The organism is Halanaerobium sp. ST460_2HS_T2 (assembly GCF_003337665.1).
In the GTDB taxonomy this organism is placed as follows: Bacteria; Bacillota; Halanaerobiia; order Halanaerobiales; family Halanaerobiaceae; genus Halanaerobium; species Halanaerobium kushneri.
The window spans coordinates 1-98,795 of sequence record NZ_QPJF01000013.1; the positions used below are offsets into that span (position 1 = coordinate 1).

Consider the following 98,795-nt stretch of genomic DNA (forward strand, 5'->3'; position numbering starts at 1 on the left):
GATTCTATTTTTTTATTCAAAAAAATTTGAACTAGATTTACTGTTTAAAGACTATCATAACGGGATTCGGTATTTTTACTTGCCGAATTCAAGTTTAAATTTTTATTAATGAATGAACTGAAATTATCCATAATAAAATATTTATCTGTTTCATTATTATAAATGAATAACTGATCAAAATCTTTATCAAATAAATGAATAGAAAATTTTAATTTTTTGATAATATTGAATAACATATTAGTAACCATCTGGTAAGAATCCTGATGTGGAATACTGTGGCTTAATAAATTATTTTTCATCTCATCATAATCTTCGTTTAAAGAGCCATTAAAAATCATCCAAGAGCTTTCTAATAAAAAATTACTATAGCTACAAAATAATTTCAGATTGTTTTGATATTGATAAATATAACCTTTTCTCCCCTTATAATTTGGCGTGAAATTAATTATTTTTATGTTAGTGTTTTTAAGTTTTAAATTTAAATCGTCCACTAATGATTGTAGATAATTATCTTCACCAATCCTATGAGCAGTTTTCATACCTACTTTACCGGTGCTTTTCAACCATTTTATTACCTTATGTTTATTTTTCTGTTTTAACCACTTAACCATTGACCTAGTTACAACATATTTGTCATTTTTATGATCTTTTACATAATTCTCTAACTTTTTTATCAAAATTTCTCTTTTTTCTAATAAATCTTCAATTGTCTTAATAATATCTTCATTTTTCTTTTTATTTTTCTTCTCAATAAAATTATTATAATTTTTTTTAATTTGAGTGCCTAATTCTAAATATTCTTTCTCTAAATAACCAGGTATTAAAACATCAAAATTTTCTAAAGTATATTCCCACGTATTAATAATATCTTCTATATTATTACAACTTTCATTTAAAATAGTAAGTCTTTTTGTTTTTAACATATCTTCTAATAATTTTTCAATAGGCTTACCTAAATTCATTTCAAAATTCTTTACACAATCTGATCCTACAATTAATTCGTTTTCATTTATCTTATTTACAATATAACAAATATTCTTAATTGGTTGATGGCATAATTGGCATTGAATTGTTTTTTCTTCATCAATTATAACATCTACAGGATGGGCTGAGTTACTACTCCATTCGGAAGCTGCTTGTTTTAGAACTTTAGAATACATATTTCTGAAAAAAGTTTGCATTTTTAAATCTAAATTTTTCGCTTCTGCTCTTTTAATAGTTGGCCTTTCTTCAATGAGTTTTTTTAATTTTCCATAATCTTTAATAGTTTCACTATTCATCAGTAAAGTTCTTTCCCTAAGCGTCATTAGTAACTTGCCCATCGATAACCCTCCTATTTAAATTCTTAAATCATTATATATATATATTAATATATCATACCACAAGATCATTAACAAACGTTTGTATGATTAGTTGTATATTTAACTTAATTTAATTAACAGGATTAACGACTCTTAAGACAATTACCCTTGATTAAATAGAAAGATCTTTTAAATGATTATAATTTTTGCAAACCATAATCTTTATCAACATACTTGCTGGATAAAAATTGAATTAAACTTATATAGCTCTTTTCTTTATCTAATAAGTTTGAAAGCTGCAATATCAGAACCGGCAATATATTGTTTTCCGGCGTTTAGATTTGTATTTAATATTGCTGATCAAAAGTGTTATTTTCATTTATTTCAAATAGTTCAATAGATGAAGGGTTTTCAGTATATTCTCTTGATCTTCTTCTGTGCATATAGTAGGGTACTTCTAAGGATGTAACTAATATTTTATTCCCCTCTTTCAAATTTAAAATCATATTTATATAATTAGTATCGCTTAATTCCAATTCTACTAACTGTTCTTTAATAACAGATTCATATAATCCAAAAATACTACTACCACCATAATAATCATGACTAACTATACTACCACTACTCCCATCTATTTTCTTTAAAGAGGAAACATTACATATGATAGAATAATAGTTATCTCTACGATGATGAGTTGCATTGGCTTCATCATGAAAAAGCCCAGGATTGTTATTACAAGTTGGTGAAAAAATAATATCAATTAGAGAACCATCAGGAAGTTCCTGCTCAGCAACATTTCTTGATAATTCATAATAATCATAACAAGTTAAGACACCAAACTTAACATCTTGAGACCCCTGTAAATATAAATTATAATCGTCACCAGAATTCAACTTATTTCCTTGAATAATTGAATTTTCATATGGTGACAAATTAATTTTATTGTAAGAATATATTTCTCCCGATTTAGCTATTACTGTAACATTATAATTATCTTCTGATATGTAAGATCCTCCTATAATAGTCATATTGTTTGATTTTGACAAATATACATCAGTCATTACAGGATCAAAAGAATATTCAGGAAAAATAATATAATCTATTTCTTTATTTTCAGCAAAGTTTAAGCAAGCTTCAACTTTTTCAACATGTGCTTCAAGATTATAAATTTTTCTCGTGTTTTTTTCTAGTAATAATGGGATTTGACATATGGCCAATTTAATTTGTGCCATTTATACCATCTCCAGATAAGTCTACATTAATTTTTATTTCTCTAACTGGATTACCAGTATAATTATCAATTAATTTATCATTTTCATATAGTTTTGCCTCAACTTTATAAATTTCTTGAGCCTTTTCTTTTGGAGGAAATATCTTATATACAAGTTTATCATCATTTTTTATTTCAAAATTATTTTCATAGAACATATTCTTTTTCTTATTATATAACTTACAAGATAATTTAAACTTAGGAAAGGGATGAAGAAATCTTCTGAAATTAATTGTACACTTAACTCCTTCCCATCCTTCTTCCTTTTTATATATTTTCCATCTTTTGATTGAAGCATTTTCATAAGGTAAAATAAAAATTAAACTTCTTTCTAAAAAAGGAAGTTTTAATGAAAAACCTGTCTCATCAAAAATTACATCTCTTTTATCAAATGGTTTTTCTGAATCAATTGTTTTTACTGAATTTTCATTAAAATATTTTTCAAACTTTTTATTATAGATAATTATCAATTTAGCTCCTACATTTAAATCTTTTTTTAAATACCATAAGGGACTACTACCATGTTTAGCTGGATCGATAATTTTTACTTTATGATTTTCTCTAATTAATTTTGTAAAATTATCTTTTAAACTATTATATTTATTTATGTCTTTGTTAAAATAATTCCAAATTTGATTTACTTGTTTATTTATTTTAACATCATTAATTTTACTTTCTATTTCATAGCTCTTCTCAATATGTTGTTTTGTAAAAAAAACTCTTGTGCAATAATAGTTGTTTTTTAAATAAAATTTTTCAATAATAAAACTTTTATAATTTCCTAAAGAAATATCATTATATAATTGATCAAATACTTCAAGCATAAAATTTTCCTCCTGTTGTGTTATTCTGGGTTACAGATAATATTCCTGAAGTTTAAGGTTATCATTTACACTACTACCATTTTAGAATGAATTAGCATAGAGCGACAGCAGACTCTCCAATACATATTATCAGAAGTTAAATTTAATGTAATACTACTTATTCAAATAAAAAATTTGGTTTTCCTTTGCTTTAAAATTTATTTCCATTCCAATATTAATGCTTTTCTCTTCTGATATCATTTGATAACTTTCACCATCTATTTGCAATTCTTTGATATTACCATATAAATATTTGGGATAATTACTATTTCTTTCTGCAATAATTTTATCACCTACAGCTATTTTAATATTTTCTAATTCAAGTATAATAATTTTATTATCATAAATTTTAATTGGTGAATTTAATTTTACAGAATTATGTTTTACTTCATAAGAAAGAACTTTATCATATAATACATTAAACAATGCATTCCCATAAACTTCTAAAAAATCTATATACTCTAACAATAAGTTCAAATTGAGTATTTGGCCCACTGATCCATGAGCTACATCATTTCTTCTATTAGCCAAATCATCTAACTTATTAAAAACTATTTTGTCTCTAGTATTAGATAAATTAATTTCTGGATAATTATTATTCATATATTTTTTAAACATGCTTTCTTGTTTAACTAAATGTGAAATATTGTTTATTCCAATATTAGAAAAAAATCTATTAATTTCTTCATGTCTAAAATTAGATGAATGATAAGTATAAGCTTCTAAATTAATCTTATAATTAAATTCATCATTATTTATACAAGAATATAGATTTTTTATTATTTCATTTTTTGAAATAACTCCTTGGTATTTTGGAAGTTCAATATTACGTAATAATTGAGCTGATAAATCATGATGATTTTCTGAAATTGTATTAGGTAAATTTGAGAAATCATCAATTATAGTATTTAATTCATTTAAATAACCTTTAATAATTTCCTCTAAATATCTTTCAAAAAAACCATATAATGAAATAATGATCGTATTATATTCAAAAACTTTTTTTGTTCTAAACTTCATGTGATGTTCTTTAATATCTTCGATTAAATTATGAATTTCACAGTGTTCTCTTTTTTCTAAATTACTAGCCAATAATTCATTTTGTAATTTAACTCCTGATATATAATCTCTTAATTTTTCTAAACCATTAATAAATTCATTTAAATTACCCCTCATTATTATCTTCCTCAATATATTGCTTAACAAAATCACTTAATAATTCTATTCTTTTAGTTACATGATTTTTATTTGTATTACGACCTCCAAAATCATCATAGTTTTCCTTATAAAAATCAGCAAGTTCAATATTAATCGTTTCTTTTTTCTCCACAAGCACTTCAGCGAAATCTAAATACTGACTCATAACTTGCATCAAGGGATCATATACAGCTTTAGTTGGACGGTTATACCACTTCCAATCTCCTTGTCTTTCTCGATAAAGGCAGAAAGCATTTTCTCCTAAAATATCATAAACAAGTTTAATAGTATCTTCAAATATTTTCTCATAATTATTAATTATATTTTTATCAAAAGAATTTCCTTCTATTAAAAAATAATCTAAAAAATCATTTGTATTTGTTGCATTTTTCATCTTATCAATTTGTCTATATGCGAAAAACCGTAATACTAATTCTACATCTTCCATTTTTCTATATAATCTATTTTCTAATAATTCTTGCGAAACATTATTAATGTCACCTGAGTTATGTTCAGGAATATTCCACATCTTACATAAATATTTATTACTAGACAAATCAATACATAATTGATTTAATTTTCCATTATATAACGCATTCCTTGTTTCTTGTCGTTCTAAGTTTACACCACCACTGTTAATTCTTTCAAAAACTAATTGTTTTAATCTTTGTGCTTCATCCTTATCTCTTGCAGTTTCTTGTAATAAAATAATAGAAGATATATATCTTCTATTAATACCTTTACGAATTTGTTCAGGTAAGTCTTTATAATATGAGCCATTTAATTCTTCCCACTCTTCCAATCCATCCAACTCATAGTTGTTTTGGTAAAATTCATAAATAGCAGTTAATCTTTGTAAACCATCCATTACCTCATAAACGGAATAATCTACTTCATATAAAAATATAGGTGGTATTGGTACATTCATAATAAATGATTCAATTAAGCGAGACTTCTTTATTTTATCCCATCTATGCCTACGTTGAAATTCCGGATTTAAAATATAATTTTCACTCTTTAATAATGGAACAATAGTATTCAAAGGATATCTAGCTTGTTCAGTTACTATTCTTACTTCACCTTTTTTATATTTCTCATTAATTTCCCTATTACTGACATCAATTTCTTCAGCTGAATCAATTTCTTCAAAGTCAATTTTTTCTTCTTCAAAAAGTTCTATTTCCATAGTTAAATTGCTCCTTTTTAAATATTTTTCTTTCTAATAAATTACTTTTAAGTCAAATAACTTCATAAAATATTAAATAATTTAATTTTCATATCAATTTACTCCTCCACAATTGACTTCTCCAACAACTTCTGGTCATTAACAAAAAAAGCGGATTAGTAACTCAGGATTTAAATTTTCCATATCCGGAGCATTAGCAATAAGAACTAATACATTCTTAGCTCCATTATCATAAAGTAAAGCAAGTGAATCAGATAACTTAGCTACTCTTTCTATTCCTCCGCCAATAGTAATGTCTCCCAGCACTCCTAAACCTGATTTGCTGGACTCTTTAAAGATATCTATTAAAATATTAATAAAAAAATTATAGTTCTCAATGCAGCTTCAATAATAGTAATTAACTGGATTGATATTAATAATTTATTATGTTAAATTCAACATCACTATCAAATTTAAAGCCGTCAACAAATATACCATCTGGTATTTTCACTGATTTTAAGTTATTACTTATAAAAGCATAATCTCCAATAGAGGTAACGGTATCGGGTATTTTTATTGATCTTAAATTGTTATTATTTAATGCTCGATCACCTATAGAAACAATACCAACAGGCATTTCTATTGCTGTTAAATCATTATCACTAAAAGTATATTCTCCAATATTAGTAATAGTGTCAGGTATTTTTACTGATTTAAACTGCAAGATGACAGCAAGTATCTTTGAAAATAAATTAGAAAGGCTTAAATATTAAAAGAACCGCTGCTCTCTATAATGGTAAACACACTTACCATTATCTTTACAGTTCATTGAGGACTCATACCATTTTTCCATAGTTCTTTTTGCATGTCATGACTTGCATAATGACTGCCTTTATCAAAATGAAAAACTAAACCCTTTTCTGGTTTATATTTTTAATTCCCATGTTAAGAGCATCTATGAGAAGCTATCTGGTCATTCTTTTACTAATCGACCAGAAGTCAGCCACTTTATTTGAATAATGATCTATTACTACAGGTAGGTAGTATCAGTCTTCACCTGTGAGTGTACGGCAAATTGGAGGATAGATAGGAAAATATATACTAATATTTGGGAGACTTTCCAACTGTCAGACTCTTTAATTAAAGAAAATGGAATTTCATATGATTTTCCTAACCAATAGTATAATTCATCGAACGCTTTCTATTTGGATCTAAATCTAATAATTTTTTAAAAAATTGCTTTCACTGTGTCCTCTAATTAGACAACCTAAATTTAACTTTTAATTTCTAAATATGCATGAAATGGCTTATTTATTTTATATTTTCTAATTTCGTCTTCTGATTGCCTTGCAGTTTTTCTCGCCATTACTTTATACTTTTTGTTTTGTTTGTCATCATATAAAAACTTATATTCTCCATCTTTTATTTCTATCCCTAAAAAACAAAGCTCACATAAAAGATCAATTACAATTTGTTTTTGATTGTCTTTAAGTCCGACAGAATTAATAATTTGAGTAATTTCTTTATCAGTAATAATTTCATTTGATCCTAAAAATTCATATAATAAATCTTCAAAATTTTCAATTCTATCTCCCGCCTCAACAATTATAGACTCTAAAGCATGTTGAGAATATTCCATTTCAGCATCCAAAATATCTTCTTCCTTAACAATAGTATGATTTCTATTAATAGCATTATTAAATGATTCTTTTGCAAAAAATATCAAATCTCTTGGTCTTGGAAGTATTGAATTTACTATATAAGTCTTTGTGTTCAAACCATCCACATTATTACAAAAATATTTATTCCATAAATCATCTGAAAAATTTAAAGTAGAACTATTATTAGAATAAATTATTCTTTCCTCTAAAACACGCAATAATAATTCAGGATCATTCCAAATAATTTTTTTATATGATATTTTATCTTTTTCAGGAGCAAAATTAATTATTTGATTAAAAATATCTCTTCTTAAGAAAATAATTAAAGACAAATTAACATGCTTACGCCAATGATCTGATTTATCAAAATCTCTAATAATATTCTGACTAACATCAAACAAAGCTAACAACAGTTTACTGAAAGTTGGCAGATCGAGTTCTGAAGACCAATTTTTATCTAGATTATCAATCAATATTACAACTTTATTTTTGTCATTCAACAATTCTCCTAACTGGCTACGTATTTTATTAATAATGTTTGAATGTAAATTTTCACTAATTTTTAATCTCTGTTTACTAGAAGAATTATCTTTATGTAAATCTTGAAGCTGTTCAACAACTTTTTCTAACCTTATAGAAAACTTAGGTAATATTAATTCTTTATTTTCTTTTATAAAGCTTAAAAAATCTTTTTCAATCTGTGATTTATGATAATAGCTTGGTTTATTATCCAATAATTCATAAGCATTTTTGGCTATTTCAGTATAAATTAAATATTTCCAAAAACTTTCGGTTAAAAATCCTTTTTCGGATTTAGGTATAGGCTGTTTTAACATACGAATTATTCCATTTAATTCGTAAGCCACAGGTTTTATTACACAAACAAGATTTCTATTATCACTCTTTAGTTTTTTTGATAAAATAAATAAATTTGCTGTTTTACCAGCCCCTTTACGACCAATAAATATTGACCTTTGAGAATTAAATGCCTCTTTAAACTCAGCAGTTTCTACAAAATAATTAGATAAGTTACCAGATTCATTCTCTGCTATATAATCACCTAAGGCAATCTTTTGTAGTTTGGTACGGTCTTTATTTTTCTTTAAATTTTCTTTTTGTTTTAAGTTTGTTACTTTAAATTCATTTTCTATTTTATCTAACCAATTTTCAGCTAATTTTACACATTGTGATGCTGTTTCATGTTGTTTTAAAATATCTTTATAATCTATAGGAGATTCATAAGGGGAATGAGCTAACATTAACATTTCTTTACCTAAACCATATGCTATACCTGAAACAAAAGAAACTTTTGCATTATGAAGCTCGTTTCCTATATGATCTAATCCAAGAAAATGTGAAATAATCCCCTGCGAATTATATATTTTTTGCAAATACCATGATAATGTTTGATTAGGCACCTCTAATGGATCATCAACTAATGTAGGAATATCATAACTGTCAATAAGCCTAGAAAGCTTAATAGATGATTCAGTATCTATTTTGCTTTTTAAATATAATAAATTTTCTTCTTTGGAATTCAAAATGCTATCTTTTATAATATCATTAAATAATGTATTATTTAAATCATTATATGGCTCTTTACTATAAAAGTTCTCAATTATATCATTACTATTACTGTAACTTACATATGCCACTGTAGATAGTAATTTGAATTTCTTAAATTTACTTATGGTATTATTTAAATTGGGGTTCAAAAGTATCCAAATCTTCTTTTTTAATGCAATTGCATAACCAAGTTCAAACAATACATTATGATTAAGTGTAGTAATGTCACAAATAAATAAGTCTGATTGTTTAATTTTATTAATAATCGAATTTATTATTAAATTCCCATCATTTTTTAAAGATTCCCAACCCACTAAATTAATAATATTATTCTTGTTTACATTTACAATAAACGTTCTAAATGTTTCAGGTATTGCAGGTGGAGAAGAACTATATGCGACAAAACCGGTGACTTTATTTCTCATTATATTCAATCCTTTCTATAAAAATTAAATTCTTAACTTATAAAACCAACTTAACTATCACATATCTTTTCTGCTTGTTCCATCACAGTATCAATAGCTTTTTTGTTTATCATGTGGATAATTATATTTTCTTAACAGCCTTCTGATCTCACCTTCATCTTAGCTCTTACACTTTTACGAGAATTCCAGTCAATAGTTTTAATGTTTCTGATAGTTTACGCTAATTCTACAGCAATTTTCTTTAATATTTCATTATCCATAATTTTTACAGCGGCTTATTAACTTTAAGAACATCATAAAAAGTAATTTTATTTTTTGTTCAAATTTGTTCTTTTCTTGGCTTCACTCATATTTCTGATTAAATAAATAAAACTTCGATAATTTTTCCAAATTTATATCTCAAAATGATTATTTATAAAGATTTATATTTAGTCATTTAAAGAAACTAAAATAATGAATAAAATTAAATTATAATTCGTTGTATTTTTTGTTGTTTCCTTTAGCTAAATCTATTGGGTATTTTTGACTATTTATTTTAATTTTTCTTTTTAATATATTTTCTAAATCAATATTATTCATTTGAGCAAATCTTAATATAAAGAACATTATATCTGCAAGCTCATTTTCTACTTTTTCTTTTTTATTTGTATTATTCATAATATATTCAATTTCTTCTTTTGATTTAAACCTAAAGATTTCTAACAATTCATTTGCTTCCGTAGAAATTCCAATAGATAAATCTTTTGGATTATGAAATTGATCCCAATCACGCTCCTCACAGAAGTCTTTTACTACTTTCTCTAAATCACTAATATTATCTTTCATATTTCCTCCTATTAATTCATCATTTTTTTAAAATATTTTTGTAGATTTTTATCAACACAATAAATATAGCAGCCTTTCATTCCTCTGGTCATTAATGTTCTATAAGTATTTTTAATTATTTCATCTGCTATTTTGTCAGCTTTTTTAGGATTAGATTTAGCCATTTTTTTAAGACCTCTTATAGAACTATCATATGTAGCTCTTTGATTATAATCAGTAACTATTTTACCATCTTCATATCTCATATCCTCTCCAATAATCACTCCAACGTAATCAAATTCTAGGCCCTGTGAAGTATGAATACAACCTGCTTGATGAATAGAACCTTCATCAATTGCATAAGTACTGGTGTCATTTAAATTCCAACTCATTTCAAAATCTCCAATTTTTATATCATGATAATTAGGATTACTTTTTCCTTCTTTAGGCCAATTCCAGCAGTAACCAGCTAAAATCCTTGCATTATTTTCACTATCATTTAAAAAAACAATTTTATCTCTTAATTCTTGAGGATCATCAAACACCTTAAAATCATAATCAACATCTTTTAATGTGAAGTTAGCTGTTTCATTAATTTCAAGGGTATTATCTAACCAAGCCAAATAACCATCTGATCCATTACATCTAAATTGTGATACTAATTCATTTTCATAAATATCAGCATTAAATTTTTCTGCCCACATTTTAATATCCTCAACATTTCCTATATCTTTAATATGTACCCTTTGATTTTCATCAATAAAAAACACGCTGAAATTTGAAGCATTTATTATTTCTTTTATTTGGTTTTCTCCCTCATTAGAATAAAATCCAGATTTTTCATTTAATCTATGAGCTTCATCAACAATCAAACTATCAAACATGTTTTCATCAATATCTTTAAAACTACCGGAACCAGTAAATAGATTATTAATATGTGTCTTTTTTCTTGTACCCGTTAACTTAGCAGTATATACATTTCTGGGGGCACTATTTTTAGATACATACTGACAAAAATGTTCTTTGTTAGTTAAATTAACAAGCAAATTTATTGCAACAACAGATTTGCCAGTTCCAGGACCTCCTTCAACAATATAAACCCTTTTCTTCCCATCTTGTTTAGATTTTTTTGCTAGTTCCATAATTTCTTCATAAACTACCTTTTGTTCATCTATCATTATAAATTCTTGATTTCCATCTAACATACTCACAAGCGAGTCTTGAAGGCTTTTTGATGGTTTAATTTTTGCATTTTCAATGGAATATAATGTCTTTTTATTATCACCATATTTAATAAATTTTTTAATAAACTTTCGTAACTTTGGAATATCCCCTTTTGCAAAAACTGGTGCTTTTTCTATATAGTCTTGATAAAGATTATGTTCTATAATATCGTTTTTTTTCTTTGGGTAATTATGAAGATATGCACATGGATTTAGCTGAATATCATTTTCTTGAACATAAAAATTGTAGTCTTCAATCATAGTACAATATGACCAAACTTGATATGAAGGATGAACAACTCTTCTCAATTTATTACCGGTATAAGTTTCTACTAGACCGTCATTTCCGTGCACAAGATTTATTTTGCTCCATTGTTTTAACTCAATTACTACAGTATTATTTTTTTTGCTTGAATCTAAACCGGATAAAATAAAGTCTATCCTTTTTGAAGTGTTAGGAATATTATACTCAATCGCTACACCAGAATTATTGGGTATTTCTTGATCATTTAATACTTTATACATATACTGCATAGAATTTTGCCAAGATTTAAATTCACTTTTTATGGTTGTCCTATTCATCTTATCATAAATTATATTTTTTAAATCATCTACCAATGTATCTTGTTCTAGGTCTTGCATAAAATTTGTTTTTGTACCATGATATATTAACAAAATATTTCCTCCTATTCAAAATGGACTTTTCTTATTTATATAATCAATTTATTTCTATAATTAATAATTTAAATTAGTTTTTAACATCTAAATTTATACTTCTATAAATAACCACATTTTCCTTTATCCACAATTCGACAAATTTATTCTCTAATCCAGGATAAAGCTAGCAAAAACGGCTTTTTTTCAACTTTTCCAGCTTCTTTTTATGATATAATTAAAATAAGAAAAAACAGAAAGGAGGATCTCATGAAAGAAATATTCAATCTTATCAGTACTTATGGTTTTCCAATGGTTTTATCAATTTATCTTTTGGTCAGATTTGAACCCTTAATCAAAGATTTAAAAGAGTCGATTGACACTTTGATCGTACTCAACGATAATGATCAGTACTTTAAACAGTAAAAAATAAGGCCTCTGCTTTTACACAGAGACCGGAAACAGCTTAATGATTTTGCAATTCTCCTTTTAGAATTTTAATATACAGCTCACCCTGCTCTTTGCATTCTTCAAGCTTCCTGCCGCACTCAAGTTTGTTAAAGTTACAGTCTTTACAGAACAGCTCATCAATTTTAAATTTAATTTTATATTGATCAACTATTTTTTTAAGTTCTTCTGCCTGTCTGATCCTTTTACTGCCAAAACTTTTTTTAAATTTCCTGTAGGAGGGAAATCTGGGGTCTTTATCTATATCTCTGGCAGTAGGAATTTGTCTTTCTGTCCTGACTTTTTTTTCAAATAGTTCAACCAGCTCCTCACGTTTCATAACAACCACTCCCTATTTGACTTTTCATTTCTAGGAGCTGCTTCGAGAAGCTCATCTCTAACTGCAGCAGGTAAATACATAAATTCTTCCTGGCAACGATTAACTTCTTTATAGAGCTTCATAAAATGACTGCGTACATAATTGTTATTACAGTCACTATGACAGATTGCTGTAAAACCACCAAAGTGTTCCACAGTCTCTCTGACCTTAGGGGGTAAAGACTTCATCGCCTCTCCCGCTCTATAATAGCCATATCTTCTGACAGCCCTTAAAACCAAATTCCAGGCCTCACCTGCAGTAATCTTTGCTTCTGCCGGAAGTTTTATTCTTTCTACTTCCTTTACAATCTCCCCTACTGAAGGCGGCCAGTGACCGCTGTTGATTATTATTTTTTTTAAAACACTGATTACACACTTATTATCATAAAATTTAAGCAGATCATACCAGACCTCGATCAGCATTTCGTTTTCTCTCTTTGAAGTTTTAGGAAATTTAAACTTTCCTGGATAACAATGATTTAAATAAGTAAGCAGTTTAATAATCTCTTTTTTAATCATCTGAGCCTCCCTCTTCTGCCTCCGCATATAATTCTGCTAACATATCTATTTTAGCTTCCGCTTGATCGCGATATCCATTCCTTTTCATTTGATTTTCCAGAACTATCACCTGTTTTCGTAACTTTTGTGCGCTTAAAATATTACTTCTCCAGAAATCATCTTTCTGACTAAATTCTATAATTTTTTCAATCTCCTGCCAGCTGTAACCTTTATTCTCTTTTTTTCTGGCTCCTACAGGACCCAGTCGATGCAGCTTATCGATCGAATTTAACCACTTTTTAAAACGATTATTTTCTGGGTTCTTTTCTGGTACACTCGCTCTGGAATTATTTGATAGGATTAAATTAATTAATTTTTCAGTTAATTTCTCCGCTTCAATTTCACCCCTATCTGTCTTAGCTGCTGGTTTATTATTTAGCTTTAAAATATTAGTTCCATCAAATTTTTTTTCGATAAATATAATTTCCATCTGCCAATCGGAATCGAATATTTTATCAAATTGATCTAGTTCTAGATATGGTTCTGGAACTGGAGCTAGTTCTAGAGAATCAACCATGCTATCATTAACGGCATCATCAATGCCATCTGCAATACCATTATTGATAGCATCGAAATCGCCCATTAAATCAGGATCTTGACCAGTAAAATACTCTGGCATTTCTTTTCTTAAGTATTTTGCAAAAGAATTATTATACCGCTCAGCTAGATTCAAAAATACGTTAAACAGATATGATTTAGGTAGTTCATTTAATTTTTTTACAGCAGATTTTTGATGATTTTTATTTTTGATTGGAGAATATTTTAAGGCTCTTTTAATTAAAATTATTGAATTTTTTTCATCATAAGCTATAAATTCGTCACTAATCAAATTATTTAATAACAGCTCCACTTCTTCAATTGAAATTGACAAATCACCGGCAATATAGTGTTTGGGTAACCTATAAAGTCCTTCAGAATATCTATGCAAATTTGTTAAAATATATAACGCCACAAATTTTGTTTTATTATCCCAGGTCCTTACCTTCTCGTCAGTCCAGAAACTTGTATCTACTTTATTAAACTTCATTTAATCCCTCCTGTTTGGTGTGACAGACGGTTAAATTCAACCTCCTTTCTATTTTGATTTGTTAAATAACTATTATTTTGTTAATATATGGTATTATACCATTATAAGTATATTAATTCAAGTCAAAATATTGCAAATTTTACTTATTTTATAATTTCAATCTTTGTCTAATCTAAAAAAGTACTATCAATATCTGCAAGCCATTTTTGTCAATCATAAAAGCTATCAGATAGAATTTCTGGACATTAAAAAATTCGGAATCCTGTATTAAGATCCCGACCTAAGTCATCCATAATATTATTTTTTGGCAAGGTAGATTCTAAAAACATTTAAATATCTACTTTTTTATGATATTCCTCCAAATAATTACTTATTTTCGACCTTTATTTAAATACATATTCTGATCTGCTTTATTAAAGATCTTATCCAGACTGCTGCTGTCATCTATCATAACCTCAAAACCAAACGAGATCGACAAAGGTTTCTCCAGGTTTCTATCCTGGTTAAATTCTTTAATATTTTTTTCTAATCTCTGGCAAAAACTTTTTGCTTCTTTGTATCTGGACTCAGGTAAAATCATAGCAAACTCATCTCCACCTATACGAGCAATAATATCTTCAGTTCTTGCAGTTTCCTTTAGTATTTGGGCTGTATTAACTAAATACTCATCTCCTTTTTTATGGCCATAAGTATCATTGATGATCTTGAGACCATCCAAATCTCCAATCACAATTGTTATTGGATGCTGGCGGGAAGAGCTCAGTCTTTTTAATTCATTTTCAAAATATCTTCTATTATATAGACCTGTCATTTCATCATGAAAAGAAAGATATTCTATTCTTTTTTCTCTCTTCTTTCTCTCCGTAATATCGCGATATAAACCATAGATACCGATCTGCCCATTTTCTAATTTAATGGGAAAGCCCTGCAGATGAACATTTATTTTATCACCATTTTTGGTTTTTCTTAGACTCTCACCTTCAACTTTTTTACCTTCTTTTACTTCCTCAGTATATTCCTGTCCTGATTCTAATAATTCCTCCGGTAAGATATAATCATCAATATTTTTATTTATAAGTTCTGATTGTGTAAATCCAAATAAGGACTCAAATTTTTTATTAACTTTAATTACTCGATGTTTATTATCTAGAAGAACTATTGCTTCTGTAGAATTATTAAAAAGCTGTTCAAAATATGCTTTTTGTTCTTTTAGTTTTTCTTCCTGCCTTTTTCTTTTTGTTATGTCAATACCGGTGGCTACAACATATTTAATATCATCTGCATCATTTAAAATAACATTATTGGACCAGACAATTAATTTTTCTTCCCCAGTTTTTGTCAGCAGATAATTTTCGTATTTATAGGGATAATCCTTATTTTTTAGTCGACAAAAAGTGTCAATAACATCTTTTTTATCTGTTTCTTTTATAAATAAATCCCAAAAAATTTCCCCTTTTACTTCATTTTCTTTATAACCTGTAAGCTCCTCAGCGGCCTTATTAAAACGAATAATTTTACCCTCCGAATCTATTAATAAAACAAGACTGCTCTGCACCTCTAAGATAGTTGACAGAAAATTTTTCTGTTCTTTAATTCTTTCCTGAGCATATATTCTATCTAATGATGCGGTAACATGTGATATTAAAATCTCTGCTAATTCCAGATCATTTTTACTAAAAGCATTCTTTTTAGATGCTGCTGCCTGAAAAACTCCATAGTTTCCAATCGGAATACTTATCCCTGACTTATAAATGTTTTTTATAGCCACCGCTTCAAAACTATTTTGAATATCATCAATTATAATACTCTTACCTTCCTGAAATGTTCTGGCAGCAATGCTTTTTTCTGTTATTGGAATCTGCTCCTGCTTAAAGTTGCTGGAAGAAGCCAGTGGTATAAATTGCCCACCTTTTGCTAAAATAACATTACAGAGGGTAAAATCTAAAAGACTCTCAGCTGCTTTTACAGTCATATCGCATATTTCTTTTTCGCTTTTTAGTTCTTTAAAATCTACAGCTATTTTATGTAGCTCTTTAACTATATATTCTCTTTCTTTTTGTTCTGTAATATCTTCGGCAGAACATACTACATAATCCACCTGACCACTTTTATTTAATTTTGGATTTTTAGTTATCGCAAGTAATCTTGCTTGACCTTTATGATTTTTTAACCATTCTTCCGTCTTAATTTTTTTCTTTTCTTTAAAAACCTTTTTATTGCTCAGACTACATATTTGAGTTTCTTTATCAGAGAGAACCTTATTTAATTTTTTATTTTCTAGAGCCTCCTTATCTACACCTAAAAAATCAGCATGTGCCTGATTTGCTTTGCCATAAGTAAAAGGATCCTTTAAATACCAGACCTGTGTTTCAATTGTGTCCAGCAGCATGTTCTGCTCTTTATTATTTTCCAGCATCTTTTTCCACCTCAATAAGTTTTCCTTATCCTGAATATAATAATAATTGTTATTAGTATATTCGATACTAAAATCTAAATTCCTTTGTCAACTGGCAACACATTTAATAAAAGAGATTTAAACTCTGCACCTAATTTTTATAATCAGTTTAAATAAAATTTATAAATCTAAAATAATAAACGGCTAAGCTCTTTAGAATTTAAGAACTTAGCCGCTTTAATAATTTAATATTATTTTTACTGTTTTAATTATCTTTACTATCTTTTAAACTCTTCTCTGTTTTTGTTTTTACTTATTTTATCTTTATACATATTATCATCTGCTTTATTAAATATTTCTTCAATATCTTGACTCATCTCAGTTTTAGTTGCAAAACCAATACCCAGTGAAAGATTTTTGTCTCTGATTTTTACTTTCGCACTTTTTTCTTTGATTCTTTTTATAATTTTCTCCGCATCCTTTTCCGGAGTTTGAGGCAATATAAGAGCAAACTCATCCCCACCAAATCTGGCCAGAATATCATCCTCTCTCAAGCTTGACTTAAGCACAGCTGCTGCCTTTTTTATTAATTTATCTCCTGTCAGATGTCCGTGCGCATCATTTATCATCTTTAAACCATTTACATCTATAACCACCAGGCTTAAGGGGAGCTGTTCTTGCTCATCCAGCCTTTTCAGCTCCTGGTCAAAAAAAGCTCTGTTATACAACCCGGTTAGCTGATCATGATAACTTAAAAACTCTAATTTTTTTTCCTTTATTCTCAAACTTGTTAAGTCAACCTGCATTGATAAAATACCGGTCCCACTATCCGGTAGATTAATTTTTGTTTCTTTAAAATGGGTATAATAATGTTTCCCATTTTTATTAGTATTATCAAGATTAAATTCTAAATCCTGTCCACTCAATATAATTTCAATGTCTTTTTTTGCTTCTTCCACTCTTTCTGGGCCAACCAACTGATTAAAAATATTATCTCCTTCTAATTCTTGTTTACTGTAACCGGTCATATTGCAGAGTGCTTCATTAACTTCAAGTATATTACCTTCTGGATCTTCAACCAGCATCCCGATAGGAGCACTATTAAATATTGTTTTATACTGTTCTTCTTTTATTTTTAAAGCAGTTTCTGCATTTTTTCTATCAGTAATATCTTCATGCATAATTAATGCGCCATCTGCAAAGGGAGTAACTATCAACTTAAACCAGGCTGTTTCTGCAGGAGAATACTCGGGATATTCTAATTCAAACTTATCCTCTTCATTTAATATAACATTTTTAATTCCGCATTCAATATCTGAAAAATAATCGGCAGCAGATTTATTTAGTCGTTTAATCAGTTGAATATAGTTTAATCCTATACTGTTATTCTCGACATTTTTCTCACTTTTTAAAATATAATCTTTCCAGTCATCATTTATAAAAATTATTTCTAAATCTTCATTTAAAATCACACTTTTATATGCCAGCGCGTTTAGAAAACACGGTGTGTTACAGAGCACTTTTACCACCCTTAACCTTTTTATGATTTATTATATTCAATTATAATTATATCACTCAAGTTAAGGGTGGTAAAGATGAAATAAATTTATCATAGTTCAAACTTATTGATTAAATCTGTTAATTCAACTGCCATTCTGCTTAAATCTTCGGATGCACTTACAATTTCTTCAGTCGAGGCACTCTGTTCTTCACTGGCAGCTGCTACCTCTTCGGCATTGCTTGCTGCTTCTTCACTGACTGAAGCTATTTCTTTAATTGTTGCTTCAACATCTTTACTATTTCCACTTACTTTTTCTGACCTCTCACTAATATTTTCAATTAAATCTCTTAATTGTACTGCTGCAGAATTAATTTCTTCAAATGCCTTACCGGTATTCCTGATTGCAGAGACACTGCCATTAACTACTTCCTCTGTAGCATCCATTCTATTTACAGCTTTACCAACTCCACTCTGAATTTCTTTGACCAGTCCCCCAATCTGATTTGTTGCATCCTCTGATTCTTCGGCCAGCTGCCTTATCTCATCTGCAACAACTGAAAATCCACGACCAGCTTCTCCTGCTCTAGCAGCCTCAATGGCAGCATTTAGAGCTAAAAGATTGGTCTGAGCTGCTATATTGTTAATTAAATCTACTATCTCACCAATTTTATTTGACAGATCTCCTAAATTATTGATAGTATTTGCTACTTCTTTAGTATTACCTCTTACATTTTCTATCCTATCGACAGAGTTTTCTATTGAATCATTACCGTCATTAATATTATTCATAACTCTATCAGCCTGTTTTTCCATATCTTCTGACATCAATGTAACATTTTCTATCTGTTCTATCAGCTCATTAATTTTACCACTGGTTTCTTCTACCTGTGCTGACTATTCTTCAGCTCCAGATGCAACCTGTTGAATCGATTGCCCAACCTGACCTGCTGCAGTTGCCACTTCCTCACCGGAAGCAGATAATTCTTCACTGGAGGCAGAAAGATTTTCAGCAATAGCTGTAACCTTAGTTATTATTTCATTTAAATTCTCTTTCATTTTATTTAGTGAGGAAGCCAGAACTCCAACTTCATCTTTTCTAGCTATTTTGATATCTGCAACTGACAAATTTCCTTCAGCAATTTTATCTGACATCTCAGCCGCTTTAAGAATTGGGTTGGCAATATAACGGGCAATAAAATAGCTAATAATAATACCGATAATTAAAGCAATTACAGCAATCCAGATACTCATATTTCGGGATGTAACTAATTCTGCTAAAACATCGTCCTCATCTGCAGTCATAGCTACGACCCAACCCTCGAGACCAACTGGGGCATAGGCTAATTCTTTTTCCACTCCATTATATGTATATTCTCCAGTTCCAGAACCCCCTTCTATCATTTTATCAGTTAAATTTTGAAGCTCAGTTTGGCCAGTTAAAATATCTGTATTACCAATATACTGTTGATCCGGATGGGCAATTGTACGTTTTTGCTGATCAATAATCCAGCCATAACCAAAGCCATCAATCTCCATATTTTTAATTAAAGACTGTAAGTACTGGCTTTTTACTGTACCTCCAATTACTCCTGCCAGCTTATTGTTATTAATAATGGGAGCTGCGACAACTAAGACCTCATCTCCCGAAATTCTACTTTTTCTCGGTATAGAAATAGCTGGCTGTTCTGTTTTTATTACTTCCCGAAAATATTCTCGGTCAGAAATATTAATAGTACCCCCATTTAAAATGTTACCTTCTCCTGTTTTATCAACTATCAAAATTGATTCTATATTTGGATTGCTAATTTGTGATAAAAATTCTGTCTGTTCTAACCAGTTCATAGATTTTACTTTTTCTGTATTCGCAAAATCCTCTATCTGAACTTTTAAACCAGAAAGCCACTCAAAAATAATTTGAGCATTCTGCTCCGCACTATTTAAAGAGCTGTCAGCAGTGGAATCCTGAATAAGAGTGCTAATGAAATTATTAAATGCAATAGAAGTCCCCACCATCAAAACTAAAATCATAACAGCAATAATAATTGTCATCTTTCCCTTTAGGCTTGTAAACATTTTTGTCTCTCCCTTTTTATGTTTTTATTAAATAAAATTATACGGCTAATAAATTGTACTCTCCACTTTTAATTTATATAAAACCTATAACTAACCAGTAATCTTTATTAATAAAAGTAATAATTTTCCTTTTAAAATAAAAAAATAAATACCAAAGACTTATTGCCCAGTATTTATTTGATACTCTGATATTTAAAAATCAAAAGCAACCTGGCAGTCATAGATGTCAATTTCCTTAGACCCATAGCTTTGCGCCATTATTTTTCAATAATATTGCCCAATATTTAGTTAAAATTCAAGCCTATGTTAATTATATAACATAGATATATAAAATTAAATAGTTATTTTATGTCATAAAGTAACTATTTTCGACAAAAATATTTTCAACATCTATCAGCAAATTTCTGCTCATACATCCTCTGATCCGCTTTATTGTAACATCGCTTAATATTTTTAATGCTGTGATTCTGATTGGTGCAATCTGTAGTCTCATAACCAAGAGCAATAGTCAGCGGTACCGGTAAATCTTCAATTTTATTTCCCTCTTCTATTCTTGCTAAAATTCTTTCTGCTACATCATCTGCCTTCGAATAATCAGTCTCTGGCAAAATGACTGCAAATTCATCTCCACCAATTCTGGCAACAACATCCTCGGTTCGCACAGTTCTTTTAATAGCTTCAGCAGCTCTCTTAATATACCTGTCTCCCATACTGTGCCCATAAGTATCATTAATATCTTTTAATTTATTCATATCGCCAATGATTATACTGATTGGATACTGCCTGGAATTATGCAGTCTTTTTAATTCCTCATTAAAATATCTTCGATTATAAAGCCCTGTCAGTTCGTCATGATTGGATAGATATTCGATTTCTTCTGCTGCTCTTTTTTCCTGATCTATATCAATATGGATTCCTACAATTCGGACAGCATTTCCTTTTTCATCTCTGTCTGTTACTTTCCCGATATCTCTGATCCACTTCCAGTTGCCATTTTTAGTTTTTAATCTGTGTTCATTAAAATATTCTTCGCTTTGACCATTTAGATGAACTCTTATGTCTTTTAAAGCCTGGTCCCTGTCATCAGGGTGGACTAATTTCAACCAGGTATCAAGATCATTACCCAGATTAGAATATTCATATCCCAGCATCTGAGCCCAGCTTTTATTGAAATGAATATATTCTTCTTCTACATTCCAGTCCCAGACACCGATATTGGCTCCCTCAACAGCCAGCTCTAATCTTTCTTTAACTTCCTTTAACTCAAATTCTCTCTTTTTATTTTCTGTTATATTATCCAGGGCGACATAAATTAACTCACCATGCTTCTTATTTTCAACCGCAAAAACGTGGACATTACAATATTTAATCTTATTATTAACAGTATAAGAAATTTCTCTTTCCCACTCCTGGTTATGCTTAAATTTTTCTTGTGCTTGCTTTAAAACATTCGCATCTATGTTTGGTACAGCAACTTTATTTATATTTTTATTAAGAATATCAGGCTTAGATACTTCAAATATTTCTTCAAATTTTTTATTGGCATTAAGTACTTTTAGATTCTGATCTAATAAAACAATTCCTTCAAGTGAATTAGTAAATAGATTTTCAAAAATTAATTTTTGGTTTTCTAACTCTCTTTTTTGTGCTATTCGATGAGAAATATCTATAATCTCAAAAAGCATTTTTTCATTTTCTAATTTTGAATAACGAAAATTAAAATATTTATGATCACCAGCAGCAGTTATTATCTTATATGTTCTGTCGCTGGTATTATCTGCTGAATCATATTGAAAATAATCTTTTACTTTCTTTCTATATTCTGGATCGGGACAAGCTTTTTTATACCAATCATCCATTGTTTTGATCTCAGTTCTTTTATAACCGGTCATCTCTCTAATAGCTTTATTAATAAAAATAATTTTTCCCTGTTGACTGGCTACTATAATTCCTATAGATAAACTATTTATTATATCTTTTTCAAATTTAATAATGGAATCCATAAACTCACCCCTGAAATATCATTTTAATGATAATACTTATAATATTCATTCTTCATAGACCTTTAAATTCCTGTATTTATTTCTTTAATTTGTAATTTTTTAGTCTTAACCGTAATTTTTAATAAAGAAAAACCGCCCCAGAAAAGGACGGTTAAATATATTAAGTTTTAAGTTAAAATCAAAGTATATCTCTCAGCAGCCGAAAAAGTCCTGTTTTCTGTCCAGATAAATAATAATTTTATAACTCAAACTGATCCAGATCAGCCTCCAGTTTTTCAGCAATTTTAGCCAGCCTTTCTGCACTGCTTGATACTTCCTCAGTAGCTGCTAGCTGTTCTTCTCCGGTTGCTGCAACCTGCTGACTGCTAGCAGCAAATTCTTCACTTACAGAAGCAACCTCGCTCATTGAATTTTCTAGATACTCACTATTATCTGCCATTTTTTGAGCATTACTTTTAAGCCTTTTAACTATTGTTCTAAATTGATCTGATGCTGCTTCTATTTGATCAAATACTTCCTCAGTACTATTGATTGCATCAACACTTTCTTCTACAGTTTCCGCATTTTCTTCCATTCTAGAAACTGCTTTTTCCACTTCAGACTGAATTTCATTAATAATTTTAGTTATTCTCTCTGTAGCCCCGGAAGACTCTTCAGCAAGCTCTCTTATTTCATCAGCCACCACAGAAAAACCTCTGCCAGCTTCTCCCGCGCGAGCAGCCTCAATGGCTGCATTAAGTGCCAGTAAATTTGTTTGATCTGAAATATTTCCGATAAACTCTACAATCTCACCAATCTGCTTTGATAGTCTGTCTAAAGCCGAAATTGTGCTGGCCACCTCATTAGAATCCCTCTTTACTTCATTAACTCTGGTAATTGTAAGGTTAACTTTTTTATTTCCCTGTTCTATATTTTCATCCACAATTTTTGAAGCCTGATCCATCTCAAATGCGGCACTTTCCACATCTTCTATTTGATCATTTAATTCTCCCATATTATGGTTCATATCAGTAATTTGAGCTGTCTGTTCTTCAGCACCAGAGGCCAGATTCTGTACTGAGGAGCCAACATCTTCAGCGGAACGGCTGAGCTGGGTTCCCGCAGCCGAAAGTTCCTGACTGGAAGAAGCGATATCCTGTGACATTCTATCAATTTCAGTCATTGTAGACCTTAAATTGTCCTGCATCAGATTAAGAGCTCTGCTTAAATCACCAATTTCATCTGCAGATTTTACCTGTAGCTGTTCAATATTTAATTTACCAGCAGCAATTTTTTTAGCAAAGTTAACTGCATTTAAAATTGGCTTTGTTACATAACCAGCAGCAAAATAAGTAATAATCAAGGCTATCACCAGCGAAATAATAATTACAGTCGAACTTGCTATCAGCTGATCAATCAAACCTGTAAATACCTGATCCCTAGGCAGCTGGACAATAACTCCCCATCCAGTTCTTTCTACTGGAGTAAAAGAGGCAAACTTGTCTTCTCCCTGATATGTATATTCTCCACTTCCCTGGGTTCCATTTATTACCTCAGCAACTACAGAAATATTACTCAAATTTTCTTTGTTTTGAACCAGCTCAGAATCTGGATGACCAATCACCTGCCCCTGATCATTAACTACAAAAGCAAAACTGTTTTCACCCAGATTAGAATCATCAGAAATCCTGCTTAAAACACTTAAATTTATCTGAGCATAAATCATGCCTGAATTTTCGCCATCACTTCTAACTGGAACTCGATAAATTAACTCGGCTTCACCGCGGTCATTAATAAAAATATCTGAATAATCTTTTCCCTGGGCCATCAAATCATTTTCGTTTTTCACCTTAATATTTTCACTAAAAATTTCTTCGTTACCACTGTTATAAACTGCTATCCCATCAATATAACTGTTATACTCAACAGTTTTTAAGAGTAGATTTCGCATTTCTTCAGTCTGCATAGAACTTAAAATCTGAGTCCTGGCAGCTATATCAACCGGTTCTTCTGCATAATCCAGGATTCTATCTATTTCACTTTTAAAACCAAGTGCAAGTTCTAGATTGCTTTTAAAAGCTGCCTCAGTCTGGTTTTTAACACTATTGCTGAGTGTAACATAAGTATATATTCCCAGCGGTATAAGCATTAAAATAAAAACAACCAGCATTAATTTAAGTTTAAAACTTTTTTTGAAAAACATCGAATTCCCCCAATTAATTTAATAACTTCTCAATTTTATTTTTGGCCATCGGTCTATAATAATAATAGCCCTGAATATAATCACAGTTTAATTCTTTTAGAATCTCTAACTGTTCTTTAACTTCAGCTCCTTCAGCTACCACTTTAATATTTAAGTTGTGAGAAATTTCAATTATACCTCTAACTAACATCTTTGTCTTTTCTTCTGTAATATTATCAATAAAGCTTTTATCAAGTTTTAAAACATCTATTGATAATTCATTAAGGAAACTAAGAGATGAATATCCTGTGCCAAAATCATCCAGTGCAATAGAAAATCCCATATTTTTTAATTCATCTAGAGTTTCTCTTTTAATCTCAGTAAAAGACCTTTCTGTAATTTCAAATTCAATTAATGAATTGTCGATTGAATAGGCATCAGCAATATACTTAATGTTTTTTATGATTTCTTGATCATTTAATTCGCTCAAAGAAATATTTATACATATTTTGATATTTGTCAGTCCCTTTTCTTTCCAGAGCTTTAAAGTTTCAAATGCTTCTTTTAAAACAAATATCCCAATGTTTTTTATTAAACCTGTTTTTTCCGCTAAAGGTATAAATTTGGCTGGACTGATAATGCCCTTTTCTTCATGTTCCCAGCGAATTAATGCCTCTAAAGCAGTTATTTTCTCACCAACAGTCTGTACTTTCGGCTGATATTTTAAATAAAAATCATTATTTTCTATCGCATTCTTTAAATCATGTTTCAATACTTCTTTTTCAATTTTTTTAAAATAAACTTTCTCATTATAAATCTGATAAGTATTTCGATTCTCTTTTATTGTATACATTGCGTTGTGTGCTTTTGTTAAAAGACTAGCAGCTGTATTTCCATGTTCTGGATAAATAGCAGCACCTAAATTTATATTCAATAAATAATCATAATTATTTTCTGCTATAAAATCCTTAATATATTTTAATGTTTTTGCTAATCTCTTTTTCAAATTATCAATATTATCAGGTTTATAGAGTATCAAAAACTGATTTCCCCTATATAAAGAAATTAACTCAGCATTTTTATTAATTTTCTGTACCTGCTCTGCCAATAATTTAACAAAATTATTTATTTTTTCAAATCCTAATATATTATGCAGTTTTTCTAAATCATTAATTTTTAAATAAGCAACTGCATAAATTTCATTTCCCACTTCATTTTCAATATTATTTACTAATTCTTCATAAAAGTATTTCTCATTTGGCAGCATAGTTAACTGATCAAAATAAGCCAATAAATAAAGCTCGTCTTCAACTATAAGATCTTTTTTCATATTTTTTTGTTTTTTTAACATTAAAACCTCCAAAAATTAAATTTTTTATTCATTTCCATCTAAATTTGAATCATTTTTATAAATTTCTCTGCCAGATAGGGATCAAACTGACTACCTGAGCACCTTTCGATTTCAAAGAGAGCTCCCTTTTGAGATACAGCAGACTTATATGATCTCTGATTTGTCATTACATCGAAACTATCTATAATTGCTATAATCCTTGCTGTATAAGGGATAGCCTCTCCTGCTAAACCCTGAGGGTAACCTTTGCCATCCCAGCGCTCATGATGCGACAATACCCCTTCGGCTACAGATGCAAGTTCCGGAATCGATTTAACGATTCTGTATCCACTTTCCGGATGGTTTTTAATAGTTTTAAATTCTTGCTCAGTTAATTTATCTGGCTTTTTTAAAATTTTTTCAGGAATAGACACTTTACCTATATCATGTAATCTGCTTAATAATTTTAGATTATCAATTTGGCTTGTCGAAAGATCTAATTCCTCAGCAAATCTAATTACTAATTTATTCATTCGTTCTGCATGGTCTTTTGTTTCATGACTCTTTTCCAGCAGTGTATTCTCCAGCGACAAAATAATCGAGTTGCTTGTGCTTTCACTGCCAGCAATTTTATTTCTATACATCCTATCTTCAGCTTTTTTAAAGACTTCTTCGTAAGACTGATCTTCATCTATTATCTGAGCAACACCAAGTGCTATACTCAATTTAATTGGATTTTTATCTGCTTCAGCACAAAGTTTTCTTATCCGGTTCGAAACTTTTCTGGCGTCTCCAATCGAAGTCCTGGGTAATAAGATAACAAATTCGTCTCCACCCCATCTGGCAATTATATCTTCGGAGCGACAGGCACTTTTAAAAACTCCAGCTATTGATTTTAAAAGCTGATTACCTTTTTGATGTCCAAAAGCATCATTAACTAATTTTAATCCATTAACATCCCCCATAATCACTGAAATAGGGAGCTGGCGAATAGTATTCAATCTTTTTATCTCTTCCTCTAAATAATTCCGGTTATATAATCCGGTCAGCTTATCATGGTAGTTTAAAAACTTTATTTTGTTTTGATTTTGCTTTTTATCAGTAATGTTTTGGGCTGTTATCAGTACCGAAAATTTATTATTAAAATTCACCTGGCTGCAGTTTAAGCTGAGCCATTTAATTTGATTGTGATTATCCATAACTCTAACTTCTTCATTTTTAATCTCTCTATTCTTATTTTCTCTGAACATTTTTTTTATTCGTGTTTTATCTTCTTTATGAATAAAAGAAATCAGATTTTTACCGGTAAGCTGCTCATATTTAATTTTTAGTATCTTTAGAAAAGCTGGATTGGCATAAATTATTTTACCCTGATTTAAAATAAAAATCCCGATAGGGGATTTTTCAGCAAGTTCGTAATATCTATATTCAGATTTCAAAGATAAGTGCCTTATTTTTAACAAATTATCTATTCGATATTTCATTATTTGTTTTTTTATTGGCAGTACAAAAATATCATCAAATATATCAGCAGAACTCTCAAAATAAAATTCGTTTCTGACTGAGTTAGACAATAGAATTACAGGTAAGAATATAGGGTTTTTTCTTTCTTTTAATTTTCTCAGCTTATCTTTAAACTTTTGATAATAATATTCATCTATAATGATCAAATCCCCAGCTTCAGAAAATAACTGTTCTTTATCATTAAAAATCTCAATCTGATAATCTTTTTTTAAAAATTTTTTTAGCAGTATAATATTTTGCTTATTATTATTTAGAATCAGTATTTTATTTACTCTATTAAATTTAAATTTCTTAAACATCTTATTTAGTTCTCCAGGATTATTTAAGTCCATTTTTTGAACTTTCCTTAAGCTCTTTATTGATAAATTCAGGGTTTCCAGTTAAAATTCCCCGCAGCTCAGTTAACGGTTTCCCAACTTTGATTCCCTGGCTGCAGATCTGAAATTCGCGCAGCTGTTTTTCAAAGTCACTTAATCGCTTTTTTAAAACCCCAATTGCTTTTTTTAACTCACCATTAAATTCTAAATAACGCAAGAACATTATATTATCTGCTAAATAACTGATACCAAGTTCTGTCACCTTAAAATCACCTGTGATATTGGCTATTTCGTTAATTAACAGAACAGTAATTCCAATATTATTTAAATAATTAGTTAGAGAGTGTAAGTTTCTTATCAGCTCATTTTTGCCTGCTGAAGAACTGGCAAAAGACAGCTTATATCCTGAAACACTATCCAGCATAATGTTCCGGGTATTATTTTCCTCTGCTTCTTTAATTAAAAACTGAGTAAATTCCCCCGGAGTATATTCTAAGGGGTCTACTTTTATAATTTCCAGTTTATTATTACTTATCAAATTATCTAATTCAATACTGACAGATTCAGATCTTTTGAGAAGTGTTCTGTCATCTTCTTCAAATGTATAAATTACTGATCTTTTCCCTGTTTTGGCAGCTGACTGCATAAACTGAACACCAAAGGTAGTTTTCCCTACCCCGCTGGCCCCTGATATTACAGTCGTAGTTCCACTTTCTATACCACCATGAAGCAATTGATCTACTTCCGAGATTCCAGAAGAAATAATTTCGCCTGGATAATCAGTCTTGTTTTTCTGCAGCCTTAATTTGGGGTAAACTTCTAGCCCCTTCTTTTTAATCTTAAAAGAATGTTGGCCCTTAATAAAATCTGAGCCTCTAAATTTACTAATATTAATATATCTCCTATTTTTATCAGCAAAATTTAAGTTCAGAACACCATCAGATAAAAATTGCAGGTCGTCATCAGGCTCATTTTTGCTGGCTTCCGAAGATACAAGTAAGGTTATTTTATTATCTGCAGCAAACTGAAGCATTGATAACATATATTTTCTAAACTCATATTCATTTTTAGATAAAAATCTGAGCTGTTTTAAACCATCAAAATAAACTCTATCTGCATTAATTTCATTTAAACTGGTAATTATCTGATTAATTAAAGGTTTCTTTTCAACTTCTTCCACGGGAAAAACATTATAACTTTTACTGTTCTCAATCAAATTAGAAGAAGGACTCAAGTCAATAAAACTTATCCTGTCTAAACTAAAATTTCTACTTTTAAAATCATCAATTAATTTGTTTTGGTCCTCTGTCAAAGTAATTAAAGCTGATTTTTCGCCATTTTTAACCCCTTCAACCAGATAATGAATACCAAGAGTTGTCTTTCCCGTCCCCGGACCACCCCGTAATAGATATGTTTTGTTTGCTATTAAGCCACCATTTAAAATTAAATCTAATCCTTCTACACCTGTAAGTAAACGTTTACCTCTATTCATCAGCTACTCCTTTCTGACTAGATAAAGTTCTTTATTCTATTACCTTATCTAATAAGAAAATTATAATTTTCTCGTTTTCTGATAACGCCATATTTTCATCATAATAAAAATCAGTTACCTTATAATTTAAAACATCTTCAATAATTTCTTTTGCTTCTTCTCCCCATTTACTAAAAATGTGTTTATATGTTTTTTTAATGATAGTTTGGCCATCACTTGTTGTAAAATTACTAAATATTTTTTCTGGATACCAGTTAATTTTTATGATTAATATATTTTCAACCGCATCTGTTTTTAAATATTTAGGCCCCTTTCCAGATATGTTTTTGTATAGCTTGCTTAATTCATGATTCAATGCTGCATATTTGTTCACTAATGTCCAGCTCCCCCAATTTAGTATGTTTAATAGAAAAAAATGTAAATAAATAGAAAAAACCAACACTCAATAGTGTTGGTTCAGGCTCAAAACAGGCCTAAGCCCATTTCTCTTCCTAAATTCAGTATTACTGGTCAAAAATCAATTTTTCAAATCTCATTCATCCCAGCCCATAATTATTGTTGTTATTAGATATTATTCTACAAAATCTTTCATATTCCTGCAAAAAGAAACCTTTTAAAAGTTAAAAAATCCACAAATGCTTCTATTTATCGGAAAAAAATTGGTTGCATGCCCGGTGGCTGCAGATTATAAAATTGGAGATAAAAGCCTGGAAACAGATTCCCTCAGTTTCATTGTCCAGCCTCTGTTTTCATATACTTCTCTGGTTATTTCTTCTGAGTTTTCTAAATCATCTTTAAAAATTTGGTTGTGATACTCAGCTCGATCACGATCGTAGATAAAAGCATTAATTTCAAAATTAAGTTTAAAACTACGAACATCCATATTGGTAGTTCCAATAGAGAGTACCCGGCTATCAATACAGATTGTCTTGCTGTGCAGAAATCCTTTTGTATAACGAAAACAGCGAGCTCCTACATCCAGGAGTTCACCCACAAACGAGTTATTGGCCGAATAAACAAAGGGATGGTCTCCCCGATAAGGAATCATAATTTTAACGTCAACACCAGAGCGAGCAGCAAGTTTTAATGCTTCCAGCACTGATTGATCCGGAATAAAATAAGGTGTTTGAATATAAATTGACTCTTCTGCCTCATAGATCATTTTCAGAAATAATGATTTAATTTCTGCTTCCTTAGAGTCAGGTCCACTGCTGACAACCTGGACTGATACATCACCTTTAAATTCTTTTTCCGGAAAGTATTTCTGTTCTCCTACCAGATCATGTCCGGTAGCAAAATCCCAATCCAGAAGAAAACGGTATTGAAGACTGTCAACACTTTCTCCCTTTAAACGAAGATGAGTATCTCGCCAGTCACCAAATCTGGAGCTTTCTCCCAGATATTCATCGCCTATATTTATCCCACCAAGATAGCCAATTTGACCATCAATAACTACATTTTTTCGATGATTACGATAATTCATATCGAGTACAAAAGGGGCAAAAGAAACTGCCTCTCCTCCAGCGTCTTCAAGTTCAAAAATTGCATAACGCGAAAGATTTCTGCAACCCATCCGATCATAAAGTAATCTCACTTCCACACCTTCGGCTGCCTTTTTGGTTAAAAGCTGCATAAATTGGTTTCCCAGCTGATCATCGTTAATTATATAGTAATTAGCATGTACAAATTCTTTAGCGTTTTTTATATCCTCAAATAGATCGTCAAACTTCTCCCGGCCACTGGTATAAATTTCAAGCTGATTACAGCCTATACCTGCAGGGAGATCATTTTCAAAAGCCAGTCTAATTATACTCTGTTCCAGATGCTCAAAGTTATTTATTCTTGCCTTTAATTCGGCAGTAATCATTTTTCTATCATATTTTTTTAATTCATCTTCCTGTTTGCGCTGAAAAAGCTTTCTTTTTTTGGGAGTTAAACCTAAAAAGAGATAAAGGATAAAACCTAAAACCGGGGTTAGAGTCAGGATTAAAAGCCAGGCCCAGGTTGCAGTCGGATCCTTTCGTTCAAAAAAGATTAAAAGAATGATAAAAATTATATTTAATATTATTATTCCGGTTGGTAAAAAAGATAAAAAATTCATAGAATCTCCTCAACTTTAATTCTGTTCAATTTCTTCCTTCACTTTTTTTTCCTGCTCCAGATTTTTGACCAGTTTTTCAACATATAATCCACTCTCACAGTTTAAATCAAGATAATCATCGCCAATTTTTACAATTGGTGACTCTGGATGAACCGGATTAATAAATACAACTTTTGCCAGTTGTTTATCACTCAAAATTACCCGATCACCTATTAAAGAATAGGGGATTTTTTCAATAAAAAGCATCTTTAGACTGTGATCAAAGGAATCAAAATCTTTTTCCATAATTTTAACTGCTGTAAAAGGTGAAACGGAATTCTGATAAGGGCGATCAGTTGTCAGGGCATCAAAGGTATCACAGATAGCAATTATTCGACCAAATAAAGGTATATCTTCACCTGATAATCCCAGCGGATAACCCCCACCATGATAGCATTCGTGATGAGTTAAAACACCGGCCATGATACTTTTAGAAAAACGACCGCTTTTTTTGAGCAGTTTGTAGCCATATTCCGAATGTTTTTTAACTTCCTCATATTCTTCATCAGTTAAAGAATCCGGCCGGGTTATAATTTCTTTTTTGATCCTGCTTTTGCCTATATCATGGAGCAGAGCAGCAGTTGTTAGATTATAGATTCTATTTTCTTTTAGATGTAACCAGTTTCCAAATTTATTGGCTAAAATACCAACATGTAGTGAGTGCGAATAAGTATATCTGTCAATATCACGAGTCATTTTCAGAATATCTTCCAGGCCGAGATATTGAGAGATTTCGATTGCTTCTTCGGTCAAACTTCTGACAGTTCTGAAATCAACTTTTTTCATATAATAGGCTTTTTTATAGGCTTCAGAAAAATCTTCCAGGTTCTGCTCGTACTTCTCGTGAGCAACTATTTTTTTACCTTTTTCAGCCTCAACTGCTGCTGCAGTTTTTATTTGAATTTCAGTAATATCAGTTTCTTTTAACTGTTCAATTAACTTTCTGTTCAATCTGGTTCCCGGTGGGATTAAGACACCACCAAATTCGCTCCGAACTTCTTCGTCAGTTACCATTCCCGTTTCCAGATCAATTATTTTAAATGTACTGTTCTTTGCTGCAGAAATATTAATCCCTCCCTTCGCTTACAAAAAATAGCGATTACTAATTTTATTATAACATCTTTGAATCTAAAACGACAGTATTCTTCATTTGGAATCTGGAATCTCAAAATTTAGTATATGATAATTGGTCCCGGGATTAACTTTTTGATAACTCCCGGAAGGATAGATAATCCCATTGTAAGACTTATTCCCAGTTTTAATAACCGGTATTCCATTTTCAACGGCTCTAAATACAGCAGCCTGCCACATAATATTCTTCAGCAGCCGACTATCCTGAAACCAGGCTTCATTAGTTTGATTTACAATAAAGTCTACTTCTCCCCTGTCAACTTTAACATACTCAGGATACAGTATTTCCGAGCAAATCACAGTTTCCCATTTTAGCCCCTGACTTTTAAAAATTTTTTTCTCATGCCCCGCATTCAGCGAGGAAAAATAATAGGGTGTATATTTATTCAACAGATCTTTAAAGGGGTAAGTTTCGCCAAAGTAGAGAAGTAGATTTTTATCATAGCGAGAAACTATTTCCCCTCTAGCTGAAATCAAATAGGAACTGTTATAACGACCACTACCAGTATTCTTTGCCGCCAGTGAACCAATCTGAATAGGAGTTTTAAGCTCTGCAGCAACCCGATCTAAAAAATTTTGTCGGTAATACTTATCTGAACCAAAATCGAAGGTCAAATTTGTTTCGGGAGCTATAATAAGTCCAGTCTGATTTAATTTTGAGGCTGCTTTTAAAGTAAGTTCTATATTGGCCTGCAGCTGATCGGCACTCCATTTTTTCTGCTGATCAATTTCGCTTGTAATAATTCCAATTTCTATCTTTTGTTTGTTATTATAGCTGCTTACAGGCCGGGACTGCTCACGATAATTTGCAAAACCAAAAATGAGAATGATTATAAGGCCTAGTATAATTATTTTTTTAAATTTTTTCTGAAAGATAATCTGAAAAAACAGACCGTTAACAAAAATTAAAATAAATGTCGAGAGCCAGATCCCCCCCACCGCAGCCAGCTGGACAAAACTTGAAAAATCTGCCTGAGTATAAGCAGGGTTTGCAATTGGAAAAAAGAAAAATAAATAATGTCGGGCCAGCTCAAAAAGAGTCCAGCAGCCAGCAAAGAAAAAAGCTGACAGGGATTTATCTGCAAATAATTTCTGCTGCAGATAAAAATAGATTATAAAAAATAAACCGTAGATTAAAGAAAGTATTGAAAAAAGCAGAATTAAAAGCAAGATTACAGTTATCGACGCAGCTGCTGTATATAATTTAATAGAATAATATAAAAAATTGGCTGAAAAAAATAAAATCCAGAATCCAAGATTCCAGCCTCTTAAAAAAATTTTCCGGTAATTAATTTCCGGACTATAAATATAGATGTAGTAAAAAAATGGCAGGAGAGCAAACCAGTTTAAAAAATATAGGTGGCCGTAATAATTTGCAGCTGTCATCAATGCTGCGGATAAAATTGTTAAAATTGCACCCATTAGTCATCTCTCCTCCTGCAAACTAGTTATACCCTGTTTTTAGCTACTTAAGAACAAGTTATTGCAGTATTAACCTGATTTCAACATTTCCTTCTGCAGTATAACCCTCTTCTCCCTCTTTTAAGTTAAAGGTAGCCCGATCACTGCGAACCCAGTCCTGCCCTTCTTCTATCTCTACATTACCTGTTAAATCCATCATTTCACTTTCCCCATTATAATTTGCTTTATCACCTCTAAACTTCTGATTATCATAATCAATTTCGACATTTTTTTCAGCAATAAAGGAATTATTAGCGCCGGTTATTTTTAAATAATCACTCTGCAGAAGCATCTCTTCTCCCTCTGAAAGCAAATAATTAAGGACTGCTGCCTCTTCAAAAATATACTCTTCATTTTCTAAAAAAACCGTTAATTTGTTAGACTTAACCCTGCCATCAGGATATTCTACTGCAATTTCTTCCGTTAAAATCATTTTCTGCTGGTCCCGGAAAAGCTCTCCCCGGCTGGCATTGATAATAGTTTCTCCTTTTTGGATTCTGACTCCACCACTCAAAATAGTTTTTTCCTCCTGATATTCCAAGCGAGAAGCATTGATATAGACTGTTTTTTCATTTTCTACTGCTGCATTTTTGTCCTCTGTCTGCCCAGCCTGAGCCAGAACGGGAGCTGAAATACTAAAAAACATCACTAAAATAATAGCTGTCAGTTTTATCTTTAAAAATAGCATATCTTATCTCCTTCCTAAAGATCATCGTTTTTCAAACGCTCTTCTATACTGGATTCGAAAATCAAATCATCTTCAGTTTTAGTAAAACCAACAGGATCTGCCGGAAAAAGCTCGAGCGAATACTGGATGGTAATTTCTTCTTGCAGATAATCATAACTAAACTTAAGTTCCCGACAGTGAAACTTCTTATTTAGCTGAATATTGGCCTCACTGATCTGACTGTCATAATCATAATCAAAACTTAAATTACTTTCTAAATACCAGCCCCAGTCTCCTTCTAAATTGAAGATTAATTGATTGTCAATTTTCTGCAGCTGAGAGGAATTAAGATCATATTCCAGACCCAGTCGGTGCTCCCATCGCTGACCTTCGTAGATACTGTGAAAAATTAAATTATCATCAAAAATCATATTATTTAAGTCATAGCGGGTACCCAATTTAAGTTCCCAATTTTCAGTCGGATTTAAGTTCAGATATAATTCCAGGGGTAGATACTGATAATCCAGAAAGTCATAGCCACTTTCCAGATTAAAATATAGATAGGGAAGAATTCTGTAGTCAAGCATATTTTCAATCTGATTTTCTTTTTCTCCTTCGTCAAAGTTAAAAGGCGTATAGCCCCACTGCTGCTGATATTTATAATTATTTCGCAAACGTAAATTACGACTTAAATTTGTCCGCAGCCTTAGTTCTGTTGCTGACTGCTGCTGCCCGGGTATGCTATTATCTTCTCTTCCCTCAATCTGATAGCCACTACTGCTAAATTTTTGCAGCACTCGCAAGTAACTGTTTAGTGGCAATACAAAGCCATCACTGTATTTTGCTTCTCCCCGCAGACGATAAGCTTCGATTCCACTGAAATCTTCGTAATAACGACCTAATTGAGCTAAATAAGAAAAAGGTCCTGGAGGATTATATTCCAGAGATAGTTCCGGCAGACGAGAAAACTTAACCTGATCAGCTTCTGTTAAGCGGGGAGCATACTGTTCCATTAAAAAAACAAAGTCATAATAGCCGCTTCTTTTAGAAATTGAAAATTCTCCACCTTCTCTGCTCTTTAAAGACTCTCCCGGACTTTCTCTTTCTCCATTATAGTAATTTAATCGACTACGCCAGCCTTCACCCGGGTTATAGCGTAAATCCAGCTCTCTGTTAATTTCTCTTTCCAGTCCATCTTCAGGATCTCGAAAATATTCTCGATCATAATTTAATCTGGTTGATAAACTATCAAAAAAACGATCATAAAAATAAAAATCAAAACCGTAATCTCTTTGATCACGATTGTTGGCTTCAAAATAATCCTGCTCCTCATAATCAAAATTGATTCTGCTGCGGCGGCTCTCCTTTTTATAATAAAAGTCAAGTGCGGAATCTATTTCGATTTTATTATCATAGTCCTGATAAAAATAAGAAAAATCTTCTTCCCAATTTCCGGGATTAGCTTCGTGGTATAATTCGGCTTCCCAGTTGAAAAGACCCGAAAGATCGGTTTTATTCTGCTGGCTGTAATAATAAAGATAGGCCTTTTGCCGGCTGTTATTAATAAAATACTGTTTTACTCCTCCTGCTGTACCAGAAATAGTATAGTGGTCAAGATAAAAATTACCGGGGAGATCAAAGCGATTATTATAAAAATACCTGGTTTTGATAAACCATCCCCGCTGTTGATGATAGCCAAAGGCAGGAACAAAGTTACTGTTTTCCTGTTTGAGAGAAATATAGAGATAAGGCCAGTATAAAAGCGGGAGTTTGCCGTTTAATTCCCGGAACATAATATTATACATCTTAATATACTCACCCGGTCTGATAATGACCCGTTCTGCGTCAAAATAATAATGAGGCTGCTCAAAATCACAGCCAGAAATCTCTCCCGGCAGCAGCTCTAGATTTTTTGTTCTTTCTAGTTTGGTCTGACTGCCATCAGCCAGCTCTATTTTTATATCTTCTGATTTTAAATAATACTGACCATAACTACCATCAATATTACCTTTTATTTTAATAAACCCACTGTTCTGATCATAATTTAAATAGTCTGCCTTAACTCGCAAATCTGCAGTCTGCCCATCCGTATTCAAAATAAAAAGAAGTAAAAAACCCGCTGTCGAAATTCCTAGAATTTTAAAGATTTTATTAATTATCTTCTGCCAGGAGTCTCGCCAGAAAAGCAGGATAACTCCCAGAAATAGAAAAATAAGATTGGGCAGCCAGGCAGCAACAAGAGGAGGTAGTATATAATTTTTACCAAAAGAACGGCTAAAGGAGAGGATCACATAATATAAAAACACAATTACAATTGTAAAAATCAAATTTAGAGTTCTGCTTTCCTTACCACTCAAGCTTAAAGGTACACTAATCAGCACAAATAGCAAAGCAGTCAGCGGTTCAGCCAATTTTAAGTGATAATCCACCAGCAGGGAATCAACATTAATTCCACTTTTTTTAAACAGGGCAATTCTTTTACCCAGCTCCTCTCTGCTCATCTCTGATGGAGATTTCTGACTACCATAAAGTTCTTTCATCTCATCAGTTAGCTGAATTTCCATCTCCTCAAATTTACTAGCTAAAACAATTTTACCCTGCTTATCATACTGATGAATAATTCCCGAATCTAAAAGCCAGCGATTTTCTTCAATTGTTCCCCTCTCAGCCGTAATAACTTCCGGAAACTGGTCCTGGTTTAACTCATAAATAACAACTCGATGCAGTTCTCCCGCTTTTTCGTCATATTTTTCTACATAAAAAAGGCGTCCCTGGGGTCCTTTAAAAAAGACTTCTGCCTCCGGTTCAGGCATAGCCTCTTTTAATATTGTTTTTCTAATAATATTATTTGCACGATGATTGGCCCAGGGAACCACATCTTCATTTAAAATCAAAGTTAATCCACTTACCGTAATCCCGATAACCAACAGGGGAATAATCAGCCTAAAAATACTAACTCCTCCCATCCGAATAGCAGTAATCTCATTTTCTCGATTTAGTCGACCAATTCCGGTCATGGTCGCAAATAAAACTGCAATTGGAAAGGTTTCTACCATTACTGAAGGAATTTTATAAGCTAATAGTTGTAAAACAAGCGGCACCGGTACTTTTTTTACAATTATTAAGTCTGTCAGCTGAAAAAAATAATTACCAATCAAAATTACAGTAACTATCAAAACCCCCAGAATAAAAGGATAGCTGACCTCCTTAATAATATATTTATCAATTAATTTAATTTTATTTTTCAACATAAATTATTACCTCATCAAAAATATAAAGTGATTAGTCTTCGATTTTAAATTCTTTTTCTATGGAATTAAAATCATAATTATCCGCTGTAATTTCTACTTCAACATAATATCTGCCTTCTCTAAACTGATTTAAATCTATCTCTTCTTCAAAGCTCAGAGAATCTCTACCTTCAATCTCAATATCCTGTACTGCTTGAGAGAATATCTTGTCTGAGGCCCAGGAATAAAGAACTCTACCAAATCTATTTTTGATATAAATATTATATTTCTGAGCTGAGTTAAAGCGAAGCTTAATATCATCTCTATTAGTATTCATAATCTCAATACTTAACTCTAGTTTATCATAAATTCTAAACTCATCATCGTTAAGATAAACCCGCAGACGCAGATTGTCTCTTAGCTGATCATCTCTACCGATCCTGTCTGGCATTGTTAATCCCTTTTCGACTCTAACATTGAAATTCAAAAATTCTTCCAGAAATTCTACCGGAACTAAAAAGTGCTGATTGATAACCACAGGTGTATATTCCAAATTTCTATTTCTTAAATTTGATCTGACTAAATCCTGGTTGTTTTGCAAAATATAATAATTATCATTTTTCAGGACGATATATCGGTTATTACTAACTCTATCTACTTCAAATAATCCAGCTTCCACCAATTTTTCAATTGGTAAATAAGTGTCCGCAGTTATCTGGTCTGGAATAAGATCAAAATCTATAGTTCTATTTTCTACCCGGATCTGAGCCGAAACGGAAATTGAAAACAGCGCTGCAATAGCCAGTGCTAAAAATATGATCTTAATTTCTTTTCTCAATTTTAACTCCTCCTTTAATTAGTTTCTTAATTTTTCAATACCTTCTACACTTAAGGAAGCAGCAGAAGAGCTTGAGGTCACATAATACATGTCTATATCCTGATTATCATAAACTGCACCTGGATTATAATATTCCGTTGCATCCGTTATACCGAAATAATCTCCTCCGTCAATCTCAAAATTATCATTAATGTCTCTCCAGGCAACCATATAATAGTCTCCAATAATTCTATCCGCTAAAGAATAACTGCCATCACTATTCATTCGGGTTGAATTACTCTCAATAATCAAAGTCCCATTGTTTTCAGTGGCTGCAAATACATAGGGGGCTCCTATTTTCTGATTTAATAATGCTCCATAAATATCAATCATTCCATAACCATATTCAGAATCTTTTCCTTCAGCACCTAAATCAACAGCTGTAGAAGTTAATCTTCTCCTTACGTTTTCAGGACTAACTCCTGCTTCTAGCAATAAAGCTGCTGCCCCACTAACATAAGCAGCTGACATTGAAGTTCCTTCCATTTCTGTATATTCATTTGTATAAAAAGTTCCATTTTCAAAATATCCCCAGGTGCTTAAAATACCAGTGTCAACATCAAAATCTCCACCGGGTGCTACTAAGTCTAAGTTTGAACCATAATTTGAATAACTTGCCTGCTGGTTGTTAATGTCTACAGCGCCTACTGCTATAACTTCTGGATAAGCAGCAGGATATAATACTGAACTAGATCCATTATTTCCAGATGCTCCTATTAGAATTTTATCCCTACTATCAGCAAATTCAACTGCTTCTGTCAGATGAGCAGGAAGATTGTTGGAATCTAAATCAGCACCAAGGCTCATATTTAAAACATCAGCATCATTATCCACAGCATAGTAGATTCCTTCTGCTACGTCAAAAGTATTTCCGCTTTGAGTATCATCTAAAACTTTTACCGGCATTAAGTTTATGCCCCAGCTAACTCCTGCTACTCCCGTAGTATTATTAGTTAAAGCTCCAATTATTCCTGTCACATGAGTACCATGACTTCCGCCATCGGCCTGAGTAGTTCTGTCTCTTATATCTGTATTAGCAGTATAATTGCGAGGATCAGTATTTCCACCACTATCACCAACCAAATTTGCTCCTCCAGATATATTAGCCTGTAAATCTTCATGATCTGGTATAATACCGGAGTCAAGAACAGCCACAGTAACTGAACTACTATATTTTTGTTCATCCCAGGCTGCTTCAAGATTTGCAGATATTGAGCCCCACTGAATTATACTACGATTATTGTTGGAATCAAATTCGTCATACCGCTCATCATTTGGAATAGACTGGACATAAACATAGTAATTGGGCTCAGCATATTCTATTCCAGGCTGACTAGAAAAGTAATCTATCATTTCTTCAACTGTTTTTCCGGCTGGTATTTTAAATTTAACTAAATCGCCATTACCTCTGTTCAATTTTTTCGCAATATTTAATCCCTGAACTTCTTTAACCGTATTTGAAGCACTGGTTACAGTTGAATTATCATATTTAACAATTATTTCATCCTGAACAATCTTAGCTTTACTGAAATCTTTAAAGTTAGAGGCAGATCTTAAATTACTGGAACTATTTATCCCTGATGCCTCATATTCTGTTCTATTACTTATATTGACCTGACCGTTAATTATTGTTGTATCTGCCACCGGAACAGCATTAATAATTAAATTATTATTAACATTTGGATAAACTGTTTCTACATAATCTTCAATAGCATCTTTTTTTCTAATTCTTAAAGTATAACTATCTTTTTCCAAACCGGTAATATAAAACTCGCCATAATAATCAGTCTTATCCCTTACCTGACCATCAAGTAAAACCTCAGCATTATAAACCATGGAATCTGTGTTATTATAATAAACTTTTCCTCTCAAAGTAGGACTGCTGCCATTACTGCAGGCAGCTAAAATTAAGCCACCCAACACTAGTATAATTAATAAAGTAAAATACTTTTTCTTCACAAAAATCCCCTCTTTTCTCTTTAATAATAACAATTAAAATTCCATAAGTTTAGTAAACAGTTACTAAACCCGTCTCTTAACTGAAGGGGCTACTCTTAAGCTAATAAAAATAATTAAAGTTGCAGCTATCGAAATATCATATAACCCATAGCCTACCGCAAGACCCAGACCTGCAACTCCCCACAGGCTGGCTGCTGTTGTTAGGCCTTCAATTTTGTCTTCCTGTTTCAAAATAGTACCCGCTCCCAAAAATCCAATGCCACTTACAACCTGTGCTGCCAGCCGAGCTGGATCACCCTGAACACCACTTAATGAACCACTAGATTCTGCGACTTCAACTGAAAGTATCATAATAACACAGGAAATAACAGCAACAATAACATTTGTTCTAATACCTGCAGCTTTATTTTGCTTTTCTCTATCATAGCCGATTAACGCTGCCATAATAGCAGCTAATATAAGACGAAAGACACCTGTCCAATTTAAAATCAAAAGCTTCACCTCCATAAGTTTCTATCTATATATTATATTCTGCATAATAATTTTCAATCCTTTAATAATTAAATTATAATAATTTAATTCTGATTTGAATTTAGTAAAATCAACAACAAACCACTCCATTATTTGAGTTAAAGCTCAATTAGTGTTATATTAAAAATAAGATAAACTGAATAATTTTGTAAGGGAGGTAAAACTATGAATATGAAAATAATTGCAACTGCAGTATTAATCATTATACTCACATTATCATTGCCACTGCTGGCAGCTGAAGATGACTATATTGATCTAAATGACTATGATTTAGACTTAACAGTGGAACAAAAAACTATCTTAAAAGATGAATTAACCACTATGGTAGATATTTATGGAGAAATTGATCTGGGAATGATTAAAATAATTCTGGGAGAATTAGAAGATAATAACGATGAATTTGAAGACGATTATGATGGAGACTATGATGAAAATTATAATGGAGATAATTTTGGTCGCGGTCTGGCTCAAAGGATTAAAGCCTACAAGGCAAATAATGAAGATTGGACCGGTCAAGGTCTCTCAAATATGATTCATAACTATATGCAAAATAATCATCCTGGAAAAGGAAAAGCTAAAGGCAAATACAAGAATCCCGTTAATGGTAATAATTCTGGAAAGGGAAAAGGCAATAATCCTGGTAAAGGTAATTAGAATTTAAAATTAATTTCAAAAAAGCTAAACTATTCAAATCTTTAAAAACAGCGGGCTATTGATTAAATTTCAATAGCCTTTTTCTTTGTAAAATTGTTTGAAGGCTTAAACAAATTCCATAATAAACTTATTATATAAACTTCTTTCACCAGCAAAATAGTTTAGAATCTCCTCTTCTTTAACTAACTCACTTTTTTCTTCTCCTAAATAGATCCTGTAACTACTCCAGCGATAATCTTTGGGGTTTAAGACCAGTTGATCTTTAACCGGATTGAGATGAATATAACGATTTACAATTAAATTGTAGTAATTATTTTCTATTATCTTTGAGCCATATCGACCCTGGAATACATGGCCTACTGTATTATATCTTTCGTTAAAATAACGCGCATAACGCCAGTTAATAGCCTGCATAATTTTCCAGATTTCTATATCTTCAGTTCTAAGATGCAGGTGAACATGGTTAGGCATCAAACAATAGCTTAGAATTACAAATGGATATTTATTATTTATTTCTTTAATTATATTAATATATATTTTAAAATCAATCCTGTCTAAAAAAATTGTTCTTTTTTTATTCCCCCTACAGGTAATATGATACTTTGATCCAGGATACCAGACTCTTCTTTTGCGCACCATAAATACCACCCTTCTATTTTTTTACTTCAGTTTAATTATATACTTTTATTTATATAATTTCAATATTTTTACAATTTAATTAAAAAATTTATCCGCTTATCTTTTCGACATAATAAGACAAAACTCGGGTGGTACACGGCACCAGTACGTTAAAAAAAGACCAGCGGCGTCCCGCTGGTCTTTTATCCTTGCTCTTTTATTTATTTTTAAGCTATTTTATTACTCTTCTTCAGGAGCATAAGCCTGCTCAAGTCTCTTGTAGGACTGATAACGTTCTTTTGCATCCTGTTCAGATTTTTCAAAGAGATCCTCTGCAATTTCAGGGAATGTCTTCTGTAGAGAGGAGAAACGTACCTCACTAAGAATAAAGTCTCTGAAGCTTTCAGTAGGTTCTTTGGAATCCAGACTAAATGGATTCTTTCCTTCTTCTTTAAGATCTGGGTTGAAGCGGAATAAGTGCCAGTATCCAGATTCAACTGCATCTTTCTCCTGACTAACACTACAGCCCATACCTTTTTTGAGTCCATGTGAAATACAGGGAGCATAAGCAATAATAATGGAAGGTCCATCATATGCTTCAGCTTCTGCGATAGCTTTGATTGCCTGGTTCATGTTGGCACCCAGAGAAATCTGAGCAACATAAACATAACCATAAGTCATAGCCATCTGTCCTAAGTCCTTCTTCTTAATCTTCTTACCAGAAGCAGCGAACTTAGCAGCTGCAGCAGTTGGAGTAGCTTTAGAGGACTGTCCACCGGTGTTAGAATAAACCTCTGTATCAAAGATTAATACATTTACATCATCACCAGAAGCGATAACGTGGTCTAATCCTCCGTAACCGATATCATAAGCCCAGCCATCTCCACCAATAATCCACTGAGATTTCTTAGTAATAAATTCTTTACGGTCAACAATCTCAGCAATTACTTCGTTTTCACTGTACTTAGCGAGTAAAGGCATCATTTTCTTCTTGATTTCTTTAGTTTTCTCGCCGTCATTATAGTTATCTAACATTTCTTTCATTAGCTCTGTTAGTTCTGAATCTAAATCAAGCTCAATTGCTTCTTCCATCAGGTCAGCAATCTTAGCTCTAATCTGCTCATTAGCCAGATACATACCATAACCATACTCGGCGTTATCCTCAAATAAGGAGTTAGCCCAGGCTGGTCCGTGGCCTTCTGGGTTAGTAGAGTAAACAGATACAGGAGCAGATCCACCCCAGATTGAAGAACAACCTGTAGCATTAGCAATTAGCATTCTGTCTCCAAATAACTGTGTTACCAGTTTAGCATAAGCTGTTTCTCCACAACCTGCACAAGCACCGTGGAATTCAAGTAGTGGTTCCTGGAACTGACTACCTTTGATATTAACAGGATCCATTAAGTCATCCTTAATAGAAATTTCGTTAATAGCATAATCCCAGTTGTCTGCATCTTTTTCTACCATTTCTGCAAAAGGAGTCATCTCTAATGCATCAACAGGACAAACATCAGCACAAACACCACAACCTGTACAATCATAAGGACTTACCTGAATCTTATACTGTAATCCTTCCAGCTGTTTACCGCGGGCATCAAGAGTTTCAAATCCTTCTGGAGCGTTAGCAGCTTCTTCTTCATCTAATAAGAAAGGTCTAATTACTGCATGTGGACATGCTAGTGAACACTGGTTACACTGAATACATTTATCACTTAACCAGTCAGGTACATTAATTGCAATACCACGTTTTTCGTATTTAGAAAGTCCTGGAGGGAAGTGTCCATCTTCACGGCCAATAAATGTGCTTACAGGTAATTCATCACCTTTTTGTGCATTAACAACCTTAAGTACATTCTTAACAAATTCTGGCACGTCTTCTTCCTCTTCCTTTTCAGCAGTTTCAGCACTAGACCATTCGGCTGGTACATCAATTTTAACTAATGCATCTAGAGCCTTATCTACTGCTTTATTATTCATTTCAACAATCTTATCACCTTTATGACCATAAGATTTTTGAATAGCTTCTTTTAGATATTCAACAGCTTCATCAACAGGAATAATGTCAGCTACTTTAAAGAAAGCAGTCTGCATTACCATATTGATTCTCTGGCCTAAACCAACTTCCTGAGCAATATCTACAGCATTAATTGTGTAGAGATTAATGTTATGATCAGCAATATACTTTTTCATTTTCGCAGGAAGATTTTCGTCCAGCTCATCAGCTGACCAGGTACAGTTAAGCACAAAGTTTCCGCCATCATGTAGATCTTCAACCATATCAAACTTATCTACATAAGATTCGTTATGGCAGGCAACATAGTCTGCTTGATCAATTAAGTAAGTTGACTTAATTGGCTCATCACCAAATCTTAAGTGAGAAACAGTTACACCACCAGATTTTTTGGAGTCATAAGAGAAGTAAGCCTGAGCATACTTATCTGTATTGTCACCAATAATCTTGATAGCATTTTTGTTAGCTCCAACAGTACCATCAGAACCAAGACCCCAGAACTTGCAGCGAACTGTACCTTCTGGAGAAGTGTTAATATGTTTTGTAAGTTCAAGATTCGTATTTGTAACATCATCTTTAATTCCAATTGTAAAGTGATCTTTTGGCTCATCTTTTCTAAGATTCTCAAATACAGCATTAATCTGTGTAGGAGTAGTATCCTTAGAACTTAAACCGTAGCGTCCGCCAACTATAACAGGGCGCTTTTCGTGATCGTAGAATAATGATCTTACATCTTCATAAAGTGGTTCCCCTACTGCACCAGGTTCTTTAGTTCTATCTAATACAGCAATCTTCTCAGCAGTTTCTGGAAGAGCCTTCATGAAGTATTTTTCGGAGAATGGACGATATAATCTTACTTTAATCAGACCAACTTTTTCTCCTTGATCTACTAAGTACTTAACAGTTTCTTCGATAGTATCTGTTACAGAACCCATAGCCACTACTACATATTTAGCATCTTCTGCACCTATATAGTTAAATGGATGATATTCTCTACCTGTCAATTCTGAAATTTCCTGCATATATTCTTCTACAATATCCGGAACTGCATCATAGAAACTATTACAAGCTTCACGCGCCTGGAAGAAAATATCTGGGTTTTGAGCTGTACCCATTGTTACAGGACGTTCGGGATTTAATGCTCTGTGTCTGAATTCGCTGATCTTTCCGTAATCAACCAATCCTTCCAGATCATCATAATCCATAACTTCTATTTTTTGATATTCATGAGAGGTTCTAAAACCATCAAAGAAATGTACGAATGGTAAACTTGATTTAATAGATGCCAGATGGGCAACACCAGCTAAGTCCATAACTTCCTGGACACTTCCGGAAGCTAACATAGCTGTACCTGTTTGACGGGCAGCCATTACATCAGAGTGATCACCAAAGATCGATAGAGCATGTGTAGCAACAGTACGTGCACTAACATGAAAAACTCCGGGTAACTGTTCTCCGGCAATCTTATACATGTTAGGCAGCATCAATAATAATCCCTGAGAAGCTGTAAAAGTAGTTGTCAAAGCTCCTGCCACCAAGGAACCGTGTACTGCACCAGATGCTCCTCCCTCAGACTGCATTTCAGTCAACTTTACTTCCTGGCCGAAAATATTTTTACGACCATTAGCACTCCATGCGTCAACTAATTCAGCCATTGGAGATGAAGGAGTAATAGGATAGATAGCTGCTACGTCTGTAAATGCATAAGCCACATGAGCTGCAGCAGTGTTTCCATCCATGGTCTTCATTTGTTTTGCCATTATAACTTTCCCTCCTATTAATAAGGTAAATTTTTATTATTTATTTCCTCTTTAAGTATAATACTTTACAATTCTGCTGTCAAATATTTCACATCTTTTATTGACCATTTTCCGGTATTCGAAATTATTAGAATTCTTTAAATAAGCGCACTATTCAAGATGCCTTGATTTTACTTTATTTAAGCCGTTTTTTTGCAGTAAGAATATAGAGGGATTTATTGAGATATTGATGCTCTATTTTGAGCTCATTTCGAGCCAGCTTTTCGGTCAGTTTTTCTGGCTGATAAAAATTAACCGGCTCTCCAGCCAGTTTTTCAAAAAAGATAATAACTCTGGTAAAAAAGGTAGTTGGATCAAATTCTAATATATATAGTTTTCCTCCCGGTTTGAGCACCCTTGCTGCTTCATTTAAAGCAGAATCCACTCTACGAAAGTGATGCAGAGCATCCGAAATTGTTAGATAATCAAAAGAATCACTCTCAAATGGAAGATCAGCACCATCGGCCAGCACATGCTTAACCTGCTGTTTAAAATCTTTTTTCCTCCCCTCAGCGAGCATTGCCTGAGAAGGATCAGCAATTGTAACTGTAATATTTCGAGGCAGATATCTAACAAGTTCTCCTGTTCCTCCCCCCAGATCAAGCAGTTTAACTTCTGATTGTTCCTCCTTCAATTCCTGTTCAGAACTGTTTGCTGAAAGATTAAAATTAAAACCACTGTCCCTGCTGCCAGAATGCCTTTTTAACTCATCTTTTTTTATCCTATTTCCCAGTTCAACTAAAACTTTTTCGTGGCCCGATATTTTCATGGCCAGATCAAAAACTGGAGCTGCTAGAGTAAATAAGTCCATATTTGTCACCTCTCTTTTCCAATTATATCATAAAAGTGAGATATTAACAGTTTGTGTCTCTATAAATTTTGTTGCTGCAGGCAGGAAAAAAATCTATAGTTGAAGAAGTATATCATATGAGAATTAGAGGAGGGATAATCTTGAAAAAAACAATTATTCTATTATTTATCTTTTTACTATTAGTTTCTACAGGCGCTTTTGCAGACAGAGGCTCTATCCCCTTTATTGAAGGAGTGCAAATTTTTGAGCCAGCCCAGGATGCTCTAATTGCCTGGAACGGGGATGAAGAAATTTTAATTTTATCAACCGAATTATATGCTTCTAAAGCAACAAAGGTACTGCAGGTATTACCTTTACCGGCCGAGCCTGAAGTCAAGAAATCCAGTCGTGATGTCTTAAGACGAGCCAATGAATTTGTTTTTCAGGAAGTCTTTAACGATTTGAGACAGCCAGTCCTGAGGAGCACCGAAACGGAAGCTCCTGCTGCCGAAATAAAAGAAGAAATAGTAATTGGCTCCCACGATATTACGGTTGTAAAAGTTTTAAATCAAAATTACTTTGTCAGCTGGGTTAATGACTACCTGCAAGAAAAAGGCGAACAAAATCCAGTCATTCCCAGAGAACTTAAAAACACAATCAATAACTATATCAATCGCGGCTACAACTACTTTGTTTTTGACACTGTTGAAGTTGGACCTGATCCCAAAATTAACGAGGCTGTTTCCTATCAATTTAAAACAGATGAACTATATTATCCTCTAGAAATTACAAAATCTGACCGCGGAATCAGCGAAATCAGCCTTCTGATTTTAACTGATCAAAATCTCGTTAATTACAATGGAATTAGCAAAAATCAAATTACAGAAATGACACCAGCTGTTAATTTGACTTATGGAGAAAGCGCTTATATTTCAACATCTATAGCCGACCTCTTTATTGATGATATTGATCAGCTGAAACAGGAAACCAAAGATATTAAACTTTTAAATTGGGTCATTAAAGATGATCTGGCAAACTTTAACCAGGACTTGTTAGTTGATCAAAATCTGGGGGCATTATTAGAAAATAAAATTGTTTATCAGGGTACCACCTATCTGGATTATAGGGTAGATCAGGATTATCCTTATCAAAGTAAAAAAGCAATTGAGACAATTGAAGGTAAAGTTGAAATGAGAATGGGCAGCAGAATGTATCCCTGGATGGCTCCTTCAGTAAAGGGACATGTGCTATTTAATGCTGCAGAGGGAAATTTGCTCACAAATTTTGCAGCTGAAGGAAAATCTGTTAAAATAAAAGGGTACAGAAGTAAAAGTGCAAATATTTCTATGCGTGACCCAATAGACAGGATGCCGGTCATGGTAGAAATTAAAGATGTCTTTTATGTAACGGAAATTGTAGGCTGGAAGCCGTATAGTGGTATTGCTCTAAGCAGTGAAGGAAATTTAAACAACTCTAGAACTCGCTTCTGGCTGGAAGACAGATAAATTTTAAACCTCTAAAAATTTAGAGGAGGTATCTTAATGCGGCTTAAAATCTTGATCCTGACTGGATTAATTATTTTAATCCTGGCAGCTCCTGCTGCTGCAGCTGAAATAGAAAACTATTACCTGCAGACAAGTTTTTTTACCCAGCATTTCAATCAAAGAGACTATCAGAATAACCAGCAGCATCTCATTGGACTGGAAAGACACTATGCCAATAATGACTTAGATGGTATTGCCTTTTTCAAAAACAGCTATGACCAGGACACAATTTATATTTACCGGGGAACAAACTACCATCTGTTCTCAATTGGCAGCACAGAGTTTACAGCTAAATTTACCTATGGTATAGTCCATGGTTATGATGATGAAAACGGAAAATATACTACCTGGATGCATCAAATGACAACTTTTCCCGGGGCAGTTTTCAGTATTGGCTTAAGAAGAGAACCTTTCCGTCTGGATTTAGTTCCTTTTGGAGATGCGGGTATTATAACTACCGGAGGGATAGAGTTTTAAGAATTTATTTTACTAGCTGCAGAAAGCTCTGAGAAACAAAAGCCACCCGTTTTGAGTCAAAAATATGACTTAATCCGGGTGGTTAAAAACTGCAGCTTAATTATTATTAAATAAATCTCTGGTATAAACTTTTTCCTCAACATCATCTAACTCGGCAGCCATTCTGTTGGCAACAATGATTTCTGATTCAGCTTTAAATTTAGCTAAGTCATTTATTACTCGTGATCTATAAAACTGATCGGCCTCCAGGGCAGGCTCATATACTACTACTTCAATTCCCTTTGCCTTGATGCGTTTCATTACCCCCTGCACAGATGACTGTCTAAAATTATCAGAGTTTTTCTTCATGGTCAGACGATAAATCCCTACCTTTTCCGGCTGCTGTTTAATTATCATCTCAGCAATATGATCTTTCCTGGTTCGGTTGGCATCTACAATGGCCTGCATAATATTATTGGGTACATTCTCATAATTAGCAAGCAGCTGTTTAGTATCTTTTGGTAAACAGTAGCCTCCATAGCCAAAAGAAGGATTATTATAATGATCTCCTATGCGAGGATCCAGGCCGACCCCTTCAATAATCTGTTTACTGTCTAAATCCCTGACCTCAGCATAGGTATCGAGTTCATTAAAAAAAGCTACCCGCATTGCAAGATAGGTATTAGCAAACAGTTTTATCGCTTCTGCTTCAGTGGAATCCGTAAACAAGACTGAAATATCTTCTTTTTCAGCACCTTCAACTAAAAGGTTAGCAAATTCCTGGGCCCTTTGAGACTGTTCTCCAACAATAATGCGAGAGGGATAAAGATTATCATAAAGTGCCTTACCTTCCCTCAAAAATTCCGGGGAAAATATAATATTTTCTGTATCAAATTTTTCCCGCAGTTCTTTAGTATAACCAACCGGTACAGTTGATTTAATAATCATCACGGCATCTTCGTTAAAGGAAAGTACATTAGCCACAACAGCTTCTACAGTTCTGGTATTAAAATAATTCTGATCCGGATCATAGTTAGTTGGGGTAGCAATTATTACATAATCAGCCTCCCGATATGCTTTAAGCGCATCAGTGGTTGCCTTTAAATTAAGTTCTTTATTTTCTAGATAGTCTTCAAGCTCTGGATCAACAATCGGCGACTTTCTTCTATTGATCATTTCCACTTTTTCTTCTAAGACATCGACTGCTGTTACCTCATGATTCTGAGCAAGCAAAACTGCATTGGACAGCCCTACATATCCAGCCCCTGCTACTGTGATTTTCATATTATCATTCTCCCCTGTATGTAAATTTTATAATTGATGAATAATTTATCAACTTTAATTTTATTATAAACAGTTCTGAGATTCAAACAAAAAGCTCGACAATTTCCGTCAGCTAATAACTTAAGCAATATTTTTTATAATTAAATGCAGGAAAAGCAAATTTAAGTTATAATAGTATATATAAGTAAAGCAATCAACTTAATTACGGCTGAACAGCTAACTAAATGCTGACATTTTAGGTTAAAAAAGCTATCAAATTATATAAATAATAAAAAGAAAGGATCAGTTATGGACTACCAAAAACAGATCGAAAGTTTTGCAAGTTATTTTAAAGAAGCTGAAAGTAAAAAAGAAAATCACAAAGTCGGAATGGAATTTGAACATCTCATTTTAAAAGAAAATTTAACTGCTGTTAAATATTCAGAAGAGCAGGGAATTGAATCTTTGCTGAAACAGTTAAGTAAAGGAAACTGGGAAAAGGTCTTTGAAGGTGAAAATTTAATTGGACTTACTGATAAACAACGGGCTGTAACCCTGGAACCAGGTGGCCAGCTTGAATTGAGCATTATTCCCTTTGTTGATTTAGAGCAGACTAAAGAAATTTATCTAAGTTTTATAGAAGAAATCAAAGAAATTTTAAATAGCAGAAGTCAAAAACTGGCTGTTCTCGGTTATCAACCGGAAAGTTCAATTAAAGATCTACCTCTGCTGCCAAAAAAGCGTTATGACTTAATGTACAGATACTTTAAAGGCACCGGTAAGTATGCTCACAATATGATGAAGGGTACTGCCTCTGTCCAGATGAATATTGATTATGTTAATGAACTAGATTACATTAAAAAATTTAGAGTTGGCTATTTTTTAACTCCCCTGGTCTACTATCTTTTTGACAACACTCCTTTTTTTGAGGGGAAAACAGCAGCTTCCTCAAGCATTAGAGAGACAATCTGGGCCAACTGTGACAGTGAGCGTTCTGGCATTATTAAAGGCGTTTTTGATAAAGAGTTTGGTTACAGAGATTATGCAGAATATATACTTAATACCCCTGCAATTATAAACTTAGAAGAAGGTAATTTAGCTTACAGTGGTTCGACTAAAATTAAAGAGCTTATGGAAAACGATAAAGCAGAAACTATTGACCATTTTCTTTCAATGGTTTTTCCGGATATCAGGACTAAAAAATACATAGAAATTAGATCCGCTGATGCTCTGCCCTATCCCTATAATTTTGCCTTTGCCGCGTTATTAAAAGCTATCTTTTATAATCAGGATAATCTTGATTATTACTATCAGCAGTCTTTAAATTACAATCAGCAGGAATTTCTGCAATTTAAAAATAAAGTAATTAATTCTCAAGAAAACCAGAAGCTAGAATCATTAACCACAGAGCTCTTTAAAAGAGCCGAAAAAGTAGCAGCGCCCGCTGAATTAGAATATATTAAGGAGTTTAAGAACCTATATTTAAACTATGGGCGTCCAAAATTTAAAACTTTAAATAATATACAGCAGGGTAAAAAGAAAGCTTTAAGCTGGTGTATCTTGAATTAAATAATTTAACCCCGGAGAAATTAAAATTTAAATTTCTACCGGGGTTTTAATATGTTCATTTTTGATTAAGTTTTCTATTCTTCTTTCATAAATTCTCTAAAGAAGATTATAAACACTGCCAGCATTAGGGCCAGCACTGCTGCAATTGCAACATTTAACTTTATGTTCGGACTAGTCGGATTTTCAGGCAAGTATGGTGCATCTAAAACTTCCAGTGGATAAAAGTTTTCAAGTTCTGATTCTCTTTCTTCAATTTCTCTTCTTAACTCCAGACGTGAATCCTGAAGAGACGAATTTTCCTGAATTAATAAGGAAGCAACCTCACTTTTTCCCTTTTCTCTACTTTCTTGAATTAAGTTTTGATTTCTTTCTAGATCAGAGCTTAGATCTTTTAGATCGGTTTTAAGAGTAGAAATATATTCCCTATCATTTTTCAATTTATTTTCAAAATATTTATTAGAGTCTGCTTCAAAGTTACTAATTAAACCCTCTGCAATATTTTGAGTTAATTGAGGCTCATTATTTTTTACTGTTATTGTAATAATTGAAGTATTACTTATTTGACTGATATTCAAGTTATTATTAATATAGGAATTTAATTGAGCAGCTGTCAAATCTATATTTTCTGCTGCCATTACTTTCTGCATTAGATCAGTGCTGCTTAAAAGTTGTACAGCGGTATCAGGGTTACTGTATAAACCTTCATAATTGGAAAGCTGTATTCTGGCCTGAGTCTGATAAGTCGGAGCAATAAAAAAGGTGCTGAACAAAAAAGCAGCTATAACAGCCAGTATTACAAGCCCGCCTATAAAAAATTTATTATCCCACAAAAGAAGTATATATTCTCTTAAATCAATTTCATATTCATCATAATACATCTGGTGGTTATTGTTCCCTTCACTATTCATCTATATCGCTCCCCACAAATTATATTTTAGCCTCCTAATTATTATTCTACATTATTTTACAAAATAAAACAATCTATTTTTTGGAATTTTCAAACTTTCATCACAAATTTAAAACTAAAAAGTCTCTTTTCTTAAGTTATAAAAAACAACTTAAAAGAAAAGAGACTTCTTCTTAATGATTATTTAGTTATCTTTAGTTATGTTCTTTCATAAACTCTCTAAAGAATACTATAAAAACTGCAAGCATAAGTGCTAAAACAGCTGCTATAGCCATATTAAGTTTACTATTATTTCCAAGAGGTTTCGAAGGTGTTACTGCTTCCGCATAAAACTTAACATCACTTGTCCTTTGTGCTTCTGTAATCCTAGCTTCTTCGACTCTAGAAGCTAAAGAACTATAAGTATTTTTTACATCTTTTATTCTTTGTTCAAGTAAAGACTTTTCATTCTCCGCTTCCCATAACTGATTCTGCATTTCTTTAATTTCTGAAGTTAATTTACTTTCATCTTTACGGTAGTATGCCAATTCAGCACTTATTTCTTCTAATTCAAGTTCTAAATTCACCTTTTTATTAACTAAATCTTCATATCTCTTAGCAAAACTATTATAGGAATCTCTATACATTGATAAATTATTACTAATATTATTCTTAATTAATTCAAGACCATAATATTCTTCGTTTAATTTTTTTAATCTATTGTTTTCATTCTCAATCTGGCTATTGTAATATTTTATTAAGGTTGGAATCTTTTTTAATATAATACGATTATCAGTTAAATTATTCTTGGCTTTTTTGTAAATAGGATTTACAATTTCATCTTCTAACTTTAATTTTTTTAATAAATTAAGTTCTTTTTCTGATAAAATATTCTCCCAAAGTGTATTGTTGTCTATACTTCTATTAACTATCCAACGAGAGTCTTCTTCTCCTAATACCTCATTCAGATTTTGATTTTCTTCTCTTAAATTTACCATTTTATTTTTTAATTCTGATATTCTATTCTGGTACTTGGTAATATTATTTCTTGCAGATTTAATTTCTTCCTGTATTAAATTAAGATCATTCTCCTGATTAAAATTCTTTAATTTCTCCTGATAATTTAAGAACTGATCTTTAACTTTTAATAAACCATAATTGTTTCCTATATTAACTTCGTTTCTTAATTCTCCAATCCACTTCCCATCCTTTTCCATTTTATCTAACTGAGAAATAATAATTTTGTACCTTGCCTTTTTTGCGCCAATAGTTTTTTCCAGATCCAGTATTTTCTTATTATTTTCGTTTAACTTATTTTCTCTATTACTAAGTCTTTGTCTTAATAACCCTAATCGATTCTCTTTACTAAAAGCTAATAAATCTGATTTTAAATTGTTTAGTTTTTCTTCCGTGTCTTTAAATTGTTCCTGGATAACCGTAGCAACCTCTATCACTTCATTTTTTCTAATTTCTCGACTATCTTTTATAAAATTTTTTGCCCAGGCATTAGCAATGTTAGCAGCCAGTTCAGGATCCCTGTTTTTAACTCTAAGTTCTATTAAAGGTGCATCTCCATTATCATTTTCCTCAGAAGCTAGAATTTCAATACTCATCATGCCATCTAATTGATCAGCACTATATCTTTCTCCACTCTCATTTCTCAAATCCAAATCATTGATAACCTTTTGTTTTATAGAATCAGTAGTTGCTAAATTTCTATAGGTATCTATAGAAAAAGATTCTACCTCCAGAGAAGTTGTATATCTCGGAGTTAAAATCAGCAGTGTTGACTTGGCCTCATATACTGGCTCAATAATAAAAGTACTATAAGCAAATGCTATCAATATAGCAATAATCACCAGAGAACCAATAAAAAATTTATTATTCCATAAAAGCATTATGTATTCTCGTAAATCGATTTCGTATTCACTGTAATAATCTTCCGGCGGCTCATTCTCCATTCAAATTCCTCCTATTATAAACTTGATTTATATTATTATAATTTTATTACAAAAGTTTCTTTTTTTCAAGAATCAAAATTCGACAATTTATAATTAGTGGTTAATTAAAATTAATCTTACTTACATGATCAAATCTAAGCTCAACAATTTCGGCAGCCGCAGGCCAGACAATTATTTTTTGACCCTGTAAATTTGATTTAATATCTGAAGAGTTTTTGCGCTTTATTAAATAGGTCTTCTCTCCACTTAAATACTCAATCGATGTCAGATTACTATAGTTGATATTTAGTGGGCTCCCTAGAGAAGTATTAATACTGATTGCATTTTCTACTGTACTGGCAAAGAAGAAATCACCATTCCTTAAACTAACTGAAATATCTTTATTAGCATTAAAGGGACTGTTAGTAGAAAAATCAACACTTTTAATATCCGAAACTGTAAAAACTCTCTCAGAACCATTAACCAGAAATCTAATATCTGCAAGCAGCTGACCGCTGAACCTGTTGTTTTCTGAAGCTCTTAAAACAAAGATTTCCGTTTCATTTCTAACTTCTCGATCAATTTTACTTATATATTGCTTTTGTAAGTTTAATTTCGCATAATCTGTCTGCAGGCCCAGAGTTTCATTCTGGACCTCTCCCCTCAGCTTCTCCCCACTCTGAAGTTCAATCTGATCAGCAAAAGCAGCCCCACTAACTGTAAATATAATTAAAGTTATAAATATAAAAATTGCTGCTGTTTTTTTCATTTCTAAACCTCCTGACACTATCCCTTTTTAAACTGAAAAATTGATAATTACTCTTCAAACATATTGTGCAGGATGCTTGATACAAAACTTACAATAATAGAAGCAATCAACGCCGAAAAGAAGCCACTGACTGCAAAACCGGGCACTAAAACAGAAGTTAAAGAAAGCATAATTGCATTTATCACCAGTAAGAACAATCCAAAAGTAAGAATTGTAAACGGTATTGTCAAAATAGTAAAAATAGGTCTAATAAATCCATTGACAAATCCTAAAACAACAGCTGCAAAAAAACCGGCCCAGACTCCGGTAACTGTAATACCGGGCAGTAAATAAGCAGCCACTAATAGAGCTACCATGGTCGAAAAAACTTTTGCAAAGAAATGAGACATTTTAATTCCTCCTCGTTTAGCAATTAGATTAAATATTATTTTTAAATAATGACTCTGTCACTTAACCTATATACATATTTCTATGATAATTACATTATACCTTTTTTGAAAAAAATGTCAAAATTATTACTATCTCAGCTAGAAATACAAATAGAAATACAAAAATATATTCTTTTTTTATAATATAGTTGACAGTATTACTATACTATATTATAATATAAATCAAAGTAAAGTGCTCAACTTTAAAAAAGTTTTATCTAAAAGTTTTGGGAGGTACTTATGATTTATAATAATGTAACTGAATTAATTGGAAATACCCCTTTAGTCAGATTGAATAATTTAGTAAGTGACGGTTCTGCTGAGGTTGTACTTAAGCTCGAAAGTTTCAATCCTGGTGGCAGTGTTAAAGATAGAATAGCTTTTAATATGATAAATGAAGCTGAAAAATCAGGTAAAATTAAACCAGGTGGTGTTTTAGTAGAGCCAACAAGTGGAAACACAGGTATAGGAATTGCCATGGTTGGAGCTGCCAGAGGATACAAGGTTGTGCTGACAATGCCCGAATCAATGAGTCAGGAAAGAAGACAGATGCTTAAGGCTTATGGGGCAGAATTAGTGCTGACTCCAGCATCTGGAGGTATGAAAGGTGCTATCTCAAAAGCAGAAGAAATTGCAGCTGAGCGAGATGGATTTATCCTCTCACAGTTTAAAAATCCTGCAAATCCTGACATTCATCGGCAGACAACGGCTCAGGAAATTATTTCTGAAACAGAAGCTAAAATTGATTATCTGGTTGCCGGTGTAGGTACCGGTGGCACAATTACTGGTACAGGTGAAAAACTAAAAGAAAGAATTAATAATCTGCAGGTGGTAGCTGTTGAACCTGAAAATTCTGCTGTTATCTCTGGAGATAAACCCGGTTCACATAAAATTCAGGGTATAGGAGCAGGTTTTATACCTGAAGTTTTAAATACTGAGATTATTGATCGAGTTGAAAAGGTAACAAATGAAGAAGCATTTGCAACCGCTAAGGACTTAGCAGCAAAAGAAGGTATCTTTGCTGGTATTTCGACTGGTGCTGCAGTTGCCGCTGCCCTCAAACTGGCAGAAGAAGTCGGTAAAGAAAAAAGAATTGTTGTTATTGCTCCTGATACAGGTGAGCGATATCTTTCTACTGGAATCTTTGCCTAACAATAATTAATATTTAATATAAATTTTGTCGATTTTTTGTTTTTTTAATAAAGTTTACCCCGATAATTTGATATAGAAGAATTTCCCCTGTGAAAGGCCCGGAGGACCCCCAACCTACCGGGCTATTTTTTTTGTAAAATTATAGTTTTTAGTGTATAATTTACATTAACGGTATTTTAAAGCTTTTATTTTACCAATAATTATTTAAGCAGGGAATATTAAGTACATAAAATAATTTCAAAAAGAGAGTGATATTAAATGGGAAAATATATTGCTGCCAGGAAGCCAGTTCTCGACTCCAATCAAGAAGTATTTGCTTATGAGATCATCTTCAAAAATTCTATTGAAGAAAAAGGTATATCAGAAAACTCAAAGCTTTTTATAGAAGAAATTAGCGATGATATTAAGTTCTTTGAAAACAGCAATCTCGCTGATGGCAAAAAAGTTTTTATTCATTTTAATGCTGATTTGATCCAGAGTGAAGTACCTCAACTTGTCTCAAAAGATAATCTAGGTATTGAAATTTCGGAAGATATTAAGCTGAAAAATGAGATAATCAATACAATCAAAAAATTAAAAGATAACGGCTGTCTGCTTATTTTAAATCAATCAGTAAAAAATCCAGCTGTTAACCTTTATGAGTATGCAGATATTATCAAAATTGATTATAAAAAGGCTTCTAAAACCGAGCACAGAAGTTTTATAGAAACTATAAGGAATAAAAACTCTTCGCAAATAAAATTTCTGGCCCAAAATATCGATGAACACCATCAATTTAAAGAAGCAAAAGCAGCCGGCTTTGATTATTTTCAGGGGGTTTTCTTTACAAAAGCTGACATGGTAAATGATAGTGGAACTCCAGGTTATAAAATAAATTATCTTAATGTTTTAAAGGAGTTAAATAAAGCAGATGTCGATTTCGACAAAATAGAAAAACTTATAAAAAATGACATTTCTATGTCTTTTAGCCTTTTAAAAACTATTAACTCAGCTTCTTATGGCTATAATGTGGCTTCAATTAAACAGGCTTCTGCTTTACTTGGCGTTAAAGGTCTTAAAAAATGGAGTCTTCTCTACTTAATTAATGGTTTAAAAGATGATAAACCAAATATTCTCTTTGTTAATACACTAACCCGAGCTAAATTTGCCGAATCGCTTGCTGAAGAATTTAACGCAGCTGATAAAAGCGAAGACCTTTTTACAATGGGGATTTTTTCCATGTTGGATGCCTTTTTAAATAGATCTATGGCAAAAATTATGGAGGAAACAGCTCTGACAGAAGAAATAAAAGAAGCAATTTTAATCAGAGAAGGGGTAATGGGAGAAATCTTAAATCTTGTTATTGCTTTTGAGCGAGTTAAATGGGACCAGGTTGCCTTAATAGAAAGAAAAAATCAGCTTGATCCAAAAAAACTTTATAACAAATACCTTAAGGCAGTTGATTTTGCTTATGAAACAATGGGCGTCTTAATCAAAAAACAGAAATAATTTAACTGTGAGGAGAGATTTATGCATTTTAAAAATAGAGAAATTTCTTTGATGGGAATTACAGTTGCCTTAATTATTGTCTTAGGTTTTATTTTTTATTTTTCTTCTTATATTCTGCCTTTACCCGGCTCAAAATTTATTATGATGGCGCCATTTTTGGCCTTTATGTATACTTTTCCTTTAATAAAAATAAATAAAAATGGAGTTATTCTTATTCTATCACTTCTTTTTGCTATAATGATGAGTTTCATTACTGTATTTATGGGAATAGCTATTTTGAGTGCAGGAATTTTGACAGAAATCACTTCTTATATTTTTAAAAAATATAAGAGAAAGACTGAAATTGTTTTCTCCACTGCTTTTTTCCCGTTTTATGGTTTTATTAGTTTTATAATTTTAAGTGAATTTTTACTGGGCTACAAACTGCTGAGTGAAAATTCGAGCTGGCTTTTAATTATAATTGGAATTACAATCTACTGTCTGGGACTCCTGGGCAGCAAAACTGCCATTAAAGTAAATGACAAAATACAATCAGCTAATTAAAAACACTGACTTTACAAATCAATTTTATTTGAAAGGGGAGATTTTTTATGGCAAGCAAAGTTTATATTGCCGATATGAAATCAACAACGAATAGTGAAAGTATGGTTAAAAAATTGGGGAAATTGTTTTATAAGGCAGGTTTTCACGAATTAATTGAGAAAGATGATTTTGTGGCAATTAAACAACATTTTGGAGAACCCGGAAATACAGCTTTTATTAGACCGGTTTTTACCCGCGAAATTGTTCAAATTGCAAAGAAATTAAAAGGAAAACCATTTTTGACTGATGCTAATACTCTCTACAGTGGACAAAGGTCCAATTCTGTAGATCACCTAAACTCAGCCATCGGAAATGGATTTGGTTATGCTACCGTCCAGGCACCAATTATTATTGCAGATGGGCTAAAAGGTAAAGGCTCTACTGAAGTTGAAGTTAATCTTAAGCATTTTGATAATGTTCGTATTGCTTCGGAAGTACTGGAGGCAGATGTTTTAATTAGTCTTGCTCATTTTAAAGGTCATGAACTGGCTGGTTTTGGAGGAACTTTTAAAAATATTGGAATGGGACTGGGCAGTCGAGCTGGAAAGCAGATGATGCATTCGGCAGTTCTACCTGAAATTACCGAATCAGAATGTATTAAATGTATGAAGTGTGTCAAACACTGTCCAGAAAACTGTATTATCATTAATGAAGATGAAAGTTATATTGATCATGAAATTTGTATTGGTTGTGGGGAATGCGTTGTCACCTGCCCAACAGATGCAATTTCTGTAGAATGGGAGTCAACCAGTGAAGGTATGGAAGAGCGTCAGGTTGAATTTACTTATGGAATTGTAAAGGATAGAAAAAATGTTTATATTAATTTCATTACTAATGTTTCACCTGACTGTGATTGTGCCGGCTGGAGTGATCGTCCAATTGTTAATGATATTGGTATTCTGGCTTCAAAAGATCCGGTCGCTCTGGAGCAGGCCTCTTTAGATTTGGTTAATCAGGCTGAGCCTAAAGGAATGCTTGAAGATCGTGATTTGAAGCCGGGAGAAAATAAGTTTAAAGCAGTTCATCCAAATACTGATGGTGGAGTTAGACAGATTGATTATGCTGCAGAGATTGGAATGGGCAGTAAAGAATATGAATTAGTCTCTTTATAAAATATGCAGATAATATACAGCTGTCGTGTAAAATCGGCTTTATATTAATCTTTAGAAAAGCCCAGCCTGAAAGCTGGGCTTTTTGTTAACTCTATTCTAATTCATTATATCACTTTCGCCCAGTTTATAATCGACTATCTCCAGCTTGTTTTTTAGATCAAGACCATATTTACAGGCTTTAAATTCAGTCGTTTTTTCCAATAAATCTGCCGCACTAAGTTCCAGCTTCTTATATCTTTCTTCTGCCAGTTCCCTATCGCCAAACCAGAAACGGAGACGATCTCTCAGGGCATATTCAGCAGGATTTCTGGGCCTGCCATCATACATCTGACGATCAAAATAGCCTTCCATTCTAAATACATCTTTAATATTTTCTCCAAATTTTTGCGATACACTGCAGCTATCACACTGACGACAGATATAATCTCCCAGTTCCTCAGCATTAGCGAACAATTCTTCTTTTTCAGCCTCATTCATTGGCTCAAACTCCTCTGCCAGTTTTAAATCCATTTCAAGCATTTCTCTATTATTCATTCCTGTCACTACAGCATCTACAGGCAAAGAAAAAACATAACGAAAAGCATCTTCCACGTTCTGCCATAAAAATCCATCCGCAAGTGGTTTCATGCAGAGAGTACCAATGTTTTTTTCTTTAACCAGAGGCAGCAATTCCGCTTCTAATTTAGGGAAGTTGAATTTATCAAAATAGTTGAAAAGTGTCATCATTACTTCAAATTCGCCTGTTTTTAAAGCTTCAATTAAAACATCAGGCTGTCCATGTCCAGTAATTCCGATATGTTTTACCTTTCCCATTTCTTTTGCCTTTTTAGCTGCTTCCAGTGAACCGCCCGGTTTTAATATATCATTTAAATCGTCCTGATCACCAACACCATGCATAAAAATAATGTCAAGATGATCTGTCTGCAGGTTTTTTAAGCTCCGATCTATTTCCTCCATTGCTCCTTTAGCATCTCTAACACCAGTTTTACTGGCAAGTATAATCTCATCTCTTCTTTGTTTTACAATTTCTCCTATCTTCTTTTCTGATTCCCCATCACCATAAGAAGCCGCAGTCTCAAGATAATTACCTCCTCTATCTAAATAGGTATTTAATAAGTTAGCAGCCTGATCGGCAGGAATTTCTATTAAATGAAATCCTCCAAATCCCAGTAAACTAATTTCTAATCCAGTTTTCCCAAGCTTCCTCTTTTGCATTTTTAATTCCCCCATTTTAAGTGATTTAATTTATATTAATAAATTTATTGAAAAAATATCTAAACGAATTATTTTTTTCTAATGCAACTTTAATTGAAAATACCTTTATAATTTCCTGCATAAAATCAATTCTAGAATCATATTTTGTCTCTAATAATTCATTAAAATCCTCTTTAAATAAATCATTTGTATCCTCAAAATTATGGATACCAATATTTGAACTTGTTTTTTGATCCAATCCAGCAAGATACCAACTCTCAATTTCTTTTATAACAACAATGATTTTTTTAAGAGAAACATTTCCAAAAGCCTCTAAAATCTTCTCTTTTTTTTCAGTCACACAACTATTTTCATCCAAATCTCCCACCAAAAAATAATCTGCCTCCATTGAATTAATACTTTTAATAAACTTTTTGATTTTTTTATATTTCTGCTGGGCGTATTGCCAGATGACAATATTATCATAATCATTTTCAAATAAAGGCATGATTATCTCTCTAAAAAATCTTTCATCGTCATTTCCTTCAACTAGGATATATAATTGTTTATACAAAACTACACCTCCAGTAAATTTTGTATATACAAATCATCTATTCCCATGTCATTTTCAAGAAATATTTTAACTTCTTTATTTTCTACGGGTTTGGTAATTTTAGAAAATCCACTTGTATCACGATGAACCAAAAATAAATCCTGCAAATCAATGTACTTGATCAACTCTGGATTATGAGTGGTTATCAAAATCTGTTTATGTTTTGATGCATCAATGAACATATCTACCAATTTAGAAATAAGATGAGGATGAATATTTCTTTCAGGCTCTTCTATTATTGCAATTTTTTTCTCTTCAAAATAAAGGGCGATTATTAAAGCAATTGTACTTATAGTTCCATCAGAAAGAATTGAAGCTGGAATATAATCTTTTTGGGAATATTCTTCTTTTAATTTGAAAAGTAATGATTTATCAGCAAATTTTTCAATATCAATATTCTTGACAAAAGGAAGAATATCTTTAACTATATTAGAAAATTTCCTTGCCTTTTCTGGATTTTCAATTATATTTTTTAATACTATGGCCAGATTTTCCCCATCTTCTTCTAATTCTGCCTTACCAGTTATAGGAGTTGCTTTTTTAGATAATAAGGGATTAATATTGTAAATTGAAATACCACCTAAAATTTCTTTAAGTGAGCGCTCAATAATAAAAGCAAATGGGGTCTCTAAAATCAATTCCTTATCAGAAAGGCTAATTTCTTCTACAAATGAAGGTAATATATTGTCTTTATTAATTTTAATCTGATCTGTTTTTAAAGTATCTTTATCAATTTTAATATCTAGATTATTATCTTCTTTCAACAATGTGAGAATAACTTCTCCCATTTCCTTTTGTCTTCTAGTTTTCTCAGCTATTTGGTTTTTCTTTTCAATCTCATGGTATTTAAATTTAAGAGTTAATTGATCCTCTTTAACTATATAATCTTCACCATTAAAATCAATTTTGAATTGATATTTGCTTTCATAAGCTTCTCGACAGAGTAGATTATCATTATTTTCTTTTTCAATCTTCTGTATATTGGGGCGATCAAAAATAATCTCTACCTTAAGGGGCTCCTGATCTCCAATATTAATATTTCTTAGATATTCAACTCCCCCCTGCATTGAAATAGCATTGCTTAAGCCACTGCGAATTATATCTCTAATAAAATCAAATATTTGAATAAAGCTGGACTTTCCGGCCGCATTAGCTCCCACAAAAACATTAAATTGTTTTAAATTAACTTCCAGTTCTTTAAAACTTTTAAAGTTTGAAACCTTAATTTTTTTGATACCCATTTCGCTCTTCCTCCTAACTAACAAAGCAGAATAATTCCCAAATTTAATTAAAATTATAATTCAGTAATTTTATTATATCACAGCAAGAAAAAAATGACAGCTCCCTGAGGGAAACTGTCATCTGTAATATTTATATTAAATTTTAAACTCTCAATTTTAACCGACATCTTCAAATGAATCACTGGTTAAAATTTCTTTTTTTAGTTTTGAAAAATCTGCTTCCAATTCGCGCAGTTTATCCCGAATTGGATCTGGAAGATCAGCATGTTCTAAATCGCGTTCCGGATGAACTCTACGGCCATCACGGGTTACAACTCGACCGGGAATACCGACAACTGTTGAATTTTCCTCCACATCTTTTAAAACAACCGAGCCAGCACCAATTTTAGCATCATCACCAATTTTAATTGAGCCAAGCACTTTAGCTCCAGCGCCAATCACTACATTGTTCCCTATTGTAGGGTGACGTTTGCCACGTTCTTTACCTGTTCCTCCCAGAGTCACTCCCTGATAAAGAGTTACGTTATCACCAATCTCAGTTGTCTCACCAATTACTACCCCCATACCATGATCAATAAAAAAACCACAGCCAATTTCTGCTCCTGGATGAATTTCAATTCCAGTCAAAAAACGAGAAAGCTGGGAAATAAGACGGGGGATCGTTCTTAATCCCTTACTGTAAAGCCAGTGCGAAAAACGGTGAAAAAGCAGAGCGTGCAGACCTGAATAAGCCAGGATAACCTCCAGCAGATTGTCAGCTGCTGGATCTCTATCAAAAACTGCATTAATATCGCATTTTAATCTTTTAAACATAAATTTTACCTCCTGAATTCGACAAGAACCGATGGGTACCCGGTACTTGTAAGTTTTTGTCGAACCATCTATTAAAATAAAAATATAAGTTCCATACTCAAGTTTATTATACCGACTCCAGGAGACAAATGCAAGCTCTATCTCAGCTGCAAATATCAACAAAAACTGACAGGTACACGGCACCTGTCGGTTTTTGTGATTTTTTGTCTAAATTACTCAACTGAGTTTTCAGGCACCTCTGAGATAGTAAAACCAATATCAGTTCTGTAATGCATGTCTTTAAACTCTACCTCATTAATATAATCGTAAACAGAATCAATAACGCTTAAAATTCCTTCTCCAACTGCTGTCATTCCGAGAACTCTGCCACCATCAGTGTAATATTTCCCATCTTCAAGCCTGGTCCCAGAATGAAAAACAATTAGATCATCATGATGCTTAAGATTTTCTAATCCTTTAATCTCATAACCTGTCTCATAAGTTAGAGGATAACCAGCGGCAGCAAGAATCACACAGACTGCATCACTGCCATAAACATTAATCTCTTTTTTATATTTTAATTTTACATCATTGGTCATCTGCATCAGCTCCAGCAGATCTTCTGCCAGCAGCGGCATAATAACCTGAGTTTCTGGATCTCCAAAACGCGCATTGTAATCAATTACTTCCGGACCATTTTCGGTCAGAATAATCCCAACATGCATCACACCCCGGTAATCAATCCCTTCACTGTTTAAAGCATGAAGGGTCGGTCTTAAGATCTCACGACAGATCTGATCCATTACTTCTGCATCTACATAGGGGGAAGGAGAATATGATCCCATACCACCAGTATTCGGCCCCTCTTCTCCCTCAAAAACTGCCTTATGCTCTCTGGTACTGGTTACAGGAAGAATAGTCTGGCCATCTGTCAGAGCAAAAATAGAAACTTCTTCTCCTTCAATGAAGTCCTCTACTACAATTCTGTCACCGGCATCACCAAATGCCTTATCCTCCATAATTCTGGAAACCGCATCCTGAGCATTCTGGTAATTAGAAGCAACAATTACTCCCTTCCCACCTGCCAGGCCATTAGCCTTAACTACAAGAGGATATTCAGCATTTTCAAGATAGTTCAGAGCAGAGTCCGGATCAGTAAAAACTTCGTACTCTCCGGTTGGAATATTGTATTTATTTAAAATTTCTTTGGCAAAAGCTTTACTACCTTCCAGCAGTGCTGCCTGTTTTTTAGGTCCAAATATCGGCAAATCACGCTCAACAAAATAATCAACTATCCCTGCCACCAGTGGCTCTTCCGGGCCAACAACAGTCATTCCAATTTCATTTTCACGAGCAAAATTGGCCAGGGATTCTATCTCATCTGTTTCTATATCAACTCTTTCTGCAATTTCTAACATTCCATCATTACCTGGAGCAGCGTAGATTTTATCTACTTTTTCGCTCTGATATAGCTTCCAGGCTAAGGCATGTTCTCTGCCTCCATTTCCTACTATTAATACCTTCATAACCGATCCTCCTCGTCTTTTATTTATCTGATAATTGCCTGTTTCCGGCCAGGTCCAACACTAATTATTTTAGCCGGAATTCCGATCAGTTCTTCAATTCTTTCTATGTATTTTTTAGCATTTTCGGGCAGTTTTTCAAAATCTCTAATCTCAGTAATATCTTCTTCCCAACCTGGCCATTCTTCGTAAACCGGCTCATAAGGAATTTCACTTTCCAGATAGGGAGGAAATTCTTCGACAATTTCTTCTCCGTGCTTATAGGCTGTACAGACTTTAATCTCATCCAGACCGGTTAAAACATCTATTTTAGTCAGAGCAATCTCAGTTAAACCATTAACTCTGACTGCATGTTTTAAAATCGGAATATCCAGCCAACCACATCGGCGGGGGCGGCCAGTAGTAACTCCAAACTCATGTCCCTTATCTCTTAGATATTCTCCCTGTTCGTTATCCAGTTCTGTCGGGAAGGGTCCTGCTCCAACTCGGGTGAGGTAGGCTTTAGTAACTCCAATTACATCATCTATAGTTGTGGGTCCCATACCAGTCCCGGTACAGACTCCGCCAGCAGTCGGATTGGAAGAGGTTACAAAGGGGTAGGTACCGTAATCTACATCAAGTAATGTCCCCTGAGCTCCTTCGAAAAATATTTTTTGATTTTTTTTATGAGCTTCATTAAGCAGTAGAGATGTATTTGTTACATATGGTCTCAACTTTTCTATGTACGGCTGGTATTCTTTAATAATTTCTTCCACTTTTAATGTTTTTGCATTATAAACCTTTTCTAATAATACATTATGATAATCAAGTGCTTTTTCCAGTTTGGCTCTCAATCTGCCTTCATCCAGCAGATCGGCAATTCTAATTCCCCGGCGGGCAGTCTTATCTGTATAACAGGGTCCAATTCCTTTACCGGTAGTTCCAATTTTACTGTCCCCTTTACGTTCTTCCTCCAGGGCATCAAGCATTCTGTGGTAGGGCATAATTACATGGGCTGTTTCGGAAATATAAAGGTTGGCCAGGGAAATTCCCCGATCTTCTAGGCCCTCCATCTCCTCAACCATGGCCTCAGGGTCAATTACTACTCCTCCACCCAGGACAGATTTTTTATCCTCATATAAAATTCCGGATGGAATCAAGTGCAGTTCAAATTTTTCCTGATCAACTATTACTGTATGACCGGCATTATTTCCGCCTCCATAGCGAACAACTAAATCAGCAGTTTCAGCCAGCATATCAGTAATCTTACCTTTGCCTTCATCGCCCCACTGTGCACCAACAACTATCTTATTAGACATTTAAATTCTCTCCTCACTTATTCTTTAATTTAATCTTTTCAGCTCTACTGTTTTACTAAAATATTTTAATTAAATATTAAATATTGTTCTCTCCAGCAGTTCTCCTTTATCTGAGTTAAGGACTATTAAATACTAACTTCTTAGCTCTTAACTATAGTTTAACAAAAATAAAGTGAATATGCATCCTTAAATTAATCCTGTCCGCGCAAAAACCCGATCAATGTTTTTTAAATAAACCTGCCAGTCGAAAATCTGATCAAGTTCTTTCTCATTTAAATATTCTCTAATTTCCTGATCAGCGGCAATCAGCTTTCTGTAATCTTTCTTTTCTTCCCAGGCAGTCATTGCATTTCTCTGGGCCAGCTCATAGGCGTCTTCTCGGCGCAGTCCCTTTTCCACTAAGGCCAGCATTAAGCGCTGAGAAAAAGTCAGACCTAGAGTCTTCTCCAGATTGAGCTTCATATTATCCTCATTGACTACTAACTCCTCCATTACTCCTTTAAACTTATGCAGCATGTAATCGAGCAGTACTGCACTATCAGGCAGTATAACCCGTTCAACTGAAGAATGAGTTAAATCTCTTTCATGCCAGAGGCTTACATTTTCTAAAGCCGGAACCACATTACCGCGGATTACCCGGGCCAGACCACTTAAACGTTCACAGACAATAGGATTTTTTTTATGCGGCATGGCAGATGAACCTTTCTGTCCCTTGCGAAAACCTTCTTCAACCTCGAGAATATCTGTCCGCTGCAGGTTTCTAATTTCAGTTGCAAATTTTTCTATAGAAGCAGCAGCCAGGGCAATTCTTTCGATAAAATCAGCATGCCGATCCCGCTGCAGAATCTGAGAACTAACCTTTGAATTTTTAAGCCCCAGAAGCTCACAGACCCTCTCTTCTACTGCCGGTTCAATAGTAGCAAAAGTTCCAACCGCACCGGAGATCTGTCCTACCGCTACAATATCTTCCAGCTGTTCAAAACGGGTAATCTGCCGCTCGATCTCCTGATACCAGTTTAAAACCTTAAGTCCCCAGGTAATGGGCTCTGCATGAACTCCATGTGTTCTGCCGACCATAATTGTATCTTTGTCGGCCAGAGCTTTTTGGCCCAGAGTGTTTTTTAGACTTCTTAAATCTTCTATAATCAGCTGACAGGCCTGCTGCATCTGCATTGCCCGGGCTGTATCTTTAATATCGGAAGAAGTAACTCCTTCATGAATAAAACGCGATTCCTCACCCAGATTCTCAGAGATTCCTTCAATAAAAGCAATCATATCATGACGAGTTTCTGCTTCAATTTCTTTTATCCTGGCTAAATCAACCTCTGCTTCCTGCTCAACCTTCTCAGCTGCACTAACTGGAATTTCCTTAAGCTCAGCTCTGGCCTTTAAAATAGCAATTTCAATCTCAAGCCAGATCTCATATTTTCTCTCCTCACTCCAGACATTCTCCATCTCTGCCCGGCTGTACCTTGAAAGCATAAATAATCTCCCTCTCTTTTTTTTCAAAATTAGATTAAATTTCTTTTAAAATAAATATCAGGCTTATTTCAGCAATTTAGCTGCTGAACAGCCAATAATATCTCTATTCTCTTTTTTTCAGTTTAATATTAGCAGATGCAGTGGTTGCTGTCAAGATAAGTCTCCTGCCTGACTGTTGAATTTTAACTAAATAACACATATAATTATTAACTGCAGCTGATAAATTTATTGGATTTTTTCTTAAAAAATCTCTGAGATCTGATATAATAAATGTAAGTGTTAAATTTTTGAAGGGCAAATGGTGATAAAATGAATACTAATTACTATAAAAAAACGTTAGATCTAAGTGAAGCTGACAGCAGACAGCTTTTAACTTTAGGTGACAGTTTAATCGAAAAAGGTTTTCTGCGCCAGTTTTCTGGCAGTGAGACAAAGGTTTTGCTTTATCTTCTCACTCATCGCAAAGAAGCCAGCGAAATTGAAATTGAACTCCCTCTGGCTGCTGGGGCTCTGGGGATGGAGATTGAATTTTTAAAATCTGCTCTCAAAGGGCTAGCCAGAACTGGAGTTATCAACCAGAAACCAGCTGAGGAGAATAACTTTTTTCGCTGTTTTCTAAATTTAGAAGCAGTTCTAAAAAAGAATGAAAATAAAAAGGTGGTAGAGGAGAGCTCTACTGCTGGGGCGGAAATCAGAAAACAGCTGATTAACAGTAATTCTGCCTCTAAAAATGAAATTGCGGCAGCTTTAATTTCTTTTCTCCCACCAGCCAGTAGAAATATTCACCGTCGAGAAGAAATAAAAAGCTGGCTTAATGATTTTGAAGCAAAAATGCTCAAAGAACTGGTGCGTAGAGTTGATAAGTGGCTCAAGAGGCAGGGGGCAACTGACCACCTTCAGGGAGCCTATGCTTATCTGAAGGCAATTATTGACAGCTGGTATCAGGAAGAAATCACTACCTACGAAAAGCTGCAGCAGCAGGATAAGCTGCATCGCGAAACCAAAGAACTTGCCCGGGCCTATGGAATCAGATCCTTTTCTTCTAATACAGCTCAGCTGAAAACTTTTCAGAACTGGCTCAGTGGGGAACAGGCCTTAAGTAAAGAACTGGCACTGGCTGCAATTAGAGAGGCAGTCCGCCGCAAAAGAGATGGACAGCCTTCTTTGAAATATGTTGAAGATAATTTTATCAACCCAATTAAGGAACTCGGAATCAATAATCTGGCAGATTTTCGCCGCTGGCTGCAGAAAGAAATGGATGGCAAAGCAGCTGAGGCTGACAGCAGAGATCAGGCTGAATCTGATTCTGGGGCTAAAAAGCAGAAAACTAAAAAAGATAAAGCTAAAAATAAAAAGAAGAACGAAAAAGATGATGAAGATAGCTATAAATGGAAAGACTTTTTTATAGATTTTGATAAATACAAGGAGTAAATTTTGTGTACTTGCAGTTATCATTTAAATAGATAGAAATTTTTATCTTGGTAAACGGTAGCTAAAGTAGCTAAATACACCTGAACAAAATTTGGAAAGGGGATCAATAATGCCACTACAGTTTAATTCAAATAAATATCAGGGTAAAGCCAGAGAAAAATATATGGAAGCAGAAAAAAGAATAGACCGTATTCACAGGGAGTATCCTGATGTTGAACAGGCATACAGTTATTTAAATTCCCTTAAACGCGAATATAAGATGTTAAAAGTTGGTCTTTTTAATAAGGAAGATCCTGAAGATAATTCAATTTCGGAATTAAAAAAGGAAATTGAAAGTCTGGAAGCTCATTACCACGCACTCTTAAAAAAACATGATATACCGCTTGATTATAAGGAACCGGACTGGGACTGTGAAAAGTGCCATGATACCGGACGTATCTATCGAAATAATCAGTATTTAATCTGCAGCTGTGCCAAAAATGATTTAAGGCAGCGCAAACAGCAGAATGGTAATTTGCCCCGTCATTTACAGAATGCAACTTTCGCTAATGCAAATCTTAACTATTATGAAACTGATCTGATGACAGACAGCGGAATGAATTACCGGGAAAATGCCCAGAAAATTTACAGTCTGGCCTCTTCTTTTGTTCAGAAATATAATGCTGATGGAATCAGTAGAGGCTTAATTATTGAAGGCCCTATTGGCAGTGGTAAGTCATATCTTCTCGGCTGTATTGCTAATGCTCTTATTGATCGTGGAATTCAGTTCCGTTATATTGTTTATTCTGATCTTTTACAGCAGATTAGAAGCACTTACAATCAGAATAATCCTGAAACTGATGAAAAGCAAATTTTAAGTACTGTCCAGCAGATACCGGTATTATTAATTGATGACCTGGGTACCGAAAAAGCAACTGAGTTTGCCTCTTCTACCCTTTATCAAATTATAGATCGCCGCTATAGAGAGGAAAAACCAATTATTTTATCAACAAATTATTCTATTAAAAATTTAAAAAATCGTTTTCCGGTTATGGGAGAGCGTATTTTTCAGAGACTTTTAGAAATGAACAAGTATTTAGAACTGGCAGGTAATGTTAGAGTTAAAAAAATTGAAGAACAACAGGAGGCCTGATTATGGCAGTTGAAGTACAGAACCAGCGCAAAGATGACCGATACAATAAAAATGAATATCAACTTTTAGGCATCCTGTTGCAGTACCCTGATAAAATTGATGAGGTTGCTGACCTGCTCGAGGTTAAGCATTTTCTGGATCCCCAGGCTCAAATCATTTTTGACCAGCTTTTAAAACAGTATCAGCAGGATAACCAGATTTCGAGAACAAAACTTTTAATAGATTTACAGAGCCAGAACGCAGTTGATGAAGCAGAAGAAATTATCGAACGCCTGACCTCAGGTTTCAATACAGTTGATGAGCTGAATCCAACTATTGATTTAATTAAAAAGGATTATCAGCGCTCACTCTTAAAAAGGGCTTCCAATAAGTTAAAGGAGCTGACTGAGGCTAACGATCTGACTATTGATGACTATCAAGCCCGGGCTCAGGAGATTATTTTTCAGGCAACAAATGAAAGTAACGACTTAGAAAAACACATCTATAATATGGAAGAGGTCCTGATGGAGTCATTTTCCAACTATATGGACCGCAAGCATAAAAAAGCTGATGTGGGGCTTAGAAGCGGTTTTATTTCTCTTGATAATTTAATAGGAGGGTTTAAACGGGGTCACCTGACAGTTATTGCTGCTTCCACTTCAATGGGTAAAACAGCCTTTGCAATCAATATTGCTAAAAATGTGCTTAAACGAAAGGCAAAAGTAGCAATTATGTCCCTGGAGATGGATGCAACTGAGGTTGTAGACAGAATGGTTGTTCAGGAATCACAGGTTAATGCCTGGAAGTATACCCAGGGGGAAACCAATGATGAAGAAGATCAGCGGGTTTCTAAAGCACTTGATAATCTACACGAACTTCCTTTAATGATTTCTGATGAGCGTGGTTTAAATACTGCACAAATTAGAGCTCGACTGCGTAAGTTTAAGGCTCAAATGGATGGGCTTGATCTGGCAGTAATTGATTACTTACAGATGATTCAGCTGCCGGAAGAGCATGCTCAGAACACTTCGCGAGCAGTCGGTCAGATTGTTCTGCAGCTGAGAAACCTGGCTTCGGAACTTGATATCCCGGTAATTTTAATTTCTCAGATTTCTCGTAGTTTTACCAGCCGCCAGGATAAAAGGCCTGTGCTTTCTGATTTAAGAGATTCCGGTAATATTGAGGAGGTTGCCGATGGAGTTATCTTCCTCTACCGTCATGCTCACACCTCTGCTAAGGCTCGCGAAGAGGCTGAAGCCGAAGGTACCGAAAGTGATACAGATATTATTATCGCCAAACAGCGTACCGGTCAAACAGGCTCAATCAAACTATTTTTTGAAGAAGAATTTATTCGTTTTGTTGATCCCGAAAATCTATCACTGGAAGGAACGATTCCTCATGGCTAATCTGGACAGTCTAGATCTAAAACTTGTACTTTCTTTTGCCAACGCCTACCGCCGGCTCAATGAAAAGGGAGAAATCAGTGATCAGCAGTTAGAAGAAGTGATGCAGCTTGTGGAAAATTACCAGAACTATGCTCCGGCTGACTTTAAAAATCGGCTGCACGAAATTTTTCCGGAAAGTGATTTTTAAAGTACAGGTGCCGTGTACCACCCGATTTATGTCGTTTTATGCGGAGGGGGAGATGTATTTATGGAAGAAGATAAAATTAATAAAATAAGGGAAATTCTTAAAAATTATGAGCTGCAACTGCTTGTCTTATTTGGCTCATATGGAGAAGAAAACTTTAATGAGAATAGTGATATTGATCTGGCAGTTAAAGTGAAAAAAGAGAGTTCTTTAAAGAAAAATCAGGATCATGTGCTTTATTCTATTTCTAAAATCTTTGACCTGCGACCTGTTGATCTGGTTTTATTAAATCACGCGGACCCCCTAATTAAATTTAAAGTAGCTTCTGCTGGATTGAGAAACAGACTTGTCCATGAATATGAAGAAATTGATGATAAAATAGTCTATAAAAATATTCAAAAGACTATAAATAGTTACCAAAAATACATTAGAAAAATTGAAAATCACCTCAAAAATATCGAAAACTCCAGCCGCTAAGCTGGAGTTTTTTGCTGCTAAATATCATAGTATTTTGGATCATCATCATGAGTGCCGTTATTCTGATCAGCCTCACTTTTATCCTGCTGCTGGTCTTTGTGTACTGGCTCTGAGCTGACATCATATTCAACATCGATGTGAGCTGGTCTTTCGGGAATGATGGCCCAGGCCACAATATAGGCTAAAAGCCCTGCTCCCCAGATAAAAATCAGAACAATTGCTCCCAAACGAACCAGAGTTGGATCAAAACCAAAGTATTCTGCTATTCCACCACAGACTCCTCCGACCTTTCTGTTTTCGCGAGAACGATAAAGTTTTTTCATTTTTTTCACCTCTTTTAATATAGAAATAAATTCTTTCCGAAGCTAAATCAAACTAAATTCAAATATGATTTCAAAAGTCCTCGAATATCATTTAAATTATTTTTTAATAAATTAAAAATTACATTTCTATCTAAATCCATATAGTCATGAACTAAGATATTTCTAAAAGCAATTATACGAATAAATAGCTCTTTTTCCTCTTCATTTAGATAATTATTTTCTGCCAAAATTACAGCAATATCTTTATAAACATTAACCCTACCCAGGTCATCATCTGAAACTATATGATTCCCAATATCAATTAATGCTTCAATTGATAGATGCAAAAATCTTTCGGCACTTCCATACAGAAGTGGATTATTATTAAATTCTTTAAATTCTATATCTTTTACTATTTTTCCCAGCTGTTTAAGATATTCATTACACTTTTGAGATCTTTCCAAAATTATCTCTTTTTTAACCATTTAAAATTCTCTCCTTAAACTTCTGCTGATTTTTTTTCAAATAATACTCAAAATCAAGGTACTTTCTAATTGCTAGAGATTGATAGGAAGCTGCATCAAAATCTTCTTTTTTATAGAGCAGATAATTTTCTTTTACAACTTCATATTTTAAAAGGGCTGATGCCTTGTTTAAAATAACTAAATCTATATTATCAAGTCCAGCTTTAATTAACTCTTCGTAAATCTCAACTTTAATTTCTCCACTTTTTTCAGTATAATTATCCTGTAGAAGTATCGCAATATCTATATCGCTATTTACACTGGCTTGATTCTTAGCCTGAGAGCCAAAAAGATAAACAGCTTTAATTTCATTATTTTCTCTGGCAATTTTGATTATCTTATCAATAACTTTCTTTTTCATAAATATCAGCCCCTAAACAGCTTGACTTCATTATCTGAGCAAAGAATTAGCCAAAAAGATTTAGCTGCTCGAATAAATCTCGATTTAATTATCCTCTTTATTTTATTATAAAACATAATTAGACCAATTGACAGAGGGAGGAAAAAATTTTGCCAAAAACAATTAAATTAATTTCTACTTTAACCGACATAAACTGACAGGTTCACGGTGCGTGTACGTTTTTAAAAAGTATAACTTAAATTAATTTCTAGACCTTTAGCATCTCCACCCAAAATCTCTCCTTCACTACCGGCGGCAAGACTGCCCCGCAGTTCAAGTAGTAGGTTGCTGCTAAAAAGGTAACTGTAATTAGGAATAAATAAAGTGCTGCCATCATCTAAATAACTCACAGTCATTATTCCAATCGAGGAGAATTCGTCAATCTCATAACTTAAATTAGTGTTAATAAAATCTAAACTGCTTTTGATATCTGAACTGTTCGCTGCAGCTGTTGATGATTCCAGGCTAAATAAGTCAAAAGCAGAAATATCTCCTTCCAAGCCTTCAAGTCTTAAATATTCTGCCTGCAGATAGAGCTGACTTCCGGCCAGATAATGATAACTATAATCTGTACCAAGCTGATAAATTTTATAATCAATCTCATCACTCTGCCAGAGACCATAAGCCCCATAAATACCAACTGGACCCAGATCACCTTTCGCAGTTAAACCATAACGCTCCAGATCCGCCGCAGCTTCTACAGGGGTGTTAACATAACTGAGACTTAAATCATAGCCTTTAAAAGTGGTTCTTCCTCTCAAAGCCCATTTATGGTCTTTTTGATTTTCAAGATTGGAAGCAACAAAAGTCAGACCACTTCCCCAATTAATAGGATAATATAACTCTATACCATCAACAAATTTGGCTCTGCTTTCTTCCTCTAAATTTTCGGCTCCCAGACTGTAATCAACGGGATTAATTAAAGCACCATAAGACCAGGAAATCGGCTGCCTACCAAGGCTGAGATCAAAAGGACCCAGCTTTTCTTTTAAATATAATTTTTTAAACCAGAGCTCAAAGTTATCTTCTCTCGCTTCTGCTAGAGAAATAACAGCTCTGTTCTGAATATTAAGAGGAAAATCATAGGGTAAAAACCATTCCAGCTCCAATTCTGCAGTCAGATTATTATCCAGTTCTGAATCAAGATAAGTAAAATTACTGATTAGACTGGCCTTTCCCCCAATATCTGCAGCTGTTACTGGAACCGAGAGTATAGCTATTATAATAACAAATATTATTAAAAATATACTATATCTACTATTTAAAAATTTCATCTTCTTCCATCACCATCCTTATAACGTTGTCTGGCAGATTAATTTTGATTTTTAAATCAGGCTGCTTCTTATTTAGCGTAATCTTTCGAGAGTAAAAATATTATCCGGCAAATCCGGGTTAAATTCAATTTCCCTGACAATAAATTCAGTACTTGTATTCTGGCGCAGTTTATTTTCCATTACCATATGCACCGGATACCAGCGTCCTTCTATTTCTTCCACCTCCAGAACTCTTGCCTCCTTGAGCAATCTACCACTTTCGGCATAAAGGTCTTCCTTTAAACCAACAAATCTTTCCTTATCAATCCAGACTACCCTTCTGTAATAGCTGACTTCTTTACCCGGTACTTTTACACCTTCAAGTTTATAAGCCGTCCTGCCTTCATATTCTTCTTCTCCAAGAAGCTTAAAATTATACAGGTCTGTTAATTTATCTGATTCCAGCATATCCTGATAGGAAAAGTCACTTCCCATCATTCCCTGTTCCAGCATATGACCTGAAATCTTAACCAGATCTTCTGCCTGAGGAAAGAACATCCAGAGATCGTCACCTCTTTTTAAAAATTTAGTGCCTCGATCACGCGGGTTTGTAAATTCTGCCAGAGCGTTTTCTTTATCCTGCCAGCTGCGCATAGTCTTGGTCTGAGATCTACCGCTATTTTTAATAATCATTTCTGCCTCCGAATAAGCAGTAATTACATATTCATTTTCATCTCGGCGATTGATTATCTCATCTGCAGACAGATTTTGAGCGGCAGTAGTTTGAGCGGCAGCAGACAGATTAATACTAACCAGGATAGCAGAAACCAGCGCAGCAATTAATATGGTTTTTAGATTAATATAATTACGTTTCTTTAAATAGGCAAACATTATTTTGACCCCTTTCTAAATCAATTAATATTTAGCTTTGTTCTAAGTTATAAAACGTTATAAAACAAAGAATAGATTTATACTTATTAAATTTCGCGCAGTGCCTCTGTTGGCTCCAATTTAGCAGCTCTTCTGGCCGGAATAATCGCAGTTAAAGTTGTCACAACTACTCCGATAACAAAGGCAAAAATCATGTGTTCAATTTTAAATGTTGGATAAATAATTGGATTCATTAAAACATCAATGTCTTCAAAAGCTGCACTGTAATCAAAACCAACTCCGGATAAATAATAATTTATTAAACCTCCGCCCAGTGCTCCCAAAAAACTTCCGATCACTGCCATGGCAGAACCTTCGAGAAGAAATAGCTCCAGGATTTCTCGGCTTTTTAATCCCAGGGCACTCATCATACCTATTTCCTGAGTTCTTTCTTTAACTATCATTACCAGTGTATTAATAACTACAATTGATGACAGCAGAACCAGGAATAAATAGATAAAATTATAAATTTTCTCACTCACTTCTAAAAGCTGAATAAATGTATTACCACTTCTCCAGCTTTGAGCAAGATAACGCTCTCCCCCATTCTGATCTAAATAATTTCTGACAGCAGGAAGGTAATTATTAACCTGATCTCTATCTGCAGTAACTAAAAGCAGTTCTGTACTTTCGTCATTTAAATAAAGCAGCTGTCTTGCTGTATCAATTGGCATAAACACAACCTGTTCATTTAATAAAGGAAGATTACTTTTTATCTCTCCGACAATCTCAAAGGTTGCTCCCTGAAAAGAACTAAAGGCTGTAGTATAAACCATTGTCACTTTTTCGCCAACAGTTTTATTTATTTTATCCAGTAAAGCTGTCCCCATCACAACCTCTCTTTTGCCAGACTCAACCATTCTACCTCGACTTAATTCTCTACCAATATTTGTAAATTTAAGTTCTTTTTTTCCGTCAACTCCCCAGGCCAGCAACTGTACCAGTTCTTCTTCAGTACTTACTGCTGCCCCGAATTTTAAGCGGGGAACTACCATTTCAATTCCATCAAGATCACTTAAGTCGGATTCCATTTCTGATAGTGATTTATTTTCCAATCCATTAACCGTATAATTTAAAGACAGCAATTTTTCTTTTTGTTCGTATTCTTGATCAATAATTTTTATATGGCCGGTGTCATAATGAATATAGAGTGAGTAAGTATCTTCGATCATCCCATCAATCAATCCCCTGGTAAAAACAATTACCATTACTGCAAAGGCAATAGCCAGGATAGAAACTACAGTTCTTAATTTATTTCTAAACATATTTTTGAAAGCAATACTTATTAAAAATTTCATTTCCTAACCTCCTTAGCGGTGATAAATTGCTTTTACAGGGTCTTTGCGCGCAGCCCATAGGGCAGGGAAAATACTTGCCAGAACTGAAACGATAATTCCATAAATAAAAACAAAGATAAATGAACTAATTTCCCAGCCAGCATAAATAGTTCCACTTAAAGGAAAACCGTAGGTCATATCTCCTCCTGCCGTAATTGTTGAAATATCAATTCCATTAATATTAAAAATACTGAGGCCGATGATCCCCATAATAATTCCCATTATTCCACCGATTACTCCTATACCAGCAGCTTCTCCCATAAAAGTATATACAATTTCTCTCTCGTGCATACCCAGAGCTTTCATCATTCCCAGTTCTTCCATTCGCTCCAGAGCAGATAGAATAACAGTATTAATTATTCCTACTGCAGCCAGGGTAAGAATTACTGCCAGAACAACCTGAGTTTCAATATCCTGCATTTCAATCATTGTTACCAGATTTTTAGCCGCATCCTTCCAGGAATATGCTTGCAAAGGAGCTTCCAATCTTGTACTTAACTCTTCTGCAGCAGTAAGAGCCTGATTTTGATCACTTAGTCTAACTGCATAATGACTTATTTTACCCTTTGTATTTAAACGATCCTGGGCCGTAGATAGAGGTAAAAAAACATTGCTTTCATTCAGACTTGGATGAGGTGTATTAAAAAGACCTACAATTTCTCCGTCAATTGTATTGAAGGTTTTCTCCTCGGTTCTAATCAGCATTACAGCATAATCTCCTGTTTTAAAATCCATTAATTCGGCCAGCTTTGCTCCCATGATAATCTCACTGCTGTCTGCTTCCGGCATCCTACCTTCGACCAGGTAGTTTTGTAATTCAAAAACTTTATCATCCTGGCCCAAATCAATCCCAACTCCAGTAACGGGTAACTCATCTATGCCATTATTTAAATTAACAGCAAACTTTAGCCTTTTTGTCATTGCGACATAGCCGGCTGTTTTTTTTATTTCAGCTTCCAGCTCTGCTGAGGGAGTGATTAAATTTTTTAAGGGCAGTTCTTTTCTATCTTCCCAGTAGTTCTGATCTACAACCTGCAGATGACCGCTTTCTAAATTAATAATGTTATCAAATGACATCTCAGTCATTCCTAACATTAAGCCATCTGTCATTACATAGATTAAAATTGCAAAGGCAATTATCAGAGCTGTGATGATAGTTCTTCTTTTATGACGTGTTAAATTTTTAAACGCCATCCTGAGAAAAAACATCACTAATCCCTCCTCTGATCTTTGCTGATTTTTCCATCCTTAATCTCAATTAAACGGCGAGCATAATCCATTACCTGAGGATCATGAGTTGAAAAAATAAAAGTTGTGTTAAGTTCTTCATTCATTTCTTTCATCAGTTCTAAAACTTCCTGACTGGTTTCCGAATCCAGATTGGCGGTTGGTTCATCTGCCAGAACAAGTTTAGGTTCCTTTATTAAAGCTCTGGCAATGGCTACTCTCTGTTTTTGTCCTCCAGAAAGTTCATTTGGCCGTCTGTGGGCCATATCTCCAAGTCCAACCTCTTCTAAAAGTGACATCACCTTATCTTTTCTTTCTTTTTTACTGTGCTTATCTATTAATCTAATTGCAAATTCTACATTTTCAAAAGCAGTTAAAACTGGAATTAAATTATAACTCTGAAATACAAAGCCTAAATTATAACGCCTAACTTCTGCCAATTCTTTATTATCTAAGTCATTAATTGAATGTCCATCAAAAATAATTTCGCCCGCTGTGGACTTATCAAGACAGCCAATCATATTTAGCAGAGTAGTTTTTCCAGAACCAGAGGGACCAAAAATAGTTGTAAACTCTCCTGACTCAATCTCCATATCTATTCCTCTTAAAGCAGGTACCTCAATTTTCCCCTGCTGATAAATTTTTTCCAGGCCTGTTAACTTAATTAGTGACATTTTTATCCCCCTTTGCTATACCATTTTTCATGATATAGAGCATTTTATCTACATAATTCATAATTTCGTCTACATTATCAGTGTCATGAGTCTCAAAAAAATAATTTACTATGCTGACCGAAAATTCAGTTAGCATAAATGCTGTGAATTTTATATCAATCTCTGGGTCAATTTTTCCTTCCTGAACAGCTTTTAGTAAGAGTTTTTCAAAGAAATCATTGCTTTTTGGTTTGCTCTCAGCATAAAGTTCATTTTTTAAATCTTTATTACTGCTGTTTAAAACCCGATCACCAATTTCCGAATAACGGGGAAAGTTTTTTCTAAATTGAATTCCGGCTATAAAAAGCTCTCTGAGCAGCTCAAAAAATTCTAACTGCTGATAATTTTGCAGTTTTTCTCCCAAAAACTTCATTTTAGCATCTGAAACCTGATCAATTACATACTTATAGAGGTCTTTTTTATTATTAAAGTACTGATAAAAACTACCTTTAGATATATCTGCTTTTTTTATTATTCTATTAATGCTCGTCTTTAAATAAGGGTGAGTCCCAAACTCTGCTATAGCTGCGTCAATAATTCTATTCTGTTTGGAGCTGTTCAAATTAAAAAAAGTTTGTTTAGGCATTTGTCCACCTTCTTTTTCCTAAATATTTGCCAGAGTTTAATAAAAATAAATTTTCAGATTTATTATGACTTTTAAGTCATATGACTTTGTAGTCACATTATATTCTTTTAATTTCACTTTGTCAAATATTTTTACTAAAAATAATAGGAAAGTTCTAAATAAAGATTATCTTCAGCCGGAAATAAGTCATTATTCTCAAAAATTGTTCCTTCCTCATTTATTGGTTGATTAAATCCTGCTTTTAACTTGACATTCTGGGCCATCGAATAATTTAACTCTCCATTTAAAAGATAAAAATCGGAATTAAACGGCGTCAATAAACTTCCTGTAATTTTCAGCAGATCAGTTAAATTATAATCACTTTCTAAGCCCAAAAAATCTTTAGTCTTTACCTCCTGACCGGGTATAAAATTACTTAAACTTTCATCTCTATAATACTCACCAAGCAGATGAAGACCATTTTGGTAGGTATAGTCCAGACCAATGATCGATTGTAAATAATTATGCCCAATATCTGGATTAGTATATGCTGCTTCAACCCAGACTCCTATTTCTCCCCCGGCAAGGGTGCCAGAAAGATCAAGTCCAAAAGTTTCTTTTTCCGGATAACTAAAAATGACCTCAGGAGGAGTATTGTTACTTTCAAAAGCAGATACAACTGGATAGTCCTCTCTTCCCTGATAATACATGAGAGAAAAATCGTAATAATTAATAACTGTTGTGTACCTCAATCCATATTCGAGCTCATCGCTAAAATCTTGTGGTAAAACTACACTCCCATCCAGAGCGGGATTAATTGACCGGGCCACCTCTACTGCTTGATCATTGTTGTCAGGTCCTAAAGGCTGAAAATCAGTTACTATAACTCCCTGCAGCGCCCCTTTGCCCAGATAATAGCTGCCAAAAATGCTGTCTGTACTCTGACGGGGATTTATTTCGCTTTTATTATCTTCCTTAAGCGGATTTATTATATCAGTTGGATTAAAAAAATAACCAGAACCCCAGGCAATCCTCTGTTTTCCAAGCTTAAGTTCACCAGAAGCAAACCAGAAATCAAGATAGGCTTTATCTAATTTAACTTCATTATCGGGAGAAAACTGGCTCAGATTGGAAAATTTACTATCTTGATTAATCAAAGCTCCTTCCAGATGTCCATTATAATTAAAGCTGCCTAAATCAAATTTTAACTTAAGCTCATTAGCAAAATTATAATTATTATTCTTCCTTTCCAGATAACTATCTAACTGCCCTCCATAAGAAAAATCTACCGCCAGAACTGGATAAGAAACCACCGATATTAATATTAATATAAATAGAATAGATATTATTTTTTTCATTGAAAATCAGGCCTCCTCCTTATATAAATTTTAAAGTTGGCTTTTAGAAATTCTCTCTAAATTTCTCTTATTAAAATAATTAGGTCTAAAGTTAACTCCAGTTTCAATTTCTATATACTCAAAAACAGTCTGATTATCTTCATTTAAATCTTTCATTGTAATTTTTTTTGGCCTTAATTTCCCGTTTACCTTCATAAAAGTTTCGATGGTCATCACCTTTATCTTTTCTCCAGCTTTAAAATAATTAACTTTAAGCAGTCGAAAATCTCCTTCTGTAACCCAGGCTGTAAAGCCATCATATGCTGCCTCATCACTTTTAGCCTGACCTTCAACTTTATAACACTCTTCTCCCAGCATTTTTTCGTTTCCAATTAATTTCACGCTGTAATCTTCAAAAGCTTCACTGCTAAAATCATCATAACTAAAAGAACTTCCCATCATTTTTTGATTTTTGGTAGATGCAGCTAAATGTCTAACTCTTCCTGTTCTCGGAAAGAAAGACCAGATATCATCTTTGATAAAAAGAAAAGTTACTCCTTCTATCCGGGCAGGCTCATAATATTTCATAATTGATTTTTCAGTTCCTTCACCCCGGATCTCCATTTTAAGTTCTCTTTTATCTCCACCGGTTGTGTGGATTGTCATCTGAGCCTGGCTCTGATAATTACCATAATCCATATTATCTTCTGCCTTATCTATAATCTCCTGACCTGTTATATTTGCTGCATTAACAATACTGACAGCAATTATAATCATTAAAGCTGCTAGAATACTTAAATTAATAATTTTTTTTGCTATTTTCATCTTAATTCTCCTCACTTTCATTAATTTTATTTTTATTAGTTAATAAAGCCGGAATAATAATTAAAGTCATAATAAAACAGAAGGCAACTCCAATAAACAGGGTCACTCCCAGACGATATATAGCCTGATATTGAGCAATCATCAAAGAACCAAATGATGCCATCGTTGTCAGAGTGGTAAGTAAAATAGCTCGTCCAACACTGCTAAATACTGTCTGCATATCCTGATCACTAATATTTAAACGGTGAATCACATGAACACCATCATCAATCCCAATTCCAATAATTAAGGGAAAAGCAAGCACACTAAAAATATCCAGGTTAACATTTAGAATTTTTATGAGTCCCATTGTTACTGTAAGAGCTGAAATGAGAGGTAAAAAGGCAATAAAAGCTTCTTTGAATGACCGGAAATGGAAAAATAACAGTAACAACAGTGTAACAGCAATTAAGAAAACTGCTTCAGTTACCTCCTTACTAACCTGATCATATAAGACCCGCATAAAAATTGGGGTACCTGTAACCCGGGGCACTTTTTCTCTCAGCATGTGAATAAACCTGCTGCCAAAAGGTTCTTTTATTCTGTCCCACAGGTTTCCTTTAGCATAGACTGAATTAAGATATGAACTGCCATCTGCACTTATAAATTGTGATTTTATATCTGCCGGTAAATCATTTACTGTAAGCTCACTCTTGATTTCCATTTTTCCACTATTCTCACTGAAACTATCATAAAAACTGCTGACAAAATCATTTAATTTTTGCTGTTGATATTTTTCAGCTTCCAGTTTACTTATAAAATTTGATAATATTCCTGGATTCCCGGGCAAACCTGTGATTTTATCTGTAACATTTACTACCTCATCTATCCCGGACATATAAGAAAGCTGACCAATTTCAATCAAATTATTTTCTAACCTTTTTAACTGAGTAATTAAATTGTTTATATCCGGTTTCTGATAGCCCGGTCTCCTTTTTAGCATTTGATTAACAGCAGTTAAATTTTTTAATCTCTGCTGCTGTATATCTGATGGAGGCAGGTATTCGGTAATTGCACTTACTCTTTCAACCTGGGGCTGGTCTTTTATTTCTTCTGCCAGCTGATAAGTTTTCTTTAAATTATCAGTGGTATACAGAACTGCATCATTGCTCATATTGAATTTATCAGCAATATCATCCATTACTTTTATCGATTCCAGTCCTTCTGGTTCAATTTTTTTGATACTCAAATAAAAGTCAACCATAGTTCCCTGCCAGGCTGAAAAAATAAGGATTAGTAATACTATAGCTAAAACAGGATATCTCCATTTTCTGGACCAGGCAGCCATTTTACCAATTACAGGATAATTACCCTTTTTGACCGTAGAAGATTTGCTTCCATCTCTTAGAAATAATAATGCAGGTAAGATTAGGAAAACTGCTAGCATAATGCTCAAAATTCCCATTCCCATAATCAAGCCCAGCTCAACTAAAAAACCAAGTGAGCTAATTGTCAGAGTAAAGAAAGCTGCAGCAGTAGTTAAAGCACCAGTAAGTATACCAGGACCTACCTTCTCTAAAGTAAAATGCACAGAATCTTCTAAAGAATAATCTTTACTGCGAGCTTCTGTAAATCCACTCAGAATATGAACAGAAAAATCAATCCCCAGTCCAATCAACATGGCAGCTGTAAAAACAGTAAAAATATTTAATCTACCAATAAATATAGAAGTCAATCCCATATCCCAGATTATACCAACAATTAAAGGAACTGCTGCCAAAAGGGGTGATAACCACATTTTAAAAGCCGCTATTAAAATTATTAGGACCAGAATCAGACCTATTATCATGGCCAGAGTTGAATCTCTGGTTGTGCTTTCCATTTCATCTCTGGCAATTACATGCATTCCAGTTAATCCATATTTAAATCCTGGATGCTCTTTTTCTATCTTTTTCAGCTCCTCTGCAATGGCACCTACACCTGGCTTCAGTTTATTATAATCCAGAGCTCCAAAAGTAGGCTGTACAGTCATTAATAAAGTTTCTCCTTTGATGGAACTCAGATAGGGATCTCCAACAAGCAATCTTTTAACCCCTTTATCCATCTCTTCAAATTTAATATTCTGAGTCAATGATCGATCCGCTAACTGAAGAAAATAATCTAAACCTCTTAAGGTTCTGACCATCTCCTGCTTATCATCTTCAATACCACTACTATTACCCTTATATTCTTTTTCATAAAGGTCATTCAAGTTTGTTATAAAGCCGGTTAGATTCGGATTTTTTAAAATATCAGTTATGTTATTTAAATTATCAGACTCATAGAGCAGAAGGCCATTATCAAGCAAATAATCCATATTTACTCGATAATCTACTCGTTTTACATACTGCAGTTTTTCCAGATTTTCAGCTGCAATTTTTGCTGCTGATTCTAAATCTCCACCTTTATCTTCTACAGTTACATACATTTTACTGGCCGAAGGATAATTATCTACAATTTTCCGGAATTCAGTTTGAGAAGGATCACCTTTAGGGGCCAAACCAACCCAGCTTAACTCCAGGTTAAGGTTAAATGAAAATAATAATAATACTATTGTAACAAGTGCGGTAATGATTAAAATAGTCTTAGGTTTTTTGATAATTGTATTGGCCAGATAATTAAATAGTTTATCTCTCATATTTTACACCTCTAATTAAAACTAAATTATTTATTTTTTAAATAAACCTCAACTGCTTCTAAAAAAGAAGAGAAAATTTCCTCACCATTAAATTCGTCTCTCATAATCAGCTGAATTCCCAGACCATCAAGAGTGGCACCAATCCAGGAAACTGCTGCCTGGGGATTAACTTCTTTCCTGATCAGGCCTGCTTGCTGATCTTTTTTAATTTTTTCAACCATATAGTTAATATAATCATTAAACACAAAATCAAATTCTTTAAAATCACCTTTAATACTGGCAAAAAATATATCTATAATCACATTAAATTGTTTTAACTCTTGATCTGTATGCTTTAAATATCTGTCAAGTATATAGTTTAACTCCTCCAAAAACGAATATTTTTCATTTGCTTCTGGTATATAAAGCTCCTGCAGAAAAAATTCGAAAGATTGTTTTAATAAATCATCCTTGTTTTTAAAATACTCATAAATTGTGCTCTTACCCAGATCTAACTTTTTTGCGATATCAGTTATTCTGATATCTTTGATTCCTTTTTCTGATAATACAAAAATAGTTGCTTCTATTATTTCTCTTTTTCTCTGATCAGTGTCCACCAGTTTAGGTGTCATAAATTTTCCTCCTTTTTTGACCGACCCGTCGTTCGATAAAATTATTATACTGCTAATAGTTTATAAAGTCAAGCTGAAAGCTCAGATTATATCCAGTCTTTTATCCAAAATTTTTTACCCAAAATTCCAACCATAAGACTTTTTTTCTTAACCAGCTATAAGTTTTAAAAAAAACAGCCTCCCAGAGGGAAGCTGTTAAAAAATTTATTTGAATATATTATTTTCTATATTTTATTATTCTCTCCACTTTTTTAATCTCTATAATAATCTGCTATAATTTGATCCATAATCTCGGTAGTTCTGGCAGCACTTTCTCCTGTAGAAGGTGACTCTCCTTTTCCTAAAAGACTGGCAACTACTTTTGTTAAAAGTGGCTGCTGAACATGTTCGGGGTAGGAAAACTCTATTTCCTGATGGCCTTTTTCATTTTCTAAAATAATTGGCTCTTCACTAAAAGAGGAAAAGATTAGGCGTCCTTTGTTTCCTATAATTTCATTCTGGTCCAGATCATGATAGCCATTAAATGTCCAGCTGCCAATTCCCTGTATTCCATTTTCAAATTTAAAGCTCATTACCACACTATCTTCAGCCGGATAGTAGCCAGCCTGATTAGCAGCGAAACCGGAAGCCTGCTCTATTGGACCAAAATAATAATCAAATAAATCTAAAGTATGTGCGGCCAGGTCTAAGAATTTTCCTCCCCCTGCAATTTCAGGTAGAACTCTCCAGGGTAAATTTGCCTCATCTTTTTCTGCTTCTTCGACTGGTTGAGCCAGTCTGATATTTACTGTTCTAACATCTCCAATTTTACCCTGCTCTATAATTTCTTTGATTTTTAAGAATCTGGGCATTGCTCTTCTGTAATAAGCTACATGGAGCTGCACATTATTTTCTTTACAGACTTTAATCATTTCCTGAGCTTCTGTATAATTTCTGGCCATTGGTTTTTCTACATAAACGGGTAATCCTGCTTTAGCTGCCATAATAGTATATTTTCTGTGAGTAGAGGGTGGTGTAGCAACATAAACAGCATTAACTTCTGGATCATTAATTAAATCTTCTGCTCTATCATACCAGCGCGGAACCTGATGCCGACGCGCATAATCTCTGGCAAGCTCCCCTGTTCTTCTCATAACCGCCACCAGGGACGAATCTTCTATTTTTTGTAGTGCTGGGCCACTTTTTCTCTCGGTAACATCTCCACAACCTATAATTCCCCATTTAACTTTTTTCATTTTAATTTGTTTTTCAGATTCTTTCATAATTTTTTCTCCTTATAAGATAATATTTCAACTCATTTTGATCTTATTAATCCTAATTAGAAAAACCTCCTTTTAAAGAGGTTTAGCATCAAATATTTAATTTTTGAGGTTGTAATTAGACTTGATGCCAGGTATTTGATATCAAAACTAAATTACCTGACATCAAGTTTTTCGTTTACAGTTTACTTAACAACCATTACTGAAGTTCTGGCATGCCTTACAATTTTATCACTAATACTGCCCAGCAAAAACCTCTCTACTTTACCATGACCCTTGTCAGCAACAACAATCAGGTCAAATTTATTTTTCTCCGCATAATCACAGACTTCATCTGCTGGATCACCGTGTAGAAGTACTTTATCTGATTTGATTCCCTTATCCTGAAAAAACTCAGCATCCTCATCCAGAATTTTTTGCCTCTTTTCCTTAATTGTATCTTCCTGCTGAGACATAATCTCCTCCATTGTTTCTGCAGATAGATAAGAGGCCACTTCGTTGAACTGGTTAACTGGAATCTGAGCGGACTCGGTATAAACATGAATCAAAGTTACTTCAGCCCCTACATCCTGAGCAAGATCGGCAGCCCTTTTTGCAGCTTTCTGTGCACTTTTAGAACCATCAACAGCTACCAGAATTTTTCTCATAATATCGACCTCCTGTAATTATATAATTCTCTATTTGCTAAAAAAATCCTTGTTTGATAAATAAATAATTCTAAATAAAATTTAGTTAATAAGTTCTAATTTCTTGGCCTCTTTGCTTTTAAGTTCATGAACTATAGAATATAAATATTCTTTTTCTTCAAATTTAATTGGCTGACTGTAAACTTCAACCTTTTTAATCTCACCCGAAGCTAATCGATGCTTAAATAAAAATCTATTCTTATCATTTGCTCTGGCATTTCTCATCTCCGCCTTTACTTCAGCAGGACTCAAAACATTGATCTCTGATATTTTTTTTGATTTAAGCTCAGCTTTATTCCAGTCATAAAAGTTCTCAGCTGCTGGATTGGCATCAATTATTTGCCCGGTTTCAGGATCAATAATCAAAATGATAATATCTTCATTTTCAAATAAAGCTCTGTATTTCTGCTGTGAGTTAAAATATTTTCTTTCTAAATCTTTAAATTCACTAATATCCTGATAAATTATATAGTATCCTGTTTTGCCTTGAGCTAAAGAAATAGGAAATCCCTGAACAGATACTTCAACTTTTTCTCCACTGCTATTTTCTCTAAATGTTCGGGCATTAACTCTTTCTCCATTTTTAACAAGTTCAATAAATCTATCAGTCTCCTTGCTTTTCTCTCCCGGTACAACAACATCCTTAATATGCTTATCTAAAACCTCATATCGTTTATAATCGAACATATCCAAAAAATACTTATTACTTTTTATTATTCTAAATTTGCTGTCCAGTACTACAATTCCTTCCGCACTTTCTTCAAAAAGATATTCAAAATAATCTTCATTAAGAGTAACAGAATCCGGACCACTGCTGGAATCTAGAGCGGTCTTTTTAATAGAAAAATCACTTGTTGAAACAAGCTCTAAAAATCGATCAGCAACCTCAGGCGAAAACTGGCTCCCCTTATTGTTTTCAATCTCAGCTATCGCTTCTTCTTTACTCAAGGGTTTTCTATAAGAACGCTCGGATCTCATTGCATCCCAGGAATCAGCAACAGCAATAATTTGAGAAACCAGCGGGATTTCTTTGTCCTCTATTCCCTCCGGATAACCATTGCCATCCCAACGTTCATGATGATATAAAATATATTTTGAAATGTGTTTTAAAACTGCAGAATTCGCGAGAGCCTGACTTCCCCAGAGGGGATGTTTTTTTATCAACTGATATTCCTCTTCAGTTAACTTTCCTTTTTTATTGAGAACATTTACTGGAACCAGAAGTTTTCCTATATCATGAACCATCCCGGCCCAGTAAGTATCAACCACCATTTTACGAGAAAGCCCCATTTTTTCCGCAACATTGGCCGCAAGATTGGCGACATTTTCAGAATGTCCCTTGGTGTAACTATCATAAATTTCTAAAATCCTAATTATTGATGAAATTAATTCTTTTGTAAATTTACCCTGTAGTTTATCAAAACGCTTAAAAGCAAAAAAGGAAGAAGCTAACATAGCAAAAGACTGCAGCACTTTTTTAGTTGTATCTCTAAATTCAGCACTGCTGGCTGCGGCAATATCAAGTGAAATTCTACCGACAACTTTTTCATTAACTTCAATATTAATAAAAAGTGAATCTTTAATTTCTTTTAAGGCCTTTTTAAATTCTTTCTGGTATTTGCGCGGAATCTTATCTAAATTTATTGAATACTGCTCAGAAGTAAAAATACCTCTTTCGTCATAATGAAATAAGCTTTTCTGATCAACCTTTAGATTTTTTAAAATTTCAATATCATGGCCGACAGCATCTATAAATCTGCAAACTCCATCTTCAATCAAATATACTTTACCATAATCAGCTTCCGGCACGATTTTAACCGCCTGTTTTAATAAACGTGATAGAAACTGATCCTGATCCAGATTATTCTGTTTATCTAGATCCGAAACCAGATTAATCATCGAAATAAATTTTTCATTCATTTCATTTAACTCATCCAGTGATTGGTCCAGCTCCTCATTCATCGCTAAAAGCTCTTCATTATAAGCTGTTAGTTCTTCATTTAAAGCATTTAGCTCTTCTTTCTGCTCCTTTAAATTATCAACATAGCGTTTAATCAATAAGTAAAGTAAAACAGCAGTCGCCAGGACATAAAAGGTGCCTTTAAAGGACTGCAGAATCCGAAAAACTTCTGAGTTACCGGCCAGCTTATAAAGTAAAGTGTCGGAGAAATAAATCCAGGCAAAGCCAAGTAAAATATATATAAAAATTATTTTCTTTTCTTCCTTCAGAAAATTCATCATAGTTTCTCCTCCGATATTTTGGCCGTACTCTCTCTCCTTATTAATTTTACGGCAAGAGTTATATCCTTTTCTGTTATCTTTTCATTTTCATTCATATTTAGTCTCTTCAGTAACGTTCTGGCGGAAATTTTTCCGATTTCATCAATTGGCCTGCTGATAGTTGTTAGAGCCGGGCTTGAATATTCAGCAAAATTAACATTATCAAAACCAACAACTCCCGCCTGCTCGGGAACTTTTATCCCCCTCTTTTTTAGTTCTTTTAAAACCCCAAAAGCAGCTGCATCATTGGCAGCAAAAATCCCGGGGCGCTTATCTTTAATATTATTTGAATCCAAAAACTGAGCAATATCTTGAGCTGCTTCGGATTCGACAAAAGATGAAGAAATAACTTTATAATTAGAATGATCAATACCATTATCCTGCATACAATCTTTAAAGCCGCGAGCACGATCAGCCGCAGTAGCTGTAAAATCGGCTCCCTGGAGGTGAATAAAATAATTATACCTGCATTCCAGTAAGTGTTCTGCAGCCTGATAACCACCTTTATAATCATCAATTCTTATTTTATCTATCTTATCTGATTTAATTTCGCGGTCTAATACTACCAGGGGAATATCCTTTTCTAATAACTGCTCTAAATAAGAAGAGGTTAAAGAAGTTGAAGCCAGAATAAAACCATCGACCTGCCGCTGCATTAAATGTCTCACATATTCTTTTTCTCTTTTTCCATCCCACTCAGTGTTGCCAATCACTGCATAATATCCGGCAGCCCGAAGTTCTTTCTCTATACTTTTGACCAGATAAGAATAATAAAGATTAGCGATATCAGCAATTAAAACACCAATCGATTTGCTTTTTTTAGTTACCAATCCCTGAGCCAAACCATTTGGAATATAATCAAGTTCATCAACAGCCTTTAAAACTGCTTCTTCCTTTTCACGTGAAACATTAGCATTTTGATTAATCACTCTCGATACAGTAGATATTGATACATTTGCCTTTTCTGCTACATCATTTATAGAAACCACTATCTTTCACCTCGTATTAATTATATTCTTTTTTGAAAATGCTTTCAAATTAAACAGTTAACCAGATAAATAAAGGCAGAGTAAATGCCATAAAAACTATGGTTGCAAAAATTGCAGCTGAGGCAAAATCACTTTTATGTCCGTACTTTTCCATAATTACAGAAGAACTGGCAAAAACAGGCATTGCCGCCAGGATTGTCATTACACTTCTTAATAAGGGTTGAATCGGAAATATCCCTAACCCCAGATAAACTAAAGCTGGAAAAAGCAAAAGCCTGAGTGATGAAAGCAGATAAACCTTTTTATTTGCCATAACTTCAGCAAAAGTGTTTTTAGCAAGCTGCAGTCCAATAAAAATCATAGCCAGAGGAACGGTAATTGCTCCAATACTATCAGTTATATTTATTACAGATTGTGGCATTTTAAAACCACTAAAAACTACCAGCAGACCAAGCAAAAGCCCTACAATTGGAGGTGAAAATATATTTGCTAAAAAATGACTTTCTGCATTCTGACCACTATCTTTTAAAAGCCAGATACCTACAGTCCAGAGAATCAACTGCATTCCAAAATCGTATAAAATCGCCAGAATTAGTCCCTGAGCCCCAAAGAGTGCCAGACAAATTGGTGCTCCTACAAAAATATTATTGCTGAAGACAGAGACAAAGGCAAATTCTTCCTGTTCTCTGCGAGAATAACCCCGGCTGCGGGTAATAACAAAAATTATTAAAATTGAAATTACAGTAATTATTAAAGCTGAAATAGGTACAATTAAATACTGTCTCAGCATACTAAAATCAAAATCTTTAACTATATTCGTAAAAATCAAAGCAGGAAAGGCTATATCTATTGTGAGTTCGGCTATTCCATTTTCTGCAGCCTGTTTAATTTTCCCTGCACGATTCAAATAAAAACCAAGTGCAATTAAAACTCCCATTAATAATAATTGTTCTAAAACCGGATAAAAATCAGTCATTAATCAAACTCCTCTTTTTGAAAATAAAATTCTATAAGTCTATCGACCCATTAACATCAGGGCCAGCTGATTATATTCTAAGTTTGCAACCTTTTGGGTTCCATTATTCCTGCCATCTTTTAATACAGTCACTGTATCCGATGTATTAAATACTTCTTCTATTTCTTTAGTAAAATAAATAATTGTAAAATCTTTTTGCTTTAACTCCTGCATAAAACTAAAAAATATCTCTTTGTCTCTGGCATTCAATTCCACCACTGCCTGATCAATAATGATAAGCTCTGCTCCCAGGGATAAAGCTTTCAAGAGTTCTACCAGCTGTTTTTTAAGTGGGCTTAATTCTAACATTTTCTGTTTCGGATAAATTTCTACATCCAGCAGGCCCAGTAATTTCAGAGTCTCCTCAAACATTTTTTGATTATCAATTGACTTAAAAAACAAAAATTTCTTTAGTGGTTCTCTGCCAAAAAATATGTTTTCAGCAACTGTCATTTCCGGAAAAACTGTCGACCTATTTTCTTTTTCACCTTTTTTATTAAATTTAAAAATTCCGAGGGGATCTTTTTCCGGATTGAGAGCAGAATAACGATTAATAAAATAAATAGTTTCTTTTTTAAGTTTCTGCAGTTTCTCTTGTCCAATTTCTCTACCCTTAAATATCAAACGTCCCTGAGCAGTTTTGCTTTCTCCCCTTATAAATTCCAGTAATTTGTTTTTACTCTCTTCATTCTGAAATAAAACTGAATGAATACTTTTATTTTCAACTTCCATTTTAAAATCCTTTAAATAGTCATATTCGTCTTTACGATAATTTAAGTTTTTAATCTCCAAGATATTATTTTCAACCAATCTCAATCACCTTCTGTAATTTTTAGTTTTTCAGTTTAAAACTAATATAACATACTAACCCTGATAATTGAAGCAAATTAAGAAATTAATATTTAAAAAGGAGCCTGATTATAATTAATCAGACTCCTCAATTATCGTATTAGATTTAGCTATTCTGACTAGAGAAGGTACTTATTTAGAGTTTTTCTAACTGCTCCTTCTCCTGCTATCATTTCTTTAAAGTAGCCTTCTATCTTTTCTCCCAGGCCTACCTGGTATAAATCAAGTCCCATCAGCTTTTCGTTACTTAAGATATTTTCTAACTTATCTCCAAGCGTATCCGGATTACCTATTTCTATTCCCTCTAACTGAGGTGTAAGCTCAGCCAGCATTGGGTCCGAACTTAAGGGCATCTCATTACCCTGATCATCTACTGCCAGAAGATATCTCAGCCAGCCTGCTATAGCCAAAGGTACTACTACTAAGTCTGCTGGATCAAGGTCTTCAGCCTCACGGTAAGATTTAATTGTTTCCCCAAAGCGAATCGCCACCTTCTGTGAGGTGTCTTTGGCTATTCTCTGTGGTGTATCTGGAATATAGGGATTAACCAGTCTTTCTTTTACCACCTCATCAATAAATTCTTTAGGATCAAGTACTCCTGGATCTACAACAACCGGCAGCCCTTCCTGATAGCCAATCTGTTCTACTAAAGCTCTTATTTCCTGATCTTCCATCTCTTCTGCTATTGAGCTATGTCCTAAAAGACAGCCATAAACTGCCATTGCTGTATGGAGTGGATTTAAGCAGGTTGTTACTTTCATAGTTTCTACCTGATTTACAGTTTCTCGATCTGTATAAATTGCTCCTGCTTTATCTAAGGGTATTTTCCCATTGGGAAAACTGTCTTCGATAACTAAATACTCAGGTGCTTCAGCATTAACGAAAGCTGCAATTTCTGTGTTTTTATCTGTTTTTACTATCTCTGTATTTTCAAAGCCCAGTTCTTTTAGTTTCTTTTGAACTTCCGGAGCCGGTCCTGGAGTGATTTTATCAATCATTGACCAGGGGAAACCGACTTTAGACTCATCATTTAAATAATCCAGAAATCCTTTTTCTACCAGCTCATTTTCAGACCATTTTTCGGCTACAGTTAAAACTGCATCTTTTAATTTCTGGCCATTATGAGAACAGTTATCCATGCTGGCAAAGGAGAAAGGATAGGCTCCTGCTTTGTAGCGTTCATAAGCTAAAGCTGTTACTTTAGCCATCAGATGATTTAAGTCAGCTTCAGGTCCAGCTTTAAAATCTTCTAAAACAAAGGGGAAGAATTCACCTTCCATATTATCTAAACTATATCCTTTTTCTGTTACTGTAAAACTGGCCATCTTTAGACTCGGATTTTTAAAGATTTCTTTTAATTCTTCCCAATCTTTTTCGAACTGAGAGTCAGCTTTTAATCCTTCAGCAATACTGGACAGCAGTGTTTTATCCAGATTACCATCAGCTGACATCTTAACTACCAGACTTAAGTTATCAGCTGGTTTATATATTTTGTCTATAATCTCATAGTCAAAACCTTCGGCAGCAATAATTCCTGTTTCCACTTCTCCTTCATTTAAGAGTTCCTGCTGCAGGCGAGCTATAAAAGCTCTAAAAATATTACCTGCACCAAAGTGTACCCATTCAGGATTTGCTTTTGTTTTATCAACTAAGTTCTGATAGTCAAATTCTGGCGGATTTATTCCGGCTTCAGTCCACTGTGCTTTATCTTTTAATTCTTCTTTTTTTAGTTTTAACATATCGCTCTCCTTCCCTTTTTATTTACTACATTTATTAATTGCTTCCCAGAGACCATTAAGATAAGTTGCTCCTAGAGCACGATCATATAGACCATAACCTGGTTTACCAGTCTCACCCCAGATCATCCTTCCATGATCAGGGCGAAGAGGTCCTTCAAAACCTACATCATGATAGGCCTTCATAATCTCATACATATCAAGTGATCCCTTCTCACTTAAGTGAGCAGCTTCTTCAAAACTATCTTCACCTGTGATTTTTATATTTCTCACATGAGCAAAATGAATCCTATCCCCAAATTCTCTAATAATTGCAGGCACATCATTTTCTGGATTAACTCCCAGGGAACCAGAACAGAGTGCAAGACCATTTGCTGGTGAGTCAACTAAATTTAAAAATTTATGCAGATTTTCTTTGCCTACAATAACTCTTGGCAGACCAAAAATAGACCATGGTGGATCATCAGGATGGATTGCCATTTTGATATTCTCTTCTTCGGCTACAGGAATAATTTCTTTTAAGAAATATTCTAAATTATCCCAGAGCTTATCCTCATCAATTTCCTGATAAGCAGTCATTAAATCATTCAATTCATCTTTGTCATAACTGGTATCCCAGCCGGGTAAATCAAGCTCTCCTCCAACAGGATCCATTTTATCTACTTCTTCTTTTTTGTAGATTAAAGCTTCTGAACCATCCTCAAGCTCATAATCAAGTTCTGAGCGGGTCCAGTCAAAAACAGGCATAAAGTTATATGTTACAACTTCAATTCCTGCCTTAGATAGGTTTCTTAAAGTCTCTTTGTAATTTTCAATGTAGCGGTCCCGGGGTTCAACCCCCATTTTAATTGCCTCTGGAACCGGCACACTTTCGATCGCCGAAATTTCGAGACCAGCTGCCTCAACCTTATCTTTCAACTCTTTGATTTTCTCATAAGGCCAGGCTTCTCCTGCCGGGATATCATAAATAGCTGTAACAATTCCTACCATTCCAGGTATCTGTCTAATTTTTTCTAAAGTTACAGGATCATCGTCACCATACCAGCGAAAAGATAGTTTCATTAAGATCACTCCTTTTATTTGATTATTTAATAATTTGAAAGCGTTTTCAAGAACTGTAAAAAAATCTTTTTCTCTTATTTCTTTTATTCTTGATTAAACTAAAAAATCCTGCTTAATATTTAATTTAAATAAAAAAAGACATAAATCACAAAAATTTGAATATTCCTTGTTCTAAATTAAACTCCGTTCTAAATTAAACTCCAGACTTTTTAGCTGATCTGATACTTCCAGAGTAGACAGCCTAACTAAAATAGACTATCTACCTGGAGGTATTTTTATACTTTTATTTTTCTTTTACATTAATCTTTAAATTAGCTGTAATATCATCATACAATTTCACTGCCACAGTATGCATTCCCAGAGATTTAATAGAATCATCAAGTTCCAGCTTACGCTTATCAATATCATAACCCTTATCGGCAGCTGCTTCAGCAATATCTTTTGTATTGACAGAACCAAATAATCTACCATTTTCGCCAGCCTTAACCTTGATTACAAATTTTTCTGATTCTAACTTAGACTTTAATTTTTTAGCATCATCTCTTTTTTCTGATTCCAGTCGATTTTTCTTTGCTTCTTTTTCTTTTAGTTCTTTAATTTTCTGCTGAGTTGCTTCCACAGCCAGACCGCGAGGCATTAAATAATTGCGGGCATAACCATCAGCAGCTTCTACAACATCACCTTTAGAACCTAACTTTTTAACATCTTCTGTTAATACTACTTTCATAATCTTTTACCTCCTTAGTCATTTTAACCGGGTTGATTATTCTGCTTTCTAAAATTAAACCACATATCGATCATTCCAAGTAATACTAAAATAATCGGAACCGGTGGAAAAATAAAGATTAAAAATATAAAAAATGATTTTAACAAAAAAGAACTGCTCTTTGTAGATAAATAATACATTAAAACCGAAAAACCCTGCAAAAAAGCCAGGAAAAACATAAAAATATTTATATTTAAAAATATCGGATTGGAAGTCATTAAAAGAGAGATAACTATCAAAACTGAAACAATCCAGCGGGGAAAATACCATTTACTAACTGCTTTATATAATTCTATATTTAAACCCCTTCTTCTTAAATACCAGGCTGAAACATAGTAATTTAAAATACCGGTTACTGTTGCTGAAACAGCAAGCAGCGCAGGGAAAATCATTCTGATCAAACTTATTTGAGCAGTAATCAGCTGTTCTACTGACTGCTGATCAAATTCGCTGCTTAAGCTATCTATAATCTGCTGCAGTAATGTCTGATAATTTAAATTAAGCATTCCTGATGATACATAAAATATTAAAGCCTGGGATATCACTACTGTAATTACTGCTGTGATTAGAGTTTTTAAAGGTGAGAGACCTTCTTTTATTACATTTCCAATTACAAAACCGACCAGTCCAAAACCAATTACAGTCATCAGGCCCATAAAAGTTCCAAATAAAACCCCATTAAATAAAGCAGCAATTATAATTACAGTAATTACCCCATTACTTTCTTTTTTCTGAACAAGATACACTATTGGCACCGGCCAGAGTATCATAACTGCCATTGATAAAAATGGGATAAAATAATTAATTGCAGTTAATAAAATTATGTAGGCCAGGGTTCTAATACTATCTTTATAGTTTCTAATATCCATCTAATTTATCACCTCATCTGCCGGCAGAAATTAACATCTATTATTAAAGAAAGGAGGCGCCATCATAGATTTTGCCTCCTTCATAAAATACTTATTCTTTTACATATGGCAGCAGAGCAACTGATCTAGCTCTTTTAACTGCCTGTGTAATTAATTTTTGATGTTTGGAACAATTTCCTGTTACACGACGTGGCATAATTTTACCGCGGTCTGTAAGATATCTATTTAAAGTTCTTAAGTCTTTATAATCAATTTTTTTATCTTCATTTGCACAAAAATGGCAAGATTTATTTCTACCTCTAGGCATTAAGATTTACCTCCTTTTTAAAATGGTACATCAAAATCATCAGCATCAAAATTATCATCAAATTGAGCATCAAAATCATCCTGACTCTGCTGCTGATTATTATTATTCTGCTGAGCCTGATTATTGTTCTGCTGCTTGTTACTCTGATTATTCTGATACTGTCCCTGATTATTATTTCGGCTACCGTTATTGTTACCGAAATCTAGAAAACGCACATTATCAGCATTCACTTCAGGATTTATATAAGTTCTATTGTTATTTTCACTTTTACGTATTTGTAAGGATCCATCTACTCCAACCAGTCTACCTTTACCGAGATGACGGGCACAATTTTCCGCCAGACCCCGCCAGGTCACAATATTAATAAAATCAACATCGCGATCACCATTACGGTTGGTATAATTTCTCTCAACAGCCAGGGTAAAGTTGCAAACTGGAGTTCCATTACTGGTATAGCGAAGTTCTGGATCTCGTGTCAGGCGGCCGATTAAAACAATTCTGTTTAACAAGATTATTCACCACCTAAATTTATATTATGCATCATTTCTAACTACTAAATAACGAAGTACACCATCCATAATCTTAAAGATTCTCTCTAACTCATTAACTACAGTAGTTTTGGCATTGAATTCTAAGATTGTATAATCACCAGAACGGTAATCCTTAATTTCATATGCTAACTGTTTTTTACCCCAGGCATCAACCTCGGTTACTTCTCCCTCGTGATCTGAGATTGCATCTTTGACACGCTGAAGAATATTTTGCTTTTCTTCATCTTCAAGATCAGGTTTTAATACAAAAGTTGTTTCGTAATCTCTTTTTCTAGTTTCCATTTACATTCACCTCCTCCACACGGACTAATGGCCCTGCTGCTAGCAGAGCGTGGGTTTTTAACCAATCTAAATTATAACACCTCTTAACTTAAAATGCAAATAAAATGTACAGGTACCGTGTACCACCCGAATTATGTCTCTTTATGTCGAAAAAATTCTCCAAGATAATCGCTGTTTCACCAACTTTTTAATTCACTATTAAGTTAAAATAAATATTTAATTTCTCACTAGCATTGCATAAAAATATTTAAGCATTGTCAAATTTAAGTTATTGAGAAACTATACTATCTACAGAATATTCAGTCACACCCTTATCCTTT

Annotated in this window: 86 protein-coding genes and 1 riboswitch; of the genes, 14 read left to right on the forward strand and 72 right to left on the reverse strand. The window is 33.4% G+C overall.

What is annotated here, in order from left to right:
* Positions 1–44: 44 nt before the first annotated feature.
* The 10 genes from DFR80_RS07485 to DFR80_RS07525 form a co-directional block, all read right to left on the reverse strand.
* Positions 45–1,322 carry a hypothetical protein gene (locus DFR80_RS07485; RefSeq protein ID WP_114489616.1) on the reverse strand — a complete coding sequence of 426 codons (1,278 nt, stop codon included), beginning with the start codon at positions 1,320–1,322 and terminating at the stop codon, positions 45–47.
* Positions 1,323–1,648: 326 nt separating this feature from the next.
* The gene (locus DFR80_RS07490; protein WP_114489617.1) at positions 1,649–2,533 is read right to left on the reverse strand and encodes a hypothetical protein; all 885 of its coding nucleotides are present in this window, start codon (positions 2,531–2,533) and stop codon (positions 1,649–1,651) included.
* Positions 2,520–3,395 carry a hypothetical protein gene (locus DFR80_RS07495; RefSeq protein ID WP_114489618.1) on the reverse strand — a complete coding sequence of 292 codons (876 nt, stop codon included), beginning with the start codon at positions 3,393–3,395 and terminating at the stop codon, positions 2,520–2,522. The genes DFR80_RS07490 and DFR80_RS07495 overlap by 14 nt, the downstream gene beginning before the upstream one ends.
* A gap of 153 nt (positions 3,396–3,548) precedes the next feature.
* Positions 3,549–4,610, reverse strand: a complete 1,062-nt coding sequence (locus DFR80_RS07500) for an MAE_28990/MAE_18760 family HEPN-like nuclease (RefSeq protein ID WP_114489619.1) — start codon at positions 4,608–4,610, stop codon at positions 3,549–3,551.
* Positions 4,600–5,817: a DUF262 domain-containing protein gene (locus tag DFR80_RS07505; RefSeq protein ID WP_114489620.1), complete on the reverse strand. Its 1,218-nt coding sequence runs from the start codon at positions 5,815–5,817 to the stop codon at positions 4,600–4,602. Before DFR80_RS07505 ends, DFR80_RS07500 begins: the two co-directional genes overlap by 11 nt.
* 138 nt (positions 5,818–5,955) lie before the next feature.
* Complete coding sequence (locus DFR80_RS15200) at positions 5,956–6,123, reverse strand: hypothetical protein (RefSeq protein ID WP_158537693.1); 168 nt, start codon at positions 6,121–6,123, stop codon at positions 5,956–5,958.
* A 106-nt stretch (positions 6,124–6,229) separates the two neighbouring features.
* Complete coding sequence (locus DFR80_RS07510; RefSeq protein WP_158537694.1) at positions 6,230–6,520, reverse strand: leucine-rich repeat domain-containing protein; 291 nt, start codon at positions 6,518–6,520, stop codon at positions 6,230–6,232.
* Positions 6,521–7,069: 549 nt separating this feature from the next.
* On the reverse strand, positions 7,070–9,448 hold the full coding sequence (locus tag DFR80_RS07515; RefSeq protein ID WP_114489622.1) for a P-loop ATPase, Sll1717 family: 2,379 nt from the start codon (positions 9,446–9,448) through the stop codon (positions 7,070–7,072).
* Between the two features lie 468 nt (positions 9,449–9,916).
* A complete protein-coding gene (locus DFR80_RS07520) occupies positions 9,917–10,273 on the reverse strand; it encodes a nucleotide pyrophosphohydrolase (protein ID WP_114489623.1) in 357 nt (118 codons plus the stop codon).
* An 11-nt stretch (positions 10,274–10,284) separates the two neighbouring features.
* A complete protein-coding gene (locus tag DFR80_RS07525) occupies positions 10,285–12,150 on the reverse strand; it encodes a DUF2075 domain-containing protein (RefSeq protein ID WP_199505791.1) in 1,866 nt (621 codons plus the stop codon).
* 249 nt (positions 12,151–12,399) lie between these two features.
* On the opposite strand from DFR80_RS07525, the gene DFR80_RS07530 reads away from it, so the two are divergent.
* A complete protein-coding gene (locus DFR80_RS07530) occupies positions 12,400–12,555 on the forward strand; it encodes a YvrJ family protein (protein ID WP_114489624.1) in 156 nt (51 codons plus the stop codon).
* A gap of 40 nt (positions 12,556–12,595) precedes the next feature.
* Here DFR80_RS07530 and DFR80_RS07535 read toward each other — a convergent pair whose 3' ends face one another.
* The 21 genes from DFR80_RS07535 to DFR80_RS07635 form a co-directional block, all read right to left on the reverse strand.
* Positions 12,596–12,916, reverse strand: a complete 321-nt coding sequence (locus DFR80_RS07535; RefSeq protein ID WP_114489625.1) for a hypothetical protein — start codon at positions 12,914–12,916, stop codon at positions 12,596–12,598.
* Positions 12,913–13,473: a replicative helicase loader/inhibitor gene (locus DFR80_RS07540; protein ID WP_114489626.1), complete on the reverse strand. Its 561-nt coding sequence runs from the start codon at positions 13,471–13,473 to the stop codon at positions 12,913–12,915. Before DFR80_RS07540 ends, DFR80_RS07535 begins: the two co-directional genes overlap by 4 nt.
* The gene (locus DFR80_RS07545) at positions 13,466–14,539 is read right to left on the reverse strand and encodes a hypothetical protein (protein ID WP_114489627.1); all 1,074 of its coding nucleotides are present in this window, start codon (positions 14,537–14,539) and stop codon (positions 13,466–13,468) included. Before DFR80_RS07545 ends, DFR80_RS07540 begins: the two co-directional genes overlap by 8 nt.
* A gap of 370 nt (positions 14,540–14,909) precedes the next feature.
* Positions 14,910–16,955 carry a PAS domain S-box protein gene (locus DFR80_RS07550; protein WP_114489628.1) on the reverse strand — a complete coding sequence of 682 codons (2,046 nt, stop codon included), beginning with the start codon at positions 16,953–16,955 and terminating at the stop codon, positions 14,910–14,912.
* A 257-nt stretch (positions 16,956–17,212) separates the two neighbouring features.
* Entirely contained in the window at positions 17,213–18,454 is a 1,242-nt protein-coding gene (locus tag DFR80_RS07555; protein ID WP_076544095.1) for a GGDEF domain-containing protein, read from the reverse strand.
* Between the two features lie 89 nt (positions 18,455–18,543).
* Positions 18,544–19,260 (reverse strand): methyl-accepting chemotaxis protein, encoded by a 717-nt coding sequence (locus DFR80_RS07560; RefSeq protein ID WP_076544094.1) that lies wholly within the window; start codon positions 19,258–19,260, stop codon positions 18,544–18,546.
* A gap of 69 nt (positions 19,261–19,329) precedes the next feature.
* A complete protein-coding gene (locus DFR80_RS07565) occupies positions 19,330–20,508 on the reverse strand; it encodes a cache and HAMP domain-containing protein (RefSeq protein ID WP_076544093.1) in 1,179 nt (392 codons plus the stop codon).
* Between the two features lie 201 nt (positions 20,509–20,709).
* Positions 20,710–20,796: riboswitch (cyclic di-GMP riboswitch) on the reverse strand.
* A 95-nt stretch (positions 20,797–20,891) separates the two neighbouring features.
* On the reverse strand, positions 20,892–22,511 hold the full coding sequence (locus tag DFR80_RS07570; RefSeq protein WP_114489630.1) for a sensor domain-containing diguanylate cyclase: 1,620 nt from the start codon (positions 22,509–22,511) through the stop codon (positions 20,892–20,894).
* 238 nt (positions 22,512–22,749) lie between these two features.
* Positions 22,750–24,693, reverse strand: a complete 1,944-nt coding sequence (locus tag DFR80_RS07575) for a methyl-accepting chemotaxis protein (RefSeq protein ID WP_114489631.1) — start codon at positions 24,691–24,693, stop codon at positions 22,750–22,752.
* 13 nt (positions 24,694–24,706) lie between these two features.
* On the reverse strand, positions 24,707–26,023 hold the full coding sequence (locus DFR80_RS07580; protein ID WP_114489632.1) for a bifunctional diguanylate cyclase/phosphodiesterase: 1,317 nt from the start codon (positions 26,021–26,023) through the stop codon (positions 24,707–24,709).
* Positions 26,024–26,061: 38 nt separating this feature from the next.
* Positions 26,062–27,825 carry an HD domain-containing phosphohydrolase gene (locus DFR80_RS07585; RefSeq protein ID WP_158537695.1) on the reverse strand — a complete coding sequence of 588 codons (1,764 nt, stop codon included), beginning with the start codon at positions 27,823–27,825 and terminating at the stop codon, positions 26,062–26,064.
* Positions 27,826–27,844: 19 nt separating this feature from the next.
* The gene (locus DFR80_RS07590) at positions 27,845–29,335 is read right to left on the reverse strand and encodes an ATPase domain-containing protein (RefSeq protein WP_076544090.1); all 1,491 of its coding nucleotides are present in this window, start codon (positions 29,333–29,335) and stop codon (positions 27,845–27,847) included.
* Positions 29,336–29,366: 31 nt separating this feature from the next.
* Positions 29,367–29,708 (reverse strand): Na-translocating system protein MpsC family protein, encoded by a 342-nt coding sequence (locus DFR80_RS07595; protein WP_158537696.1) that lies wholly within the window; start codon positions 29,706–29,708, stop codon positions 29,367–29,369.
* 312 nt (positions 29,709–30,020) lie between these two features.
* Entirely contained in the window at positions 30,021–31,436 is a 1,416-nt protein-coding gene (cls, locus tag DFR80_RS07600) for a cardiolipin synthase (protein ID WP_114489635.1), read from the reverse strand.
* 15 nt (positions 31,437–31,451) lie between these two features.
* Positions 31,452–32,489 (reverse strand): HD-GYP domain-containing protein, encoded by a 1,038-nt coding sequence (locus DFR80_RS07605; protein WP_114489636.1) that lies wholly within the window; start codon positions 32,487–32,489, stop codon positions 31,452–31,454.
* 132 nt (positions 32,490–32,621) lie between these two features.
* Positions 32,622–34,028: an apolipoprotein N-acyltransferase gene (lnt, locus tag DFR80_RS07610; protein WP_114489637.1), complete on the reverse strand. Its 1,407-nt coding sequence runs from the start codon at positions 34,026–34,028 to the stop codon at positions 32,622–32,624.
* A gap of 58 nt (positions 34,029–34,086) precedes the next feature.
* Positions 34,087–34,755 carry an LptA/OstA family protein gene (locus tag DFR80_RS07615; protein WP_114489638.1) on the reverse strand — a complete coding sequence of 223 codons (669 nt, stop codon included), beginning with the start codon at positions 34,753–34,755 and terminating at the stop codon, positions 34,087–34,089.
* A 14-nt stretch (positions 34,756–34,769) separates the two neighbouring features.
* A complete protein-coding gene (locus tag DFR80_RS07620; protein ID WP_114489639.1) occupies positions 34,770–37,985 on the reverse strand; it encodes a YjgP/YjgQ family permease in 3,216 nt (1,071 codons plus the stop codon).
* A gap of 31 nt (positions 37,986–38,016) precedes the next feature.
* Entirely contained in the window at positions 38,017–38,802 is a 786-nt protein-coding gene (locus tag DFR80_RS07625; protein ID WP_114489640.1) for a BsuPI-related putative proteinase inhibitor, read from the reverse strand.
* An 18-nt stretch (positions 38,803–38,820) separates the two neighbouring features.
* Positions 38,821–40,800 carry a S8 family serine peptidase gene (locus tag DFR80_RS07630; RefSeq protein ID WP_114489641.1) on the reverse strand — a complete coding sequence of 660 codons (1,980 nt, stop codon included), beginning with the start codon at positions 40,798–40,800 and terminating at the stop codon, positions 38,821–38,823.
* Positions 40,801–40,863: 63 nt separating this feature from the next.
* Positions 40,864–41,292, reverse strand: a complete 429-nt coding sequence (locus tag DFR80_RS07635) for an MgtC/SapB family protein (protein ID WP_076544080.1) — start codon at positions 41,290–41,292, stop codon at positions 40,864–40,866.
* Positions 41,293–41,496: 204 nt separating this feature from the next.
* Here DFR80_RS07635 and DFR80_RS07640 point away from each other — a divergent pair, with 204 nt between their 5' ends.
* Positions 41,497–41,985, forward strand: coding sequence for a hypothetical protein (locus DFR80_RS07640; protein ID WP_114489642.1), 489 nt, complete (start codon positions 41,497–41,499; stop codon positions 41,983–41,985).
* A gap of 105 nt (positions 41,986–42,090) precedes the next feature.
* On the opposite strand, the gene DFR80_RS07645 is transcribed toward DFR80_RS07640, so the two are convergent.
* The 3 genes from DFR80_RS07645 to DFR80_RS07655 all read right to left on the reverse strand — a co-directional run bounded on the left by DFR80_RS07645 (position 42,091) and on the right by DFR80_RS07655 (position 47,224).
* The gene (locus DFR80_RS07645; protein ID WP_114489643.1) at positions 42,091–42,624 is read right to left on the reverse strand and encodes a transposase; all 534 of its coding nucleotides are present in this window, start codon (positions 42,622–42,624) and stop codon (positions 42,091–42,093) included.
* Positions 42,625–42,843: 219 nt separating this feature from the next.
* Positions 42,844–46,374: a pyruvate:ferredoxin (flavodoxin) oxidoreductase gene (gene nifJ / locus DFR80_RS07650; protein WP_114489644.1), complete on the reverse strand. Its 3,531-nt coding sequence runs from the start codon at positions 46,372–46,374 to the stop codon at positions 42,844–42,846.
* Between the two features lie 175 nt (positions 46,375–46,549).
* Entirely contained in the window at positions 46,550–47,224 is a 675-nt protein-coding gene (locus DFR80_RS07655; RefSeq protein WP_114489645.1) for a class I SAM-dependent methyltransferase, read from the reverse strand.
* Between the two features lie 140 nt (positions 47,225–47,364).
* Here DFR80_RS07655 and DFR80_RS07660 point away from each other — a divergent pair, with 140 nt between their 5' ends.
* The gene (locus DFR80_RS07660) at positions 47,365–48,708 is read left to right on the forward strand and encodes a DUF2330 domain-containing protein (protein ID WP_076544075.1); all 1,344 of its coding nucleotides are present in this window, start codon (positions 47,365–47,367) and stop codon (positions 48,706–48,708) included.
* Between the two features lie 36 nt (positions 48,709–48,744).
* Positions 48,745–49,224: a hypothetical protein gene (locus DFR80_RS07665; RefSeq protein ID WP_114489646.1), complete on the forward strand. Its 480-nt coding sequence runs from the start codon at positions 48,745–48,747 to the stop codon at positions 49,222–49,224.
* 96 nt (positions 49,225–49,320) lie between these two features.
* On the opposite strand, the gene DFR80_RS07670 is transcribed toward DFR80_RS07665, so the two are convergent.
* Complete coding sequence (locus tag DFR80_RS07670) at positions 49,321–50,487, reverse strand: nucleotide sugar dehydrogenase (RefSeq protein ID WP_114489647.1); 1,167 nt, start codon at positions 50,485–50,487, stop codon at positions 49,321–49,323.
* Between the two features lie 288 nt (positions 50,488–50,775).
* Between DFR80_RS07670 and DFR80_RS07675 the strand changes: the two genes are divergently transcribed.
* Positions 50,776–52,035, forward strand: coding sequence for a glutamate-cysteine ligase family protein (locus DFR80_RS07675; protein ID WP_114489648.1), 1,260 nt, complete (start codon positions 50,776–50,778; stop codon positions 52,033–52,035).
* Positions 52,036–52,109: 74 nt separating this feature from the next.
* Here DFR80_RS07675 and DFR80_RS07680 read toward each other — a convergent pair whose 3' ends face one another.
* The 4 genes from DFR80_RS07680 to DFR80_RS07695 all read right to left on the reverse strand — a co-directional run bounded on the left by DFR80_RS07680 (position 52,110) and on the right by DFR80_RS07695 (position 56,019).
* Positions 52,110–52,943 carry a YveK family protein gene (locus tag DFR80_RS07680; RefSeq protein WP_114489649.1) on the reverse strand — a complete coding sequence of 278 codons (834 nt, stop codon included), beginning with the start codon at positions 52,941–52,943 and terminating at the stop codon, positions 52,110–52,112.
* A gap of 193 nt (positions 52,944–53,136) precedes the next feature.
* Positions 53,137–54,882, reverse strand: a complete 1,746-nt coding sequence (locus DFR80_RS07685) for a Wzz/FepE/Etk N-terminal domain-containing protein (protein ID WP_114489650.1) — start codon at positions 54,880–54,882, stop codon at positions 53,137–53,139.
* A 100-nt stretch (positions 54,883–54,982) separates the two neighbouring features.
* The gene (locus DFR80_RS07690) at positions 54,983–55,630 is read right to left on the reverse strand and encodes a hypothetical protein (protein ID WP_114489651.1); all 648 of its coding nucleotides are present in this window, start codon (positions 55,628–55,630) and stop codon (positions 54,983–54,985) included.
* 47 nt (positions 55,631–55,677) lie between these two features.
* Complete coding sequence (locus DFR80_RS07695; RefSeq protein ID WP_076544068.1) at positions 55,678–56,019, reverse strand: phage holin family protein; 342 nt, start codon at positions 56,017–56,019, stop codon at positions 55,678–55,680.
* A gap of 279 nt (positions 56,020–56,298) precedes the next feature.
* Between DFR80_RS07695 and cysK the strand changes: the two genes are divergently transcribed.
* The 4 genes from cysK (at position 56,299) to DFR80_RS07715 (ending at position 60,392) form a co-directional block, all read left to right on the forward strand.
* Positions 56,299–57,210, forward strand: a complete 912-nt coding sequence (cysK, locus tag DFR80_RS07700; RefSeq protein WP_114489652.1) for a cysteine synthase A — start codon at positions 56,299–56,301, stop codon at positions 57,208–57,210.
* A 258-nt stretch (positions 57,211–57,468) separates the two neighbouring features.
* The gene (locus tag DFR80_RS07705; protein WP_114489653.1) at positions 57,469–58,698 is read left to right on the forward strand and encodes an EAL and HDOD domain-containing protein; all 1,230 of its coding nucleotides are present in this window, start codon (positions 57,469–57,471) and stop codon (positions 58,696–58,698) included.
* Between the two features lie 21 nt (positions 58,699–58,719).
* Entirely contained in the window at positions 58,720–59,241 is a 522-nt protein-coding gene (locus DFR80_RS07710; RefSeq protein ID WP_076544065.1) for a hypothetical protein, read from the forward strand.
* Between the two features lie 47 nt (positions 59,242–59,288).
* Positions 59,289–60,392, forward strand: coding sequence for a DUF362 domain-containing protein (locus DFR80_RS07715; RefSeq protein ID WP_076544064.1), 1,104 nt, complete (start codon positions 59,289–59,291; stop codon positions 60,390–60,392).
* Positions 60,393–60,488: 96 nt separating this feature from the next.
* On the opposite strand, the gene DFR80_RS07720 is transcribed toward DFR80_RS07715, so the two are convergent.
* The 7 genes from DFR80_RS07720 to purB form a co-directional block, all read right to left on the reverse strand.
* On the reverse strand, positions 60,489–61,607 hold the full coding sequence (locus DFR80_RS07720; protein ID WP_114489654.1) for an aldo/keto reductase: 1,119 nt from the start codon (positions 61,605–61,607) through the stop codon (positions 60,489–60,491).
* Between the two features lie 25 nt (positions 61,608–61,632).
* A complete protein-coding gene (locus tag DFR80_RS07725) occupies positions 61,633–62,160 on the reverse strand; it encodes a hypothetical protein (protein WP_114489655.1) in 528 nt (175 codons plus the stop codon).
* A 2-nt stretch (positions 62,161–62,162) separates the two neighbouring features.
* Positions 62,163–63,440, reverse strand: a complete 1,278-nt coding sequence (locus DFR80_RS07730) for an AAA family ATPase (RefSeq protein WP_076544061.1) — start codon at positions 63,438–63,440, stop codon at positions 62,163–62,165.
* A gap of 156 nt (positions 63,441–63,596) precedes the next feature.
* The gene (gene cysE / locus DFR80_RS07735) at positions 63,597–64,253 is read right to left on the reverse strand and encodes a serine O-acetyltransferase (RefSeq protein WP_114489656.1); all 657 of its coding nucleotides are present in this window, start codon (positions 64,251–64,253) and stop codon (positions 63,597–63,599) included.
* Positions 64,254–64,465: 212 nt separating this feature from the next.
* Positions 64,466–65,758: a phosphoribosylamine--glycine ligase gene (gene purD / locus DFR80_RS07740; RefSeq protein ID WP_114489657.1), complete on the reverse strand. Its 1,293-nt coding sequence runs from the start codon at positions 65,756–65,758 to the stop codon at positions 64,466–64,468.
* Positions 65,759–65,781: 23 nt separating this feature from the next.
* The gene (locus DFR80_RS07745) at positions 65,782–67,053 is read right to left on the reverse strand and encodes an adenylosuccinate synthase (RefSeq protein ID WP_076544059.1); all 1,272 of its coding nucleotides are present in this window, start codon (positions 67,051–67,053) and stop codon (positions 65,782–65,784) included.
* Positions 67,054–67,239: 186 nt separating this feature from the next.
* The gene (gene purB / locus DFR80_RS07750; protein ID WP_076544058.1) at positions 67,240–68,535 is read right to left on the reverse strand and encodes an adenylosuccinate lyase; all 1,296 of its coding nucleotides are present in this window, start codon (positions 68,533–68,535) and stop codon (positions 67,240–67,242) included.
* Positions 68,536–68,844: 309 nt separating this feature from the next.
* Between purB and DFR80_RS07755 the strand changes: the two genes are divergently transcribed.
* The 5 genes from DFR80_RS07755 to DFR80_RS07775 all read left to right on the forward strand — a co-directional run bounded on the left by DFR80_RS07755 (position 68,845) and on the right by DFR80_RS07775 (position 73,144).
* Positions 68,845–69,966, forward strand: coding sequence for a DnaD domain protein (locus DFR80_RS07755; protein ID WP_076544057.1), 1,122 nt, complete (start codon positions 68,845–68,847; stop codon positions 69,964–69,966).
* Positions 69,967–70,075: 109 nt separating this feature from the next.
* Positions 70,076–71,098 carry an ATP-binding protein gene (locus DFR80_RS07760; RefSeq protein WP_076544056.1) on the forward strand — a complete coding sequence of 341 codons (1,023 nt, stop codon included), beginning with the start codon at positions 70,076–70,078 and terminating at the stop codon, positions 71,096–71,098.
* Positions 71,099–71,100: 2 nt separating this feature from the next.
* Complete coding sequence (locus DFR80_RS07765; protein WP_076544055.1) at positions 71,101–72,483, forward strand: replicative DNA helicase; 1,383 nt, start codon at positions 71,101–71,103, stop codon at positions 72,481–72,483.
* Positions 72,476–72,670 carry a hypothetical protein gene (locus tag DFR80_RS07770; RefSeq protein WP_076544054.1) on the forward strand — a complete coding sequence of 65 codons (195 nt, stop codon included), beginning with the start codon at positions 72,476–72,478 and terminating at the stop codon, positions 72,668–72,670. The genes DFR80_RS07765 and DFR80_RS07770 overlap by 8 nt, the downstream gene beginning before the upstream one ends.
* A gap of 60 nt (positions 72,671–72,730) precedes the next feature.
* Positions 72,731–73,144, forward strand: coding sequence for a HepT-like ribonuclease domain-containing protein (locus DFR80_RS07775; protein WP_114489658.1), 414 nt, complete (start codon positions 72,731–72,733; stop codon positions 73,142–73,144).
* A 17-nt stretch (positions 73,145–73,161) separates the two neighbouring features.
* On the opposite strand, the gene DFR80_RS07780 is transcribed toward DFR80_RS07775, so the two are convergent.
* From DFR80_RS07780 to rpsF, 26 genes are all read right to left on the reverse strand, one after another.
* The gene (locus DFR80_RS07780; RefSeq protein ID WP_076544052.1) at positions 73,162–73,467 is read right to left on the reverse strand and encodes a PspC domain-containing protein; all 306 of its coding nucleotides are present in this window, start codon (positions 73,465–73,467) and stop codon (positions 73,162–73,164) included.
* A gap of 47 nt (positions 73,468–73,514) precedes the next feature.
* A complete protein-coding gene (locus DFR80_RS07785; protein WP_076544051.1) occupies positions 73,515–73,931 on the reverse strand; it encodes a DUF86 domain-containing protein in 417 nt (138 codons plus the stop codon).
* Entirely contained in the window at positions 73,924–74,331 is a 408-nt protein-coding gene (locus DFR80_RS07790; protein ID WP_076544050.1) for a nucleotidyltransferase domain-containing protein, read from the reverse strand. Before DFR80_RS07790 ends, DFR80_RS07785 begins: the two co-directional genes overlap by 8 nt.
* 221 nt (positions 74,332–74,552) lie before the next feature.
* Positions 74,553–75,644, reverse strand: a complete 1,092-nt coding sequence (locus DFR80_RS07795; RefSeq protein ID WP_076544049.1) for a hypothetical protein — start codon at positions 75,642–75,644, stop codon at positions 74,553–74,555.
* A 72-nt stretch (positions 75,645–75,716) separates the two neighbouring features.
* A complete protein-coding gene (locus tag DFR80_RS07800; RefSeq protein WP_076544048.1) occupies positions 75,717–76,514 on the reverse strand; it encodes an outer membrane lipoprotein-sorting protein in 798 nt (265 codons plus the stop codon).
* A gap of 86 nt (positions 76,515–76,600) precedes the next feature.
* Positions 76,601–77,851 carry an FtsX-like permease family protein gene (locus tag DFR80_RS07805; RefSeq protein ID WP_114489659.1) on the reverse strand — a complete coding sequence of 417 codons (1,251 nt, stop codon included), beginning with the start codon at positions 77,849–77,851 and terminating at the stop codon, positions 76,601–76,603.
* Positions 77,852–77,863: 12 nt separating this feature from the next.
* Positions 77,864–79,099, reverse strand: coding sequence for an FtsX-like permease family protein (locus tag DFR80_RS07810; protein WP_114489660.1), 1,236 nt, complete (start codon positions 79,097–79,099; stop codon positions 77,864–77,866).
* Positions 79,100–79,101: 2 nt separating this feature from the next.
* Positions 79,102–79,791 (reverse strand): ABC transporter ATP-binding protein, encoded by a 690-nt coding sequence (locus tag DFR80_RS07815; protein ID WP_076544045.1) that lies wholly within the window; start codon positions 79,789–79,791, stop codon positions 79,102–79,104.
* Positions 79,778–80,416, reverse strand: a complete 639-nt coding sequence (locus DFR80_RS07820) for a TetR/AcrR family transcriptional regulator (RefSeq protein ID WP_114489661.1) — start codon at positions 80,414–80,416, stop codon at positions 79,778–79,780. The genes DFR80_RS07815 and DFR80_RS07820 overlap by 14 nt, the downstream gene beginning before the upstream one ends.
* Positions 80,417–80,550: 134 nt before the next feature.
* Positions 80,551–81,753: a hypothetical protein gene (locus DFR80_RS07825; protein WP_114489662.1), complete on the reverse strand. Its 1,203-nt coding sequence runs from the start codon at positions 81,751–81,753 to the stop codon at positions 80,551–80,553.
* A gap of 30 nt (positions 81,754–81,783) precedes the next feature.
* Positions 81,784–82,557, reverse strand: a complete 774-nt coding sequence (locus DFR80_RS07830) for an outer membrane lipoprotein-sorting protein (RefSeq protein ID WP_076544042.1) — start codon at positions 82,555–82,557, stop codon at positions 81,784–81,786.
* A 1-nt stretch (position 82,558) separates the two neighbouring features.
* On the reverse strand, positions 82,559–85,213 hold the full coding sequence (locus DFR80_RS07835; protein WP_114489663.1) for an RND family transporter: 2,655 nt from the start codon (positions 85,211–85,213) through the stop codon (positions 82,559–82,561).
* Between the two features lie 26 nt (positions 85,214–85,239).
* Positions 85,240–85,824, reverse strand: a complete 585-nt coding sequence (locus DFR80_RS07840; protein ID WP_114489664.1) for a TetR/AcrR family transcriptional regulator — start codon at positions 85,822–85,824, stop codon at positions 85,240–85,242.
* 251 nt (positions 85,825–86,075) lie between these two features.
* On the reverse strand, positions 86,076–87,059 hold the full coding sequence (locus DFR80_RS07845; protein ID WP_076544203.1) for a Gfo/Idh/MocA family protein: 984 nt from the start codon (positions 87,057–87,059) through the stop codon (positions 86,076–86,078).
* Between the two features lie 209 nt (positions 87,060–87,268).
* The gene (locus tag DFR80_RS07850; protein WP_114489665.1) at positions 87,269–87,730 is read right to left on the reverse strand and encodes a universal stress protein; all 462 of its coding nucleotides are present in this window, start codon (positions 87,728–87,730) and stop codon (positions 87,269–87,271) included.
* Positions 87,731–87,811: 81 nt separating this feature from the next.
* Positions 87,812–90,010: an HD domain-containing phosphohydrolase gene (locus tag DFR80_RS07855; protein ID WP_147270179.1), complete on the reverse strand. Its 2,199-nt coding sequence runs from the start codon at positions 90,008–90,010 to the stop codon at positions 87,812–87,814.
* Positions 90,007–91,038, reverse strand: coding sequence for a LacI family DNA-binding transcriptional regulator (locus tag DFR80_RS07860; protein WP_114489667.1), 1,032 nt, complete (start codon positions 91,036–91,038; stop codon positions 90,007–90,009). Before DFR80_RS07860 ends, DFR80_RS07855 begins: the two co-directional genes overlap by 4 nt.
* A 49-nt stretch (positions 91,039–91,087) precedes the next feature.
* Positions 91,088–92,014: an AEC family transporter gene (locus DFR80_RS07865; protein WP_076544036.1), complete on the reverse strand. Its 927-nt coding sequence runs from the start codon at positions 92,012–92,014 to the stop codon at positions 91,088–91,090.
* 39 nt (positions 92,015–92,053) lie between these two features.
* On the reverse strand, positions 92,054–92,863 hold the full coding sequence (locus tag DFR80_RS07870; protein ID WP_114489668.1) for an ATP-binding cassette domain-containing protein: 810 nt from the start codon (positions 92,861–92,863) through the stop codon (positions 92,054–92,056).
* A 158-nt stretch (positions 92,864–93,021) separates the two neighbouring features.
* The gene (locus DFR80_RS07875; protein ID WP_114489669.1) at positions 93,022–94,641 is read right to left on the reverse strand and encodes a mannitol dehydrogenase family protein; all 1,620 of its coding nucleotides are present in this window, start codon (positions 94,639–94,641) and stop codon (positions 93,022–93,024) included.
* 18 nt (positions 94,642–94,659) lie between these two features.
* The gene (gene uxuA / locus DFR80_RS07880) at positions 94,660–95,700 is read right to left on the reverse strand and encodes a mannonate dehydratase (protein ID WP_076546276.1); all 1,041 of its coding nucleotides are present in this window, start codon (positions 95,698–95,700) and stop codon (positions 94,660–94,662) included.
* 283 nt (positions 95,701–95,983) lie between these two features.
* Positions 95,984–96,427: a 50S ribosomal protein L9 gene (gene rplI / locus DFR80_RS07885; protein ID WP_076546275.1), complete on the reverse strand. Its 444-nt coding sequence runs from the start codon at positions 96,425–96,427 to the stop codon at positions 95,984–95,986.
* A 23-nt stretch (positions 96,428–96,450) separates the two neighbouring features.
* Positions 96,451–97,335, reverse strand: coding sequence for a DUF2232 domain-containing protein (locus tag DFR80_RS07890; RefSeq protein ID WP_076546274.1), 885 nt, complete (start codon positions 97,333–97,335; stop codon positions 96,451–96,453).
* A 91-nt stretch (positions 97,336–97,426) separates the two neighbouring features.
* Complete coding sequence (rpsR, locus tag DFR80_RS07895; RefSeq protein ID WP_073157999.1) at positions 97,427–97,642, reverse strand: 30S ribosomal protein S18; 216 nt, start codon at positions 97,640–97,642, stop codon at positions 97,427–97,429.
* Positions 97,643–97,659: 17 nt separating this feature from the next.
* Positions 97,660–98,151 (reverse strand): single-stranded DNA-binding protein, encoded by a 492-nt coding sequence (locus DFR80_RS07900; RefSeq protein ID WP_076546273.1) that lies wholly within the window; start codon positions 98,149–98,151, stop codon positions 97,660–97,662.
* Positions 98,152–98,175: 24 nt separating this feature from the next.
* Positions 98,176–98,475, reverse strand: coding sequence for a 30S ribosomal protein S6 (rpsF, locus tag DFR80_RS07905; protein ID WP_076546272.1), 300 nt, complete (start codon positions 98,473–98,475; stop codon positions 98,176–98,178).
* Positions 98,476–98,795 lie beyond the last annotated feature (320 nt).

Coding starts and splice junctions, on each gene's coding strand:
- DFR80_RS07485 (WP_114489616.1), bottom strand. CDS start 1,322: ATGGGCAAGTTACTAATGACGCTTAGGGAAAGAACTTTACTGATGAAT.
- DFR80_RS07490 (WP_114489617.1), bottom strand. CDS start 2,533: ATGGCACAAATTAAATTGGCCATATGTCAAATCCCATTATTACTAGAA.
- DFR80_RS07495 (WP_114489618.1), bottom strand. CDS start 3,395: ATGCTTGAAGTATTTGATCAATTATATAATGATATTTCTTTAGGAAAT.
- DFR80_RS07500 (WP_114489619.1), bottom strand. CDS start 4,610: ATGAGGGGTAATTTAAATGAATTTATTAATGGTTTAGAAAAATTAAGA.
- DFR80_RS07505 (WP_114489620.1), bottom strand. CDS start 5,817: ATGGAAATAGAACTTTTTGAAGAAGAAAAAATTGACTTTGAAGAAATT.
- DFR80_RS07515 (WP_114489622.1), bottom strand. CDS start 9,448: ATGAGAAATAAAGTCACCGGTTTTGTCGCATATAGTTCTTCTCCACCT.
- DFR80_RS07520 (WP_114489623.1), bottom strand. CDS start 10,273: ATGAAAGATAATATTAGTGATTTAGAGAAAGTAGTAAAAGACTTCTGT.
- DFR80_RS07530 (WP_114489624.1), top strand. CDS start 12,400: ATGAAAGAAATATTCAATCTTATCAGTACTTATGGTTTTCCAATGGTT.
- DFR80_RS07535 (WP_114489625.1), bottom strand. CDS start 12,916: ATGAAACGTGAGGAGCTGGTTGAACTATTTGAAAAAAAAGTCAGGACA.
- DFR80_RS07540 (WP_114489626.1), bottom strand. CDS start 13,473: ATGATTAAAAAAGAGATTATTAAACTGCTTACTTATTTAAATCATTGT.
- DFR80_RS07545 (WP_114489627.1), bottom strand. CDS start 14,539: ATGAAGTTTAATAAAGTAGATACAAGTTTCTGGACTGACGAGAAGGTA.
- DFR80_RS07550 (WP_114489628.1), bottom strand. CDS start 16,955: ATGCTGGAAAATAATAAAGAGCAGAACATGCTGCTGGACACAATTGAA.
- DFR80_RS07560 (WP_076544094.1), bottom strand. CDS start 19,260: ATGTCAGAAGATATGGAAAAACAGGCTGATAGAGTTATGAATAATATT.
- DFR80_RS07565 (WP_076544093.1), bottom strand. CDS start 20,508: ATGTTTACAAGCCTAAAGGGAAAGATGACAATTATTATTGCTGTTATG.
- DFR80_RS07570 (WP_114489630.1), bottom strand. CDS start 22,511: ATGGATTCCATTATTAAATTTGAAAAAGATATAATAAATAGTTTATCT.
- DFR80_RS07575 (WP_114489631.1), bottom strand. CDS start 24,693: ATGTTTTTCAAAAAAAGTTTTAAACTTAAATTAATGCTGGTTGTTTTT.
- DFR80_RS07580 (WP_114489632.1), bottom strand. CDS start 26,023: ATGTTAAAAAAACAAAAAAATATGAAAAAAGATCTTATAGTTGAAGAC.
- DFR80_RS07585 (WP_158537695.1), bottom strand. CDS start 27,825: ATGTTTAAGAAATTTAAATTTAATAGAGTAAATAAAATACTGATTCTA.
- DFR80_RS07590 (WP_076544090.1), bottom strand. CDS start 29,335: ATGAATAGAGGTAAACGTTTACTTACAGGTGTAGAAGGATTAGATTTA.
- cls (WP_114489635.1), bottom strand. CDS start 31,436: ATGAATTTTTTATCTTTTTTACCAACCGGAATAATAATATTAAATATA.
- DFR80_RS07605 (WP_114489636.1), bottom strand. CDS start 32,489: ATGGTAACTGACGAAGAAGTTCGGAGCGAATTTGGTGGTGTCTTAATC.
- lnt (WP_114489637.1), bottom strand. CDS start 34,028: ATGGGTGCAATTTTAACAATTTTATCCGCAGCATTGATGACAGCTGCA.
- DFR80_RS07615 (WP_114489638.1), bottom strand. CDS start 34,755: ATGCTATTTTTAAAGATAAAACTGACAGCTATTATTTTAGTGATGTTT.
- DFR80_RS07620 (WP_114489639.1), bottom strand. CDS start 37,985: ATGTTGAAAAATAAAATTAAATTAATTGATAAATATATTATTAAGGAG.
- DFR80_RS07640 (WP_114489642.1), top strand. CDS start 41,497: ATGAATATGAAAATAATTGCAACTGCAGTATTAATCATTATACTCACA.
- DFR80_RS07645 (WP_114489643.1), bottom strand. CDS start 42,624: ATGGTGCGCAAAAGAAGAGTCTGGTATCCTGGATCAAAGTATCATATT.
- nifJ (WP_114489644.1), bottom strand. CDS start 46,374: ATGGCAAAACAAATGAAGACCATGGATGGAAACACTGCTGCAGCTCAT.
- DFR80_RS07655 (WP_114489645.1), bottom strand. CDS start 47,224: ATGGACTTATTTACTCTAGCAGCTCCAGTTTTTGATCTGGCCATGAAA.
- DFR80_RS07665 (WP_114489646.1), top strand. CDS start 48,745: ATGCGGCTTAAAATCTTGATCCTGACTGGATTAATTATTTTAATCCTG.
- DFR80_RS07670 (WP_114489647.1), bottom strand. CDS start 50,487: ATGAAAATCACAGTAGCAGGGGCTGGATATGTAGGGCTGTCCAATGCA.
- DFR80_RS07675 (WP_114489648.1), top strand. CDS start 50,776: ATGGACTACCAAAAACAGATCGAAAGTTTTGCAAGTTATTTTAAAGAA.
- DFR80_RS07680 (WP_114489649.1), bottom strand. CDS start 52,943: ATGAATAGTGAAGGGAACAATAACCACCAGATGTATTATGATGAATAT.
- DFR80_RS07685 (WP_114489650.1), bottom strand. CDS start 54,882: ATGGAGAATGAGCCGCCGGAAGATTATTACAGTGAATACGAAATCGAT.
- DFR80_RS07690 (WP_114489651.1), bottom strand. CDS start 55,630: ATGAAAAAAACAGCAGCAATTTTTATATTTATAACTTTAATTATATTT.
- DFR80_RS07695 (WP_076544068.1), bottom strand. CDS start 56,019: ATGTCTCATTTCTTTGCAAAAGTTTTTTCGACCATGGTAGCTCTATTA.
- cysK (WP_114489652.1), top strand. CDS start 56,299: ATGATTTATAATAATGTAACTGAATTAATTGGAAATACCCCTTTAGTC.
- DFR80_RS07705 (WP_114489653.1), top strand. CDS start 57,469: ATGGGAAAATATATTGCTGCCAGGAAGCCAGTTCTCGACTCCAATCAA.
- DFR80_RS07710 (WP_076544065.1), top strand. CDS start 58,720: ATGCATTTTAAAAATAGAGAAATTTCTTTGATGGGAATTACAGTTGCC.
- DFR80_RS07715 (WP_076544064.1), top strand. CDS start 59,289: ATGGCAAGCAAAGTTTATATTGCCGATATGAAATCAACAACGAATAGT.
- DFR80_RS07720 (WP_114489654.1), bottom strand. CDS start 61,607: ATGCAAAAGAGGAAGCTTGGGAAAACTGGATTAGAAATTAGTTTACTG.
- DFR80_RS07730 (WP_076544061.1), bottom strand. CDS start 63,440: ATGGGTATCAAAAAAATTAAGGTTTCAAACTTTAAAAGTTTTAAAGAA.
- cysE (WP_114489656.1), bottom strand. CDS start 64,253: ATGTTTAAAAGATTAAAATGCGATATTAATGCAGTTTTTGATAGAGAT.
- purD (WP_114489657.1), bottom strand. CDS start 65,758: ATGAAGGTATTAATAGTAGGAAATGGAGGCAGAGAACATGCCTTAGCC.
- DFR80_RS07745 (WP_076544059.1), bottom strand. CDS start 67,053: ATGTCTAATAAGATAGTTGTTGGTGCACAGTGGGGCGATGAAGGCAAA.
- purB (WP_076544058.1), bottom strand. CDS start 68,535: ATGCTTTCAAGGTACAGCCGGGCAGAGATGGAGAATGTCTGGAGTGAG.
- DFR80_RS07755 (WP_076544057.1), top strand. CDS start 68,845: ATGAATACTAATTACTATAAAAAAACGTTAGATCTAAGTGAAGCTGAC.
- DFR80_RS07760 (WP_076544056.1), top strand. CDS start 70,076: ATGCCACTACAGTTTAATTCAAATAAATATCAGGGTAAAGCCAGAGAA.
- DFR80_RS07765 (WP_076544055.1), top strand. CDS start 71,101: ATGGCAGTTGAAGTACAGAACCAGCGCAAAGATGACCGATACAATAAA.
- DFR80_RS07770 (WP_076544054.1), top strand. CDS start 72,476: ATGGCTAATCTGGACAGTCTAGATCTAAAACTTGTACTTTCTTTTGCC.
- DFR80_RS07775 (WP_114489658.1), top strand. CDS start 72,731: ATGGAAGAAGATAAAATTAATAAAATAAGGGAAATTCTTAAAAATTAT.
- DFR80_RS07780 (WP_076544052.1), bottom strand. CDS start 73,467: ATGAAAAAACTTTATCGTTCTCGCGAAAACAGAAAGGTCGGAGGAGTC.
- DFR80_RS07785 (WP_076544051.1), bottom strand. CDS start 73,931: ATGGTTAAAAAAGAGATAATTTTGGAAAGATCTCAAAAGTGTAATGAA.
- DFR80_RS07790 (WP_076544050.1), bottom strand. CDS start 74,331: ATGAAAAAGAAAGTTATTGATAAGATAATCAAAATTGCCAGAGAAAAT.
- DFR80_RS07795 (WP_076544049.1), bottom strand. CDS start 75,644: ATGAAATTTTTAAATAGTAGATATAGTATATTTTTAATAATATTTGTT.
- DFR80_RS07800 (WP_076544048.1), bottom strand. CDS start 76,514: ATGTTTGCCTATTTAAAGAAACGTAATTATATTAATCTAAAAACCATA.
- DFR80_RS07805 (WP_114489659.1), bottom strand. CDS start 77,851: ATGAAATTTTTAATAAGTATTGCTTTCAAAAATATGTTTAGAAATAAA.
- DFR80_RS07810 (WP_114489660.1), bottom strand. CDS start 79,099: ATGTTTTTTCTCAGGATGGCGTTTAAAAATTTAACACGTCATAAAAGA.
- DFR80_RS07815 (WP_076544045.1), bottom strand. CDS start 79,791: ATGTCACTAATTAAGTTAACAGGCCTGGAAAAAATTTATCAGCAGGGG.
- DFR80_RS07820 (WP_114489661.1), bottom strand. CDS start 80,416: ATGCCTAAACAAACTTTTTTTAATTTGAACAGCTCCAAACAGAATAGA.
- DFR80_RS07825 (WP_114489662.1), bottom strand. CDS start 81,753: ATGAAAAAAATAATATCTATTCTATTTATATTAATATTAATATCGGTG.
- DFR80_RS07830 (WP_076544042.1), bottom strand. CDS start 82,557: ATGAAAATAGCAAAAAAAATTATTAATTTAAGTATTCTAGCAGCTTTA.
- DFR80_RS07835 (WP_114489663.1), bottom strand. CDS start 85,213: ATGAGAGATAAACTATTTAATTATCTGGCCAATACAATTATCAAAAAA.
- DFR80_RS07840 (WP_114489664.1), bottom strand. CDS start 85,824: ATGACACCTAAACTGGTGGACACTGATCAGAGAAAAAGAGAAATAATA.
- DFR80_RS07845 (WP_076544203.1), bottom strand. CDS start 87,059: ATGAAAAAAGTTAAATGGGGAATTATAGGTTGTGGAGATGTTACCGAG.
- DFR80_RS07850 (WP_114489665.1), bottom strand. CDS start 87,730: ATGAGAAAAATTCTGGTAGCTGTTGATGGTTCTAAAAGTGCACAGAAA.
- DFR80_RS07855 (WP_147270179.1), bottom strand. CDS start 90,010: ATGATGAATTTTCTGAAGGAAGAAAAGAAAATAATTTTTATATATATT.
- DFR80_RS07865 (WP_076544036.1), bottom strand. CDS start 92,014: ATGACTGATTTTTATCCGGTTTTAGAACAATTATTATTAATGGGAGTT.
- DFR80_RS07875 (WP_114489669.1), bottom strand. CDS start 94,641: ATGTTAAAACTAAAAAAAGAAGAATTAAAAGATAAAGCACAGTGGACT.
- uxuA (WP_076546276.1), bottom strand. CDS start 95,700: ATGAAACTATCTTTTCGCTGGTATGGTGACGATGATCCTGTAACTTTA.
- rplI (WP_076546275.1), bottom strand. CDS start 96,427: ATGAAAGTAGTATTAACAGAAGATGTTAAAAAGTTAGGTTCTAAAGGT.
- DFR80_RS07890 (WP_076546274.1), bottom strand. CDS start 97,335: ATGGATATTAGAAACTATAAAGATAGTATTAGAACCCTGGCCTACATA.
- rpsR (WP_073157999.1), bottom strand. CDS start 97,642: ATGCCTAGAGGTAGAAATAAATCTTGCCATTTTTGTGCAAATGAAGAT.
- rpsF (WP_076546272.1), bottom strand. CDS start 98,475: ATGGAAACTAGAAAAAGAGATTACGAAACAACTTTTGTATTAAAACCT.